This window comes from Streptomyces chlorus, assembly GCF_042655885.1.
Taxonomy (GTDB): domain Bacteria; phylum Actinomycetota; class Actinomycetes; order Streptomycetales; family Streptomycetaceae; genus Streptomyces; species Streptomyces chlorus.
In genome coordinates, this window is record NZ_JBHSOA010000005.1 from 1 (window position 1) to 115,343 (window position 115,343).

91 protein-coding genes, 1 tRNA gene, 3 pseudogenes and 1 riboswitch (1 of these 96 running past the window's edge) are annotated in these 115,343 nt (G+C 71.3%); of the genes and pseudogenes, 38 read left to right on the top strand and 57 right to left on the bottom strand.

What is annotated here, in order from left to right:
* Nucleotides 1-238 (top strand): hypothetical protein (locus ACFPZI_RS02615; protein ID WP_381357607.1); only part of this gene is annotated, 238 nt, incomplete at its 5' end.
* A gap of 152 nt (nucleotides 239-390) precedes the next feature.
* Here ACFPZI_RS02615 and ACFPZI_RS02620 read toward each other — a convergent pair.
* Nucleotides 391-1,398, bottom strand: a complete 1,008-nt coding sequence (locus ACFPZI_RS02620; protein ID WP_381357610.1) for a stage II sporulation protein M — start codon at nucleotides 1,396-1,398, stop codon at nucleotides 391-393.
* Nucleotides 1,399-1,569: 171 nt separating this feature from the next.
* Between ACFPZI_RS02620 and ACFPZI_RS02625 the strand changes: the two genes are divergently transcribed.
* Nucleotides 1,570-2,574 carry an RDD family protein gene (locus ACFPZI_RS02625; protein WP_381357613.1) on the top strand — a complete coding sequence of 335 codons (1,005 nt, stop codon included), beginning with the start codon at nucleotides 1,570-1,572 and terminating at the stop codon, nucleotides 2,572-2,574.
* A 32-nt stretch (nucleotides 2,575-2,606) separates the two neighbouring features.
* On the opposite strand, the gene ACFPZI_RS02630 is transcribed toward ACFPZI_RS02625, so the two are convergent.
* The 9 genes from ACFPZI_RS02630 to ACFPZI_RS02670 form a co-directional block, all read right to left on the bottom strand.
* Nucleotides 2,607-3,221, bottom strand: a complete 615-nt coding sequence (locus ACFPZI_RS02630; protein ID WP_381357616.1) for a hypothetical protein — start codon at nucleotides 3,219-3,221, stop codon at nucleotides 2,607-2,609.
* A 181-nt stretch (nucleotides 3,222-3,402) separates the two neighbouring features.
* Nucleotides 3,403-4,860, bottom strand: a complete 1,458-nt coding sequence (gene ahcY / locus ACFPZI_RS02635) for an adenosylhomocysteinase (protein WP_381357618.1) — start codon at nucleotides 4,858-4,860, stop codon at nucleotides 3,403-3,405.
* A gap of 386 nt (nucleotides 4,861-5,246) precedes the next feature.
* Complete coding sequence (locus tag ACFPZI_RS02640; RefSeq protein WP_381357621.1) at nucleotides 5,247-6,221, bottom strand: cation diffusion facilitator family transporter; 975 nt, start codon at nucleotides 6,219-6,221, stop codon at nucleotides 5,247-5,249.
* A gap of 144 nt (nucleotides 6,222-6,365) precedes the next feature.
* Nucleotides 6,366-7,517: a mannose-6-phosphate isomerase, class I gene (gene manA / locus ACFPZI_RS02645; RefSeq protein WP_381357623.1), complete on the bottom strand. Its 1,152-nt coding sequence runs from the start codon at nucleotides 7,515-7,517 to the stop codon at nucleotides 6,366-6,368.
* Between the two features lie 298 nt (nucleotides 7,518-7,815).
* Entirely contained in the window at nucleotides 7,816-8,943 is a 1,128-nt protein-coding gene (locus tag ACFPZI_RS02650) for an SIS domain-containing protein (RefSeq protein ID WP_381357626.1), read from the bottom strand.
* Between the two features lie 71 nt (nucleotides 8,944-9,014).
* Complete coding sequence (locus tag ACFPZI_RS02655) at nucleotides 9,015-9,185, bottom strand: Trm112 family protein (protein WP_381357629.1); 171 nt, start codon at nucleotides 9,183-9,185, stop codon at nucleotides 9,015-9,017.
* 622 nt (nucleotides 9,186-9,807) lie between these two features.
* On the bottom strand, nucleotides 9,808-11,172 hold the full coding sequence (locus ACFPZI_RS02660; RefSeq protein ID WP_381357631.1) for a phosphomannomutase/phosphoglucomutase: 1,365 nt from the start codon (nucleotides 11,170-11,172) through the stop codon (nucleotides 9,808-9,810).
* A gap of 159 nt (nucleotides 11,173-11,331) precedes the next feature.
* On the bottom strand, nucleotides 11,332-12,948 hold the full coding sequence (locus ACFPZI_RS02665; RefSeq protein WP_381357634.1) for an L-lactate permease: 1,617 nt from the start codon (nucleotides 12,946-12,948) through the stop codon (nucleotides 11,332-11,334).
* A 239-nt stretch (nucleotides 12,949-13,187) separates the two neighbouring features.
* Nucleotides 13,188-13,658, bottom strand: a complete 471-nt coding sequence (locus ACFPZI_RS02670; RefSeq protein WP_381357637.1) for a DUF3499 domain-containing protein — start codon at nucleotides 13,656-13,658, stop codon at nucleotides 13,188-13,190.
* 336 nt (nucleotides 13,659-13,994) lie between these two features.
* Between ACFPZI_RS02670 and ACFPZI_RS02675 the strand changes: the two genes are divergently transcribed.
* Nucleotides 13,995-14,444, top strand: a complete 450-nt coding sequence (locus ACFPZI_RS02675; RefSeq protein WP_381357639.1) for a metallopeptidase family protein — start codon at nucleotides 13,995-13,997, stop codon at nucleotides 14,442-14,444.
* A 139-nt stretch (nucleotides 14,445-14,583) separates the two neighbouring features.
* Here the strand turns inward: ACFPZI_RS02675 and ACFPZI_RS02680 are convergent, their stop codons facing one another.
* The 3 genes from ACFPZI_RS02680 to ACFPZI_RS02690 form a co-directional block, all read right to left on the bottom strand.
* Nucleotides 14,584-16,131: a DUF5719 family protein gene (locus ACFPZI_RS02680; RefSeq protein WP_381357642.1), complete on the bottom strand. Its 1,548-nt coding sequence runs from the start codon at nucleotides 16,129-16,131 to the stop codon at nucleotides 14,584-14,586.
* On the bottom strand, nucleotides 16,128-19,988 hold the full coding sequence (locus tag ACFPZI_RS02685; RefSeq protein WP_381357645.1) for a glycosyltransferase: 3,861 nt from the start codon (nucleotides 19,986-19,988) through the stop codon (nucleotides 16,128-16,130). The genes ACFPZI_RS02680 and ACFPZI_RS02685 overlap by 4 nt, the downstream gene beginning before the upstream one ends.
* 266 nt (nucleotides 19,989-20,254) lie before the next feature.
* A complete protein-coding gene (locus ACFPZI_RS02690) occupies nucleotides 20,255-20,518 on the bottom strand; it encodes a WhiB family transcriptional regulator (RefSeq protein WP_381357648.1) in 264 nt (87 codons plus the stop codon).
* Between the two features lie 771 nt (nucleotides 20,519-21,289).
* Between ACFPZI_RS02690 and ACFPZI_RS02695 the strand changes: the two genes are divergently transcribed.
* From ACFPZI_RS02695 to ACFPZI_RS02710, 4 genes are all read left to right on the top strand, one after another.
* The gene (locus ACFPZI_RS02695; protein WP_381357651.1) at nucleotides 21,290-21,799 is read left to right on the top strand and encodes a cysteine dioxygenase; all 510 of its coding nucleotides are present in this window, start codon (nucleotides 21,290-21,292) and stop codon (nucleotides 21,797-21,799) included.
* A 117-nt stretch (nucleotides 21,800-21,916) separates the two neighbouring features.
* Nucleotides 21,917-22,951 (top strand): 2-phospho-L-lactate transferase, encoded by a 1,035-nt coding sequence (locus tag ACFPZI_RS02700; RefSeq protein ID WP_381357654.1) that lies wholly within the window; start codon nucleotides 21,917-21,919, stop codon nucleotides 22,949-22,951.
* The gene (locus ACFPZI_RS02705; RefSeq protein ID WP_381357657.1) at nucleotides 22,948-24,300 is read left to right on the top strand and encodes a coenzyme F420-0:L-glutamate ligase; all 1,353 of its coding nucleotides are present in this window, start codon (nucleotides 22,948-22,950) and stop codon (nucleotides 24,298-24,300) included. The genes ACFPZI_RS02700 and ACFPZI_RS02705 overlap by 4 nt, the downstream gene beginning before the upstream one ends.
* Nucleotides 24,301-24,398: 98 nt before the next feature.
* Nucleotides 24,399-25,433: a DNA-3-methyladenine glycosylase family protein gene (locus tag ACFPZI_RS02710; RefSeq protein ID WP_381357659.1), complete on the top strand. Its 1,035-nt coding sequence runs from the start codon at nucleotides 24,399-24,401 to the stop codon at nucleotides 25,431-25,433.
* Between the two features lie 128 nt (nucleotides 25,434-25,561).
* On the opposite strand, the gene manB is transcribed toward ACFPZI_RS02710, so the two are convergent.
* Both manB and ACFPZI_RS02720 read right to left on the bottom strand, forming a co-directional pair.
* A complete protein-coding gene (gene manB / locus ACFPZI_RS02715) occupies nucleotides 25,562-26,644 on the bottom strand; it encodes a mannose-1-phosphate guanylyltransferase (RefSeq protein WP_381357660.1) in 1,083 nt (360 codons plus the stop codon).
* A gap of 132 nt (nucleotides 26,645-26,776) precedes the next feature.
* Nucleotides 26,777-28,321 carry an N-acetylmuramoyl-L-alanine amidase gene (locus tag ACFPZI_RS02720; RefSeq protein WP_381357663.1) on the bottom strand — a complete coding sequence of 515 codons (1,545 nt, stop codon included), beginning with the start codon at nucleotides 28,319-28,321 and terminating at the stop codon, nucleotides 26,777-26,779.
* Between the two features lie 129 nt (nucleotides 28,322-28,450).
* Between ACFPZI_RS02720 and ACFPZI_RS02725 the strand changes: the two genes are divergently transcribed.
* The 6 genes from ACFPZI_RS02725 (at nucleotide 28,451) to ACFPZI_RS02750 (ending at nucleotide 37,456) form a co-directional block, all read left to right on the top strand.
* Nucleotides 28,451-29,206 (top strand): TIGR03089 family protein, encoded by a 756-nt coding sequence (locus ACFPZI_RS02725; protein ID WP_381357666.1) that lies wholly within the window; start codon nucleotides 28,451-28,453, stop codon nucleotides 29,204-29,206.
* Nucleotides 29,207-29,553: 347 nt separating this feature from the next.
* Nucleotides 29,554-30,843, top strand: a complete 1,290-nt coding sequence (locus ACFPZI_RS02730) for an LCP family protein (RefSeq protein ID WP_381357669.1) — start codon at nucleotides 29,554-29,556, stop codon at nucleotides 30,841-30,843.
* 240 nt (nucleotides 30,844-31,083) lie between these two features.
* Nucleotides 31,084-32,973 carry an LCP family protein gene (locus tag ACFPZI_RS02735; RefSeq protein WP_381357671.1) on the top strand — a complete coding sequence of 630 codons (1,890 nt, stop codon included), beginning with the start codon at nucleotides 31,084-31,086 and terminating at the stop codon, nucleotides 32,971-32,973.
* A 346-nt stretch (nucleotides 32,974-33,319) separates the two neighbouring features.
* Nucleotides 33,320-35,074 carry an LCP family protein gene (locus ACFPZI_RS02740; protein ID WP_381357674.1) on the top strand — a complete coding sequence of 585 codons (1,755 nt, stop codon included), beginning with the start codon at nucleotides 33,320-33,322 and terminating at the stop codon, nucleotides 35,072-35,074.
* A 153-nt stretch (nucleotides 35,075-35,227) separates the two neighbouring features.
* Nucleotides 35,228-36,919 (top strand): LCP family protein, encoded by a 1,692-nt coding sequence (locus ACFPZI_RS02745; RefSeq protein ID WP_381357676.1) that lies wholly within the window; start codon nucleotides 35,228-35,230, stop codon nucleotides 36,917-36,919.
* Nucleotides 36,920-37,087: 168 nt separating this feature from the next.
* Nucleotides 37,088-37,456, top strand: a complete 369-nt coding sequence (locus ACFPZI_RS02750) for a four-helix bundle copper-binding protein (RefSeq protein WP_381357679.1) — start codon at nucleotides 37,088-37,090, stop codon at nucleotides 37,454-37,456.
* 132 nt (nucleotides 37,457-37,588) lie between these two features.
* Here the strand turns inward: ACFPZI_RS02750 and ACFPZI_RS02755 are convergent, their stop codons facing one another.
* Nucleotides 37,589-38,863, bottom strand: coding sequence for an LCP family protein (locus ACFPZI_RS02755; protein ID WP_381357682.1), 1,275 nt, complete (start codon nucleotides 38,861-38,863; stop codon nucleotides 37,589-37,591).
* Between the two features lie 117 nt (nucleotides 38,864-38,980).
* On the opposite strand from ACFPZI_RS02755, the gene ACFPZI_RS02760 reads away from it, so the two are divergent.
* The gene (locus ACFPZI_RS02760; protein WP_381357685.1) at nucleotides 38,981-39,538 is read left to right on the top strand and encodes an acyl-CoA thioesterase; all 558 of its coding nucleotides are present in this window, start codon (nucleotides 38,981-38,983) and stop codon (nucleotides 39,536-39,538) included.
* A gap of 163 nt (nucleotides 39,539-39,701) precedes the next feature.
* On the opposite strand, the gene ACFPZI_RS02765 is transcribed toward ACFPZI_RS02760, so the two are convergent.
* Entirely contained in the window at nucleotides 39,702-41,174 is a 1,473-nt protein-coding gene (locus tag ACFPZI_RS02765; RefSeq protein WP_461111285.1) for an LCP family protein, read from the bottom strand.
* Nucleotides 41,175-41,402: 228 nt separating this feature from the next.
* Here ACFPZI_RS02765 and ACFPZI_RS02770 point away from each other — a divergent pair, with 228 nt between their 5' ends.
* A complete protein-coding gene (locus ACFPZI_RS02770; RefSeq protein ID WP_381357690.1) occupies nucleotides 41,403-42,452 on the top strand; it encodes a glycosyltransferase family 2 protein in 1,050 nt (349 codons plus the stop codon).
* Nucleotides 42,453-42,569: 117 nt separating this feature from the next.
* Here ACFPZI_RS02770 and ACFPZI_RS02775 read toward each other — a convergent pair whose 3' ends face one another.
* Nucleotides 42,570-43,727 carry an acyl-CoA dehydrogenase gene (locus ACFPZI_RS02775; protein WP_381357693.1) on the bottom strand — a complete coding sequence of 386 codons (1,158 nt, stop codon included), beginning with the start codon at nucleotides 43,725-43,727 and terminating at the stop codon, nucleotides 42,570-42,572.
* A 239-nt stretch (nucleotides 43,728-43,966) separates the two neighbouring features.
* Here ACFPZI_RS02775 and ACFPZI_RS02780 point away from each other — a divergent pair, with 239 nt between their 5' ends.
* Entirely contained in the window at nucleotides 43,967-45,310 is a 1,344-nt protein-coding gene (locus tag ACFPZI_RS02780; RefSeq protein ID WP_381357696.1) for a UDP-glucose dehydrogenase family protein, read from the top strand.
* A gap of 134 nt (nucleotides 45,311-45,444) precedes the next feature.
* Here ACFPZI_RS02780 and ACFPZI_RS02785 read toward each other — a convergent pair whose 3' ends face one another.
* Nucleotides 45,445-46,020: a CGNR zinc finger domain-containing protein gene (locus ACFPZI_RS02785; RefSeq protein ID WP_381357698.1), complete on the bottom strand. Its 576-nt coding sequence runs from the start codon at nucleotides 46,018-46,020 to the stop codon at nucleotides 45,445-45,447.
* A 134-nt stretch (nucleotides 46,021-46,154) separates the two neighbouring features.
* Between ACFPZI_RS02785 and ACFPZI_RS02790 the strand changes: the two genes are divergently transcribed.
* Nucleotides 46,155-46,514: a VOC family protein gene (locus ACFPZI_RS02790; protein ID WP_381357701.1), complete on the top strand. Its 360-nt coding sequence runs from the start codon at nucleotides 46,155-46,157 to the stop codon at nucleotides 46,512-46,514.
* Between the two features lie 40 nt (nucleotides 46,515-46,554).
* Nucleotides 46,555-46,947, top strand: a complete 393-nt coding sequence (locus ACFPZI_RS02795) for a VOC family protein (RefSeq protein ID WP_381357703.1) — start codon at nucleotides 46,555-46,557, stop codon at nucleotides 46,945-46,947.
* Nucleotides 46,948-47,025: 78 nt separating this feature from the next.
* Here ACFPZI_RS02795 and ACFPZI_RS02800 read toward each other — a convergent pair whose 3' ends face one another.
* Genes ACFPZI_RS02800 through ACFPZI_RS02810 form a run of 3 tightly spaced genes read right to left on the bottom strand, consistent with a single transcriptional unit; the run spans nucleotide 47,026 to nucleotide 49,876 of the window.
* A complete protein-coding gene (locus ACFPZI_RS02800; protein ID WP_381357706.1) occupies nucleotides 47,026-48,204 on the bottom strand; it encodes a dipeptidase in 1,179 nt (392 codons plus the stop codon).
* 5 nt (nucleotides 48,205-48,209) lie between these two features.
* A complete protein-coding gene (purE, locus tag ACFPZI_RS02805) occupies nucleotides 48,210-48,740 on the bottom strand; it encodes a 5-(carboxyamino)imidazole ribonucleotide mutase (RefSeq protein ID WP_381357709.1) in 531 nt (176 codons plus the stop codon).
* Entirely contained in the window at nucleotides 48,737-49,876 is a 1,140-nt protein-coding gene (locus tag ACFPZI_RS02810) for a 5-(carboxyamino)imidazole ribonucleotide synthase (RefSeq protein ID WP_381357711.1), read from the bottom strand. Before ACFPZI_RS02810 ends, purE begins: the two co-directional genes overlap by 4 nt.
* A gap of 238 nt (nucleotides 49,877-50,114) precedes the next feature.
* Between ACFPZI_RS02810 and ACFPZI_RS02815 the strand changes: the two genes are divergently transcribed.
* The gene (locus tag ACFPZI_RS02815) at nucleotides 50,115-50,696 is read left to right on the top strand and encodes a GtrA family protein (RefSeq protein WP_381357835.1); all 582 of its coding nucleotides are present in this window, start codon (nucleotides 50,115-50,117) and stop codon (nucleotides 50,694-50,696) included.
* A gap of 67 nt (nucleotides 50,697-50,763) precedes the next feature.
* On the opposite strand, the gene ACFPZI_RS02820 is transcribed toward ACFPZI_RS02815, so the two are convergent.
* Nucleotides 50,764-52,035 (bottom strand): ATP-binding protein, encoded by a 1,272-nt coding sequence (locus ACFPZI_RS02820; RefSeq protein ID WP_381357714.1) that lies wholly within the window; start codon nucleotides 52,033-52,035, stop codon nucleotides 50,764-50,766.
* Between the two features lie 43 nt (nucleotides 52,036-52,078).
* Nucleotides 52,079-52,756: a response regulator transcription factor gene (locus ACFPZI_RS02825; protein WP_109383624.1), complete on the bottom strand. Its 678-nt coding sequence runs from the start codon at nucleotides 52,754-52,756 to the stop codon at nucleotides 52,079-52,081.
* Between the two features lie 536 nt (nucleotides 52,757-53,292).
* On the opposite strand from ACFPZI_RS02825, the gene ACFPZI_RS02830 reads away from it, so the two are divergent.
* The gene (locus ACFPZI_RS02830; protein WP_381357717.1) at nucleotides 53,293-54,789 is read left to right on the top strand and encodes an oligopeptide:H+ symporter; all 1,497 of its coding nucleotides are present in this window, start codon (nucleotides 53,293-53,295) and stop codon (nucleotides 54,787-54,789) included.
* Between the two features lie 386 nt (nucleotides 54,790-55,175).
* Here ACFPZI_RS02830 and ACFPZI_RS02835 read toward each other — a convergent pair whose 3' ends face one another.
* Nucleotides 55,176-55,775, bottom strand: a complete 600-nt coding sequence (locus tag ACFPZI_RS02835) for an ATP-binding protein (protein ID WP_381357719.1) — start codon at nucleotides 55,773-55,775, stop codon at nucleotides 55,176-55,178.
* Between the two features lie 308 nt (nucleotides 55,776-56,083).
* Nucleotides 56,084-56,461: an STAS domain-containing protein gene (locus tag ACFPZI_RS02840; RefSeq protein ID WP_381357837.1), complete on the bottom strand. Its 378-nt coding sequence runs from the start codon at nucleotides 56,459-56,461 to the stop codon at nucleotides 56,084-56,086.
* Between the two features lie 239 nt (nucleotides 56,462-56,700).
* On the opposite strand from ACFPZI_RS02840, the gene ACFPZI_RS02845 reads away from it, so the two are divergent.
* Both ACFPZI_RS02845 and ACFPZI_RS02850 read left to right on the top strand, forming a co-directional pair.
* On the top strand, nucleotides 56,701-57,630 hold the full coding sequence (locus ACFPZI_RS02845) for an RNA polymerase sigma factor SigF (RefSeq protein WP_381357722.1): 930 nt from the start codon (nucleotides 56,701-56,703) through the stop codon (nucleotides 57,628-57,630).
* Between the two features lie 341 nt (nucleotides 57,631-57,971).
* Nucleotides 57,972-59,516 (top strand): ricin-type beta-trefoil lectin domain protein, encoded by a 1,545-nt coding sequence (locus ACFPZI_RS02850; protein ID WP_381357724.1) that lies wholly within the window; start codon nucleotides 57,972-57,974, stop codon nucleotides 59,514-59,516.
* A 9-nt stretch (nucleotides 59,517-59,525) separates the two neighbouring features.
* Here the strand turns inward: ACFPZI_RS02850 and hutI are convergent, their stop codons facing one another.
* From hutI to hutU, 4 genes are all read right to left on the bottom strand, one after another.
* Nucleotides 59,526-60,698, bottom strand: a complete 1,173-nt coding sequence (gene hutI, locus ACFPZI_RS02855) for an imidazolonepropionase (protein WP_381357726.1) — start codon at nucleotides 60,696-60,698, stop codon at nucleotides 59,526-59,528.
* Between the two features lie 110 nt (nucleotides 60,699-60,808).
* Nucleotides 60,809-62,179, bottom strand: a complete 1,371-nt coding sequence (locus ACFPZI_RS02860; protein WP_381357840.1) for a formimidoylglutamate deiminase — start codon at nucleotides 62,177-62,179, stop codon at nucleotides 60,809-60,811.
* A 65-nt stretch (nucleotides 62,180-62,244) separates the two neighbouring features.
* On the bottom strand, nucleotides 62,245-63,462 hold the full coding sequence (locus ACFPZI_RS02865) for an allantoate amidohydrolase (protein ID WP_381357843.1): 1,218 nt from the start codon (nucleotides 63,460-63,462) through the stop codon (nucleotides 62,245-62,247).
* Between the two features lie 32 nt (nucleotides 63,463-63,494).
* Complete coding sequence (hutU, locus tag ACFPZI_RS02870; RefSeq protein ID WP_381357729.1) at nucleotides 63,495-65,273, bottom strand: urocanate hydratase; 1,779 nt, start codon at nucleotides 65,271-65,273, stop codon at nucleotides 63,495-63,497.
* A gap of 169 nt (nucleotides 65,274-65,442) precedes the next feature.
* Here hutU and ACFPZI_RS02875 point away from each other — a divergent pair, with 169 nt between their 5' ends.
* Nucleotides 65,443-66,939, top strand: a complete 1,497-nt coding sequence (locus ACFPZI_RS02875; protein ID WP_381357732.1) for a type III PLP-dependent enzyme domain-containing protein — start codon at nucleotides 65,443-65,445, stop codon at nucleotides 66,937-66,939.
* Between the two features lie 183 nt (nucleotides 66,940-67,122).
* Here ACFPZI_RS02875 and ACFPZI_RS02880 read toward each other — a convergent pair whose 3' ends face one another.
* Nucleotides 67,123-67,713: a hypothetical protein gene (locus tag ACFPZI_RS02880; RefSeq protein ID WP_381357735.1), complete on the bottom strand. Its 591-nt coding sequence runs from the start codon at nucleotides 67,711-67,713 to the stop codon at nucleotides 67,123-67,125.
* A 131-nt stretch (nucleotides 67,714-67,844) separates the two neighbouring features.
* On the bottom strand, nucleotides 67,845-68,690 hold the full coding sequence (locus ACFPZI_RS02885) for a MurR/RpiR family transcriptional regulator (RefSeq protein WP_381357738.1): 846 nt from the start codon (nucleotides 68,688-68,690) through the stop codon (nucleotides 67,845-67,847).
* A 205-nt stretch (nucleotides 68,691-68,895) separates the two neighbouring features.
* Here ACFPZI_RS02885 and ACFPZI_RS02890 point away from each other — a divergent pair, with 205 nt between their 5' ends.
* Complete coding sequence (locus ACFPZI_RS02890; RefSeq protein WP_381357846.1) at nucleotides 68,896-69,321, top strand: hypothetical protein; 426 nt, start codon at nucleotides 68,896-68,898, stop codon at nucleotides 69,319-69,321.
* A 489-nt stretch (nucleotides 69,322-69,810) separates the two neighbouring features.
* Here the strand turns inward: ACFPZI_RS02890 and ACFPZI_RS02895 are convergent, their stop codons facing one another.
* Nucleotides 69,811-71,199: a cystathionine beta-synthase gene (locus ACFPZI_RS02895; protein ID WP_381357740.1), complete on the bottom strand. Its 1,389-nt coding sequence runs from the start codon at nucleotides 71,197-71,199 to the stop codon at nucleotides 69,811-69,813.
* A 256-nt stretch (nucleotides 71,200-71,455) separates the two neighbouring features.
* Between ACFPZI_RS02895 and ACFPZI_RS02900 the strand changes: the two genes are divergently transcribed.
* The 3 genes from ACFPZI_RS02900 to ACFPZI_RS02910 all read left to right on the top strand — a co-directional run bounded on the left by ACFPZI_RS02900 (nucleotide 71,456) and on the right by ACFPZI_RS02910 (nucleotide 74,997).
* The gene (locus ACFPZI_RS02900; RefSeq protein ID WP_381357743.1) at nucleotides 71,456-72,502 is read left to right on the top strand and encodes an SGNH/GDSL hydrolase family protein; all 1,047 of its coding nucleotides are present in this window, start codon (nucleotides 71,456-71,458) and stop codon (nucleotides 72,500-72,502) included.
* Nucleotides 72,503-72,662: 160 nt separating this feature from the next.
* On the top strand, nucleotides 72,663-73,883 hold the full coding sequence (locus tag ACFPZI_RS02905; protein ID WP_381357746.1) for an acetyl-CoA C-acetyltransferase: 1,221 nt from the start codon (nucleotides 72,663-72,665) through the stop codon (nucleotides 73,881-73,883).
* A 304-nt stretch (nucleotides 73,884-74,187) separates the two neighbouring features.
* Nucleotides 74,188-74,997, top strand: coding sequence for a hypothetical protein (locus tag ACFPZI_RS02910; RefSeq protein WP_381357749.1), 810 nt, complete (start codon nucleotides 74,188-74,190; stop codon nucleotides 74,995-74,997).
* A 65-nt stretch (nucleotides 74,998-75,062) separates the two neighbouring features.
* Here ACFPZI_RS02910 and ACFPZI_RS02915 read toward each other — a convergent pair whose 3' ends face one another.
* Nucleotides 75,063-75,374 (bottom strand): hypothetical protein, encoded by a 312-nt coding sequence (locus ACFPZI_RS02915; RefSeq protein ID WP_381357750.1) that lies wholly within the window; start codon nucleotides 75,372-75,374, stop codon nucleotides 75,063-75,065.
* Between the two features lie 100 nt (nucleotides 75,375-75,474).
* On the opposite strand from ACFPZI_RS02915, the gene ACFPZI_RS02920 reads away from it, so the two are divergent.
* Nucleotides 75,475-75,708, top strand: a complete 234-nt coding sequence (locus ACFPZI_RS02920; protein ID WP_381357753.1) for a DUF4287 domain-containing protein — start codon at nucleotides 75,475-75,477, stop codon at nucleotides 75,706-75,708.
* A gap of 154 nt (nucleotides 75,709-75,862) precedes the next feature.
* On the opposite strand, the gene ACFPZI_RS02925 is transcribed toward ACFPZI_RS02920, so the two are convergent.
* Nucleotides 75,863-76,771, bottom strand: coding sequence for a Bax inhibitor-1/YccA family protein (locus ACFPZI_RS02925; RefSeq protein WP_381357756.1), 909 nt, complete (start codon nucleotides 76,769-76,771; stop codon nucleotides 75,863-75,865).
* A 281-nt stretch (nucleotides 76,772-77,052) separates the two neighbouring features.
* Between ACFPZI_RS02925 and ACFPZI_RS02930 the strand changes: the two genes are divergently transcribed.
* On the top strand, nucleotides 77,053-77,385 hold the full coding sequence (locus tag ACFPZI_RS02930) for a hypothetical protein (RefSeq protein WP_381357759.1): 333 nt from the start codon (nucleotides 77,053-77,055) through the stop codon (nucleotides 77,383-77,385).
* Between the two features lie 66 nt (nucleotides 77,386-77,451).
* On the opposite strand, the gene ACFPZI_RS02935 is transcribed toward ACFPZI_RS02930, so the two are convergent.
* Nucleotides 77,452-78,288 (bottom strand): isocitrate lyase/phosphoenolpyruvate mutase family protein, encoded by an 837-nt coding sequence (locus tag ACFPZI_RS02935; RefSeq protein ID WP_381357761.1) that lies wholly within the window; start codon nucleotides 78,286-78,288, stop codon nucleotides 77,452-77,454.
* Nucleotides 78,289-78,800: 512 nt separating this feature from the next.
* Here ACFPZI_RS02935 and ACFPZI_RS02940 point away from each other — a divergent pair.
* Nucleotides 78,801-79,288 (top strand): annotated as a pseudogene (locus ACFPZI_RS02940) (HD domain-containing protein); the annotation flags it as partial.
* 209 nt (nucleotides 79,289-79,497) lie between these two features.
* Here ACFPZI_RS02940 and ACFPZI_RS02945 read toward each other — a convergent pair.
* Nucleotides 79,498-79,585, bottom strand: a tRNA-Leu gene (locus ACFPZI_RS02945).
* Nucleotides 79,586-80,041: 456 nt separating this feature from the next.
* Between ACFPZI_RS02945 and ACFPZI_RS02950 the strand changes: the two genes are divergently transcribed.
* On the top strand, nucleotides 80,042-80,812 hold the full coding sequence (locus ACFPZI_RS02950) for an ABC transporter ATP-binding protein (RefSeq protein ID WP_381357764.1): 771 nt from the start codon (nucleotides 80,042-80,044) through the stop codon (nucleotides 80,810-80,812).
* A 120-nt stretch (nucleotides 80,813-80,932) separates the two neighbouring features.
* A complete protein-coding gene (locus ACFPZI_RS02955) occupies nucleotides 80,933-83,461 on the top strand; it encodes an ABC transporter permease (protein WP_381357766.1) in 2,529 nt (842 codons plus the stop codon).
* 347 nt (nucleotides 83,462-83,808) lie between these two features.
* Here ACFPZI_RS02955 and ACFPZI_RS02960 read toward each other — a convergent pair whose 3' ends face one another.
* Nucleotides 83,809-85,107, bottom strand: coding sequence for a class I SAM-dependent methyltransferase (locus tag ACFPZI_RS02960; RefSeq protein ID WP_381357768.1), 1,299 nt, complete (start codon nucleotides 85,105-85,107; stop codon nucleotides 83,809-83,811).
* A gap of 368 nt (nucleotides 85,108-85,475) precedes the next feature.
* On the bottom strand, nucleotides 85,476-86,888 hold the full coding sequence (locus ACFPZI_RS02965; protein ID WP_381357771.1) for an NAD(P)/FAD-dependent oxidoreductase: 1,413 nt from the start codon (nucleotides 86,886-86,888) through the stop codon (nucleotides 85,476-85,478).
* 606 nt (nucleotides 86,889-87,494) lie between these two features.
* Between ACFPZI_RS02965 and ACFPZI_RS02970 the strand changes: the two genes are divergently transcribed.
* On the top strand, nucleotides 87,495-87,839 hold the full coding sequence (locus tag ACFPZI_RS02970) for a VOC family protein (RefSeq protein WP_381357773.1): 345 nt from the start codon (nucleotides 87,495-87,497) through the stop codon (nucleotides 87,837-87,839).
* A gap of 248 nt (nucleotides 87,840-88,087) precedes the next feature.
* A pseudogene (locus ACFPZI_RS02975) lies at nucleotides 88,088-88,265 on the top strand (Tn3 family transposase); the annotation flags it as partial.
* A gap of 25 nt (nucleotides 88,266-88,290) precedes the next feature.
* Here ACFPZI_RS02975 and ACFPZI_RS02980 read toward each other — a convergent pair.
* Complete coding sequence (locus ACFPZI_RS02980; protein WP_381357774.1) at nucleotides 88,291-89,376, bottom strand: DUF5937 family protein; 1,086 nt, start codon at nucleotides 89,374-89,376, stop codon at nucleotides 88,291-88,293.
* Nucleotides 89,377-89,475: 99 nt separating this feature from the next.
* On the opposite strand from ACFPZI_RS02980, the gene ACFPZI_RS02985 reads away from it, so the two are divergent.
* On the top strand, nucleotides 89,476-90,690 hold the full coding sequence (locus ACFPZI_RS02985) for an MFS transporter (RefSeq protein WP_381357776.1): 1,215 nt from the start codon (nucleotides 89,476-89,478) through the stop codon (nucleotides 90,688-90,690).
* Here ACFPZI_RS02985 and ACFPZI_RS02990 read toward each other — a convergent pair.
* From ACFPZI_RS02990 to ACFPZI_RS03050, 13 genes and pseudogenes are all read right to left on the bottom strand, one after another.
* Nucleotides 90,680-90,922: pseudogene (locus ACFPZI_RS02990) on the bottom strand (site-specific integrase); the annotation flags it as partial. The gene ACFPZI_RS02985 and the pseudogene ACFPZI_RS02990 overlap by 11 nt on opposite strands.
* 255 nt (nucleotides 90,923-91,177) lie before the next feature.
* Nucleotides 91,178-92,119: a Ppx/GppA phosphatase family protein gene (locus ACFPZI_RS02995; RefSeq protein WP_381357779.1), complete on the bottom strand. Its 942-nt coding sequence runs from the start codon at nucleotides 92,117-92,119 to the stop codon at nucleotides 91,178-91,180.
* A complete protein-coding gene (locus tag ACFPZI_RS03000) occupies nucleotides 92,116-92,712 on the bottom strand; it encodes a DUF501 domain-containing protein (protein WP_381357781.1) in 597 nt (198 codons plus the stop codon). The genes ACFPZI_RS02995 and ACFPZI_RS03000 overlap by 4 nt, the downstream gene beginning before the upstream one ends.
* A 156-nt stretch (nucleotides 92,713-92,868) precedes the next feature.
* The gene (locus tag ACFPZI_RS03005) at nucleotides 92,869-93,345 is read right to left on the bottom strand and encodes an FtsB family cell division protein (RefSeq protein WP_381357784.1); all 477 of its coding nucleotides are present in this window, start codon (nucleotides 93,343-93,345) and stop codon (nucleotides 92,869-92,871) included.
* Nucleotides 93,346-93,536: 191 nt separating this feature from the next.
* Nucleotides 93,537-94,826: a phosphopyruvate hydratase gene (gene eno, locus ACFPZI_RS03010; protein WP_381357787.1), complete on the bottom strand. Its 1,290-nt coding sequence runs from the start codon at nucleotides 94,824-94,826 to the stop codon at nucleotides 93,537-93,539.
* A 343-nt stretch (nucleotides 94,827-95,169) separates the two neighbouring features.
* A complete protein-coding gene (locus ACFPZI_RS03015) occupies nucleotides 95,170-95,931 on the bottom strand; it encodes a transglycosylase family protein (protein ID WP_381357789.1) in 762 nt (253 codons plus the stop codon).
* Nucleotides 95,932-95,935: 4 nt separating this feature from the next.
* A riboswitch (cyclic di-AMP (ydaO/yuaA leader) is annotated at nucleotides 95,936-96,104 on the bottom strand.
* Nucleotides 96,105-96,412: 308 nt separating this feature from the next.
* Nucleotides 96,413-97,405 carry a transglycosylase family protein gene (locus ACFPZI_RS03020; protein ID WP_381357792.1) on the bottom strand — a complete coding sequence of 331 codons (993 nt, stop codon included), beginning with the start codon at nucleotides 97,403-97,405 and terminating at the stop codon, nucleotides 96,413-96,415.
* Nucleotides 97,406-97,733: 328 nt separating this feature from the next.
* A complete protein-coding gene (locus ACFPZI_RS03025) occupies nucleotides 97,734-99,020 on the bottom strand; it encodes a cytochrome P450 family protein (protein WP_381357795.1) in 1,287 nt (428 codons plus the stop codon).
* Nucleotides 99,021-99,107: 87 nt separating this feature from the next.
* On the bottom strand, nucleotides 99,108-100,097 hold the full coding sequence (locus ACFPZI_RS03030; protein WP_381357796.1) for a nucleoside triphosphate pyrophosphohydrolase: 990 nt from the start codon (nucleotides 100,095-100,097) through the stop codon (nucleotides 99,108-99,110).
* Nucleotides 100,098-100,181: 84 nt separating this feature from the next.
* On the bottom strand, nucleotides 100,182-100,832 hold the full coding sequence (locus tag ACFPZI_RS03035; protein WP_381357798.1) for a SurA N-terminal domain-containing protein: 651 nt from the start codon (nucleotides 100,830-100,832) through the stop codon (nucleotides 100,182-100,184).
* Nucleotides 100,833-101,002: 170 nt separating this feature from the next.
* Entirely contained in the window at nucleotides 101,003-102,499 is a 1,497-nt protein-coding gene (locus ACFPZI_RS03040) for a serine/threonine-protein kinase (protein WP_381357848.1), read from the bottom strand.
* Nucleotides 102,500-102,537: 38 nt separating this feature from the next.
* Complete coding sequence (locus ACFPZI_RS03045; RefSeq protein ID WP_381357800.1) at nucleotides 102,538-103,248, bottom strand: hypothetical protein; 711 nt, start codon at nucleotides 103,246-103,248, stop codon at nucleotides 102,538-102,540.
* Between the two features lie 274 nt (nucleotides 103,249-103,522).
* Nucleotides 103,523-104,248: an HNH endonuclease family protein gene (locus tag ACFPZI_RS03050; protein ID WP_381357850.1), complete on the bottom strand. Its 726-nt coding sequence runs from the start codon at nucleotides 104,246-104,248 to the stop codon at nucleotides 103,523-103,525.
* A gap of 297 nt (nucleotides 104,249-104,545) precedes the next feature.
* On the opposite strand from ACFPZI_RS03050, the gene ACFPZI_RS03055 reads away from it, so the two are divergent.
* Complete coding sequence (locus tag ACFPZI_RS03055; protein WP_381207476.1) at nucleotides 104,546-104,749, top strand: antitoxin; 204 nt, start codon at nucleotides 104,546-104,548, stop codon at nucleotides 104,747-104,749.
* A 231-nt stretch (nucleotides 104,750-104,980) separates the two neighbouring features.
* Here the strand turns inward: ACFPZI_RS03055 and mfd are convergent, their stop codons facing one another.
* A complete protein-coding gene (mfd, locus tag ACFPZI_RS03060) occupies nucleotides 104,981-108,574 on the bottom strand; it encodes a transcription-repair coupling factor (protein WP_381357803.1) in 3,594 nt (1,197 codons plus the stop codon).
* Between the two features lie 270 nt (nucleotides 108,575-108,844).
* Here mfd and ACFPZI_RS03065 point away from each other — a divergent pair, with 270 nt between their 5' ends.
* Both ACFPZI_RS03065 and ACFPZI_RS03070 read left to right on the top strand, forming a co-directional pair.
* On the top strand, nucleotides 108,845-109,636 hold the full coding sequence (locus tag ACFPZI_RS03065) for a class I SAM-dependent methyltransferase (protein ID WP_381357806.1): 792 nt from the start codon (nucleotides 108,845-108,847) through the stop codon (nucleotides 109,634-109,636).
* Between the two features lie 106 nt (nucleotides 109,637-109,742).
* Nucleotides 109,743-110,357: a hypothetical protein gene (locus ACFPZI_RS03070; protein WP_381357809.1), complete on the top strand. Its 615-nt coding sequence runs from the start codon at nucleotides 109,743-109,745 to the stop codon at nucleotides 110,355-110,357.
* A gap of 273 nt (nucleotides 110,358-110,630) precedes the next feature.
* Here ACFPZI_RS03070 and ACFPZI_RS03075 read toward each other — a convergent pair whose 3' ends face one another.
* The 3 genes from ACFPZI_RS03075 to ACFPZI_RS03085 form a co-directional block, all read right to left on the bottom strand.
* Entirely contained in the window at nucleotides 110,631-113,210 is a 2,580-nt protein-coding gene (locus ACFPZI_RS03075) for an ABC transporter permease (RefSeq protein WP_381357810.1), read from the bottom strand.
* Entirely contained in the window at nucleotides 113,207-113,995 is a 789-nt protein-coding gene (locus tag ACFPZI_RS03080; RefSeq protein WP_381207461.1) for an ABC transporter ATP-binding protein, read from the bottom strand. Before ACFPZI_RS03080 ends, ACFPZI_RS03075 begins: the two co-directional genes overlap by 4 nt.
* A gap of 924 nt (nucleotides 113,996-114,919) precedes the next feature.
* Nucleotides 114,920-115,343 carry the 3' end of an acyl-CoA dehydrogenase family protein gene (locus tag ACFPZI_RS03085; RefSeq protein ID WP_381357813.1) on the bottom strand. It continues 773 nt past the right edge of the window, so the window shows 424 of its 1,197 coding nt (coding positions 774-1,197); the start codon falls outside the window, past its right edge; its stop codon occupies nucleotides 114,920-114,922.

Here is a 115,343-nt window from a genome sequence, read left to right on the forward strand (position 1 = left end):
AAGGAACGGACGCTTCCTTTGTACTCACCCTCTCGGGCTTTCCTCCGGGCGCTTCCCTTCGGTCTTGCGTTTCCGACTCTATCAGATCTTTCCGATCCGATTTCCTCGGGGTTTCGCCTTCCGGGTTCCCGCTTTTCGCGTTTCCCTTTCCGGCGGCTCCGACTTTATCAGAAGTTTCGCGCCGGACTTGCCGGTCGAATTTTTCCGATTTATCGGGAGGGGCTTCGTCGAAATCTGAGGTCTCGAGAAGCAGTCAGATGTTCACGGTTGTCCCTGTGGGTCAGAACCCAGCTCCAGGCAACTGTTCAAATCTACCTCCCCACTCGGTCCGTGTCAACGGTTCCTGTGGGGCGAAGAGGAGACTAGCAGCTGAACGGAGCTCTACGCACATCAGGCTGCCGTCGGCACGACGGCGCTGCGTTCGGCCGTCTCCAGGTCGCCGGTCTCACCGGCCCGAGCCGCGCGCCCGCCCAGGACATAGACGTAGGCCAGGAAGGCCAGCTCCGCGACGACTCCGATGGTGATGCGGGCCCAGGTGGGAAGGCCGGACGGGGTGACGAAGCCTTCGATCGCGCCAGAGACGAAGAGGACCAGCGCGAGGCCGATCGCCATGGCCAGTGCGGCCCGGCCTTCCTCCGCGAGGGCCCTGCGCCGCGGGCGCGGCCCGGGGTCGATGAGGGTCCACCCGAGGCGCAGGCCTGTGCCGGCTGCGACGAAGACCGCGGTCAGTTCGAGGAGGCCATGGGGCAGAACCAGGCCGAGGAAGGTGTCCAGCCGGCCCGCGGAGGCCATCAGTCCGAAGCCGACGCCCAGGTTGAGCATGTTCGTAAAGAGGATCCAGATGACCGGCAGGCCCAGGAAGACGCCCAGGATCAGGCAGAGGGCGGCGGCCCACGCGTTGTTCGTCCAGACCTGGGCGGCGAACGAGGCCGCGGGGTTGCTGGAGTAGTACGTCTCGTACTGGCCGCCGGGGCGGGTGAGCTCGCGCAGCTCGGCAGGTGCGGCGATGGATGCCTGGACCTCGGGGTGGGTGCCGATCCACCAGCCGAGGAGGGCCGCGACGGCGGTGGACAGGAGTGCGGTGGGCACCCACCAGTGACGTGCCCGGTACACGGCGGCCGGGAAGCTGTGCGAGAGGAAGTGCGTGACGTCCCGCCAGGATGCGCGCCGTGCCCCTGTCACGGCGGCACGCGCGCGTGCCACCAGCTGGCTGAGTCTGCCGGTCAGCTGGGGATCGGGGGCCGCGGACTGGATCAGCGAGAGGTGGGTGGCCGTGCGTTGGTAGAGGAGGACGAGCTCGTCGGCCTCGGCGCCGGTCAGCCGGCGCTGGCGCCGCAGCAGGGCGTCGAGGCGGTCCCACTCCGCGCGGTGGGCGGAGACGAAGACGTCGAGGTCCATCGGTGTGCCTGCTCCTCGGCTGTTCGTCGGCTCCCGCCGCGAGCTTCTCGGTCGTACGGACCGGCCGGCTCGGCGGTACGGGATGATCTGCTGGTCGTACTCCGGTGCGATGTGCCATCAGCTTGGCAGACTGGCGGTGTTCCGGGCAGGGCAGGGGAAGGGCGGGCGGACATGAGTGAGCTGGTGACGGGCGAGGCGGTGGCGTTGGAGCTGCGCCCCGCGAAGCTGCCCAGCAGAGCGCTGGCCGTGCTGCTCGATCTGGTCGCGGCGGTGACCCTCTATGTCGTGGTGACCATCGCGCTGGTGGCTGCCACGGCATCCCTGGACCAGGCGGCGCAGACGGCGATTTCCCTCGCGGTCTTTCTGTTGTTGCTGGTGGGCGCGCCAATCGCGGTCGAGACGCTCAGCCATGGACGGTCGCTCGGAAAGGTGGCCTGCGGGCTGCGGGTGGTGCGGGACGACGGGGGGCCGATCCGTTTCCGGCATGCGCTGGTGCGGGGCCTGATCGGTGTGATCGAGATCCTGATGACGATGGGCGTCGTCGCGTGCATCGCCTCGCTCGTGTCGTCGCGGGGGCGGCGGCTCGGAGACGTCTTCGCCGGGACCCTCGTCGTTCGGGAGAGGCTGCCGGTCGGTCCCGTGGGCTCGGTACCACCGCCTCCGCCCTGGCTGGCCGGCCGGTTCTCGGGGCTCGATCTGTCCGCGGTGCCGGACGGACTGTGGCTCGCCGTACGCCAGTACCTGACTCGGATACGGCAGCTGGACCCGCAGGTGGGCCACACGATGGCGGAGCGGCTGGCCGCGGACCTGGCGGACCGGACGGGGGCGCCGGTGCCGCAGGGTGTGCCGGCGGCGGCGTACCTGGCTGCGGTGGTGCAGGAGCGGCAGGCCCGGGACGCGCGGCGTGCCTTCGGGCACGGTGTCAGTGGGGCGGCAGCCATGGGTGGCGGGCCGGCCGGCACCTCCGGACCGGCGGGTGTGTACGCCCCGCCGCCCGTCCATCGGGCGGCTCCGCCGACCGCGTACCCCTCCGTTCCCGCTGCCCCCTCCCACCTCGCCGGTTCTTCGAGCCCTTCTGTTCCCTCTGCGCCCAGTGTTCCCGCCACGCCCGCCACGCCTGTATCTCCCCCTTCGGCGGCCGAGGGGCCGTCGACCGGGTTCGTGCCGCCGGCGTAGGGCGCGTTCGGGGTGGTCGCCGGGATCGTCGGTCAGTCGAGGGCCGAGGGGGGTGACTCGAGGTCCTCGAGTTCGATGCCGGGGGCCGCGAGGACCACGTCCCCGGCGAGGTGCACGGCGTGCTGCTCGCCGGTGTCCAGGGCTGTGATCTGGTATTCGTCCACGGTCAGGGGTCCGTTGTCAGTGGCGTGTGCTTCTCTTTCCACCAAGGTCCAGGACTGGTCCACGGTGAGCGGGGCGAGCACCGGATCCGTGAACGCGACGAGGCGTACCCGGGTGGCCGGGGCGGAGGGGGTGAGGCGCAGGAGACGGGCGGTGGCGATGAGGAACGCGGGTGAGGAACCGGTGAAGGCGTGGGCGCGCGCATTGCCTTCGGTGGCGTGGGTTCCGGTGGGGTCGGTACGGACCCAGGTGACGCCGTCGAGGGCGGCGCCGCGGACCTGCCAGCTCGCGGCGTGCAGTTCAAGTCGGATGGGGCGGCCGAGTTCGTCGAGGGCAAGGTCGACCGAGCCCAGGTGATCGCCGGACGGGGCGGTGAGCCGGGAGACGTAGCGCCAGCCGGAGGGGCCGGGGGCGCATTGGAAGTGCTCTTCGGCGAGGGGGGTGTGATCGTGCGGATCGTGGAGCGAATAGCGGCCGCGGGGCATGGGGGTCCTGGGTCTTGACGGGCCGGCCCGGTCACTGGCCGGCCAACGGGACAGGCCCCCGGCACGGGGGTGCGGGGGCCTGTCCCGGAGGGTCCTGCCGCCGGGGAGCGCGTCGGTGCACGGGCGCGCTCCCCGCGGCGGGAGTCTCGGCCCGGTGGGCGTCGGCTCCTCGGGCGTCGGCTCAGTAGCGGTAGTGGTCCGACTTGTACGGGCCCTCGACCGTCACACCGATGTACTCGGCCTGCTCGGGGCGGAGGGTGGTCAGCTTCACGCCGAGCGCGTCGAGGTGCAGCCGGGCGACCATCTCGTCCAGGTGCTTGGGCAGCACGTAGACGCCGGTCGGGTACTCGTCGGGCTTGGTGAACAGCTCGATCTGGGCCAGGGTCTGGTCCGCGAAGGAGTTGGACATCACGAACGACGGGTGGCCGGTGGCGTTCCCCAGGTTCAGCAGGCGGCCCTCGGAGAGGACGATGAGGACCTTGCCGTCGGGGTACGTCCAGGTGTGGACCTGCGGCTTGATCTCGTCCTTGACGATGCCGGGGGTCTTGGCGAGGCCGGCCATGTCGATTTCGTTGTCGAAGTGGCCGATGTTGCCGACGATGGCCTGGTGCTTCATCTTGGCCATGTCCGAGGCCATGATGATGTCCTTGTTGCCGGTCGTGGTGACGAAGATGTCGGCCTTGTCGACGACCTCGTCCAGCGTCGTGACCTGGTAGCCGTCCATCGCCGCCTGCAGGGCGCAGATCGGGTCGATCTCGGTGATGATCACGCGGGCGCCCTGGCCGCGCAGGGACTCCGCACAGCCCTTGCCGACGTCGCCGTAGCCGCAGATGACGGCGGTCTTGCCGCCGATCAGGGTGTCGGTGGCGCGGTTGAGGCCGTCGACCAGGGAGTGGCGGCAGCCGTACTTGTTGTCGAACTTCGACTTGGTGACGGCGTCGTTGACGTTGATCGCCGGGAACAGGAGGGTGCCGTCGCGGTGCATCTCGTACAGGCGGTGGACGCCGGTCGTGGTCTCCTCGGTCACGCCGCGGATCTCGGACGCCAGCTGGGTCCACTTCTGCGGGCTCTCGCTCACCGTGCGGGTGAGGAGTTCGAGGATGACGCGGTGCTCGTCGGACTCGGCGGTGTCGGCCGAGGGGACCTTGCCGTCCTTCTCGTACTCGACGCCCTTGTGGACCAGGAGGGTGGCGTCACCGCCGTCGTCCAGGATCATGTTCGGGCCACCGGTGGGAGTGTCCGGCCAGGTCAGCGCCTGCTCGGTGCACCACCAGTACTCCTGAAGCGTCTCGCCCTTCCAGGCGAAGACCGGGATGCCCTGCGGGTTCTCGGGCGTGCCGTTCGGGCCGACGGCGATGGCGGCCGCGGCGTGGTCCTGGGTGGAGAAGATGTTGCAGGACGCCCAGCGGACCTGAGCGCCGAGGGCGGCCAGGGTTTCGATGAGGACGGCGGTCTGCACGGTCATGTGCAGGGAGCCGGTGACACGGGCGCCGGCCAGGGGCTGTGCCTCGGCGTACTCCTTGCGAATCGCCATCAGGCCGGGCATCTCGTGCTCGGCGAGGGTGATCTCCTTGCGGCCGAAGGCGGCCAGGGAGAGATCGGCGACCTTGAAGTCCTGTCGGTTGTCGACAGTCGTCATGGAGAGCTGCTCCTCGGGGTGTGGGTCGAGGTGGGTACGGCTGTTCTGCGCGGCGGGCACAAGAGTGCCCTGGGAGGGCACAGACATGCCCGCGTGCGCGCAGCGCAGTCCGTCGGAGGCCCTCTCTCCCTCGGCCGGTCCGCAGGGGGACCGCCCGACCGCCATCAGCAGCGACGTCTGGCTCCGTCCCAAGCTACACCGACGAGCCCGGCCGCCCCCAGCCGGTTGCCGAACACATCGGGCCGAATACGGAGAGCAAGGAAACGAAGGCCGCTGAACGGCGGTGAAGCGCGACGACCACCGGGCCGGTGGTCGTCACCGGTCGGTGGTCGTAGCCGATCAAGGGGTGCGCCGGCCGGTAGGACCAGGGCCGGTCGGGTGCGGGCTCAGTGTTCCGTCGGGGCCGGGCCGCCCGGGGTGGCTGCGGCGTCGGCACCCTTGGCGGCCTCGGTCTCGCGGTAGATGTCGGGCTCCAAGTAGATCGCGCGGGCGATCGGGACGGCCTCGCGGATGCGGGACTCGGCGGCGTCGATGGCGGCGGCGACCTCCATGGCCGTGTCGTCGTGGCGTACGGCGATCTTCGCGGCGACCAGAAGTTCCTCGGGGCCTATGTGGAGGGTGCGCATGTGGATGATGCGGGTGACGGTTTCGCCGTCGACGACGGCGGCCTCGATCTTCCGGGTCTCCTCGGCACCCGCGGCCTCACCGAGCAGCAGCGACTTCGTCTCGAGCGCGAGAACCACGGCGATCAGGATCAGCAGGACGCCGATGCACAGGGTGCCGATGCCGTCCCAGACGCCGTCGCCGGTGAGCAGGGCCATGCCGACGCCGCCGAGGGCGAGGACGAGGCCGATGAGGGCGCCGAGGTCCTCCAAGAGGACGATCGGCAGCTCCGGGGCCTTGGCGTGGCGGACGAACTCCTTCCAGGAGCGCTCGCCGCGCAGTGCGTTGGACTCCTTGATGGCGGTACGGAAGGAGAAGGTCTCGGCGATGATCGCGAAGACCAGCACGCCGACCGGCCAGTACCAGTGCTTCAGTTCGTGCGGGTTCGCGATCTTCTCGTAGCCCTCGTAGAGGGCGAACAGGCCGCCGACCGAGAACAGCACGATGGAGACGAGGAAGGCGTAGATGTAGCGCTCGCGGCCGTAGCCGAAGGGGTGTTGCGGGGTGGCCTGCCGCTGGGCCCGCTTGCCGCCGACCAGCAGCAGGGCCTGGTTGCCGGAGTCGGCGACGGAGTGCACGGATTCGGCGAGCATCGATGAGGAACCGCTGAAGAGGAACGCCACGAACTTCGCTACCGCGATCGCGGCGTTGGCGGCGAGTGCCGCAATGATCGCCTTGGTTCCGCCTGACGCGCTCATGTGTCCGCGTTGTCCCTTCGTACGCCGTTCACGGGCCCGGGTCGGCGTCTTCGTACGCCGCCCGGGCGTTGTCCGTGCTGTAACGGGGGGACATTGTTGCAGCCCGATCGGGCTGCGGTGGGCCAGATCGTCGTCACCGGGTGGTCAGGCGACGACCGTTGCCCTGAACAGTGTTCCGGTACCGGACACTTCGACCTTTTCGCCTGCGGGGACGAACACGGAGGTGCCCGGGGACAGCTGGTGCTCGCCCGCGCGTACGGAGCCGGCCGTACAGAGCAGGATCTGGGGGGTGGCCAGGGTGAGGTCGTGGGTGGTGCCGCCGGCGGGCAGGGCGTAGCGGGAGAGCCGGAACTCGTCGGTGGGGGTGTCGTAGAGCTCCTCGCCGTCCGGTGCGGCCTCCGGGCGCAGCACGCCGGGGTCGCCGGCCTCGAAGCGGACGATGCGCAGGAGTTCGGGGACGTCGACGTGCTTGGGGGTCAGTCCGCAGCGCAGGACGTTGTCGGAGTTGGCCATGATCTCGACGCCGAGGCCGTTCAGGTAGGCGTGCGGGACGCCGGCGCCGAGGTAGAGGGCCTCGCCGGGCTGGAGCCGGACGTGGTTGAGGAGCATGGCGGCGATGACACCGGGGTCGCCCGGGTAGTGGTGGGCTATGTCGGCGTACGGGGCGTGTTCGCCACCGAGGCGGTCGCAGGCGGCGGCCGCTTCCGTGACGGTGTGGGCCATCTCGTCGCGGTCGGCGGTGAGGATCGCGGTGAGGACCTCGCGCAGGGCCGCTTCCTCGGGGTGGGCGTGCAGCAGGTCGACGTACGGCTTGAGGGAGTCCACGCCGAGGGCATCGAGCAGTTCGGCGGCGCGCAGCGGGTCGCGGAAGCCGCAGAGGCCGTCGAAGTCGGTGAGGGCGCAGACCAGTTCGGGCTTGTGGTTGGCGTCCTTGTAGGTGCGGTGCGCGGCGTCGGCGGGGACGCCACGTTGTTCCTCGTCCGCGTAGCCGGCCTTCGCCTGGTCCAGGTCGGGGTGGACCTGGAGGGACAGCGGCGCGCCGGCGGCGAGGAGTTTGAGGAGGAAGGGCAGGCGCGGACCGAACTTCGCGACCGAGGCCGCGCCGAGTTCCCGCTCCGGGTCGGCGTCGATGACCTCGGCGAGTGTGCCCCGGCCGGTGCGCGAGGGCGCGCCGGGATGGGCGCCCATCCACATCTCCGCCTGCGGCTCACCGGTCGGTTCGACGCCGAGCAGTTGGGCGATGGCGGTGGTGGAACCCCAGGCGTAGGGGCGGATGGCGTTGTCGAGGCGATCCATCGGACCTCTTTCGAGGGAACCACCGACTTCAGCCGGTGGGGGAATCGAATCCCTGATGTACGTTTTCTGGTGTCCCGCAAGGGATCGGTTCGGGCTGGACCGCAATCCTCGGGTTGGAAGCCCCCTTCCTTCGGGAGGGGGAGCGGAGTCACGGGGTTCTCTCTGGGTCCTTGTCCTTCGGCAGGTTCTCGTACGGAGAGCGGGCCACGTCGGCCCGCTCACGTCGGGGCTTCCGCGTCGGGGCTTCCGCGTCGGGACGTCCGGGCAGGCCGCCCAGGTCGGGCCGCCCCGGGCATGATCAGGCTCTCGAAGTGAGCGCCAGGTAAACGGCGGCGAAATCCGTGACGGCGATCAGCTCGGCGAGGGTCTCCAGTTCGCCGCCCTCCTCCGGTTCGAGTTCGCTGATCGGTGTGTCGTGGCCGAGGGCCAGCTCACGGGCGGCCGGGGCGGCGGTGAGGCCGCCGGTCGGGCGGTCGCGGAGCAGCACCACGCGCGCGTGCAGGGCGGGGGTTTCCTCCACGCGGTCGCGGAAGAAGTCGTCCGGGTTGGCGCGGCCGGCGAGCGGGCCGGCCAACAGGGCGCTGTGCGCGCTGAGCGCCTCGGGGAGTTCGGCGACGACGGCGGGGGCGCCGGACAGTTCCGCGAGCGCGGCGGCGAAGCGGCGGCCCGCCGGGCCGGCCGAGGTTCCCTCGGTCCACACGACGGGTAGCGCGTCGGCGAGTTCGGCGGCCAGGGTCTTGGCGGGGTTGCTGTAGGCGGCGATGGCCGGGCCGCAGCGTTCGGCGATGTGGTCGAGCCGGTCGGCGACCTTCTCCAGGGCGTCCGGCGGGGCGGTGAGCAGGCCGACGCGGTCCAGGAGCACGAGCAGCGGGGTGAGCAGCGCCCACAGAACTCCGGGGGCGGAGGCGGCGAGGGGTTCGTCCTGTTCGTAGGACGTGGTCGCCATGGGGACGAACAGGCCGTGGGAGCCGCTGACCGTGTCGGCGAGCGGGGTCCGGGCGGGGGCCACGGCGACGACGGTGCAGCCGCGGCGGTAGGCCTGTTCGGTGAGCAGGGACAGGCCCGGCTCGGTGCCGTCCGGGGTGGCGATCAGGAGCAGGTCCACGGAACCGGCCCAGCCGGGCAGCTCCCAGCGCAGCGCGCCCGCGGCGGGGGCCACGCCGGTGGGCGCGAGCCGGGTGACGGGGCTGCCCGCGCCGGCGAGGGTGCCGAGGAGGTCGGCGGTCTGGGTGGCGGCCGCGCCGGGGCCCGCGATGAGGACGGCGCGGGGGCGTCCGTCGGGTTTGAGGTCGTGGACACCGGCCTCGGCGGCATGCCGCGCGGCGGTGCGGACACAGGCGCCCGCCTCGGCGGCGCCACGGAGCAACCCGCGGCGGTCGGCCTCGGCGAGGCCCTCCGGTGAGTCGAGCAGCGATTCGTCGAGCATGGGGCGGCTGCCTCCGATCGGCGGGACGTCAGTACGCGGGGCGGCGGGTCGCTGGTGCGCAGGGTCGTCGCTTACGCGGGGCGGCGGGCCTCGTCGACGAGGAGGACGGAGATGCCGTCGCGGACCGGGTACGCCAGGCCGCACTCCTGGCCGGTGCAGATCAGCTCGTTGTCCTGCTCCTTGAGGGAAGAGTGGCAGGCCGGGCAGGCGAGGATCTCCAGGAGGCCGGTTTCCAGCGGCATGGGGTGGTTCCCTTCGGGGCGGGCGTATGCGGATGTGCCTGGTCAGGGTACCGCCGGTGGGCGGCACGGCGGGCGAGCAGCGGATGTCGGGGCCGGCGGCCACCGCGTGCCCCGGTCCGGCGGGGCACGCGGTGGCCGCCGGGTACACGCTCACGGGCCCGCCCGGGGGGGGTGCCGGACGCGGGCAGCCCATTGCCCGGACACGAGCCGCCCGTTGCCGGACACGGGCCGCCGCGGCTTCGGGACGAGAGGTTTGCGCGGTGCCCGACATGGCTGTGCGCGCAGCGGGCCGGTTCGCCCCGGCGGTCACACGGGGGGACGGTCCGTGGGGCACGCGCACGTGCCGGTCCTCGCGGAGCCCGGCCCCGGCGACGCGGATGCCCTCGCGGCGGGGCCGGTGGTCATGCCTCCCCCGGCTTCAAGGCCCGCGCCTCCCCCGCGCTGTGCGGACGCCCGGCCACCCGCAGCAACGCGGAAGCCATCGGGAGCAGCCCCGACCGGTCGCACCGAACGGACGGTCCGCAGGCCACACGCGGGCCGTTCCTCGCGGCACCCGATGCCCGACGGGCGCAGGTGCCGTTGCAGCGTGCCGTACGGGCCGCTCAGCTGTCCGCGGGCCGGATCAGCCTCGGATGATGGTCAGGGCCTCGTCGCGGATTCTGGTCATGGTGGCCTGGTCGCGGGCCTCCGCGTTCAGGCGCAGGAGGGGTTCCGTGTTGGAGGGGCGGACGTTGAACCACCAGTCGGCGGCGGTGACGGTGAGGCCGTCCAGTTCGTCCAGGGTGATGCCGTCGCGGCCCTCGTACGCGGCCCTGATCGCGGCGAGGCGGGCCGACCGGTCGTCGACCGTGGAGTTGATCTCGCCGGAGCCCGCGTAGCGGTCGTACTGGTCGACCAGGGCGGACAGGGTGCCCTGCTGGCCGCCGAGGGCGGCGAGGACGTGCAGGGCGGCGAGCATGCCCGTGTCGGCGTTCCAGAAGTCTCGGAAGTAGTAGTGCGCCGAGTGCTCGCCGCCGAAGATCGCGCCGCTGGTGGCCATCTCGGCCTTGATGAAGGAGTGGCCCACGCGGGTGCGTACCGGTGTACCGCCGTTCTCCTCGACGACCTCGGGCACCGACCAGGAGGTGATCAGGTTGTGGATGATCGTGCCCTTGCCGCCGTTGCGGGCGAGTTCGCGGGAGGCGACCAGGGCGGTGATCGCGGAGGGGGAGACCGGCTCGCCGCGCTCGTCGACGACGAAGCAGCGGTCGGCGTCGCCGTCGAAGGCGAGACCTAGGTCGGCGCCCTCCTCGCGGACCCGCTGCTGCAGGTCGACGAGGTTGGCCGGGTCGAGCGGGTTGGCCTCGTGGTGGGGGAAGCTGCCGTCGAGTTCGAAGTACATCGGGACGACGGTGAGCGGCAGGCCGGCCAGGACGGAGGGGACGGTGTGGCCGCCCATGCCGTTGCCCGCGTCGACGACGGCCTTCAGGGGCCGGACGGAGGTCAGGTCGACGAGGGAGCGCAGGTGTGCCGCGTAGTCGTCCAGCGTCTCGCGCCGGGTGACGGTTCCCGCCGTGGCAGCCGACTCGGGGGCGCCCGACTCGCTCCACTTCTCGACGAGTTCGCGGATCTCCGTCAGGCCCGTGTCCTGGCCGACGGGCGCGGCGCCCGCGCGGCACAGCTTGATGCCGTTGTACCGGGCCGGGTTGTGCGAGGCGGTGAACATCGCGCCGGGCAGGTCCAGGGTGCCGGAGGCGTAGTAGAGCTGGTCCGTGGAACAGAGGCCGATCTCGGTCACGTCGACGCCCTGGGCCGCGGCGCCGCGGGCGAAGGCGCCCGACAGGCCGGGCGAGGAGGACCGCATGTCGTGCCCGGTGACAATGGCGCTCGCCCCGGTCACGCGCGCGAAGGCGGCGCCGAAGAGTTCGGCCAGGGACTCGTCCCACTGGTCGGGGACGATCCCGCGCACGTCGTACGCCTTGACGATCTGTGACAGATCAACAGCCACGGCCAGCCCTTCCAAAGGTCCTGTCGGTCACCACAAACTACCCGCAGAGGATGACACTCCGCTGCGGGCAGTCCCGTGGTGACCGGCCGGACTCGTGCGGTGGGGCCGGCCGGACTCGTACCCGGTGGGAGCGGCCGGACTCACGGACGCCGCCTCGGGTCAGGGCAGCATCCACCCGAGCACGAAGGTGCTCTGCCCCACCACGATCAGGCACATGACGAGCAGCAGGCCGAGGCTCCAGGGCAGCACCTTGCGCAGCAGGTCCCCTTCCTTGCCCGCCAGTCCGACGGCGGCGCAGGCGATGGTGAGGTTCTGCGGCGAGATCATCTTGCCGAGGACACCGCCCGAACTGTTCGCGGCCGCGAGCAGTTCGGGCGACAGTCCGGACTCCCGTGCGGCGGTCACCTGGAGGGCGCCGAAGAGCGCGTTGGCCGAGGTGTCCGAGCCGGTGACGGCGACGCCGAACCAGCCGAGGACGGGTGACAGGAAGGCGAGTCCGGCACCGGCGGCGGCCACGAAGTAGCCGATCGTCGCCGCCTGGCCGGAGAGGTTCATGACGTAGGCGAGCGCCAGCACCGAGGTCACCGTGAGGATCGCGAACCGCAGTTCGTACACGGTCGCGAGCCATTCCCTGACCGCCACGCGCGCGTGCAGGCCGAGCACGACCGCGGTGGCCACGCCGGCGAACAGGACGAGGGTGCCGCCGGTGGAGACGACGGGCCAGGTGAACACATTGGCGCCGACCGGTTCGCCGTTCGGCGCGACGACGTCGAGGAGGGGCCAGTCGAACTTCTGGGTCGCCCCGGCCAGCCAGTCCTTGACCACCGGGATCTGCGCGACGGAGAAGATCACCACGATCAGCGCGTACGGGGCGTACGCCCGCACGACCTCGCGGCGCGGGTCCTCCTCGTCCAGTTCCTCGCTGCGCGCACCGGTCAGCACGGAGGTGCGGACGGCCTCGGAGGCGGGCACGCGCGAGTGCGGTACGGCGACCAGGGCGCCCGCGCCGGCCAGAGCCGCGGCGATGTCGGCGAGTTGCGCGGAGACATAGTTGGAGGCGACGAACTGGGCGATGGCGAAGGCGACTCCGCAGGCCACCGCGGGAATCCAGGTGTCCCGCAGCCCGCGCCGCCCGTCCACCAGCCAGACCAGCACCAGCGGCACCACGAGGGCGAGCAGCGGGGTCTGGCGGCCGACGACGGACGCCACCGAGTCCAGCGGCAGGCCGGTCACCTGGGCGAGCGTGACGACCGGCGTGCCCATGGCGCCGAACGCCACCGGCGCGGTGTTGGCGACGAGCGCGACGACGGCGGCCCGGACCGGGTCGAAACCGAGGGCCACGAGCATCACGGCGGAGATCGCGACGGGGGCGCCGAACCCGGCGAGCGCCTCCAGCAGTGCCCCGAAGCAGAAGGCGACGACCAGGGCCTGGATCCGCGGGTCGTCGGAGAGCTGTCCGAAGGAGCGGCGCAGGATGTCGAAGTGCTGGGTGCGGACCGTCATCCGGTACACCCACAGCGCGTTGACGACGATCCACATGATGGGGAAGAGGCCGAAGACCGCTCCCTGGACGGCGCTGGAGAGTGTCTGGTCCAGAGGCATGCGGTAGGCCAGGCAGGCCACCAGAACGGCACCTAACAGGCCGATCAGGCCCGCCAGGTGCGCTTTCATGCGCAGGCCGCCGAGCAGGACGAGGACGATCACGAGGGGCAGCGCCGCCACGAGGGCGGACAGACCGAGTGAGCCGACGACGGGTTCCAGTTCCTGGACGTACACGGACGCGCCTCCTGGATTCCGCAATGCGGAAGAAGAATCTCGCTACGTCCTCGGAATGGTCGTGTCCTCGACAAGCGCGCGTCAATGGGCGTGCGGCACCTTACTCACGGGACAGGTGGGGCGGGAGGGAGGAAGGAAGGAACGGCGAACACGGACAATCGACACGGCCACGCGAACGGCCGTGCTTGCGAAGTCCGTTCAGCACTCAGGCGTCAGAGCTCAAGCACGGTTGTCCGGCATCAGTTGTCGGGAGAGCGGAGCACGCGCAGGTGGCCGCGGCGCGCGACCTCCATCGGGTCCGCGCCGCGCCCCGCACCGCCGGCCGACCGCTCCCGGGGGCGGGCCGCTTCACGCACCGCGTCCGCGAGCGCTTCGAGATCGTCTCCGCTGGGCCGCGCCGGGGCCGAACCGTCGAGCAGACGGACGACCTCCCAGCCGCGCGGCGCGGTGAGGCGCTCGGAGTGCTCGGCGCACAGGTCGTAGCAGTGGGGTTCGGCGTAGGTGGCGAGCGGGCCGAGGACCGCGGTCGAGTCGGCGTAGACGTACGTCAGCGTCGCAACGGCGGGACGGCCGCAAGCGGTGCGCGAACAGCGACGTACAGGGCTCACGATGTTGGACGGTACCGCACTCTTGAGCGGGCCGCGACGACTCCCCTCCTGCGCGTTCCCCCGTGTCGTGGCCTGAAAGGCCCCATACGCCCCTGTCGACACACGCTGTTGACCTGCTCCGACGCTCGCATTCGGAACGTCTACGGCTCCCCCTCCGGTCATCACTTGGTACAAATACCGTCAAATACCTTGAGATCACCGGCCCCTGAAAGATAGGGAATCGAGTCGAACCTTGGCCGGAACGGTCATGCGACGACATGTCGAGCCGGACGGTCCGACGCCGCGCCCCGACGCCGTACGGGGCGGTGTTCCGGCGCCGTGCGGGAGCCGGAATCCGAAGCGGGTGGGGAGCAGGGTGCCGAGCCCGTGCGAGGCCGAGGTCCGGAAGCCGTGTGGGGGTCGGGCGCGTCGGACCGGCGGAGACTACGCTTCACCGTGATGGACACCCCTGTGACGCCCCGTGCCGCCGACCGCGGGCCCCGCCGTCGTGATCGCCACGGCCGGGGCATGCGCGGGCCGATCGCGCCACCCCAGGTTCCGCTGGCCGCCAGCCGCGCGGAGACGTTCGCGGATCTGGTGCAGGACTCCGTGGAGCGGCTGGAGCGTCGGTGGCCTCAGCTGGCCGACATCGACTTCCTCGTGCTGGAGGTCCCGCGTCTGGACGCGCCCGGAGCGGGGTGGAGCGACGAGACGGTGCCGCTGGGCGGCACCGTGCCGACCCACGAGGGGCACCCCGCGCGGGTCGTGGTCTACCGTCGGCCGGTGGAGATCCGCACCAAGGGACGCGACGAGCGGGCGGCGCTGGTCCACGAGGTCGTCGTGGAGCAGGTCGCCGAACTGCTGGGACTGACGCCGGAGACCGTGGATCCCCGGTACGGCGAGGACTGATACGCCGAGGACTGATGCACCGAGGCCCGAGCAGCCGCCCCGGCGCCCGCACGGGGTGAACCCGCCGTGCGGACACCCGCGCGGTTCACCCCGTACGTCCCGCCCTACGGGCGCCGGCGGCTCCTGCTTCTGACAGTTCCTACTTCTGCAGGACCGACAGGTCCTCCTCCGCCTGCGGTACCGCCACCATGCCCCGGTCGTCGGGGAGGGTCTGGACGGTGAAGGCGGGGACGCCGTCGTCCGGGGCGGTGAGGGTCCGGGAGGCGTAGACGGGGGCGTCGTCCGACTCGGGCTCGACCGTCAGCGCGTACGTGCCCTTGACGTCGTCCGGGACCGGGACCTCGATGTTCTGGGTGGTACCGGCCTTGATCGTGTACGTCTCGGTCGCCGACGTACCGCCCTCGGTGCCCGCGGACACGGTGACCTTGACCTTGGCGGCACCCTCGGGTGCGGTCACGGCGAGGGTGCTGCCCTTGGCCGTGTTGTCGACGGACGTCGCCCGCAGGCCGACCTCGCGGGCCGCCGGGACGAAGGCCGACTCCTGGTTGTCGCCCTTGCCACGCAGCACCCGGACGGCCGCCACGACGGGCACCGAGCGGTCCGTCGGCGTGAGGACCAGGGAGCCCGCCTCGCCACGCGTGACGTCGCCGAGGTCGACGGCGGTCGTCATCCCGCCCTTCACATGCACCGTCTCGTTGCCGGCCGGTGTGATCAGCCCGGAGGGCGACGCGAGCTGCACCTTCAGGTCGGCGTCGACATTGCCGGGGGTGAAGACGACCAGGCGTACGGCGGTGGCGTCCTTGGGGATGCCGGGCAGGACCAGGCTGCCCGCCGGATCGGCCGACGCGGCCAGCCAGTCCCCGCCGAGCGAGTTGTCCAGGGCCTGCACGGCCGCGCCGACCCGCCCGCTGCGGACGACGACGTGGACCGTCACATCGGTCTGCTCCTCGTCGGTGAGCGTGGACAGCAGCACCGGTTCGGAGGAGTGCGGCTTGACCGTGATGCCCTCCCCCGTCTCGGTCTCGAGAGCGCCGTCCTTGCCGTAGACCTCGATGTCCACGACGGCGGCGGAGTCGTCGGGGTTGGTCAGGTGGACGTAGTCGGTGCGCTCGGTCGCGGTGCTCGCACCGGGGAACCAGAATTCCGTGTCCGGGGCGGTGCAGGTGACGCCCTGGAGGCCCCGGCCGGTGCCCGCGGCGACCTCGGTGGTCTGCTGCACGGTCCAGCCGGGAGCGAAGCGGCCCTCGGCGGTGCCGAGGAGCGCGGGTTCCTCGCCTCCGGAGACGTCCGCGGTGACCGGCTCGCCGGGCTCCTTCTTGTGCTCCAGCACCGGCTTCTCGGGCTTCTCAGGCTTCGCGGACTCGGCGGACTTCTCCCCGTCGCCGCCCTTCTCGCCGTCCTCCGTGCCCTCCTCCGCGGGCTGTCCCGCGATGGCCGGCCGGAGTGCGGCGCTGCCCTCGCTCTCCGTGCCCTTCGTGACGGGCGTGAAGGACGTGTACGTCGTCTCGGCGAGGTCGGAGCTGCTGGGCGTCGGGCACAGCAGGCTCGAGCGTTCCACGGGCAGGCGGACCGCCGTCGCGACGCCGTCGTCCGCGGCCGTGGGATCCGGCGCGGTCAGGACGGCGAAGCCGGTGACGGCGGCGAGCGCGGTGGCTCCCGCGATCAGGGACAGGGTGGTGCGGTTCACTGCTGGCTCCCGTCGGGACGCTCACTGCCCGGGTGGGGGCGGTGCGGCTGCTCGGGGTCGTACGACGCCTCGTAGCCCTGCGCGTAGGTCTGGTCGTAGCCGTCGTAACCCTCGTAGCCCTGTCCGTACGCCGACGGGTCGTACGTCGCCGGGTCGTACTGCGGCTGCTGGGGCGTGCCGTCGTAGGCGTACGGGTCGTACTGGCCACCCTGACCGCCCTGGCCGCCCTGGCCGCCCTGGCCGCCCTGGTACGGGTCCTCCTGGTACGGCTGTCCGTAACCGTCCGTCGCGTACTGCTGTTGCTGTTGCTGTTGCTGTTGCTGCTGATCCTGTTGCTGCTCCTGTTGCGATGGCGGCTGCTGCTGTTCCTGCGGGTACGAGGCGGCGGTGTAGGCGTCGTCGTACTCGGGGTTCGGATTCGGGTAGCTCGACGCGTCCCATTCGTCGTAGGGCCGCTGCTGCGGAAGGGCCACGGGCTGGGGCGGGGCGTCGAACTCGTCGTCCGCGCCCTCGGCCCCGCCGTCGTCCGCATCCCGGTCCGTGCCCGCCTCCTCGGCGGCCGCGGCTTCCGCCTCGGCCTGGGCGCGCAGGCGGCGGGCGCGGCGGCCGTCGCCGGCGAGTGCCTCGGCGGGGACGTCCGGTTCCTCGGGCAGGTCGTCGTCGACGTCGCGGCGGCGGCCGGGCAGGGCGAGCACGACGAGGACGACGGCGAGCAGACCCTGCGCCCACAGCCAGGCGGTGTGGGTGAACGACTCCTCGTAGGTGACGACCAGCTGTCCGCCGGTGGCGGGGAGCTGGAAGCCCTGGGCCCAGCCGTCGACCGTGGTGCGGGTCAGCGGCTTGCCGTCGAGGGTGGCGGTCCAGCCGTCGGCCGCGGCGTCGGCCAGGCGCAGGACGCGTCCCCCGGCGCCGTCGGGGATCTCGGTGCTGATCTCGACGGGTCCGGCGGCCACGGCCTGCGGCTCGCCGCCCTCGCCGCCCTTGGCGGGGACGATGGTCGCGCGGGCCACGTTCTGGTCGACGCGCCACAGCGCGCCGCCCGCCTGCTGGCTGAGCCGGGTCAGACCGGGCGTGGCGTCCAGGACACGGGTGACGTCGCGGGGCGCGCCCGGGTGGACGAGGACGTAGCGCACCGCGAATCCGCCGAGCTGGTCGGCCTGGTCGGCGCCGGAGCCGGCGACGAGGTTGGCGACGACCTTGTCGAGCCCGGTGTTCACACCGGCCGAGGCGGCGATCTCTGCATCGCCCATGCGGGCACCGGAGCCGCGGACCAGCACGTAGTCGACGCGGGCGGCGGAGTCGCTGTCGAGGACGAGGGTGCGGGCCTGGTCGCGGGTGCCGCTCTCCTCGGCGACGAACGCGGGCACCTGCACGGGATCGCGCCGCGCGAGCGGTCCGTCGGCGCCGCGGAGCACCCAGCCGGCGGCGACCAGCAGCGGGCCGGCCGCGCAGGCGAGGGCGATCAGCACGGCGACCGGCTGGCGCCAGCCGAAGCTCTGCTCGGCGACCCGCGAGCGCGCCCCGTCGGCGCCGAGCGTGGCCGCGGCCAGCAGGGCGATGCCGTGGACGAGCGTCGCGGGCCCGGCCCAGGTGGAGCCGTTGGACAGGACCGCGAAGACGAGTCCGACCAGGGCGACCGCCCAGGCGGCGCGGATGGCGAGCAGGCGCTCGGAGCGGAGCAGGGCCGCGAGGGCGGCGAGCACGAGGCCGATGAGTACCAGCCCGCCGGCCGCCCCGGGGCCGCCGGGGCTCGCGCCGAGCAGGTCGAGGGCGGAGGCGGCGGAGGCGCCGTACTCCAGGCCCGCCTCCTGGAAGAAGCCGAACGGGAGCAGCGACAGCGACCAGGGGGCGAGGACCAGCAGCGGGGTGCCGAGCTGGGCCAGGAAACGGAGCCCGTACGCCGGGAGGTCGGACCTGCGCAGGGCGAGGACGCCGAGGCCGAGGACCAGGGCGATGGGCCAGACGATCGGGGTGAACGCGGTGGTGAGGGTCAGCAGCAGCGCGTACGCCCAGGTCGCGCGCCAACTGCCGCGGACGCCGGGGGCGTGGGTGAGCCCGCCGGCAGCGATGCCCGCGCGGGCGATCAGCGGCAGCAGGACGGCGAGCACGGCGGTGCCGATCCGGCCGCCGGCGAGGGCGCCCGCGACGGCGGGCAGGAAGGCGTAGGCGATGGCGGCCCAGGCGCGCAGCAGCCGGGACTCGACGAGCGGGCGGGAGGCGAAGTACGCGCTGAGGCCGGCCAGCGGCACCGAGCCGATGAGCAGGACCGTCACGACGAGCCCGGTCGAGCCGAGCATCAGGGTGGCCAGGGACGCCACGAGGGCGAGGTAGGGCGGTGCGGAACCGGTGCCGCCGGCGCCCACCGCGTGCCAGGTGTCCGTGTACCGCGCCCACAGTTCGCCGGAGCCGGCGGGGGCGGGCAGCAGGGCGCCGCCCGCGAGCGCGCCGCTGCCGAGGAGGGCGCGGCAGGCCGCGAGGGAGACGAGCAGCAGGAGCAGGAAGAGCACCGGGCCGGGTTTGCGGGCGATCCGCTTGAGCCGGGCGAACTGCTCGACCTCGATGAAGTCGGCGTCGTCCCCGCCGGGTCCGGACTCGACGGCGCCGCCGTGCCGTCCGGCGCCGGTGGTGGCCTCGGGGTCGGAGCGGCCGACGAGGTCGCCCGCGGCCTGTTCGACGGTGACGCGGACGGTCGCGCCGGGCGGCGGGAACAGCGCCCGCAGTTCGCCCTTGTCGATCTGCGGGCTGCCCCGGCGGCGCCGTCCGGCGAGGATGCGTTCGGGCCGCAGCAGGGTACCCACGAGGCCGCGTATCTCGTCGACGGCCTGCCCCGGGACCTTGCCGACGAGATAGGCGAAGGTCCGCAGCACGGTGCCGAGGACGAGCCGCAGCAGCACCCAGGGCAGTGTCGCGGTACGGGTGTTGACGAGCAGGGTGTGGACGGCGCCCGCCTTGTCCACCTTGTGCGGGGAGGCGGCGGTGCGGCCCACGCAGTCGACGGCGCGGCGCTCACGGGAGGCGGCCTCGGCATGCCGTACGACCGCGTCGGGGGCGACCAGGACCCGGTGTCCGGCCGCGTGCGCGCGCCAGCACAGGTCGACGTCGTCCCGCATCAGGGGCAGATGCCGGTCGAATCCGCCGAGTTCGTCGAAGACATCGCGGCGGATCAGCATGCCGGCGGTGGACACCGACAGGACGGACCGGACCTGGTCGTGCTGGCCCTGGTCCTGTTCGCGGCGGTCCAGGCCGGTCCAGCGGCGGCCGGAGTTGGCGATGGAGACACCGACCTCCAGCAGCTGCCGGCGGTCGTACCAGCCGCGGAGCTTGGGGCCGACGACGGCTACGTCGTCACGGCCGGCTTCGTACTCGTTCTCCACGACGCCCAGCAGGCGGGCCAGCGCGTCGGGTTCGGGGGCGCAGTCGTCGTGCAGCAGCCACAGCCACTGCACCGGCTCCCCGTGCGGGAGGTCGGGCAGGTCGTACGCGTCGTCGTGCCAGCTGCGCGTGACCGGGTCCCAGCCGCTGGGCCGCTTCAGGTAGGGCAGGTCGTCCGGGGTGAGGTGCGGCGCGGCACGGTGGCACTCCTCGACGGCCTGGCCGAAGCCGGTGCGCCGGGCGAGGTGCAGGACGTGGTCGTCGCCGAGGGCTTCGGTGACCAGCCGGGCGGAGTCGTCCGCGCTGCCTGTGTCGGCTCCCATGGCGAACTGGACGGTGCGCTCCTGGCCGAGTAGCCCGGCGAGCGCGTCGGGCAGCCAGCGGGCTCCGTCATGGGAGACGAGGACCGCGGTCACCACATGACGCGGGAACTCTGGTGCGGCAGCGGCGTCTTGACGGGCTGCCGGGTGACTGTGCACGGACATCGAGGTACGGGCCCCGGTTCAGTGGACTGTGGGGGACGCCCGTGCCCGGTGGGGGCGGCGTGGCGTCTCGGACGAGCAACCACACTATCGGCTGAACAACAAGGCGGCCCGCCGCCTGTGGACAACCCACACGCGACGGGCCGTAAGCGATACATGCCGGATGTATGCGCACACCCGGCATGTATGACGTATGTAAGAACAAGGCGCGCACGCGGATGTCACGACCGAGGCACGCACGCGGATGGACGCGTGCGAAGTGCCGCCCCTCAGACGGCGGCCTTCTTCAGTCTGCGGCGCTCCCGCTCGGACAGGCCGCCCCAGATGCCGAAGCGTTCGTCGTTGGCAAGGGCGTATTCGAGGCACTCGGAGCGGACCTCACAAGCGAGGCAGACCTTCTTGGCCTCCCGGGTGGAACCGCCCTTCTCGGGAAAGAACGACTCGGGGTCGGTCTGGGCGCACAGCGCGTGCTCCTGCCAGCCGATTTCCTCGTCCGCGTCGTCGACCAGCAGTTGCTGCACCAGCTCCGTCATGTGCGCCCCTCGTCCGTCTTTCGCGTCCCCGTGATGCTGTCGTTACCGATTCCGGCCGAACGACACGAGTGAAATTACAAGTGTGCTCATCCGGGCGAGTCAAGCCGAGATCTGCTATTGGCCCCCTTATTCACTCTGCGGAACCAAGCCCAAGCCGAAAGTGTTCAAATCGCCATAAACGTTGACGCATGGGCGGGCCGCACGAGCGACCCGCCCCGCGCGGACCGTTCACGGAGTGAGACGCCCGGTCGATCGATCCCGTTGACACACCAACGCCACAGCGACCCGGATCACATTCGGATCACAGGACCGCAACGGCACTTGTGCGCCCGGCCATGTGCGCCTTGTGTCCCCGGAATCACGTGAGCAAACCTTTCGTCTCGCAGTGAACCGGATGGGGTGAACCGTGCCCACGATCCGTGGGTCGAGTTGACACTGAAGGCATGAGCCGCTGTCCTTATGGGCATGCTCGCGAACTTGGCACTCACCTCGACCCGCTCCGCCGGGTCCCTCGGTGCTGCCCGCGCTCGCTGTAGCTGTCGCTGTTCCGGTTGTTGAGCCCAACGCGCTCCTGCCCTTCGAGTCACCCTCGACTCGACCGCTGTTTCCTCCGCTCCCATCAGGGCACTTCTCGCCGCCGTCCGTGACCCGGACACACGCGGCACGTCGTCTCCGGCAGGCCGGCTCTCCGCGCGGCCTCGCCCGACGGCCTCACCCCACTGCTTCCCCCCTACTTCCCGACCGCTTCTCCGCCGAGGAACCACCGCATCCATGAACAGCGACAGTGACCTCCAGATCGCCGGCGACATCCTCGAAGTACCGCACCTCCTGCAGACCCCGCGCGAGCACCCGGCCACCGTCGCCGAGTTCGTCGGCCTGGCCCGTTCCCTCGCCGCCGACCGGTCCCAGTGGGAGCACCTGGTGCGGTACGACGCGAGCAGCCGCTGGTACCACCGGCTCCTCGCGGCACCCGGCTACGAGGTGTGGCTGCTGTCCTGGGTGCCCGGCCAGGGCAGCGGACTGCACGACCACGGCCGCTCCTCCGGTGTCCTGACCGTCCTGGACGGCACCCTCACCGAGCGCACCGAACGCGGCACCCGCGCGCTGACGACGGGCACGGAGAGGGTGTTCGCGCCGGGCTACGCACATGAGGTCGTCAATGACGCGCTGGAGCCGGCGGTCAGCCTGCACGTGTACTACCCGGGCCTGACCGAGATGCCGATGCACCCGGCCGCCCCGCACTGCGAGGCGCGTACGGAGCCCCGGACGCTGACCGCCTGACCCACCCCCCGCACGCCCTCTGCACGCACCCCTGCCCGGCCGCGGGCCTGACCTCGTGCGTGACCGACCGCCCGACACGGTGCCGCGACCCGCCCTGCGGCTGACAGACTGTTTCCCATGCGCATTGTGGTTCTGGCAGGCGGCATCGGCGGTGCCCGTTTCCTTCGCGGTCTGAAGCGGGCCGTGCCGGACGCGGACATCACGGTCATCGGCAACACCGGGGACGACATCCACCTCTTCGGGCTGAAGGTCTGCCCGGACCTCGACACGGTGATGTACACCCTCGGCGACGGCATCGACGAGGAGCGGGGCTGGGGGCGGACCGACGAGAGCTTCCGACTCAAGGAGGAGCTCGCGGCGTACGGCGTCGGCCCGGGATGGTTCGGACTCGGCGACCGGGACTTCGCCACGCACATCGTGCGGACGCAGATGCTCGCCGCCGGCTATCCGCTGAGCGCGGTGACGGAGGCCCTCTGCGACCGCTGGCAGCCGGGCGTCCGGCTGATCCCGATGACCGACGACCGCGTGGAGACGCATGTCGCCGTCACCCTGCCCGAGGGCGACCCGGCGGCGGGGCCGTCGGCGGGGTCCGGGGCCGGGGAAACCCCGCCGGGCTCCGCGGCGGGCTCCGGTACACGCAAGGTGATCCACTTCCAGGAGTACTGGGTGCGGCTGCGGGCGTCGGTCCCGGCCGAGGCGGTGGTGCCGGTCGGCGCGGAGCAGGCGAAGCCGGCGCCGGGTGTGCTGGAGGCGATCGCCGCGGCCGACGTGATCCTCTTCCCGCCGTCCAACCCGGTCGTCTCCATCGGCACGATCCTCGCCGTCCCCGGCATCCGGGAGGCGATCGCCGAGGCGGGCGTGCCGGTGGTCGGCCTGTCGCCGATCGTCGGCAACGCGCCCGTGCGCGGCATGGCCGACAAGGTGCTCGCGGCGGTCGGCGTCGAATCCACGGCGTGGGCGGTGGCCGAGCACTACGGCTCGGGCCTGCTGGACGGCTGGCTGGTCGACACGGTCGACGCGGCCGGTGTGCAGCGCATCGAGGAGGCGGGGATCCGCTGCCGGGCCGTGCCCCTGATGATGACCGACGCCGACGCCACCGCGCGGATGGCCCGGGAGGCGCTGGCACTCGCGGAGGAGGTGCGGGCGGTTTGAACGGCAAGCGTGTGCACGACGACGGCGTACCCGCGGGTGGCGCGGCGTCCGACGGATACCGGGTGTGGGCCGTCGCGGGACTGCCCGAGGTCCGGCAGGGGGACGACCTCGCGAAGCTGATCGCGGTCGCGGAGCCGGGGCTGGCCGACGGGGACGTGCTGCTCGTCACCTCCAAGATCGTCTCCAAGGCGGAGGGCCGGATCCTGGATGCCTCCGACCGGGAGGCCGCGATCGACGCGGAGACGGTACGGGTGGTGGCCCGGCGCGGTCCCCTGCGCATCGTCGAGAACCGGCAGGGCCTCGTCATGGCCGCGGCCGGGGTCGACGCCTCCAACACGCCCTCGGGCACGGTGCTGTTGCTCCCCGAGGATCCGGACGCGTCCGCGCGGGCGATCCGCGAGGGCCTGCGGGACGCCCTCGGGGTCACGGTCGGTGTGCTCGTCACCGACACCTTCGGACGCCCCTGGCGGACGGGGCTGACGGACGTCGCGATCGGCGCCGCGGGCGTCCACGTCCTGGACGACCTGCGCGGCGGGACGGACGCGTACGGCAATCCGCTGAGCGCCACCGTGGTCGCCACCGCCGACGAACTCGCCGCGGCGGGCGACCTGGTCAAGGGCAAGGCCGCAGGCCTGCCGGTGGCCGTCGTACGCGGGCTGTCCGCCCTGGTGACGGCCGACGACGAGCACGGCGAGGGTGCGCGGGCCATGGTCCGCGACTCCCGCGACGACATGTTCCGCCTCGGCACGTCGGAGGCGGTACGGCAGGCGGTGACCCAGCGCCGCACGGTACGGGCCTTCACCGACGAGCCGGTCGACCCGGGAGCGGTGCGCCGCGCGGTGGCCGCGGCCGTGACGGCTCCGGCGCCGCACCACACCACCCCGTGGCGCTTCGTCCTGCTGGAGTCGCGGGAGTCCCGGACCCGGCTGCTCGACGCGATGCGGGACGCCTGGATCGCGGACCTGCGCCGTGACGGCAAGTCGGAGGAGTCCGTCGCCAAGCGGGTCCGCCGCGGCGACGTCCTGCGCAACGCGCCCTGCCTGGTCGTGCCCTGCCTGGTCATGGAGGGCTCGCACACCTACGGGGACGCGCGGCGGGACGGTGCGGAGCGGGAGATGTTCGTGGTCGCGACGGGTGCCGGCGTGCAGAACTTCCTGGTCGCGCTGGCCGGTGAACGGCTGGGCTCGGCGTGGGTGTCGTCGACGATGTTCTGCCGGGACGTGGTCCGCGAGGTCCTGGACCTGCCCACGGGCTGGGACCCGATGGGCGCGGTGGCGGTGGGCCACCCCGCCGGGGAACCGCGGCCGCGGCCAAAGCGGGACGCGGCCGCGTTCATCGCCGTGCGATGAGCCGGACGGGACGCGCGGGGCGCCTACCCTCGTAGGAGTCCCGCCTTCCCCTACCTCCGCACCACCACACCTCCGCCCCCTCCCCCCGGGACCCCTCCGTGGCAGGACGTTTCGCTCCCCGACCCACCCCCCGACCTGCTTCCCACCCCGCTCGTACGAGCGTGCGAGGCGGGCGGGCCGCCGACCCGGCGGGGGTGCCGCGGCAGGTATCGGCCCCGGACGCCCCGTCGTCGGTCCGGACGTGGGTGCCGGACGGGCCGCTGGACCTCGGGCTGGTCCTCGGGCCGCTGCGGCGCGGGTCCGGGGACCCGACGTTCCGCGCGCTGCCGGACGGTTCCGTGTGGCGGACGAGCCTGACACCCGCCGGACCGGGAACGCTGCGGGTGACGCGGCACGCCGGCGAAGTACGGGGCGAGGCGTGGGGAGCGGGGGCCGGGTGGTTCCTGGACCGGCTGCCGGACCTGCTCGGCGCCGCCGACGACCCGGCGGCGTTCGTCCCCCGGCACAAGCTGCTGGCGCTCACCCGGCACCGACGGCCGGGCCTGCGGCTGGCCCGGGCCGGGCTGGTGCTGGAGTCGTTGATCCCGTCGGTCCTGGAGCAGAAGGTCACCACCGGTGAGGCGTACCGGGCGTGGCGGCTGCTGGTACGGAAGTACGGGGCGCCGGCCCCGGGGCCGGCGCCCGAGCGGATGGCGGTCATGCCGTCGCCCCGGACCTGGGCGCTGATCCCTTCCTGGGAGTGGCACCGGGCCGGTGTCGACAACAAGCGGGCGTCCACGGTGCTGCGGGCGGTGCGGGTCGCGGCGCGGCTGGAGGAGGCGGCCGGGATGGCTCCGGCGGCGGCGCGGGCGCGGCTGGAGCTGGTGTCGGGCATCGGGCCGTGGACGTCGGCGGAGACGGTGCAGCGCAGTCACGGCGCGCCGGACGAGGTGACCACGGGGGACCTGCACCTGCCGGGCATCGTGGGGTGGGCGCTGGCCGGGGACCGGTACGCGGACGACGCGGCGATGCTGGAACTGCTGGAGCCGTATGCCGGTCAGCGGCACCGGGCGGCCCGGCTGATCCTGCTGAACGGGAGAACGCCGGCGCGGCGGGCGCCGAAGATGCCGTACGGGGACATCGGACGACTGTGAGGCCCGCGCCTCCAGCCGTCCGAACCCTCCACCGAACCGCACGTGCGTCCGCACCGAAACCGCGCGCCCGGCCGCCTCGGCCACCGGGCTCCTCGGCTCCTCGGCTCCTCGGCTCCTCGGCTCCTCGGCTACTCGTCCGAGGAGAACCGCACCGACCCCGCCGGGATCCGCGCGTCGCACCAGACCCTGACCCCGTCCCGGAGTTCGTTGCGGGCGCCGACGACCGCGCCGTCGCCTATCACCGCCCCGGTGAGGACCGACCACTCCCCCACCCGCGCGCGCGTGCCGATCAGCGAGTCGGTGACGACCGCGCCGGGTTCGATGACCGCGCCCGGCAGGATCGTGCTGCCGAAGACGCGCGCGCCCTCCGCCACGAACGCGCCCTCCCCCACCACGGTCCCGCCCGCCAGCTTGGCGTCCGGTGCCACCCTCGCCGTCGGCAGGATCAGCCGGTCGCCGCAGCGCCCCGGGACCGCCGGGGACGGGGCACGGCCCAGCACCAGGTCCGCGGAGCCCCGCACGAAGGCCGCCGGGGTGCCGAGGTCCAGCCAGTACGTGGAGTCGACCAGACCCTGGAGATGGGCTCCGGCCGCCAGCAGGTCGGGGAACGTCTCCCGCTCCACCGACACCGGCCGGCCCGTCGGGATCGTGTCGATGACGGAGCGGCGGAAGACGTACGCCCCCGCGTTGATCTGGTCGGTGACGATCTCCTCGGGTGTCTGGGGTTTCTCCAGGAACGCCAGCACGCGGCCCGTGTCATCGGTGGGGACCAGGCCGTACGCCCGTGGGTCCGTCACCTTCGTCAGATGCAGCGAGACGTCTGCGCCCGTCGTTCGATGGGTGCGCACCAGCGCCCGGATGTCCAGGCCCGTGAGGATGTCGCCGTTGAAGATCAGCACCGGTTCGTCCGGACCGGAGTGCAGCCGGGAGGCGACGTTGCGGATGGCGCCGCCCGTGCCGAGCGGCTCCTCCTCCGTCACGTACTCGATGTGCAGCCCCAGCGACGAGCCGTCGCCGAAGTACGGTTCGAAGACCTCGGCCAGATAGGACGTGGCCAGGACGATGTGCTCGACGCCCGCCGCTCTCGCTCTCGCCAGCTGGTGCGTGAGGAAGGGCACCCCGGCCGCCCGGACCATGGGCTTCGGGGTGTGCACCGTGAGCGGGCGCAACCGTGTGCCCTTGCCGCCGACCAGGAGAATCGCTTCTGTCACCTGTCGTCTCCGCTTCCTGCCGGGACCGGCCGAACTGTTTTTCGGCCGGCCAGTGTATGCAGACCGTCGCACAGCGGTTTCGACGGCGGTGTCTCCGGCAGGAAGGAACCTGGGCCCGGCGGTCCGCCGTTCTCAGCGGCCCTGGTAACCGGCCGCCGCGGAGCGGGCGGTGCCGAGCTTGTCGTAGAGCTTCCCCCCTGGGCACTCGGTGTTGAACCCGTCCCGGTGACCGGAGATCACGTTCAGTCGTACCTTCGTGCCTTTTTCGTAGAGATTGCCACCACCGGACGTCAGATATGTCTTCTCGCTCGGATCCATGCCGTACAGCCCGAGCTTCCACGCGGCGAGCTGGGCGACGCCCGTCACTGCGACGGCCGGCGGTTTCGTGGAGTCGAAGGTGCCGAGAACCGCCACGCCCATGGTGTCGCTGTTGAACCCCAGAGTGTGGGCGCCCAGGACCGGGTTGGCCACTCCCCCGGCACGGCCCTCGTAGATCTTGCCGCACTTGTCGACGAGGAAGTTGTAGCCGATGTCCCGCCAGCCCATGCTTCCCGTGTGGTAGCGATAGATACTGCGGATGACCGAAGGAGCCTGCGCGCACGTGTAGTTGTTGCCGGTGGCGGTGTGGTGCACGAAGGCCGCGTCCACCTTGTCGGTGTACACGAAGCTCTTCTCCCGCAGGCTCTCGTCCGCACCCCACCCGCCGCGCGTGACGATGCCGGGGCGCGGGCCGATGTACGGCTTCGCCTGCGGCTGCCCGCCGGTGTTCTCCTGCCGCCCGGCCGCCTCGGTGCCGCGCAGGGCGCGGTACTCCTCCTCGGTCTCCGCCCGGGTCAGCGCCGGGATCTCGGTGGCGCCCAAGGGGACGAGCGGGGCGTTGGCAGCGGAGGCGGCGGTCGCCTCCGCACTCATCACACCGGTACGAGAGGCGTCCGCCGGGGTGCCCGCGGAGCCGTCGGCGGGGCGGCGACCGGGGTTCTCGTCGGTGCTTTCGTCGGGGCTCTCGGCAGCGCTGCCCTCGGGCGGGGTGGCCTCGGACGGAGCGTCCTCCCCTGGGTCGACGAGTTCGAGGCGCATCCCGGACGGCAGCAGCGGGGCGGCCTCCTTGACACCTTTCCCGGCGCCTTCCTCGGCGGTGGAACCGGCGGACTCGGAGCCGGCCTTCGGCTCCGGCTCCGAGTCGGGTCCGGCTTCCGCCCGGACCCGGATCTCCACCCCGTCCGACGCGCCCACCCACAGCGGCGCGGTGGCGCCGCGGACCCGGCCCGAGGTGCGTTCCGCGGTCTCGGGGTCGGCCGCGTGGTCGGCGTTGTGGGTCTCGATGTCCTGCCAGTCGGACCAGGCACCGGTGTCCGCCGCGCGGGCACGGACCTGGACCTGGCCGTGGAGTTCGGCGGCGGGGTCGTCCCAGATGACGCCGACGAGGGAGAAGTGCCGTACGGACCGCGGGGCGAGGCCGAACGTGGCGGCGCCGGAGGCACGGTCGGGGTCGAGGGGCTGCAGGGGCAGCGACTGGGTACTGCCGGGGGTACTGGACTCGGTCGTCACCGCTGTGCGTGTGACCGTCGGCGCCGTCCCACCCGGGCCCGCGGCCGCCGCGACGGCGGACGGGGCGAGGGGCAGGGCGAGTGCGGCCGCACAGGTGACACCGATGGAGGAAGCAAGAGTTCTCCGCATGCCCCTGAGCTTGGACATAGTCATACAAATCTGTCCATCGGGGGATTGACGGGCTGTCGGGCTTCGTTCCCCCGAACCGGTGCCCCGGGCACTCGGTGCGCGCGGCCGTGTCCGCGTACGCTTGCGCAGGTGAACGCCACCGACCGCACCCCCGCCGACCTGCTGGGTTCCGCGCTCGCCGCGGACCCGGGCCGCCCCCTGGTGACCTTCTACGACGACGCCACGGGCGAACGCGTCGAATTGTCCGTGGCCACCTTCGCCAATTGGGTGGCCAAGACCGCGAACCTCCTTCAGGACGAACTGGCCGCCGAGCCCGGTGACCGCGTGGCGCTGCTGCTGCCCGCGCACTGGCAGACGGCCGTGTGGCTGCTGGCGTGCGCGTCGGTGGGCGTGGTCGCGGACGTGTCCGGCGACCCTGCGGCGGCCGATGTCGTGGTGAGCGGGCCGGACGTGCTGGAGACCGCGCGGGTCTGCCCGGGCGCACGGATCGCGCTGGCCCTCAGGCCGCTCGGCGGACGGTTCCCGCAGCCTCCGGAGGGCTTCGTCGACTACGCCGTGGAGGTCCCGGGGCAGGGCGACCGGTTCGCACCGTACGCGCCGGTCGACCCCGAGGCGCCGGCCCTGATCGTGGCGGGCCGGGAGTTCACCGGGGCCGAGGTGGTGCAGCGGGCCCGCGCGGAGGCGACGGAGCTCGGGCTGACCGGACCGGCCTCGCGCATTCTGTCGGGGCTGCCGTACGACACCTGGGAGGGTCTCCACGCAGGCCTGTACGGGCCGCTGGCGACCGGCGGCTCGATGGTGCTGTGCCGGAACCTGGACCGGCTCGGGGACGACGCCCTGGACAAGCGGGTCGAGAGCGAACGGGTCACCGTCATCGCCCGCTGACGGCCTGCCCGTCCCGCCGCCGCACCCACACCCGCACCCCGGCGGAACCGGGACCGGCACCGGAACGGGACCAGGCCCGGACCGGTCGCCCAAACCGAACCCGCCGGGCCGTCCCCCGTCCGATACACCCCCTCCCCCGTTCGGCTCAGCAGCCCCCGCCGCCGCCGCGTATCGGGTTCATCGTCGTATCAGCGGCGCGCCCGACACGCGGCGCCTGCCGGGCGCGCCGGGCACCGCACGCCCCGACGCCCGTACACCCGTACACCGTCCCGTATTTCCTTGTGCCGTCCCGCAGTTCCGTATGCCACCACAGGCCGTCCCGTACGCAGTGAGGGGGTGGACCGGTCATGAGCGACACCGCAGGCGCGCCCCCCGCCGGCCCGACGGGCGGGGGCACCCTCGGGCCGGGGGCGGGGGCCTCGGCGAGCGGGGCGGGGCTGCCGCGGCGCAGACGACGGCGGTGGCTGGTCGGTGCCGGGCTCGGTGCCGCGGCACTGCTCGTCGTGACCGCCGGGGCCGGGTGGGCGGTGTACGTGAAGCTCGACGAGAACATCACCGCGGACGAGGCGGCCGCGGACGAGCTCGCGCGGTTCGAGAGGGAACGGCCCACGGCGCTGGTCAAGGACGCCCAGAACATCCTGCTGATCGGCTCGGACTCGCGATCCGGGGACGAGAACGGCCACTACGGCCGGGACCCGGGGACGGAGCGGTCCGACACCGTGATCCTGCTGCATCTGCCGGCGGGCCGGGGCAGCGCCACCGCGGTGTCCCTGCCCCGGGACCTGATGGTGGACGTGCCGGGCTGCCCGCGCCGGGACGGCACCCGCGCCGAGCCCGTGTTCACGATGTTCAACCAGGCCTTCCAGCAGGGTGGTTCGGCCTGCGCCATCCGCACCGTGGAGAAACTCACCGGCATTCGCGTGGACCATCACGTCGTCGTGGACTTCCACGGCTTCAAGGAGATGGTCGAGGCGGTCGACGGCGTCGAGGTGTGTCTGCGCGAACCCATTGACGACAAGGCGGCCAAACTGAAGCTGCCCGCGGGCCGGGTGACCCTGAACGGGGAACAGGCCCTCGGCTATGTCCGCGCCCGCAAGTCTCTCGGTGACGGCAGCGATACGCACCGTATGGAACGTCAGCAGCGGTTCCTCGGGGCGCTCGTCAACAAGGCGAGCGGCAATGACGTTCTGCTGAATCCGGCCAAGTTGTATCCCGTTCTGAACGCGGCCACTTCGGCACTGACGACCGACCCGGGACTGGCGAGTCTGCGGGGTTTGTACGAACTCGTCCGCGGACTCCGCGGCATCCCCACGGAACGCGTGCAATTCCTCACCGTCCCCCGGGAGCCGTACGCGAAAGACGTCAATCGGGACCAGCTTTCACAGCCCGCGGCGGAGGAACTGTTCGAGCGGCTGCGCAGGGACGCACCGGTCACGGTCGCACAGAGCACGGCGCGGAGTTCCGTCGCGGAAGCCGGGTCCGGCACTCTGTCCGGGAATCCGGACGGTGAAAACACGGAGAGTAGCGAAAAGGTCACTCGAAATGAATCCGGGGAGCAGCCGGGGGAAGCGCCCGAAGCGGCTTCCCCCGCACCGACGTTCCCCGGGAACACGGCCGCCGAGGACGCCTGCGAGTAAAGCCGGCTCTCAGGTGACCCCCGGACTGTGAAGTCATGTCAGGGGATATGAGTGAATTGCCCAGTTGTATGGATGTGGAATGTGCCACGGGCGTCGCCGAAGGCCGTTCCGTGCCGTTAGTGTGAGCGCTCCCGGTGCGCGCGTTCCTGAGATTCACCCAGCAGTCGCGCACTGTGTGACCAACCGAGCGCCTGGGAGGGGAAAGGCGCCGCGTGGCACCGACGGAGGATTCAAACGACCGTGGACGCGCAAGGCCGTGGACGGGGTAGCGACATCGACCCCGCAGACCAGTGGATACTCAATCCGGACACCGGCGATTACGAACTGCGACTGAACCATTCCGCACCGCAGCAGCCGGTCCCCTCTCCCCGTGGACCGCGCCCCTCCGGCGCGGCTCCGGGCGGCGGCGCGGGTGCGGGCAAGGGCACCGGCGCGGGTGCGCCGCGCGGCCGTCCCGATGCTCCCGGGCGCACCGCGGAGCGGCCCGCCGGCCGCAGGGCGTCCGAGCGCGGGACACCCGAGCGCGGGACACCCGAGCGCGGGACACCCGAGCGCGGGACACCCGAGCGCGGGACACCCGAGCGCGGGACATCCGAGCGCGGAGGGTCGTCGCGCAGGCGCCGGGACGCGCCGGAGGAGCCGTCGGCGGGCCGGCGCGGACGCCGGCCGGTGAAGAAGAAGTCGAAGGCGAAGAAGGCCCTGCTGTGGACCGGCGGGACGATGGCGTTCGTGGTGCTCGCCACCGCCGTGGGCGGCTATCTGTATTTGGAGCACCTCAACAACAACATCAACTCGGTCTCCGACGACGGCGCGAGCACCGGTGGCTTCCAGAAGGACAAGGCCATCAACATCCTGCTGATCGGCACCGACAAGCGCACCGGCTCGGGCAACGAGGGCTACGGCGACAAGGGCAGCGCCGGGCACGCCGACACCACGCTCCTGCTGCACGTCTCCAAGGACCGCACGAACGCCACCGCGCTCAGCATCCCGCGCGACCTCATCGTCGACATCCCCGACTGCCCCACGACGATGGAGGACGGGACGGAGAAGACGATCCCGGCCTCCAGGGACCGCTTCAACACCAGCCTCGGCCAGAACGAGCGCACGCCGAGCTGCACCATGCGGACGGTCACCGAACTGACCGGGATCACACCGGACAACTTCATGGTGGCGGACTTCAACGCGGTCAAGACGCTGACCACGGCGGTCGGCGGGGTCGATGTCTGTGTCGCCGAGGATGTCAACGACAAGGACTCCAAGCTCAACCTGTCCGCCGGCACGCACACCATCGAGGGCGAGGAGGCTCTGGCGTTCGTCCGCACCCGGCACGCGTGGGGCAACCAGGGCGACCTCGACCGCATCAAGGTGCAGCAGCAGTTCCTCGGCGCGCTGATGAGGCAGCTGAAGTCCAACGACACGCTCACCAGCCCGACGAAGATGGTCAAGCTGGCGGAGGCGAGCACCGAGGCGCTCACCGTCGACTCCCAGCTGGACAGCATCAACAAGCTCAAGGACCTCGGTCTGGAGCTGGGCAGACTCAACATCAAGAACCTGGCGTTCATCACGCTGCCGGTGAAGGACAACCCCGTGGAGACGACGGTGAAGGCGACCGTCGTCGTGGACGAGTTCAAGGCGCCGGAGATATTCGACCTGCTCAAGAACGACGTGTCGTTCACCGAGGTCAAGCAGCAGAAGAAGAAGGAGAAGGCCGCCGTCGCCGCCCGCCTCAAGGGCACCAAGGCACCGGCCTCCGAGGTCCGGGTACAGGTCCTCAACGGCGGCGCCCCGGGGGGCAGCGCCCAGGAGATGCTCACCTGGCTCCAGGTCAAGGAGAGCGTCAGCAAGTCGGAGAACGCCGGAAACGCCGACGAGACGCTGAAGAAGACCACCCTGGAGTACGCGCCCGACCAGGCCGACCAGGCCCGCCGTCTCGCCGACATCCTGGGCCTGTCCGGCTCGGGGATGAAGCCCGGCGAGAGCGTCACCAACTCGCAGGGGCTGCCCGCGATGACGCTGACCCTCGGCGAGGACTTCAAGGGTGCGGGCGTCTCCCTGACCCCTCCGTCCAAGGCGTCGGACGACATCAAGGAGTCCACGTCCACGGCGGACAAGGTCGAGTGCGCGCAGTGACGCACCGCACGACGTGCCTTGCGGTGCGTCGTGCGATGCGTTGCGGTGTGCCCCGCGGGGCGCGTGACGAGCCCGTGCGCGGGGCGCCCGGACGGCGCGAATCCTGCGGAGGACGGTACCTCCATGGCGTCATTTCCCCACCCAATGGGGCGGTTTACCCCTTTTCGCGGACGAGGAATTCGTCACTGAAGCCCCGTCCCGCTCAGGTCGGCGGCTAGTGTGAACGCTCCAGCGCCCCGGCCGCGAGGACCGTCCTGGCGTCGCGCGCACGGTGGTGACCAGTACGCGCGGACATCCTCCGGAGGGGGGAGGGCGCCGTGTGGCCCCGACGGAGGATCGGACGAGCGTGGACGCGCAGAGCCGTGGGCGGGCGGACAATGTCGACCCCGCAGACCAATGGGTACTCAATCCGGCCACCGGTGAATACGAAATGCGACTGGGCCCTTCCGCACCGCAGGCACCCGTCCCCGGCCCCCGCCGAAGCTCCCCGCACACCGCACACCACCCCGCCGGTCCCGGCGGCATGGGTCACCCGTACGGTGCCGTGCCCGGCGGCCCCCCGCGGGCACCCGGCCGCGAGGTCCCGCCGCCGCGGCGGCGCGGCACCCCCGAGCCGCCGCCCGGACGGCGCGGAGGCCGGTCGGGGCAGCGGAAGCCGAGGGCGAGGAAGGCCCTGCTGTGGGCCGGCGGGACGATGGCGGTCGTGGTGCTCGCCACCGGCACGGCCGGCTACGCCTATCTGAAGCATCTCGAGGGCAACGTCGACACGACCGACGTCGGCGACGCGGGTTCGGGCAACTTCAGCAAGGACGAGGCTTTCAACATCCTCGTCCTCGGCACCGACAAGCGCACCGGCTCGGGCAACGACGGCTACGGGGACGCGGGCAGCGTGGGGCATGCCGACACCACGATTCTGCTGCACGTCTCCAAGAACCGCACGAACGCCACCGCGCTCAGCATCCCGCGCGACCTGATAGTCGACATCCCCGACTGCCCGACGAAGCTGGAGGACGGGACGGAGAAGGTGATCCCGGGGCTGCAGGGCGCCCGCTTCAACCGGAGCCTCGGGGAGGACGGCCGGGACCCGGGCTGCACGATGCGCACGGTGGAGGAGGTCACCGGCATCAAGCCCGACCACTTCATGATGGCCGACTTCAACGCGGTCAAGACCCTCACCTCGGCCGTCGACGGCGTCGACGTGTGCGTGGAACACGCGGTGAACGACAAGCAGTCGAAGCTGGAGCTGCCCGCGGGCACGTCGAAGGTGGCGGGCGAACAGGCCCTCGCCTTCGTCCGGACCCGGCACAGTTTCGGCAACGAGGGCGACCTCGACCGGATCAAGGTGCAGCAGCACTTCCTGGCCTCGCTGATGCGCAAGATGTCCTCCGGCGACACCCTCACCAGCCCCACCAAACTGGTGAAACTGGCCGAGGCCGCCACCGACGCGCTGACCGTGGACACCGGCATCGGCAACGTGAGCACGCTCAAGGACGTCGCCCTGGAGCTGAAGAAGGTGCCGCCGAAGAACATCTCGTTCACCACGGTGCCGGTGCGCGACAACCCCGCGGAGACGGTGAAGGCGACCGTCGTCGTGGACGAGTCCCAGGCGCCGCAACTGTTCGACGCGATCGCCGGCGACGTGTCGCTGACCGAGGTCGAGAAGAAGCGGGAGAAGCGGGAGAAGACCGCCGTCGCCGCCCGCCTCGAGGGCGCCAAGGCGCCCGCCTCCGAGGTCCGGGTACAGGTCTTCAACGGCGGCGCCCCGGCGGGCAGCGCGCAGCAGATGCTCCGCCGGCTCCAGGTGGAGGAGGGGGTCAGCAAGTCGGAGAACGCCGGCAATGCCCCCAGGACGCTGAAGAGGACCACCCTCGAGTACGCGCCCGACCAGGCCGACCAGGCCCGCCGCCTCGCCACCATCCTGGGCCTGTCCGGCTCGGGGATGAAGCCCGGCGAGAGCGTCACCAACTCCCAGGGGATGCCCGCGATGACGCTGACCCTCGGCAAGGACTTCACGGGCGCCGGCTCCCCCCTCGCCGGCTCCGCGACGGGGCCTTTGGACGTGGAGAAGTCCACGGCCGACAAGGTCGAATGCGCGAGCTGAGGCTCGACCGGGCCGCGTTCGGGGGCTCCTCAAAAGTTGTTGACGTGGAATTGCGTTCCTGGGGCAACTGACAGGCCTGTCGTGCGTCTAACAAGAGCAGGACAGGCCAGTTCCATGAGGTGAGGAGTACCAGGGGTGGGGAGGGCGACGGAAGTGACGCAGCGCGCTGCTCGAAAGACGCTCCGCGACGACCGGCGTGATCCGGCCCCGGACGACGGCCCCTCCGGCGTCCCGGCCGACGACGGCGGGAACGCGGCGGGCGGTGACGACAGCGGCGAGACGCCCACGTCGGACGGTGACGACGGCGGCATACCCGCGTCCGGCGATGGCGCGCCCATCCCCGGTGGAGGCGGCGGCCGCCGCCCGCGGCGCCGGGTGCTCAAGTGGGTCGCCGCGGTCCTCGCGCTGCTCCTCCTCGGCTCGGCCGGGGCCGGCTACGTCTACTACCGGCACCTGAACGGCAACATCAAGCAGAACCCCCTGAACCTGGGTGACGGCAAGGTCGCCGAGCCCACCCCGAACGCCGCCGGGCAGACCCCGCTGAACATCCTGCTGATCGGCTCCGACGCCAGGGACAGCAAGAAGAACCAGGAACTCGGCGGCGCCCGCGAGACGTTCGGCTCGACACCGCTGGCCGATGTGCAGATGCTGCTGCACCTGTCCGCCGACCGGACCAACATGTCCGTGATCAGCATGCCCCGCGACACCCTCGTCCAGATCCCGAAGTGCACCGACCCCGAGGACGGGACGGTGTACGAGGCGAGCAACGGGCGGACGATGACCAACCAGAGCCTCGGGCACGGCGGTCCGGGCTGCACCGTGGCCACCTGGCAGGAGCTCACCGGCATCCACATCGACCACTTCATCATGGTCGACTTCGCCGGTGTGGTCGCCATGGCCGACGCCGTCGGCGGCGTCCCCGTGTGCGTGGACGCCAACATCCTCTCGCGCGACAGCCAGGGCCACGGCTCCGGACTGAAGCTGCCCGAGGGCACCCACCCGGTCAAGGGCGAGCAGGCCCTGCAGTGGCTGCGTACGCGCTACGGCTTCGAGGACGGCAGCGACCTCGCCCGCGCCAAGGCCCAGCACATGTACATGAACTCGCTGGCCCGCGAGCTGCGCGAGAACGCCGACCTGAGCAATCCCAACAAGCTGCGCAGGCTGGCCGAGGAGGCCACCCGGGCGCTCACCGTCGACCCCGGCCTCGACACCGTCAAGAAGCTGTACGACCTCAGCAACGAGCTGCGCGGGGTGAAGCCGGAGCGCATCACCATGACCACGATGCCCAACCGGTACGTGGGGGCCCGTGTGGAGCCGACCGAGGACGCCGAGCAGCTGTTCCGGCTGGTCCGCGACGACATCGCGCTGGACGGCCAGGACGAGAAGCCGGCACAGGCCGAGAAGGCGGCCCTGTCCGCCGAACCGGCCTCCCCCGACGACAAGATCGCGGTTCAGATCGTCAACGGCACCCGCACCGACACCCTCGGCGCGACGTCCGGCCGCGCGAGCGCCGTGGCCGGGCTGCTTCAGGAGAAGGGGTTCACCGGCGCGACCGCCGACACCGCCGGCTCCCTGAGCGAGCAGCTGACGCTGGTGCGCTACCCGAGCGCCGATCTGAAGGGCAACGCCCTGCGTGTCGCCGAGTCGCTGGGCATTCCGGAGAGTTCGGTACGGCAGTCCACCGACGTCTCCGGTGTCACGCTCGTCGTCGGCGCCGACTGGCGCGAGGGGACGGCGTACGAGGCGCCCGAACAGGACGACACGACCCCCGAGTCGGCCGGGGCCCTCAACGGGGCGGACGACTCCGCCTGCATGGAAGTCAACCCGGCCTACACCTGGTCCTGACCGGAATCCCGCCACGCGGGGCGGAGCGGGACCGGGGCCAGGACCGCATCCACGGAACATGCAGGTCAGGGCAGAGATCGTTCGCCCTGTGGTGCTCATGGGACAAGGGGCGTAGGACTGAAGGACGGAGGCCGGTCCGCGACCCCCGTCGTTTCCCTGGGAGGAATCATGACCCAGCAGTCTGCCGCCGCGACCCCCATGAGCAAGGAGATGCAGGACTGCGTCCAGGCGTGCATGGCTTGCCACAGCACGTGTGAGGAGACCATGAGTTCCTGTCTGCGGATGGGTGGCCAGGCCCCCACGCAGATCATGGGAGCCCTCATGGACTGCGCCGACATGACCCGCATGTGCGCCGACATGATGATGCGCCGCTCGCCGCTGGCCGCCGAGATGTGCGCGATGTGCGCCCAGGCCTGTGACCTGGGTGCCGAGGCGTGCATGTCCATGCCGGACGACGCGCAGATGATGCGCTGCGCGGAGTCCTGTCGCCGCTGTGCCGAGTCCTGCCGTGCCATGGCGGGCGCCACCACGATGTGACGCGCCGGACGTCGCTGCCTGAGCACGCCGGACACCGGATGCCGGGCGCCGGACACAGTCGAGGGCACCCCGCGGGGCGCCCTCGGTCGTTCTCCCGCCCCGTCTGCCCGTTCGTCGCCGGCGCCGTGGGGCTCAGTTGCCCTTGACGGTGACCTTCTCGTCGTTGTTCAGCTGGTTCACCAACTGTTTGACCTTCGCCTTGTCCCAGAGCAGGTTGCCGCCCGAGGAGCCCGCGAGGGGCATGTTCAGGGAGGTGCCGTCACCGCCGCTGACGCCCTTCATCGACCAGAACATGTCGGCCAGGCCGAACAGGCTCATGTCCTTGTCCACGACCAGCGAGTCCAGCCCCGCGCCCATGGTCGGGTACAGCTTGAACGGGTTCAGGACCGTGCCCGGCGTCGCCACCTGGCTCGAGAGGGCGGAGAGGAACTTCTGCTGGTTCTTCGTACGGTCCAGGTCGGAACCGGCCAGCGCGTACCGGGTGCGGACGAAGGCGAGGGCCTCCTCGCCGTTCAGCGTCTGCTTGCCCTTCTTGAAGTCGGCGCCGGACTTGGTGTCCTTGATGTCCTGCGGGATGTCCATCTCCACGCCGCCGACCGCGTCCACGATGTTCGCGAAGCCGGCGAAGCCGATCTCCACGTAGTGGTCGATGTGCAGGCCGGTGTTGAACTCGACCGTGCGGACCAGGAGTTCGGGCCCGTCCTCGGCGTAGGCGGCGTTCAGCTTCACCTGCCGGCCCGTGCCCTGGAACGTCTTGCCGGACTCGGAGCCCTTGAAGGTGGGTATCTCCACGTTCGAGTCGCGGGGCAGCGATATCAGGGTGGGGCCGTTGCTGCCGGTGTGCAGGATCATCATGGAGTCCGTGCGCTTGCCCTCGGCGGACCCGGTGCGCAGCTTCTTCTTCTGCTCGTCGGTCAGCCCGGCCCGGCTGTCGGAGCCGACGATCAGGTAGTTCGTCCCCTCGCCCGCCTCCGGCCGGTCGAGCACGATCGACAGGTCGACCTCGCGGTTGAGCTTCGAGTCGGCCCAGAAGTAGGTGCCCACGGTCGTCACGATCAGCACGACCGCGACCGTGATCGACGTCACCTTGATCCGGCGGCGCCAGTCCGGCGCGGGACGCTGCGCGGAGCGGCCGTCGCCGCCGGGGCCTTCGGGACCACCGCCGCCCGGGGAGCCGTAGACCTGGCCCGTGTTGTAGTCGCTGTAGCCGCCGCCGTGCCCGCCGCCGTCCACGTACGACGGCTGCTGCGGCACCGAGCCGCCGTAGGCTCCCTGGCCGGGCGGGGCCACCGGACCGCGGCGGACCTGGCGCATGACGCGGGCGCTCTCCGGCTGTCCGCTCGCGCTGCCGCGTCCGTAGCGGGGGCCGCGGTTGTCGTTGGGCCGTGCCTCGGGCCAATCAGTCATGCGCAATAGTGTGCAGGTCCGAGCCGTGCGCCGTACCAGTCCTGGAGAAATAGCAGCAGCGCTGTTGCGAAGCTGACACAAATTCCCCGGCTGCGACCTCGGCATAAGGTGGAGGCCATGACAGATCAGGCTCCGGCCCCACCTACGGAGAGTCCCGACATTCCGGGCAAGCCCGTCTCGGCGTCGCGGACGACCCTCAGCCACATCATGACCCACAGCGACACCAACCTCCTGGGCACGGTGCACGGCGGCGTGATCATGAAACTCGTCGACGACGCGGCGGGCGCGGTCGCCGGACGGCACTCCGGCGGCCCCGCCGTCACCGCGTCGATGGACGAGATGGCCTTCCTCGAACCGGTCCGTGTCGGCGACCTGGTCCATGTGAAGGCTCAGGTCAACTGGACCGGCCGGACGTCCATGGAGGTCGGCGTGCGGGTCCTGGCCGAGCGGTGGAACGAGTCCGTTCCGGCCACCCAGGTCGGCTCGGCGTATCTCGTCTTCGCGGCCGTCGACGCGGACGGCAAGCCGCGCCGCGTGCCGCCGGTGATATCGGAGAGCGAGCGGGACCGGCGCCGCAACCAGGAGGCCCAGATCCGCCGCACCCACCGCCTGGCACGCCGCCGGGCGATCGTGGAGCTGCGCGAGAAGCGGGCGGCGGAGGGAATCGAGGACTGACGGTGAGGATGTGTGGTGGCTTCTCCGCCGGGTCCGACTCACAAACTGGCCGACGCTGATCCACCCGGCACTCCTCGCAGCCCCGGCAGCCCCCGCGGGGCCAGGGTCTCTCCTCTGGATCAGGCCGGATCCCGTGAGCCCGGCATGATCCGAACGCCAGGCCCTACGAGCAGCCCACCTCGTCGCCCCGCACCACCCCGAACTCGTCCTTCCCGGGGTCCTCGGCCCGGACCTTGCGGACCTTCTCGAAGTCGGTACCGGCGATCACCTTCAGCGTGGCGCCCTGGCCCTTCACCGCACGCAGCTCGCTGCCCGGCAGGGCGGCGGCGAGGGACTTCGCGGAGCGGTCCCAGCGAGGGTCGTAGGCGACGACGGTCCGCCGCACGGAGCGGTCCGCCGCGTCGACCGGAACGTGGGTGGTGTGGAAACCGGTTGCCGCGAGGGCCGCGTCCACGCGGCGGCCGAGGCCCTTCGCCTCCGTGCCGTTCTCGACCTGGACGCGGATCTGCCGGGGGTCCACCGGGACGCGCCGTGCCGCGTCGGGCGACGGGTGTGCGGAGAGCGGCTTGTCCTCGCGCAGCGCCGCGAAGATGTTCTCGGACTTCTCGGGGTCCCACTTCAGCGTCGACCCGATGCCCTTGACCGTGTATCCCTCCTTGCCGAGCGGCACGGTGGTGAACTCGGACGAGGCGGGCGAGAAGTTCCGCATCGCCCGCCCCAGGTCCAGCAGTTCGTTGGCGCCGAAGCCCTTGTCGGCGCGGACCGAGCCGAGCACGGCACGGGTCACGTCCCGGAACTTCATCGGGTTCAGCAGAATCCCGGAGGACGTGGCCTGGTCCAGCAGGGCGGCCATGAAGTGCTGCTGGCGTTTCATCCGGCCGAGGTCGGCGGCGCCGTCGACGTACCGGGCGCGCACGTACTGCAGGGCCTCGCCGCCCCCCAGGGTGTGCCGGCCGGCCGGCAGGTCGAGGCCGGTGTGACTGTCCTTCAGGGGTTCGGTGGTGCACAGCTCGACGCCGCCGACCACATCCACGGTCTTCATGAAGCTGGTGAAATCGAGCTCCAGGTAGTGGTCGATCTTCACCCGGGTCATCTTCTCCACCGTGCGCACGGTCAGCTGCGGCCCGCCCTCCGCGTACGCCGCGTTGAGCTTGACGGGATGCCCTTCGTGCTCCTCGCCGCTCACCTGGTCGGTGTGCGCGGGCATCATGGCGTACGAGTCGCGCGGCAGGCTGACGACGCCGGCACGCTCCCGGTCCTCGGAGATGTGCACGATCATGATCGTGTCGGTGCAGTTGCAGGGCGCCCCGCCGAGCCGGTACTTCCGCCGCGCCGCCGCGCCGATCTTCTCTCGGCCGTCCGTGCCGACGAGCAGGACGTTCATGCCGCGGCCCGCCTCGGGGCGGTTCTTCATGTCCCGGAACGGGTCGACCCGGTCGATTCCCGCGTCGAGGCTGCTGACCACCGCGTGCCCGATCCCGGCCGAGGCGAGCACCAGGACCGACAGCGTGGTCACCGCCCGCGGGCCCCAGCGTGGCCTCCGGCGCCCCGGTGGTCGCGGGCCGCCCTCCCGTGGTGGCTGCGGTCGGCGCTGCGGCGCGGTGCGGGGCCGGGGGGAGCGTGACGACGCGGGCAAGAGGGACACCTCCGGACGAGGGCCGTGCGAGGGGGACATAAGAGGGGGACATAAGAGGGAAGCGGACGAGCGGGGTGCGGGGGCATACCAGTCCATGCAGGACTTATCAGGCTGTACGGGGTCATACGCGAAATCCTGAGCACCGTAGGCCGATACGATCTGCGGCCCGGCGCAACCGCACCCGGCACGCGCACCGCTGTCCCCCGTTCGCGGTAACGTGAGGCTCCTATGAACGCCAATCCCGACGTGCGGCTCCCCGCCGTTTCCGTGATCATGCCCGTGCTCAACGAGGAGCGGCATCTGCGTGGCGCCGTCCACGCGATCCTCGCCCAGGAGTACGCCGGCGAGATGGAGGTCGTGATCGCCCTCGGTCCGTCCACGGACCGCACGGACGAGATCGCCGCCGAACTCATGGCCGAGGACCCGCGGGTGCACACCGTGCCCAACCCGACCGGCCGCACCCCGGCCGCCCTCAACGCGGCGATCGGGGCCTCGCGCCATCCGGTCGTGGTCCGCGTCGACGGGCACGGGATCCTCTCGCCGGGCTACATCGCCACCGCGGTACGGCTCCTGGAGGAGACCGGCGCGCAGAACGTCGGCGGCATCATGCACGCCGAGGGCGAGAACGACTGGGAGCACGCGGTCGCCGCCGCGATGACGTCCCGGATAGGCGTCGGCAACGCCGCCTTCCACACCGGCGGCGCGGCGGCCCCCGCCGAGACCGTCTACCTCGGGGTGTTCCGGCGCGAGGCGCTGGAGCGGCAGGGCGGCTACAACGTGGAGTTCATCCGCGCCCAGGACTGGGAGCTGAACTTCCGCATCCGCGAGGCCGGCGGGCTGATCTGGTTCTCGCCGGAGCTGAAGGTGTCCTACCGGCCCCGGCCGAGCATGCGGGCGCTGGCCAAGCAGTACAAGGACTACGGCCGTTGGCGGCACGTCGTCGCCCGCTACCACTCGGGTTCCATCAACCTGCGTTATCTGGCCCCGCCGGCCGCGGTGTGCGCGATCACGGCCGGGATCCTGGTCGGCGCTCTGCTCACCCCGTGGGGTTTCGTCGTGCCCGGCGGCTACCTCGCGGCGATCGTGCTCGGCTCGATACCCGCGGGCGGCGGTCTGCCGCTGAAGGCGCGGCTGCAGATCCCGGTGGCGCTGGCCACCATGCACATGTCGTGGGGCTGGGGCTTCCTGACCAGCCCGCGCTCACTCGCGAAGAAGGTCATCGCCTCCCGCCGGCCCGCGGTCCACACGCACACGGACGCGGACGCCCCGGCTTCCTGACCCGCGCTCAGCAGCGCGGCAGGACCCCCTCCCGGACGGGAAAAGACCGAAGGGCGCCCGAGTACGCGTACTCGGGCGCCCTTCGGCTGTCCGTGGTCCAGAGTCCAGGGTCCAGGGTTACGGAAGGTTCCTGGCCATCACGATCCGCTGAACTTGATTCGTGCCTTCATAAATCTGGGTGATCTTCGCGTCGCGCATCATGCGCTCCACCGGGTAGTCGCGGGTGTAGCCGTAGCCGCCGAGGAGCTGGACGGCGTCGGTGGTGACCTCCATGGCGACGTCGGAGGCGAAGCACTTGGCCGCGGCGCCCTGGAAGGTGAGGTCGGCGTCGCCGCGCTCGGACTTGGCGGCGGCGGCGTAGGTGAGCTGGCGGGCGGCCTCGATCTTCATGGCCATGTCGGCGAGCATGAACTGGATGCCCTGGAAGTCGGCGATCGGCTTGCCGAACTGCTTGCGCTCCTTGACGTAGCCCTTGGCGTAGTCGAGGGCGCCCTGGGCGATGCCGAGGGCCTGGGCGGCGATGGTGATGCGGGTGTGGTCGAGGGTCCGCATCGCGGTGGCGAAGCCGGTGCCCTCCTCGCCGATCATGCGGTCCGCCGGGATGCGGACGTTGTCCAGGTAGACCTCGCGGGTCGGGGAGCCCTTGATGCCGAGCTTCCTCTCGGGGGCGCCGAAGGAGACGCCCTCGTCGGACTTCTCGACGACGAAGGCGGATATGCCCTTGGAGCGCTTGGTGGGGTCGGTGACCGCCATGACCGTGTAGTACTCGGACTCGCCGGCGTTGGTGATCCAGCGCTTCACGCCGTTGAGGACGTAAGTGTCGCCGTCGCGGACCGCCTTGGTCTTCATGCCGACCGCGTCGGAACCGGCGTCCGGCTCGGAGAGGCAGTACGAGAACATCCCGTCACCCTTGGCGAGCGGGGTCAGGTACTTCTTCTTCAGCGCCTCGGAACCGGAGAGGATCACCGGGAGGGAGCCGAGCTTGTTCACGGCGGGGATGAGGGAGGAGGACGCGCAGACGCGGGCCACTTCCTCGATCACGATGACGGTGGCGAGCGCGTCGGCGCCCGCGCCGCCGTACTCCTCGGGCACGTGGACGGCGTGCAGGTCGTTCGCGAGGAGCGCGTCGAGTGCCTCCTGCGGGAAGCGGGCTTCCTCGTCCACCGCTGCGGCGTACGGCGCGATCTTCGCCTCGGCCAGCGAGCGGACGGCGTCACGGAGCATGTCGTGCTCCTCGGACGGGCGGTACAGGTCGAAATCAGCCGATCCGGCCAAGGTCTCTCACTCCAAAAACGACGAGGTGCGACGAGAGGCGACGCTCTGATGACGCTAACTACTGTTAAGTAACTCCCACCTTAGAACTCCTGCCCCTGCGGTAGTACGTGAGTTTGGTGACAACGGGAAGGCCTCCGGGCCGCAATGAGCGGGAACGAGCGGGATCGCCCCTGCGGCGCGCCCGGCGGCCCCGGATATGCTCACCCTCGCACTGGCTTCCGTATACCCCTGGAGCACGCATGGCCCTCAAGATCACCGTGATCGGCACCGGTTATCTCGGTGCGACCCACGCGGCGGCCATGGCGGAGCTCGGATTCGAGGTGCTGGGCCTCGACGTCGTGCCGGAGAAGATCGACATGCTCCGGCGGGGCGAGGTCCCGATGTACGAACCGGGGCTCGAAGAGCTGCTGCGCCGGCACGTGGCGGGGATCGAGGGGTCCACCGGCCGGCTCCGGTTCACCATGGACTGGGCCGAGGTCGGCGAGTTCGGCGACCTCCACTTCGTCTGCGTGAACACTCCGCAGCGGCACGGCGAGTACGCCTGCGACATGTCGTACGTCGACTCCGCGTTCGCCTCGCTGGCCCCGCACCTCACCGGCCCCGCGCTGGTCGTCGGCAAGTCGACCGTGCCCGTGGGCTCGGCCGACCGGCTGGCCGCCTACCTGGCCGAGCACGCGCCGGCCGGCGGGGACGCCGAGCTGGCCTGGAACCCGGAGTTCCTGCGCGAGGGCTTCGCCGTCCAGGACACGCTGCGTCCGGACCGGGTCGTGGTGGGGGTCAGGAGCGAGCGGGCCGAGAAGCTGCTGCGGGAGGTGTACGCGACGCCGGTCGCCGAGGGCACCCCGTTCGTGGTGACCGACTTCCCGACCGCGGAGCTGGTGAAGACCTCCGCGAACTCCTTCCTCGCCACCAAGATCTCTTTCATCAACGCCATGGCCGAGCTGTGCGAGGCCACGGGCGGTGACGTGGCCAAGCTCGCCGAGGCCATCGGGTACGACGACCGGATCGGCCCGAAGTTCCTGCGCGCCGGGATCGGCTTCGGCGGCGGGTGCCTGCCGAAGGACATCCGGGCGTTCATGGCGCGCGCCGGTGAGCTGGGCGCGGACCAGGCGCTGACGTTCCTGCGGGAGATCGACTCGATCAACATGCGCCAGCGCGGCCGGATGGTGGAGCTGACCCGGCAGGCGCTGGGCGGCGGGGCCTTCCTGGGCAAGCGGGTCGCGGTGCTGGGCGCCACCTTCAAGCCGGACTCGGACGACGTACGGGACTCGCCGGCGCTGAACGTCGCGGGCCAGATACACCTCCAGGGCGGCCAGGTCACCGTGTACGACCCGAAGGGCATGGACAACGCCCGGCGCCTCTTCCCGACCCTCGGGTACGCGGACTCGGCGCCGGCCGCGGTGCGGGGCGCGGACGTGGTGCTGCATCTGACGGAGTGGCAGGAGTTCCGCGAGCTGGACCCGGCGGCGCTGGGCGAGGTCGCGGCCCAGCGGCTGATCCTGGACGGGCGCAACGCGCTCGACGCCGAGGTGTGGCGCCGGGCCGGATGGCGCTACCGCGCGATGGGACGCCCCACCGCCTGACGGGTTCCGCGAACGCGGGCCCCGGGTGAGGCCGACCGGCGGGTGACGCCGGTTCGGCCGAGGCTCAGTCGGCCGAACCGGCGTCTGCTTGCATTCTGCACCACGGGGCGGGTCCGATGGGGCCGCTGTGACGCCTACGGCTCTCTCGGCTCCGTCGCCCGCTCCGGCTCCTGCCGCGTCCCGGCCTGCTCCTGCTGCGGCCGCTTCGAGCGGTAGCGGCGCATCTTGGCGCGGGCTCCGCACACCTGCATGGAGCACCAGCGGCCGCGTCCCGCGGGGCTGCGGTCGTAGTACGCCCAGTGGCAGTCGGCGGCCTCGCAGGCCTTCAGCCTGGTCCACGTACCCGCCGCGACCGCTTCCGCCACGGCCGCCGCGACCCGGGAGAGCAGGGGCCCCCGGTCGACGGGCGCGAGGGCGGCGGAGCCGTCCGCCGGGTCGACGGTGACCACCAGGGGGGCCTGTGCGAGCAGCGTGCCGAGCGGGACGACCGCGCGGTGCGGCGGATGGCCGGCGTGGGCGAGGAGGGTCGCGCGCAGCGCCTCGCGCAGGGTGCGCGCCGACCCGACACCGGCCGCGTCGCCCTCCGGAAGCCCGAAGCGGGCTCGGCCGTCCGCCGTGTCCAGCGTGTCGGCGCCCGACTCGAGGTCGAGCGTGTTGACCAGGTCCTGGACCAGGACCAGCCCACCGGGCGCGGCCGATCTCTCACTCATGTCCGGACGGTACCTCTCGCGTTCTCTGCGTTTCCCCTTGCGACGTTACCCCCCATGCGGCAGCATGCGGTAACGGTTACTGATTACCCGCTTCTGGCGGTAACCAGAAGGATCAGGGATTCGAGGAGGAAGTCATGCCTGTTGCCAAGGTGGGCGCCATCGTCCTGGACTGCGCCGATCCGCGCGCGCTGGCCGGTTTCTACGCCGAACTGGTGGGTGGCACGGTCAAGGACGAGGGCGACTGGGTGGACCTCCAGGTGCCCGGCGGGCCGACGCTCGCGTTCCAGGAGACCCCCGGACACGTACCGCCGCGCTGGCCGGCGCCGGATCAATCGCAGCAGTTCCACCTGGACCTGACCGTCGAGGACCTGGACGCCGCCGAGAAGGAGGTGTTGGCACTCGGCGCGAAGCCGCTGGACACGGAGGACCGCTCGCGGACCTTCCGGGTTTACGCGGACCCGGCGGGGCACCCCTTCTGTCTGTGCGCCTGCTGACACCGATGACACCGAAAGCCTGCTGACACCGGGAGAACTCATGGCCGCCGTGGCCCGTCTGCGTTCCGTCGTCCTCGACTGCCCCGAGCCGCGCGAGCTGGCCCGCTTCTACGCGGCCGTCGGAGGCGGCATGCCCGAGGAGGAGGACTCGGAATGGGTGGTGCTCCAGATCCCCGCCGGGCCCCGGCTGGCCTTCCAGCGGGCGCCCGGGTACAGCCCGCCCGACTGGCCGCGGGCCGACCGCGACTCGCAGCAGTTCCACCTCGACTTCGACGCGGGCGGCACCTGGGAGGAGGTCGACGAGGCCGAGCAGAAGGTGCTGGCGCTGGGGGCGCGGGTGCTGGACCGGGAGGACTACGAGAAGAAGGACTTCCGGGTGTACGCCGATCCGGCAGGGCATCCGTTCTGCCTCTGCCGGATCGAGCAGCCGTAGGGGCCTGTCCGGCGGATCATGCCGGACAGACCTCAGCCGGGCCGCCACAGCCCTCGCGCCGGTGATGACCGGGCGGCCTCAGCCGTCGAGGGACTCCAGGGTCGCGTTCGACGGGGCGGTGGTCGCCCGGAGTTCGCGGGCGGTGTCCTCGGCGGCGCCCAGCACCCGTACCGCGTTCTGCCAGGTCAGCTTGGCCAGGTCGGTCCTGGACCAGCCGCGGTCGTGCAGCTCGGCGATGAGGTTCGGGTAGCCGGAGACGTCGCGCAGGCCGTCGGGGGTGAAGGCGGTGCCGTCGTAGTCGCCGCCGATGCCGAGGTGGTCGACGCCGGCCACCTCGCGCATGTGGTCCAGGTGGTCGGCCACCGTGGACACGGTGGCGACCGGGCGCGGGTGGGCCTCCTCGAAGGCGGCGTGCACCTTCATCGCCTCCGCGGTGGTGTCCAGGTGGTGGAAACCGTGGGCGCGCATGTTGTCGTCGGCCTCGTTCGTCCAGTCGACGGCCGCCTGGAGCACGAACTTCGGTACGAACGTCACCATCGCGACGCCGCCGTTGGCGGGCAGCCGCTCCAGCACGTCGTCCGGGATGTTGCGCGGGTGGTCGCAGACCGCCCGGGCCGAGGAGTGGGAGAAGATCACCGGCGCCGACGTGGTGTCCAGCGCGTCCCGCATCGTCGTGGCGGCGACGTGCGAGAGGTCGACCAGCATGCCGAGCCGGTTCATCTCCCGGACCACCTCACGGCCGAACGCCGACAGGCCGCCCACGCCGGGCTCGTCCGTCGCCGAGTCCGCCCAGGCCACGTTGTAGTTGTGGGTGAGGGTCAGGTAGCGCACGCCGAGTTCGTACAACCCGCGCAGGGTACCGAGGGAGTTGGCGATGGAGTGGCCGCCCTCCGCCCCCATCAGGGAGGCGATACGGCCCTGTTCGCGCGCCGCCTCCATGTCGGCGGCGGTCAGCGCGGGCGCCAGGTCCCCGGGGTGGCGGGCCAGCAACTGCCGTACGCAGTCGATCTGTTCGAGGGTGGCCGGCACCGCGTCGGGCAGGTCCGCGCGGACGTACACCGACCAGAACTGCGCGCCGACGCCGCCCGCGCGCAGCCGCGGGATGTCGGTGTGCAGGTGGGCGGACTGGTCGTCGGCGATGTCCCGGGCGCCGAGGTCGTAGCGGACCTGTTCGCGCAAAGCCCAGGGCAGGTCGTTGTGCCCGTCGACGACGGGGAACTCGGCCAGCAGCGCACGGGCTTCGTCGTGAGACGTCATGGGGCTCACTTCCCGAAACCGAAGCCATTGCCGGAGCCTTCGGCCCTGGCGCGCAGGCGCTTGCCCTTCTCCGTGGCCCGGTCGTTCAGCTCCTGCTGGAACTCCCGCATCCGGCCGAGGAGTTCGTCGTCGTGGGCGGCAAGCATGCGGACCGCCAGCAGGCCCGCGTTGCGGGCGCCGGCCACCGAGACGGTGGCGACCGGGACACCGGCCGGCATCTGCACGATGGAGAGCAGGCTGTCCATGCCGTCGAGGTGCTTCAGCGGCACGGGGACGCCGATGACGGGCAGCGGGGTGACCGAGGCGAGCATGCCGGGCAGATGGGCGGCACCGCCCGCACCCGCGATGATCACCTTCAGCCCGCGGTCCGCGGCCTGCTCGCCGTACGCGATCATCTCGCGGGGCATGCGGTGCGCGGAGACGACGTCGACCTCGTGGTCGATCTCGAACTCGCCGAGGGCCTGGGCCGCGGCCTCCATGACGGGCCAGTCGGAGTCCGATCCCATGACGATGCCGACTACGGGGCTGGGGCTCATTCGGTGATCGTGCCTCTCAGGTAGCCGGCTGCGTGACGGGCGCGTTCCAGCACGTCGTCCAGGTCGTCGCCGTAGGTGTTGACGTGACCGACCTTGCGGCCGGGCTTCACGTCCTTGCCGTACATGTGGATCTTCAGCTGGGGGTCGCGGGCCATGCAGTGCAGGTACGCGGAGTACATGTCGGGGTAGTCGCCGCCCAGGACGTTGACCATCACCGTCCACGGGGCGCGCGGGCGCGGGTCGCCGAGCGGGAGGTCGAGGACGGCGCGGACGTGGTTGGCGAACTGCGACGTGATCGCGCCGTCCATGGTCCAGTGGCCGGAGTTGTGCGGGCGCATGGCGAGCTCGTTGACGAGGATGCGGCCGTCGCGGGTCTGGAACAGCTCCACGGCGAGATGGCCGACGACGCCGAGTTCCTTGGCGATGCTGAGCGCCATCTCCTCCGCGCGCAGGGCGAGGCCCTCGTCGAGGCCGGGCGCGGGTGCGATGACCGTGTCGCAGACGCCGTTCACCTGCCGCGATTCGACGACCGGGTAGGCGACGGCCTGGCCGTGCGGGGAGCGGACCACGTTGGCGGCCAGCTCGCGCACGAAGTCGACCTTCTCCTCGGCGAGCACCGGGACCCCGGCCCGGAACGGTTCGGCGGCCTCCCTGACGGAGTCGACGACCCACACGCCCTTGCCGTCGTAGCCGCCGCGGACGGTCTTGAGGACGACCGGGAAGCCCTCGCCCTCGGCCGCGAAGGCGGCCACGTCCGCAGGGTCCGTGACGATGCGGTGCCGCGGACAGGGCACGCCGATCGCGTCGAGCCGGGCGCGCATCACGCCCTTGTCCTGGGCGTGCACCAGCGCCTCGAGGCCGGGGCGGACGAGGATGCCGTCCGCCTCCAGGGCCCGGAGGTGCTCGGTGGGCACATGCTCGTGGTCGAAGGTGATCACGTCGCAGCCGCGGGCGAACGCGCGCAGCGTGTCCAGGTCGCGGTAGTCGCCGACGACGACATCACCGACGACCTGCGCCGCGGAATCCTGCGGAGTGTCACTGAGGAGCTTGAATCTGATGCCGAGCGGGATGCCCGCCTCGTGTGTCATACGAGCGAGCTGGCCCCCGCCGACCATACCGACTACCGGGAACGTCACTCCCCCAGGGTATCGGTCGAGCCATGGTGGCCGATTCCACGGCCGTTCCCGGCCTGTCCGCGGCCGTTCCCGGACGGGTCCGCGGCCGTTCCCGGACGGGTCCGCGGCCCAGGGCCTCTCGAAAGACCCCAGGCGTCCATCCGCAGGAAGATCGCGCGGACGGATGGTTAGCATGGTCTGGTTGACGCCACCTCGGCGCTACCTCGACGCCACTCCACGGACGGGGGCCGGCACGACCATGGGACGCGGTTCCTCGGGGCCTTCGACGGGCGCCCCGGCCCCGCGCGGCTCCATGCGGCAGCGCCTCGACCGGCTCGTCCGTGAAGCCGTGAAGTTCGGCGCGGTCGGCGGGGCGGGGCTGTTGGTCAATCTCCTCGTGTTCAACCTGGTCCGGCAGGTGACCGATCTCCAGGTGGTGCGGGCGAGCGTCATCGCGACCGTCGTCGCGATCGTCTTCAACTACCTGGGCTTCCGCTACTTCACGTACCGGGACCGCGAAAAGTCCGGGCGCACCAAGGAAATGTCGCTGTTCCTGCTGTTCAGCGCGGTCGGCCTGGTGATCGAGAACGGCCTGCTGTACGCGGCGACCTACGGGTTCGGCTGGGACAGCCCGCTGCAGAGCAACATCTTCAAGTTCCTCGGCATCGGGGTCGCCACCCTGTTCCGGTTCTGGTCCTACCGCACGTGGGTGTTCCGCGCGCTGCCGGGGGCCGCGGCACCGGTGGCGGGAGCAGCGGCGGCGGGAGCACCGGCGGCGGGTCCCGTCGCGGAGGGCGGGCACGGGCCCGCGGGGTCGCCCTCCCCGCAGCGCGTGCCGTAGGCACCGGGTCCCGGGCCTGGGCCGGCACCGGCACGTACGCCCTCGTCCTCCCTGTTCACCGCACCGTTCACCGCACCGTTTGGCGGTTGTCGTCCCGGGATTTCTGCGGCGGAGTGCGGGACAGGAACAGGCCGAAGACCGCGGGCTTGGCCTGGAGCATCTCCAGCCGGCCACCGTCCGCCTCGGCGAGGTCGCGGGCGACCGCGAGGCCGATGCCGGTGGAGTTGTGGCCGCTGATCGCGCGCTCGAAGATGCGGGCGCCCAGGTCGGTGGGGACTCCGGGGCCCTCGTCCGTGACCTCGATGACGACCTGGTTCCCGGTGACCCGGGTACGCAGGGCGACCGTACCGCCCCCGTGCATGAGCGAGTTCTCGATCAGCGCGGCCAGCACCTGGGCGACCGCGCCCGGCGTGCCGACGGCCCGCAGATGCCGCTTGCCGGAGGTGACGATCGCGCGGCCGGCGCTGCGGTAGGCGGGGCGCCACTCCGCGAGCTGCTGCTGGATCACCTCGTCGAGGTCGAAGGTGACGGCCGAACCGGTCTGTGGGTCGCGGGAGTTGGTCAGCAGCCGCTGCACCACGTCCGTCAGGCGCTCCACCTGCGCCAGCGCGATCGTCGCCTCCTCCTTCACCGTCTCGGGGTCGTCGGTGAGGGTGATCTCCTCCAGCCGCATGGACAGCGCGGTGAGCGGGGTGCGCAGCTGGTGGGAGGCGTCGGCGGCGAGCCGCCGTTCGGCGGTCAGCATGCGGCCGATGCGCTCGGCGGAGGAGTCCAGCACGTCGGCGACCCGGTCCAGCTCGGGAACGCCGTAGCGCCGGTGGCGGGGGCGCGGGTCCCCCGAGCCGAGGCGCTCGGCGGTCTCCGCGAGGTCGGTCAGCGGCGAGGCGAGCCGGTTGGCCTGGCGCACAGCCAGCAGCACCGCCGCGATCACCGCCAGCAGCGCCACCAGTCCGATGATCAGCAGGGTGCGGCCGACCTCCCGGGTCACCGAGGAGCGCGGCTCCTGGACGGTGACCGTCTCGCCCTCCTCGCCGGGCGCCGAGGCGCTGATGACGTCGCCCTCCGGCTTGTCGCCGATCTCGATGGGCGCCCTGCCGGGCAGGCGTACGACGACGTAGCGGTCCTCGGTGACCTGGCCCCTGAGGACCTCGGCGGTGACCTTCTCCTCGACGAGCAGCCTGCTGTCGACGATGCTGGCGAGCCGTACCGCCTCGGACTCGACCCGCTCCCTGGCGCTTTCGGTGATCGTACGGGTCTCCACGAGCACCAGGGACACGCCGAACACGGCGATCACGACGAGTACGACGGCGAGCGTGGACTGGATCAGTCGGCGGCGCATGTCCTCATATCCGAACCGGAATCACGACGTACGGGGTGGGGGGTCAGCTCTTCTCGAAGCGGAACCCCACGCCTCGTACGGTCGCGATGTAGCGGGGGTTGGCCGCGTCGTCGCCGAGCTTCTTGCGCAGCCAGGAGATGTGCATGTCGAGGGTCTTGGTGGACGACCACCAGGTGGTGTCCCAGACCTCGCGCATCAGCTGGTCGCGGGTGACGACCCGGCCCGCGTCGCGCACCAGGACCCGCAGCAGGTCGAACTCCTTGGCGGTGAGCTGGAGTTCCTCCTCGCCCATCCATGCCCGGTGCGACTCGACGTCGATGCGCACCCCGTGCGTCGCGGGCGGCTGCTGCGGTTCGGTGGCGCCGCGCCGCAGCAGGGCCCGTACCCGGGCGAGCAGTTCGGCGAGCCGGAACGGCTTGGTGACGTAGTCGTCGGCGCCGGCGTCCAGACCGACGACGGTGTCGACCTCGTCGGCACGCGCGGTAAGAATCAGGATCGGCACCGTGTGGCCGTCGGAACGCAGCCGACGGGCGACCTCCAGGCCGTCCATGCCCGGCAGTCCGAGGTCCAGCACCACCAGGTCGATGCCGCCCTGCAGGCCTGCGTCGAGCGCGCTGGGTCCGTCCTCACGCACCTCCACCTCGTAGCCCTCCCGGCGCAGGGCGCGGGCCAGCGGCTCCGAGATGGACGCGTCGTCCTCGGCGAGCAGTACACGGGTCATGGACTGATGGTAGTCCCGCGCCGACACGGCCCGGGGTGTGATCACCGGCGTCGGTTCTTACCCGGCGCACACAGGATTCTCACGTCCGGGGCCCGTGGGCCGCGCCTGGGGGTGGGGGGCGCGACCCTGGAGAGAACCTTCGATTGGGTGATCGCGGTTCCCCCGAAGCCTGTGATCCCCGTCTCAAGTCCTTCCATATCGGGCACTGTCCTGCCGTATGGTGAACCAACGCCTGTTGCACCACGGGGGCCTTTGGCGCAGTTGACGCCGAAGGTCTCTTTCGTGTGCGGGCCGGCTTCCCGCCAGCCTGTCCTGGCTGGTCCCCGCCGACCCCGTAAGGAATGACCTGTGGCCGGGCCTCTCCGCACATAGACGCGCGTAGAGGCGTGGATCCCGGTGGTCGCCGTCCGCCGCTCCGTGATCGGAGCGGACTCCCAGGGGCGTGGGGGTGGACGACAGAACCCGCCGGTGCCGGCCAGCCCCCCACCGGGCGCGTACACACTCACGCGACGCGTCCCGACCAGCAAGGAACGACCATGGCGTCCAGCCTGACGAAGGACTCGGTCTCACCGGGCACCCCCGGTTCCGAGAAGACCTTCTTCGGCCACCCCCGCGGACTGGCCACTCTCTTCATGACCGAGATGTGGGAGCGGTTCTCCTACTACGGCATGAGGGCCCTGCTCCCGCTGTACCTCGTCGCCCCGGGCGGCATGGCCATGAACGCCGGTACCGCGACGGCCATCTACTCGGTGTACCTGTCGCTGGTGTACCTGCTCACGATGCCGGGCGGCTGGTTCGCCGACCGGGTGCTTGGCCCGCGCAAGACCGTCGCCGTCGCCGCCGTGGTCATCATGCTCGGCCATCTGACGCTGGCCCTGCCGTCCGCCGGCACCTTCTACGCCGGTCTCGGTCTGGTCGCGATCGGCTCCGGCCTCCTGAAGGCCAACATCTCCACGATGGTCGGCCAGTTGTACGACGGTCCGGACGACCCGCGTCGCGACGGCGGCTTCACCGTCTTCTACATGGGCATCAACCTCGGCGCCTTCGCCGCACCGCTGATCATCGGCACCGTCGGCGAGAACGTCGGCTGGCACTTCGGCTTCGCGCTCGCCGCGGTCGGCATGGGGCTCGGCCTGATCCAGTTCCTGCTGGGCAGCCGTCACCTCTCCCCGCAGTCCAGCGTCGTACCCAAGCCGCTGGCCGCCGCCGAGAAGTCCGCCACGCTGCGCAAGTCCGCCTTCTGGGCCGGCATCGCCGTCGTCGCGTACGCCGTCGTCGGTTTCTCGGGCCACTACACGCTGAACTGGATCCTGGTCCCGCTGACGCTGCTCGGCCTGATCATTCCTGTGCTGGTGCTGGTGCGGATCAAGCGCGACCGTGACCTGGACCAGACCGAGCAGTCGAAGATGTCCGCGTACATCTGGTTCTTCGTGGCCGCGGCCGTGTTCTGGATGATCTACGACCAGGGCGGCTCGACCCTGTCGATCTTCGCCGACGCGTCGGCCGACAACAGCGTCTTCGGCTGGGAGTTCCCGGTCTCCTGGTACCAGTCGGTCAACCCGATCCTGATCATGGCGCTGGCCCCGGTCTTCGCCTGGTTCTGGCTGGCGCTGAACCGGCGCGGCAAGGAGCCCAGCACGATCGTGAAGTTCGGCTCCGGTCTGGTGCTGGTCGGCGCGTCCTTCTTCCTGTTCCTCGCCCCGCTGTCCATCGCCGAGGGCGGCCACAAGGCGGCGGCGGCCTGGCTGGTGGCGATCTACTTCGTGCAGACCGTCGGTGAGCTGCTGCTCTCCCCGGTCGGCCTGTCGGTGACCACGAAGATGGCGCCCGCGAAGTACGCCTCGCAGATGATGGGCGTCTGGTTCCTGGCCGTCACCGCCGGTGACGCCACGACCGGCCTGCTCTCCCTCGCCGGTGTCGACCTGAACGGGTCGGGCGTCGTCGCGTTGGAGGCCACCCTCGCGGTGGTCGCCGGTGTCGCGGTGTGGATGTACCGCAGCAAGGTCAAGGAACTGATGGGCGGCATCCGCTGACACCGTGCGCATGACGCCGTGCGGCATGACGCCGTGCGGCCGTGACCCGGTCGGCTCGCCGCCGCGGTCACACTCACGAACCGGAGGGCCCCGCACCCGTACGTACAGCAGCACGTACGCGGATGCGGGGCCCTCCGGGCGTTCTCGCGGCGGACGCGGGCGGGCTCGCCGTGTTCACGGGGAACGGTTCTCCACGGAGGACGTACCGGTGTTGCCGACAGCACATTTCCTGACGTCACATCAGATCTGATGTGACGTCAGGGTACGCGGGTGTATGAGGAAGGAAGACACGGTGCGCACCGGATCCATGACGATCCGGTGCACGTGCGGTGGGTACGCGGTGGGTACGCGGCAAGTGGAGTCGTGGAAGGCAAAGGCTCCGCCGGTCAGGCGGGCGTCCCGAGTTCCGCCCACACGGTCTTGCCCGCGATGCCCGGGGCACGTACGACGCCCCAGTCCAGGCAGAGCCGCTGGACGATGAACATGCCGTGCCCGCCGGGCCGGCCCGCCCGGTGCGGGGTACGCGGTGCCGGCTGGCCGGCGCCCCGGTCGGTGACCTCGAGCCGGATCACTTTGCTGTCGCAGACGATGCCCAACTGGTCCGGCCCCTCGGCGTGCAGGCAGGCGTTGGTGACCAGTTCGGACACGACGAGCAGGACGTCCTCGGCGGCGGCCCTCCGGTCGGCGGTGGCGGCGGGCAGCCAGCCCCACGCCTGCAACGCCTGGCGGGTGAAATCACGGGCGAGGGGAACGACGCCGCTTTGGCCCTCGAAGCTCAGCCGACGGACCTGACGCCCTCCCGGCGAACCCGAGGGCCCCGACGCCTCCGGCGACCCCGTCGGCATGGACGCCGCTGCGGCCTGCGCCCCGGACGGCGGCGCGGCCACGTCCCCCTCGGGTGCGCTCGCCGTCGGCGCGCCGCCCCCGGACACGCCGCCGGACTCCGGACCGCGGTCGCCCGGCAAGTAGGGCCGGGTGGTGCTCATCAGCGCCTCACCTCACCGATTCACCAGTTCACCATTTCAAAAAATCCGTACTCACTCAGTCACGCCGTGCGGGGTCGTCCGGTTCTCGGCGTCCCCTCGACCATGACAGCGGACCCGTTCAGCTTGTCTCCTGCCCGAGGCGGCCGAGGCAACACCCCCGCGTTCGCACAAGAAAGGCGCAACGCTCCGGGAGCGGCTCGGAAGAGGGCCCGCGGAAAGAACCGCGGGGTGACACATCGCTCGACACACCGGAAGGAGAACGCCCGCCCACGGACCCGCCGCAGGGTAGTACCGGCCTGCCCGCACGGTCATCCGGAATCGTCGGCCAGAGCCGCCTCGAGGCTGTCGTGGAGGGTGAATACCGCTTCCGCCCCCGTGATCTCGAACACGCGCGCGACCACGGGCTGCATTCCCGCGAGATGCACCCCGCCCCCGGCGGCGTCGGCCTTCAGCCTGGCGCCGAGCAGCACATTGAGTCCGGTGGAGTCGCAGAACTCCAGGCCGGAGCAGTCGATGACAAGCCGCTTGAATCCCTTGGCGAGGCAGTTCTCCAGTGGCTCACGCAACAGGTCGGCGGTGTGGTGATCCAACTCACCCGCCGGAGTCACGACGGCACTGGGGCCCTCTTCTCGCACCTCGACCAGAAGCCGGCCCGACTGTGCGCTGCCGACCGTCCCGCGGTCCATGCCGTCTCTCTCTCCCACCAGTCGTGACTACTGCTGACGCTGTCGAATATTACGCCTTCCGAGCACGCCCCGACAGCCGAACAATCAGTAGTAAATGGACATATGCCAACGGAACTCACTTGCGGTGGGCTTGCGAAAACGGGTAGGGCTAGGAGGGACACGCACTCGACACGGCCGGCTTTGGAGGCGCCGCACACCGCAGTGCACGAAACGGCATCGGCAGCCATACGCCGAGAACGATGGAGGACATCATGTCACCCCGGCTCGACGCATCGCGTACCCAGAAAGCGACGTCGACACTCCCTCCGGAACATCTGGCTCCCATCGAGCAGGACGATGCGGGTGTCGTCCCGGACGACGATCTACTCGCCGGGCTCCCGGAGATCCCCCCTTTTGACGAGGTGGGCCCGGTCGACGCACGGGCCCTGTCCAAGACCCTCTTCGAGCGGCTGGAGTCGCTGGAGGAAGGCACCCACGCGTATGCGTACGTACGCAACACGCTCGTCGAACTGAACCTGGCCCTGGTCAAGTTCGCCGCCTCCCGCTTCCGCTCGCGCAGCGAGCCGATGGAGGACATCATCCAGGTCGGCACCATCGGTCTGATCAAGGCGATCGACCGCTTCGAGCTTTCGCGCGGCGTGGAGTTCCCCACCTTCGCGATGCCGACCATCATCGGTGAGGTCAAGCGCTTCTTCCGTGACACCTCGTGGTCCGTGCGCGTACCGCGCCGACTGCAGGAGCTGCGGCTCGACCTGGCCAAGGCGGGTGACGAACTGGCCCAGCAGCTCGACCGGTCCCCGACGGTGGGCGAACTGGCCGAGCGTCTGGGCATCTCCAGCGACGAGGTCGTCGAGGGCATGGCGGCGTCGAACGCCTACACCGCTTCCTCGCTCGACGCCCAGCCGGAGGGGGACGACGCCGAGGGCGCACTGTCGGACCGGATCGGTTACGAGGACCACGGCCTCGAAGGCATCGAGTACGTCGAGTCGCTGAAGCCGCTGATCGCCGAACTGCTGCCGCGCGACCGGAAGATCCTCTCGCTGCGCTTCGTGGCCGGCATGACCCAGTCGGAGATCGGCGAGGAACTGGGCATTTCGCAGATGCACGTGTCACGACTGCTGTCACGCACGCTGGTCCGGCTGCGCAAGGGGTTGACCCTCGAGGAATGACGGGCGGCCTCGTCCTGCGCCCTTCACTCCGCTCCCCCTGACGGCCCGCACTCAGCGCCTCGCACGTCGCGCCCCGCACTCCGCCGACGCCGGATGCCCTTCCTGGGCCCCGGGCACCGGCCGAGCGCGGGGCGCGCCGCATTACCCACGGTCACCCCTTTCCCTGCGGGCCTTCTTCCCTCACTATGGGCACGCCCAGACCGGCTGGTATGTCAGGAGACGGGTCCGACGGCCAGGGGTGAAGGCCTGTCGTTGGGATCACGCCGGGCTCATGGGCCCCGGCACCGCACCTCGCTCCCTGATGCGGCCTGACCCCAACGAAAGACCCTAGGAGGCGGTGCATGGCTCGGGGCGACGGAACCGTCAACGACGACGGGGTCGGCGGCGGACACCCAGGTGCGCAGCACACGGATGCGTCCGACATCCGGCTGACCGAGATGCTGCGCGCCGACACCTCGGCCGCGTACGCGGCACTTCAGGAACTCCGCGCCCGGCACGGCCCGTCCGCGCTCGCCTACGCCCGCCGGTGCACCACGGGCGATTCCAGCGCGCGTCAACTCGCCGCGCAGGCATTCACCCACGCCGCCCGCGAGACCGCCCGCGGCACTGATCCCGGCGGCCCCCTGCGCCACCGAATCCTGCTGCTGACCTTCCGGGTGGCAGCGACCTGGGCCACCGACGGGCGGGCCGGCGGGCTGGACACCGGACTGCACCTCGTGCTGAGTTCGTCCGGCCCCGACGGCCCGGTCCCGTCCATGCTCGCCGCGTTCCGGACGCTGCCGTACCGGGCGCAGGGTCTCATCTGGTACGGGATCGTGGACCAGGAGCCCGCGGACCGTACGGCGACGCTTCTCGGCCTCACCCGTCAGGACGTGGCCTACGGCACCCGGTCCGCACTGCAGTCGCTGGGCCAGGCCTGTCTGCGGGCCCGGCTGGCCGCCTCGGACGACCCCCGGTGCGCCGACTTCCGCCGGCTCATCGAGGAGTCGGTACGGCCCGACGGCCCCCGCGACAGCGCCGACCTGCACACCCACATGGCCCACTGCGGGCACTGCACCGCGGCGTACGAGGAACTGTGCGCCCTGCGGGACCAGCCGCGCACCGCCCTGGCCGAGGGGCTGCTGCCGTGGGCGGGCACGGCGTACACCGCACCCGTGCCGACACCGGCCGGGCCGTCCGCCGGCGCCGGTAGCGCGGTCGGGACGTGGCCGGTGTCCCGGCGCCTGGTGCTGGCCTCGACGGCACTCGGCGTTGCCGTGGTGCCGCTGCTGCTCCTGCTGTGGTCACCGGCCGGCACGCCGGCCGAGCACACCTCGGAATCGGTCCCCACCGTGGCGGTCCCGCCGCCGGTGACCGTGACGGCCACGCCCTCGCCGCCCCCCACCGCGTCCGCGACGCGGTCCCCCTCACCGTCCCCTTCGAAGACTTCGAATCCCAGCCCTTCCCACCCTCCACGCCCCATGCCGTCCCCCACGCCCGCGTATCCGCCGGGCGGCGCGTACGCGCAGGTGGTGAATCTGGCGTCGGGCCTGTGCCTGGACATCGACGGCGACCTGGAGAACCGCACGGACGTCGTCACGGCAGCCTGCGACTCCTCCCGCTCCCAGCGGTGGCGGGTCGACGCGGAGCGCGGTCTGCTGCAGTCCTACGCCGACTCCGACTACTGCCTGGACAGCCGTGGCGCGGTGAGCCGGGGCGTCGGCATCTGGGAGTGCGACTCGGTGGACGGGCGCAACGGACAGAATCTGCGCTTCGCCGTCGACGCCCGTGGAGTGATCCGCCCGGCCATCGCGCCGGACCATGCGGTGACGGCGGCCGGGGACGGTTCGGTGTCCCTGGGCAGGGAGGCGGGGCGGACGGATCAGCGGTGGCGTGCCGGGGCCTGATCCCGCTGGTCAGAGCACACGGGCACCGCGCCGCCATACGCCCGTGACCAGGGGGACGCCGGGGCGGTAGGCCAGGTGGACGTGGCTCGGGGCGTCGAGGAGGACGAGGTCGGCGCGGGCCCCGGGGGTGAGCCGGCCGATGTCGGTGCGGCGCAGGGCGGCCGCACCGCCCGCGGTGGCCGACCAGAGGGCCTCGTCGGGCGTCATGCCCATGTCCCGCACGGCGAGCGCGACGCAGAACGGCACCGAGGACGTGAAGGACGACCCCGGGTTGCAGTCTGTGGACAGCGCGACGGTGACGCCCGCGTCGAGCAGTCTGCGGGCGTCCGGCCAGACGGCCCGGGTGGAGAACTCGGCGCCCGGCAGCAGGGTCGCGACCGTACGGCTGTGGGCGAGGGCGTCCACGTCGGCGTCGGTGAGGTGCGTGCAGTGGTCGGCGCTGGCCGCGTCGAGTTCGACGGCGAGCTGCACGCCGGGGCCGTGGGTGAGCTGGTTGGCGTGGATGCGCGGGTGCAGGCCCTTCGCCCGGCCCGCGGTGAGGACGGCGCGCGCCTGGTCGCCGTCGAAGGCGCCCTTCTCGCAGAAGACGTCGATCCAGCGGGCGTGCGGCGCGCACGCGTCCAGCATCTTTCCGGTGACCAGGTCCACGTAGCCGGCCGGGTCGTCGGCGTACTCGGGGGCAAGGACGTGGGCGCCGAGGTAGGTGACCTCGTCGGTGTGGTGGGCGGCCAGCCGCAGGGCGCGGGCCTCGTCCTCGGGGGTCAGGCCGTAGCCGGACTTGGTTTCGATGGTCGTGGTGCCCTGGCGCAGTGCCTCGGTGAGGAAACGGGTCAGGTTCGCCTCGAGTTCCGCGTCGCTCGCGGCCCGGGTGGCGGCGACGGTGGTGCGGATGCCGCCCGCGCTGTAGGGGCGACCGGACATCCGGGCATTGAACTCGTCGGTGCGGTCGCCCGCGAAGACCAGGTGGGAGTGCGAGTCGACGAAGCCCGGGATCACCGTCCGGCCTGCGGCGTCGACCCGATTGTCAGTGGCGGGTGCTTTGCTTGATTCACCGGTCCACACGACGCGGTCGCCGTCGATGACGACGGCCGCGTCCCGGACCTGCCCGAGGGGAGATGAGTCACCGAGGGAGGGATCGTTGGTGACCAGCGTGGCGATGTTGACGATGGCGGTGCTGCTCATGGCGTCCTCGTGGGTGGCGTGGCCGGGTGCGGGTGCGGGTGCGGGTGCGGGTGCGGGTGCGGGGTTTTGGCGGTCGGTTCCCGGGCGCTCGGTGCTGTGGCGGTCGGCGTTCAGGTCCTCAGTGCCTCGACGGCGCGCGCGAGGGCGTGCGGCACATCGGGCACGAGGGTGTGCGCCCCGTCGCGTACGACGTGCCGCCCCGCCACGATCGTGTGCCGTACGTCGGCCGCCGTCGCGGCGAATACGGCGGTCTCGGCGCCGAGCCGGGGCGGTGGCCCCGCTGTTCTGACCGACTCCAGGGTGAGGGTGGTCAGGTCGGCGAGGGCGCCGGGTTCGATGGTGCCCGCCCGGTCCCAGCCGAGGGCGGTGTGGCCGTCGGCGGTGGCTGCCCGCAGCAGTGCGTTCGCCGTCCAGTGGCCGCGGGTGCGGGTGCGCAGGCGCTCGTTCAGCTCCAGGGCTCGGGCCTCCTCCAGCAGGTCGATGACAGCGTGGCTGTCCGAGCCGAGGGAGAGCGGGGAGCCCCGGCGCTGGAGGGCGGCCGCGGGGCCGATGCCGTCGGCCAGGTCGCGTTCCGTGGTGGGGCACATGCAGGTGCCGGTGCCGCTGCCGCCGATGAGCGCGATGTCCTGGCCGGTGAGGTGCGTGTTGTGGATGCCGGTGGTGCGCGGTCCGAGCACGCCGTGGTCGGCGAGAAGGCGGGTCGGGGTGCGGCCGTGCGCCTCCTGGCATGCCTCGTTCTCGGCGGTCTGCTCCGACAGATGCACATGCAGCGGGGCCCGCCGCTCCTCCGCCCAGCGTGCCACGGTCTCCAGCTCCCGGGCGGGCACGGCTCGTACGGAGTGGATGGCGGCACCGATCCGCGCGTGATCCCGTTCCTTGAGAACTGAACAGCGTTCGGCCCAGGCCTCGGCGGTGCCGTCGGAGAAGCGGCGCTGGTGGACAGTGGGCGGCTCGCCGAAGCCGGCGGACAGGTAGGCGGTGTCGAGGAGGGTGATGCGGACACCGGCCTCGGCGGCGGCCGCGATGAGCGCCTCCCCCATGGCGTTGGGGTCGGCGTAGGGGGTGCCGCCGGGGGCGTGGTGCAGGTAGTGGAACTCGCCGACGGCGGTGATGCCGGCGAGGGCCATCTCCGCGTACACGGCGCGGGCCAGCCGGTGGTAGGTCTCGGGGGTCAGCCGGTCGGCGACCGAGTACATCACCTCGCGCCAGGTCCAGAAGGTGCCGGTACCGACCTGGACGGTGCCGCGCAGTGCGCGGTGAAAGGCGTGCGAGTGGGCGTTGGCCAGCCCGGGGAGGGTCAGCCCGCGCAGGATCTCCGCCCCGGGGGGCGGGGCGGTGACGGCGGGGGGGGCGGCGGTGATGCGGCCGTCACCACCGCCGTCACCACGGACACCGACGGCCACGGTCACGCCTGGCTCGACCCGGTCGCCGAGCCAGGCGTGCTCCAGCCAGAACGTCCGCCCTGGGGGCACGGTGGGCACGGTGGTCGTGGGGGCTGTGGTGGCCCGGCCGGTCGTTGCGCCTGCCGTGGTGCCGCTGTCCTGTGTCACCTGTCCACCAGTCCCTCCAGTACGTCGGCGAGTGCGGCCACCCCGGCCAGGCAGTCGTCCTCGGCCGCGTACTCGGCCGGGGAGTGCGAGACGCCCGTGGGGTTGCGCACGAACAGCATGGCGGTCGGAATGCTCGCGGAGAGGATCCCGGCGTCGTGTCCGGCCCCCGTGCCGAGGACGGGGATCCGGCCCGGGGCCGGGCTGTGGTCTCTGTCCCGGCGCAGGATGCGGGCGAGTTCGTCGCGCAGGGCGTGGTCGAAGTCGACGACGGGTGTGCGGGACTCGCGGACCACGTCCAGGTCCACGCCGTGGGCGGTGGCGTGGTCGCGGGCCGCCTTCTCCACCCCGGCGACCACGGTGTCCAGGCTCGTCTGGTCGGCGGCGCGGGAGTCGAGCCAGCCGCGCACCAGGGAGGGGACGGCGTTGACGCCGTTCGGCTCGACGGCGATCTTGCCGAAGGTGGCGACGGCACCGGCGAGTTCGGCCTCGCGGCGTGCGGCGAGGACGGTCTCGGCATACGGCAGCATGGGGTCGCGGCGGTCGGCGAGACGGGTGGTGCCCGCGTGGTTGGCCTCGCCGCGGAAGTCGAACCGCCAGCGGCCGTGCGGCCAGATGGCACTGGCGATGCCGACCCGGTCGCCGGACAGGTCGAGGGCACGGCCCTGTTCGACGTGCAGTTCGACGAAGGCGCCGATGCGGGCGAGCCGTTCGGGGTCGGCGCCGATGGCGTCGGGGTCGTATCCGGCGGCCTCCATCGCCCGGGGCAGGGTGATCCCGTCGCCGTCGGTGAGGCGGTGCGCCCGGTCGCGGGTGAGCCGGCCGGCGGTGAGCCGCGATCCGACGCAGGCGAGCCCGAAGCGGGCGCCCTCCTCGTCACCGAAGTTGACGATGCCGAGGGGGCGGCTGAACGGCGTTCCTCTACGACGCAGTTCGTCGAGGGCGGCGAAGGCGGAGACCACTCCGAGGGGGCCGTCGAATGCTCCGCCGTCCGGCACGGAGTCCAGATGGGACCCGGTGACGACGGCGTCCCCGTCGGCGGGGTCCCCGAGCCAGGCCCACTGGTTGCCGTTCCGGTCCACATCGAGCCGCAGTCCCCGCAGTCCGGCCTGCGCGGCGAACCAGGCCCGGCATTCGGCGTCGGCGCCGGTCCAGGCATAACGCCGGTAGCCGCCGGAGTGGGGGTGGCGGCCAAGAGGGAGCAGGTCACGCCACATCGCCTGGAAGGTGGGGGGTGTGGAGGGCCCGGTCACGCGTCCTCACCCTCGCGACCCCCGCGCCCTTCATACTTCTCGGACGCCTCAGGCCCCTCACGCATCGGTACCCGTACGCCCCGCTCCGACGCGACCGAGTCCGCGCGGTCGTAACCGGCGTCCACGTGGCGGATGACGCCCATCCCGGGGTCGTTGGTCAGGACCCGCCGGATCTTCTCGCCGGCGAGCCTGGTGCCGTCGGCGACCGTCACCTGGCCCGCGTGCAGGGAGCGGCCCATGCCGACGCCGCCGCCGTGGTGGACGGACACCCAGGAGGCCCCGGACGCCACGTTCACCATGGCGTTGAGCAGCGGCCAGTCGGCGATCGCGTCGGACCCGTCGAGCATGCCCTCGGTCTCGCGGTACGGGGAGGCCACGGAGCCGCAGTCGAGGTGGTCGCGGCCGATGACGACGGGGGCCGACAGTTCCCCGGAGGCGACCATGTCGTTGAACCGCTCACCGGCCTTGTCCCGCTCGCCGTATCCGAGCCAGCAGATGCGCGCGGGCAGGCCCTGGAAGCGGACCCGTTCCCCGGCCAGGCGCATCCAGCGGGCGAGGGACGCGTTCTGCGGGGACTCGGCCTCGGGAAAGAGGTCGAGGACGGCCCGGTCGGTCTTCGCGATGTCGGCGGGGTCGCCGGACAGGGCGGCCCAGCGGAAGGGGCCCCTGCCCTCGCAGAACAGCGGGCGGATGTACGCGGGCACGAAGCCGGGGAAGGCGAAGGCCCGTTCGTATCCGGCGAGTCGGGCCTCGCCGCGGAGGGAGTTGCCGTAGTCGAAGACCTCGGCCCCGGCGTCCATGAAGCCGACCATCGCCTCGACGTGCCGGGCCATGGACTCCCGGGCGCGGGCGGTGAAACCGGCCGGGTCCTTGGCGGCGGCGTCGGCCATGTCCTCGAAGGCGATGGTGGCGGGCAGGTAGGCCAGCGGGTCGTGGGCGGAGGTCTGGTCCGTGACGATGTCGACGGGGACACCCCTCGCGAGCAGCCGCGGGACCACGTCGGCGGCGTTGCCGAGGACGCCGATGGACAGCGGGCGGCGGGCGTCACGGGCCTCGGTGGCCAGGCGGAGGGCGTGGTCGAGGGAGTCGGCCCGGACGTCCAGGTAGCGGTGCTCGATGCGGCGGTCGATGGCGCGCGGGTCGCAGTCGACGCAGATCGCGACGCCGTCGTTCATGGTGACGGCGAGCGGCTGGGCGCCGCCCATGCCGCCGAGTCCCGCGGTCAGGGTGATGGTCCCGGCGAGGGTGCCGCCGAACTTCTTCGCGGCGACGGCGGCGAACGTCTCGTAGGTGCCCTGGAGGATGCCCTGGGTGCCGATGTAGATCCAGGAGCCGGCGGTCATCTGCCCGTACATGGTCAGGCCGAGGGCCTCCAGGCGGCGGAACTCCTCCCAGTTGGCCCAGTCGCCGACGAGGTTGGAGTTGGCGATGAGGACACGCGGGGCCCATTCGTGGGTCTGCATGACACCGACGGGACGGCCGGACTGGACGAGCATCGTCTCGTCCTGCTTGAGGGTCCTCAGGGTGCGGACCATGGCGTCGAAGGAGCGCCAGTCGCGGGCCGCCTTGCCGGTACCTCCGTAGACGACGAGCTGGTCGGGGTGCTCGGCGACCTCCGGGTCGAGGTTGTTCTGCAGCATGCGCAGGGCGGCCTCCTGGGGCCAGCCCAGGGCGCTCAGGTCCGTGCCGCGCGGGGCGCGGACGGGGCCGCGGGGCGGCGCGGCGGGCCCGGTGGGGGCCCGGTGGGGGGAGACGGGCGGGCGGGGTCCTGACATGGTCTGCCTCCTGGTGGCGAGCTCCCGCACTCACTACAGATATTCACATCTTCGCAACCTGAATAGAGCTAGTCAATGCGTGCGGCCGTGTCGGCGCGGGGAACCGGACGGTGCTTGGCTGGAGGCATGGGCGCCGACATGGGTACGGGCACGGGCACGGGACATAAGCATGGACATGGGCACTGAAATGGGAGACGACGGCGGGACACGGGACGCGGGTCACGGCGAGAACGACGGGCAGGCGGCAGGAGCAAGGCGGGCGGCCCGGCGGGACACGGCGGTGCGGGCCGCCGTGGCGCAGGGGCTGCTCGGCCCCTGCCATCCCCTGGTGGCGCTGCTCGACGTCACGGGCATCCGGGAGTCGGCGGCCGAGCTGCGGGAGGCCTTCGCGGCGGTGACACCGTCCGGCACCCCCGTGCTGCACGCCTTCGCGGTGAAGGCGACCCCGCTGGTACCGGTGCTGCGGCTGCTGCACACGGAGGGCATCGGGGCCGAGGTCGCCAGTCGCGGCGAGCTGGCGCTGGCGCGGGCGGCGGGCGTGCCGCCGGGGCGGACGGTGCTGGACTCGCCCGCCAAGACACCGGCCGAGCTGCGGGAGGCACTGGCGCTGGGCATCGCCGTCAACGCGGACAATCCGCAGGAGCTGGCGCGTATCGACGCCCTGATGGCCGACTCCCTGGCGCGGTCGGCCGGTCTCCGCTCCCCCCTCGGCATCCGGGTGAACCCGCAGATCGGCGGGGGCACCATCGAGGCGCTGTCCACCGCCACGGCGACCTCGAAGTTCGGTGTGGCGCTGCGCGACGAGGGGGCGTGGGAATGGGTCGTGCGGGCGTACCTCGACCGGCCGTGGCTGACCCGGCTGCACACGCACACCGGCTCCCAGGGCATCGCCCTGCCCCTGATGGCGAGAGGTGTGGCGGAGTCGTACGCGCTGGCCGAGGAGATCAACCGGCGCGCGGGGCGGCAGCAGGTCGACACCGTCGACATCGGTGGCGGGCTGCCGGTCGACTTCACCTCCGACGCGGCCGGCCCGACGTACACGCAGTACGCGCGGCTGCTGAAGGAGACGGTGCCCGGCCTGTTCGACGGGCGGTACGGGCTGGTCACCGAGTTCGGGCGGTCGCTGCTGGCGAAGCACGGCACGACCGTCGCCCGGGTGGAGTACGCCAAGAGCGCCGGCGGACGGGCCGTCGCGGTGACGCACGCGGGCGTGCAGGTCGCGACGCGCACGGTGTACACGCCGGCCGCGTGGCCGCTCAGGATCACCGCGTACGACGCCGAGGGGCGGCCCAAGGAAGGACCGGCGGTGATGCAGGACGTGGCGGGACCGGCCTGTTTCGCGGGCGACCTGCTCGCCCGCGAAATCCCGCTGCCGCTGCTGGAGCAGGACGACTACGTGGCCGCGCTGGACACCGGCGCGTACGCCTTCGCCCACCACTACGGGTACAACTCGCTCCCCCGCCCGGCCGTCCACGGCTTCACCACGCACCACGTGGACCACGTGGACCGCACAAACCGCACGGGCGGCACGAACCGCGCGAACGGCGCGAACGGCGCGAACGGCGCGGGCGACGAGGTCGCCTTCGCGCTGGTGCGACCGGCTCAGACCGCCGAGGAGATCGTGGCCGAATCGGGCGGCGCCCACGCCGACGCCCTGCTCCCGTGAGTGACCGGGCCTGATGCCCGGCCCGGCCTGATGCGGGTCAGACCGGGCCGGACCGGGCCCGCTCGGGTAGGGCCGGGCCCGGCCCGCGTCAGACCGGGCCGGCCCGGACCATGTCGAACCGGACCCGGTCGCACCAGACCCGGTCGGTTCGGGTCAGGCCCAGTCGGGTCAGGTCAGGGCCGGTCAGGTCAGGGCCGAGACCCGGCGGCGGGCGCCGCCCGGGGTCGCGTCGCCCGCCGCGATGCCGGTGGTCCGGTAGCCCTTGACCGCCTTGCCGGCCGGGCTGCCCGCACCGCCGCTCAGCCAGTCGATGCGGACCCACAGCAGGGCCTCGCCGGCCTCCTCCAGGCGGCCGATCCAGGATGCCTTCAGCCACAGGCCCACACCGCACCCGGCGAGCAGCAGACCGCCCGCCACGGGGACCGCGAACGCGCTGCCCAGGGCGGCGAGGAAGGCGAGCAGCAGCCACCAGCGGTTCCGCCGGCGCCAGTTGCGCACGCTGACCGCGCGGTCCTGGAGCACGTCGTGCTTGCCCGCCCGGACCGCCGGCCGGGCCAGGTCGCGGTACCGCCCGCGCCGTACGTACGCCACCGCGGCGAGAGCCACGAGGAACAGCGCGGCACCGGCCGACACACCGATCCGGCGGCCGGTCAGTCCCGGCACCAGCACCCCGATGCCCGCCGCGAACACCCCCAGCCACCACAGCGGCGCGGCCCCGGCCCGTACGACCACGGCCACCCGAGCCAGCCCCTGTCCTCCGCGTCCTGCGCGCATCACGTCCAGCCTCCCGTCCCACTTCAGTGGAGCGTCCGTAGGGTCGGAGCGCAGACTAGTGACTCGAGGTGAGAGAAATCTGAGATACCCGCAAGGAGCGACATCTCGCCCCGCAGCCACGGGCCCCGGTGTCACTCCACGAACAGGCCGCGCGTCGCCGCCTTCGTGTCGAACTCCTCCAGACGGGCCTGGGCGTCGGGCAGGTCGTCGCACATCGCCTCCAGCAGCACCCGGCCCAGCAGCATCGGCGCGCACGCCGTGTCGAAGGCGAGCCCGGTGCCGACGGCGGCGGGCAGCAGCAGGTCGGAGACCTTGGCGACCGGCGCGAAGGCGGAGTCGGCGACGGTGACCACCGTCAGCCCCGTCTCCCTGGCATGGGTGAGGGCGTCGACGACCTCCCGGGGATGCCGGGGCAGCGCGAAGCAGAGCAGGGCTCCGGCGCCGGCCGCGGCGGCGGCGTCGACGCGGTCGTGGAGCATGGAGCCGCCCTCGTTGAGCAGCCGTACGTCGGGGTGGACCTTGGCGGCGAAGTAGGCGAAGCCGTGGGCCTGTGCCGCCGCCGCACGCAGCCCGAGCACGGGCAGCGGCCGGCTGCCCGCGAGGATCCGCCCCGCCCGCCGGACGGGCTCCGGATCGGCGAGCACCTCGGCCAGGTGCCGCAGGTTCTCGATCTCGGCCTCGACGGCCTGCTGGTACTCGTTGTACGACCCGGCGTCCGGCGCCGGCGGTCCGGAGGGTACGACCTCGCGCAGATGCCGCCGCAGGGCGGGATAGCCGTCGAAGCCGAGGGCGACCGCGAACCGGGTCACGGAGGGCTGGCTGACCCCGGCCAGCTCGGCCAGTTCCACGCTGGACAGGAACGGCACATCGGCGGCGCGCCGCACCATGCTGTGCGCGATGCGCCGCTGCGTCGGCGTCAGCCGGTGTCCCTCGAACAGCGCCTGCAGGCGCGCGGCAGGCCCCTCGGTGCCGCTCATGACGTGACTCCCCCTCGACCTGATCACCTGGCACTGATCACACGGCTGTCCACCCGGCCCATTCACCCACCGTGCTTCCTGCATGCCGTTATACAGGCGAGCACGGGGCGCGCACGACCGGGACCGGCAGGCCCCCCGGCCGACAAGGGGGCTGTCCCCAGTGCCATGGGCGGCCGGGCTGCCTACCGTGGTCCGTATGAGCGGAATGAATGCGCGGGACGCCGACCTGAAGAAGGAACTCAACGCCACCCTGCAGGCCCGCAGGGAACTGGGCGACGAGTACGAGTCCGCGCTGGTCGACTCGTTCCTGGAGAAGGTCGACCAGCGTATCGACGGCGCGGTGGAGAGCCGGGTGCGCCGGCAGCTCGCCGAGCAGCAGATGACGGTGGCCCGGGACTCCCGGTCGCCGAAGGCCACGGACACCTGGGGCGAGCGCTTCGGCTTCGGGATCGCCTCCCTGGTCCTGGCGGTGCCGCTGTCCGCCATCGGCGGCGGCGTGGCCCATCTGCCCGGCCTGCTGGTCGCCTGGCTGGGCATCGTCGGCGTGAACGTCGTCCAGGCGGCCCGCATCAATCCGGGCCTGTTCGGCCGCCGCAGGCAGCAGCGGCAGGGCAACGGCTGGGAGGACTGAGCGCAGGGGCTGAACGCAAGCGCTGAACGCGGAGAACTGGGCGCGGGAGGCTGAACGGGATCAACGCGGGGACCACCGCACCCCCGTTACCGGGGGGCGGGACGACGGTGGTCCCCGCGCAGTGACGCGGGCCGGCCTGGCCGGGCTGCGCGCCTGGCGTCCATGGAGATCCGGGAGCCGCTCCGGAGGTCCTGTGACGCCGTTCCCTGTCGGCCGGGAAGGGGAAGCCTCCCCCCCTGCTGAACGCCTGGGAGGCACCCCACCTGCCCGCCGACAACGACCAATCTGCCGGACCGGTGTTAAGCGAGTGCTGCGCGCACGTGACACCCGCGTACCACTTCCGCGAAGTCCACGAAGATCACGTCACGGCTCGGCTCCCGGCACTCATGACTCACGGCCGTTGCACTCGCCGTCGGCAGACGTCAACCGTCCGTCACTTCCCGCCGGTAACTTCCCGCCGGTCACTTCCCGCCGGTCACTTCCCGTCGGTCACTTCCCGTCCTTGGCGAGGAAGGAGAGCAGGTCCTGGCGGCTGACGACACCGGTCGGCTTGCCCTCGACCAGGACGATCGCCGCGTCGGCCTTGCCCAGTACGGCCATCAGGTCCGCGACCGGCTCACCGGAGCCGACCTGCGGCAGCGGGGCGGACATGTGCTTCTCCAGCAGGTCGCCGAGCGAGGCGGTCTTGCTGAACAGCGCGTCCAGCAGTTCCCGTTCCACCACCGAGCCGACGACCTCGGCAGCCATCACGTCCGGGTGACCGGCACCCGGCTTGACGACCGGCATCTGCGAAACGCCGTACTCGCGCAGCACCTCGATGGCCTGCCCCACCGTCTCGTCGGGGTGCATGTGCACGAGGGACGGGATGTGACCGTGCTCCTTGTGGTCGAGGACGGCGCTGACGCGCGCGCTGGGGCCGGCGTCCTCGAGGAAGCCGTAGTCGGCCATCCACTCGTCGTTGAAGATCTTGCTGAGGTAGCCGCGTCCGCTGTCCGGGAGCAGCACCACCACGACGTCGTCCTCGCTGAGCCGCTCGGCCACCCGCAGCGCCGCGACCACGGCCATGCCGCACGATCCGCCGACGAGCAGGCCCTCCTCCTTGGCGAGGCGCCGGGTCATCTGGAAGGAGTCCTTGTCGGACACGGGGACGATCTCGTCCACGACGGTCCGGTCGTAGGCGGTCGGCCAGAAGTCCTCGCCGACGCCCTCCACCAGGTAGGGCCGCCCGGAGCCGCCGGAGTAGACGGAGCCCTCGGGGTCGGCGCCGACGACCTGGACACGGCCGTCGCTGACGTCCTTGAGGTAGCGCCCGGTCCCGGAGATGGTGCCGCCGGTCCCGACCCCGGTCACGAAGTGGGTGATCTTCCCCCCGGTCTGCTCCCACAGCTCCGGTCCGGTGGACTCGTAGTGGCTGAGCGGGTTGTTGGGGTTGGAGTACTGGTCCGGCTTCCAGGCCCCCGGCGTCTCACGGACCAGCCGGTCGGAGACGTTGTAGTACGAGTCGGGGTGCTCGGGGTCCACCGCGGTCGGGCAGACGACCACTTCGGCCCCGTACGCCCGCAGCACGTTGATCTTGTCCAGGGAGACCTTGTCGGGGCACACGAAGATGCACTTGTACCCCTTCTGCTGGGCCACGATGGCCAGGCCGACACCGGTGTTGCCACTGGTCGGCTCGACGATGGTGCCGCCCGGCTGCAGCTCTCCGCTCTTCTCCGCCGCCTCGATCATGCGCAGGGCGATGCGGTCCTTCACCGACCCGCCGGGGTTGAAGTACTCCACCTTGGCCAGGACGGTCGCCCCGATGCCGTGGGTGACGTGGTTGAGCCTCACGAGCGGGGTGTTGCCGACGAGGCTGATCATCGAGTCGTGGAATTGCACCGTTGTCTCCGGATGCTGCAAAAGGTGTGGTTGACGTAGTGATGCCAGCGTAGAGCCTGCTCCGGACCCTGTCCCCGAACCCGCCTCCGGTCCCACCCCTCCCGGGTCGTTCACTCCGCGCGAAGATTGGATCACGGTCCGTACGGGGCAAGCAGTGGGTGTACGGCTGTGAGGCCGTACGTACGGCTGTGAGGTTGTACTGCCGTGCGGCTGCGGGCCGTACTGCTGTACGGCTCGGAGGAGGTGGCGGCGAGGCATGACGAGGATGTCGAGGGCGAGGGTGGCCCGGCGGATCGCGGCCGGCGCCGCGTACGGCGGGGGCGGCATCGGCCTGGCCGGCGCGGCCGGCGTCGGGCTGCTGCTGGCCGAGGCCCGGCTGGCGCGACGCCGCGTGAGCAACGGCAGGAGCCCGCACGTACCGACCGCGGACGGACTGTACGGCGCCGCCTACACGGTGCCCGGTCAGCCGGCGCTGCGGCTGACGATGCTGGGCGACTCCACGGCCGCCGGCCAGGGTGTGCACCGGGCCGGTCAGACCCCGGGCGCGCTCCTGGCATCGGGGGTCGCGGCGGTCGCGGAGCGGCCGGTGGGGCTGAGCACGGTGGCGGTGCCCGGCGCCTGCTCCGACGATCTGGACCGACAGGTGACGCGGGCGCTCGCGGATCCGTCCCGGGTGCCCGACATGTGCGTGATCATGGTCGGCGCGAACGACGTCACGCACCGCATGTCGCCCGCGCTCTCCGTGCGCCACCTGTCCGCGGCGGTGCGCCGGCTGCGTACGGCGGGTGCGGAGGTCGTCGTGGGCACCTGCCCCGACCTGGGCACGCTCGAACCGGTCCAGCAGCCCCTGCGCTGGCTGGCCCGGCGGACCTCCCGGCAGTTGGCGGCGGCCCAGACGATCGGCACGGTCGAGCAGGGCGGGCGCACGGTGTCGCTGGGTGACCTGCTCGGCCCCGAGTTCGCCGCGAACCCCCGCGAGCTCTTCGGCCCCGACAGCTACCACCCCTCCGCCGAGGGGTACGCCACGGCGGCCATGGCCGTCCTGCCGACGGTCTGCGCCGTCCTCGGCCTGTGGCCGGCCCAGGACGAGCGCCCCGACGCCGCGCGCCGCGAGGGCTTCCTCCCCGTCGCCCGAGCAGCGGCCGAGGCCGCCTCGGAGGCGGGCACCGAGGTCACCGCGGCCATGCCCACGGGCCCGAGGGGCCCCTGGGCCCTCCTCAAGCGCCGGAAGCGCCGCCGGGTGCGGGAGCCGGAGCCGCAGGCCGCGGAGTCCGGGGAGCCCCAGTCCCAAGCAAGCGCTTAGTAAGATGCGGCCAGTGTCACACCGCGCGCCCCGTGACCCCGCCACTACGTCCGGGTAGCTTCCCAGACAGCCCTGCCCGACCACCCGGCACGCCCTCCCGTCGCCCGACCACCACCCCTCGACGAGGCGCTACGCGCCGCCCCTTCCCTCAGGAGCCGTAATGCCCGAAGCCGTGATCGTCTCTGCCGCCCGTTCCCCCATCGGCCGCGCTTTCAAGGGCTCCCTCAAGGATCTGCGCCCGGACGACCTGACCGCCTCGATCATCCAGGCCGCCCTCGCCAAGGTCCCCGAGCTGGACCCCAGGGACATCGACGACCTGATGCTCGGCTGCGGCCTCCCCGGCGGTGAGCAGGGCAACAACCTCGGCCGCGTCGTCGCCGTGCAGATGGGGATGGACCACCTCCCCGGCTGCACCATCACGCGCTACTGCTCGTCCTCCCTGCAGACCTCCCGCATGGCGCTGCACGCCATCAAGGCCGGGGAGGGCGACGTCTTCATCTCGGCCGGCGTCGAGACGGTCTCCCGGTTCACGAAGGGCAACTCCGACAGCCTGCCCGACACCCGCAACCCGTTCTTCGCCGAGGCCGAGGCCCGTACCGCCGCCGTCGCGGAGCAGGAGGGCACCACCTGGCACGACCCGCGCGAGGACGGCCTCGCCCCGGACGCCTACATCGCGATGGGCCAGACCGCCGAGAACCTGGCACGGCTGAAGGGCGTCACCCGCCAGGACATGGACGAGTTCGGCGTCCGCTCGCAGAACCTGGCCGAGGAGGCCCTCAAGAACGGCTTCTGGGAGCGTGAGATCACCCCGGTGACGCTGCCCGACGGCACGGTCGTCGCCAAGGACGACGGCCCGCGCGCCGGCGTCACCCTGGAGGGCGTCTCGGGCCTCAAGCCCGTATTCCGTCCCGACGGCCTGGTCACCGCCGCCAACTGCTGCCCGCTCAACGACGGCGCCGCCGCGCTCGTCGTCATGAGCGACACCAAGGCCCGCGAGCTGGGCCTGACCCCGCTCGCCCGGATCGTCTCCACCGGCGTCTCCGGCCTCTCCCCGGAGATCATGGGCCTCGGCCCGGTCGAGGCGTCCCGGCAGGCGCTGCGCCGCGCCGGTCTCACCATCGACGACATCGACCTGGTCGAGATCAACGAGGCGTTCGCCGCGCAGGTCATCCCCTCCTACCGCGAGCTCGGCATCCCGCTGGAGAAGCTGAACGTCAACGGCGGCGCGATCGCCGTCGGCCACCCGTTCGGCATGACCGGCGCCCGCATCACCGCCACGCTCATCAACTCCCTCCAGTTCCACGACAAGCAGTTCGGCCTGGAGACGATGTGCGTCGGCGGCGGCCAGGGCATGGCCATGGTCATCGAGCGCCTCAGCTGACCGACTCGGCCGACCACTGTCGCGATGTCGCGATGTCGCAAAGTAGCCGAAGCAGCACGGTTGGTGAGACCACGGCCCGGAAACCCTGCACCACCGGGTTCCGGGCCGTTCCGTGATCCAATCTCCCCCAGGATGTGATCTATCTCCCTCACCGTGGAGATTCACACAGGTCAGAGCCCTACCCCTACCCGGCCCGGAAACCACACTCTGTCCGTTTCGTGACGTTACGCACTGACAGATGGTTAGTCCACCCTTCAAGCTGATGTAGGAAGTCGGGGGTCGACTTTGAACCGGGAGTACGTCAGTGAGCGCCATGCCGATCGCCCTGTTGGTCACCACGGCCGCAACCGGCGCCGTGGGCGTCGCTGTCCTGCGCAGCATTCTGGTGCTGCGCCGACAGGTCGCGGCCCTGCACGCCGAGCTGGTCAAGGACCGTGCCGCCACCACGCGTGCGCTCCTGCCCGCCGCCCGCTCCGCCCCCGCCGACGAGATACGCGCGGCCGTGGCCGAGGCCCTCGCGGAGGAACGGGAACGGGAACTCGCCGAGGCGCGGGCGTTCTGGGCCGCCCAGGAGGCGCGTGACATCTCCGACACGCCGTCCCTGCTGGGCCTGGCCGACAGTGAGCTGTTCATGCCGCGACAGACCGATTTCGTGGGTCTGGAGCCGGTGGCCGATCCGGGCGCCGACACCGACGAGTACGCCCCGACGGACTTCGTCCAGGGCGGTACGCCCACGGAGTCCCCGGAGCTGGCCGCGGCCCGCCGCCGGCACCCCTCCCACCCGGACTTCGTCCCGAACCCGTCACCGGTCGCGAACGACCACGAGCGCACCGTCTCCACGCTGGAGGAGCTGGCCTCCTCCGAGGTGGAACTGACCGACGTCCGCCCCGGCCCGCTGGGCACACTGGACGTCTACGTCTTCGCCGACGGCACGACGCTGTGCATGACACCGGGACACCGGGAGACCGCGGAGCGGCTGGCCGCGGCCCTGCGTGAGGGCCGGGCCCCGTTCCTGCTGGGCGGTTCCGGCATCTCGGGCGCGTACACGCTGACCTTCGCCTGCGGCGAGGAGAACGTCTACATCCTGGCGGACCGCGTCATCGCGTCCCTCTGATCCTTCCGCCTGGATCTTTCCGCCTGAACCCTTCCGCTCGATCTTTCCGCGCGCCGGGTGTGTCCCTACACCCCGGCGCGCTTCTGCGCCTCCTCCACGAGCCATAGCGCCTCCGCGATCTCTTCCTCGTTCTCCAGTACGAGCGCCAGGTCGTGGCCGGCGACGGTGATCTGGTCGGCGGCGGCGAACATGCCCGCGTCGGGCATCTCGCGGGGCTCGGTGCCCGGCTCCTCCAGGCGCTGGGTCCACACCGCCAATTCCCTGGCCAGGGCGAGTGCCTCGGCGGCGGCCCCCCGTTGCAGCCGGCTCTGCGGCGCGGCCCGCAGACGGTCGGCGAAATGATCCACGGCACGGGTGAGGGGCGTCGTATCAACCACGCGGTGAGCGTACGCGGCACGACAGGGCTGTTGCCAACGGACGAACGGTCGGGCACGGTGACCTGAAGGACCGGCTCACACCCCTGCGCTGGAGGCGCCGATGTCCCAAGTCCTCTCCGAGGAGACCCATCGCAACATGCTCGCCCGCATCCCGCACTGCACCGGTCGTGAGATCTCCGACTGGCTGCGCACCGTCGAAGAAGAAGGCCCCTCCCTCTTCCGCTTCGAGGAGAAGGTCAGCTGGCTCCGCCACGAGTACGACCTGGCGTACGGCCATGCCAAGGCGATCATCCACGAGTACGACCTGAGAAGGGCCGCGCGCAACCTGCGCTGAGCCCACGCCCCGCCCACGACGACCCACCACTCACCCCCGTCCACCACACCACCCACCCTGCCCGCACCACGGCGAAGGGCCCCGGGTGAACCCGGGGCCCTTGCGTGTGTCCGCGTGGATCGGACGCTTCGATCACCGACGCGCCGACCGGTCGCTAGTCGCTGCTGCTGAAGATCGCGATGAGCCTCAGGAACTCCAGGTAGATCCAGACCAGCGTCAGCGTGAGACCGAAGGCGGCGAGCCAGGCCTCCTCGCGCGGGGCACCGTAGGCGAGGCCGTCCTCGACCTGCTTGAAGTCCAGGGCGAGGAAGCAGGCACCGAGGATGATGCCGATGACACCGAAGAGAATGCCGAGCGGACCGCTGCGGAAGCCGAGGCCGTCACCGCCGCCGAACACCGCGAACATCATGTTCACGGCCATCAGCAGGATGAAGCCGAGCGCGGCCGCCATCACGAAGCCGTAGAAACGGCGGTTGACGCGGATCCAGCCCGCCTTGTACGCCACCAGCACACCGACGAAGACCGCCATGGTGCCGAGTACGGCCTGCATGGCCGCACCGTCGGCGATGCGGTTGTCGACGACGCTGGAGATGACGCCGAGGAAGACACCCTCGAACGCGGCGTACGCCAGGATCAGCGCGGGCATGGCCTTGCGCTTGAAGGACTGCACGAGGCCCAGGACCATGGCGACCAGCGCGGCGCCGATGCCGATGCCGATGGACCGGCCGAAGTTGGCGTCGTCCACGGGCAGCAGCGCCCAGGCGAGCGCGGCGAAGACGACGAGCACGCCGAGCGTGGTGCCCGTGCGCATGACGACGTCGTCGATGGTCATCCGGCCGGCGGTGGCGGGCGCCTGCGGCGGCGCGCCGTGCTGCACGTCCTGCTGGCCGTACGGGTTCTGTGCGTAGGGGTTCTGCGCGTACGGGTTGCCGGTGGGCTGCGCGTACGGGTTGCCCTGCGTGGCGACAGCGGGACCCCCGGCCTGCGGCGCGGTGTTGAAGCCCGCGTAGCCGTTGTCGCGGCTGAACCCCCGTCGCGAGAAGACCGGGTTTCTGCTCCTCATTTCACTCCTCCATGGCCACACAGCGCGGCCTTGGGCTCAAGAGTAATAGGTAGGCAAAGGAATGACCCCAATGCTTGGGAAGGATCTTTCCCTCGTTGTGCTGCACAACACGCTACGCGGTCATCCGATTCCCCTCAGCGCAGGGGACCCAACCATGACCGATCTGGAACCTGCCCGGAACCAGCCGGAGATCAGCCCAGCCGTCCCCGCCCCACCCCCGTCCCCGCCCTGCTCACCTCCGATCGAGGGTGCTGAGCCTGGCGATGTCCGGGGAGGGGCTCGTGCGGTCGGCCGTGGCCGCCGGGTTCGGCCTGTGGGCGGTGGCGGGGCCGCGGGAGGCGCTGACGGGCCGTGGCGATCCGCAGTACCGGCGGGAGATGGCCGCATCGTTCGGTGAGTTCGGCGACCGCGTCCGGCTCGGCGGCGACCCGGCCGGCGCCCAGCGTCTCGGCGACCAGCGTGGCGCTGTCCTCGGGCGGCAGCAGGCCGGGGGAAAGCCAGGATGCGCCGTCCGGGTCGACATCCGCGCCTTCCACGACCTGGTGCTCGGCAACGGCTCGCTTCCCCTGGATGTGCTGGACCGGGTGGTCGCCCGCTGGACCGCGACCCGCTGAGCGTTCGCCGCGTGCGGGGGCAGGGGGCCGGTGACCGGCCCCCCTGCAGGCTTTCCACCGCCGTTCTCAGCCGCTGAACAGCCCGTTCATCTGGAAGAAGTCCAGCGAGTCGTCCAGCGAGTCGTAGGTGCCCGACTCCAGCAGTTCGAGCGTGGCGCGGCGGGCCGCCGTGTACGCGGCCTGGGCCACGCCCGTGCCGACGCTCACCCTGCGGACACCCGCCCTGGCCAGTTCGGCGACGCCGGGGCCGCCGGGGCCCGCCATGGCGTTGACCGGGAGCGGGGAACGGTCGGCCAGGTCGGTGAGGACGGCCAGGTCGAGCAGGCCGGGGACGAAGATGCCGTCGGCGCCCGCCTCGGCGTAGGCGGCGGCGCGGGCCAGGACGTCGTCCAGCCGGCCGGACTCCTCACCGATACCGAAGAGGTACACGTCCGTACGGGCGTTGATCACCAGCTCGGACAGGCCGGTCTCGGTGGCGGCGGTGCGGGCGGCGGCGATGCGCCCGGCCTGCTCCTCGGGCGTGAACAGCGGGCCGCCCGCGGCCCTGGAGTCCTCCAGGTTGATGCCGACGGCACCGGCGGCGACCACCGCGGCGACCGTCTTGGCGACCTCGGCCGGGGCCGCTCCGTAGCCGGACTCGACGTCGACCGTCACCGGCACGTCCACGGCGGCGGCGATACGCGCGGCGGCGGCGAGCATCTCGTCCCGGGTGGCCTGCTCGCCGTCGCCCCTGCCGAGGGACCAGGCCACACCGCCGCTGGTGGTGGCGATGGCCGGGGCACCCGCGGCGGCCATCACGGCGGCGCTGCCCGCGTCCCAGGCGTTCGGCAGCACAAGGACCGTGTCGGTGCCGAGCGTGCGCAGTCGCTGGGCCTTGTCCTTGGCGCTCTGGTCAACTGTCATGAATTCAGCGTTCCTTTCACAGGGCGGGGCAGGTGCGGAAGATCGTCACACGCGTGCGGGGAGGAAAGGCGGGATCCGGACGGGTCGGGCGGTGGTGAGAGGGCCCCGCAGCGGGTGATCGTCACGTACAGGTGTCCGTCGAGGACCTTCGGCAGCGTGCGCAGCACCCTGCCGACTGGCTCACCACCTGGCTCACCCAACGGTCGCTCGCCGCGATAGCAGCCCGCCAAGGCGACCGCGACCGCATGACCCACTTCATCGACAGCGCGCTCCAGGACAACGCCGGCGAAGCCGCGAACCTCTCCTACTGGGCCTACCGGATCGGCGAGACGACCGTGCCGCAGTTGAGCGACGGTTTCATCGCCGACGGCTCCCTCCGAGCCTGGAACGGCGACAAGCTCCTCGCCCACCTCGCCGAAGGCATGGCACCGCACCACGGCTACGCCGACCTCCCCATCCACTCGGTGTGGTCACTGCTCCAAGTACGCCCCGACCTGCTGCGAGCGGGAGCCGCAGGCCGCGCCTGGCGCACCGCCCTGCTCGCCTCCGTCATCGCGAAGCGGGAAGGAGCCGACCCTACCCAGGCCGCGCTGCTCGCCGTCTGGCACGACTCGCAGGAGACCCGCAGGAGACCCGCAGGAGACCCGCACCGGGGACGTCAACCACCTCGGCAAGAAGTACGCCCAGGGCGAAGCCGACCCGCGCGACATCACCGCCGACCAGGTCGCCGGCATGCCCAAGGCCCTGGCGGACGCCGTCCAGGCCCTCGTTGCCGAGTACGAGGCGAAGGAAAGCCCGGAGGCAGTCTGTGCCCGCGACGCCGACAAGCTGGAATGCGTGATCCAGGGCATCGAGTGCCGGGCACAGAGCACAGGGCTACGCCAACGCCCAGCGGTGGATCGACAACAGTCGTGGTCGCATCCTCACCAAGTCCGCCCAGGCCCTCGCTGATGCCGTGCTGGAGACCGGATCGCTCGCCTGGCTTCGAGCAGCCCTCGGCAGACGTCCTGACTGTCAGCGCCGGGCGGTACGGCTGCCCATATGTCCCGGCCCACCCCGACTCGCGATGTTCCGCGCCCAGATATCCAGCAAGTCAACGCGCGCGTCCGGCGCCCCATGAGCGAGCCCGTCGGCGGCGCGCCGTCGGGTGCGAACGCCCCCTCGCCCTGTGGGCGGAGGCAACTGCCAAGTCAAGGGCCGCGCCAAAGATGGTGCCCGGAGCCGGACTTGAACCGGCACGCCCCCAGCAGGGGCAGCGAGGTTTAAGCTCGCCGTGTCTGCATTCCACCATCCGGGCAGGCCATGGGCTCCGCGTCGGGCCCCCCGAGCTTATCCGGACCCCTCCCCCGAACTGCGGGGTGGTGGGCCCATGTTGTCTGATTTTATTGGCGCCTGAGGGTGTATCAGGCCATGGGAATCGCCATCAGCACATGCCAACAGCCTCGCGTGCGAGGGTCGGCCACGTATGCGGAATGACGGAATTTCACCGTCTGAACAAGGGCGACCCACCCGTTCTTGCGACATCCGGCGTTCGGAGGGCTCCGCTCGGATCGAAAACCCTCTCTGTTCGGGCCCGGCCCCTCCCCCTCGTCCGGGGTCGCCGTCAACCCCAGGTATGACGGTGACCACCGGGGTCCACCCTGAGTCGCCCCTCGGAACCGGAGCTGCGGGTGACTGCACGGCGGCCGTCGGGCGGAACGATGGATGACGTCCCGTTCCCGTGAAACGTCGTACCGTCAGGAGTGCCCATCCCGTGACCACCGCACCCATCGCCGACCGGACCACCACCGTGGCCGCACGCGCCACGGAGCTGTCGAAGATCTACGGCCAGGGCGAGACCCAGGTGGTCGCCCTCGACCAGGTCTCCGTGGACTTCCGGCAGGCCGAGTTCACCGCGATCATGGGCCCCTCCGGCTCCGGCAAGTCCACGCTGATGCACTGTGTGGCCGGCCTCGACACGTTCTCGGCCGGTTCCGTGCGCATCGGTGACACCGAGCTGGGCTCCCTCAAGGACAAGCAGCTCACCAGGCTGCGCCGGGACAAGATCGGCTTCATCTTCCAGGCGTTCAACCTGCTGCCGACCCTGACGGCCCTGGAGAACATCACCCTCCCGATGGACATCGCGGGGCGCAAGCCGGACAAGCAGTGGCTCGACACCGTGATCCGGATGATCGGACTGTCCGACCGGTTGAGCCACCGGCCGTCCCAGCTGTCCGGCGGCCAGCAGCAGCGGGTCGCCGTCGCGCGGGCGCTGGCCTCCCGGCCCGAGATCATCTTCGGCGACGAGCCCACCGGCAACCTCGACTCCCGTTCCGGCGCCGAAGTGCTCGGCTTCCTCCGCAACTCCGTACGCGAGCTGGGGCAGACGGTGGTCATGGTGACCCACGACCCGGTCGCCGCGGCCTACGCGGACCGGGTGGTGTTCCTCGCGGACGGCAGGATCGTGGACGAGGTGCACGGACCGACGGCCGACTCGGTGCTCGACCGCATGAAGCAGTTCGACGCCAAGGGCCGTACGAGCTGAGCCGTCACCGGCCGAGCCGTCGTCAGCACACAACAGTCCCTCACCTCTTCCGGTGACGCGGCCTCACCCCTGCTGACGCCCCACACCCCCACTCGTACGACTGGACTCGAGAAGACACCCATGTTCCGTACCGCCTTGCGCAATGTGTTCGCGCACAAGGCCCGGCTCCTGATGACCGTGCTCGCCGTGATGCTCGGCGTGGCCTTCGTGTCGGGGACCCTGGTCTTCACCAACACCCTCTCCGACGCCCTCCAGAAGAGCTCCGCCAAGGGCTTCGACCACGTAGACGTCGCCGTCACCGCCCAGTGGAAGGACGCCGAGGGAGACAAGGTCGGTGAGTCCCACGAGCTGACCTCGGCCATGGTCGAGGACAGCGCCGAGGTGCCCGGCGCCGCGCAGGCCATCGGCGTCGTCCTCGGGTTCACCGCCATGGCCGACCAGGACGGCAAGCTGATCGGCGACGGCTTCGGGTCGCAGGGCGGCAACTACTGGGGCACCGACGACCCCCGTTACCCGCTGGCCGAAGGGCACGCGCCGAAGGGCGCCGACGAGATCCTCATCGATGCCGAGACCGCGAAGCGCACCGGCTACCGGGTCGGCGACACCGTACGGATGTCGGTCGACGGCCCCGTCCTCGAGCCGGTCGTCGCCGGCATCTTCACCACCGACGACGGCAATGTCGCGGCCGGCGGCAGCCTCGCGCTGTTCGACACGGCGACCGCGCAGAAGCTGTTCGGCAAGGAGGGCACGTTCGACGAGATCGCCGTCAAGGCCAAGGACGGCGTCTCCGAGACCGCTCTGAAGGCGGAACTGGACAAGGCGCTGCCCGCCGATGCCGTGGAGACCACCACCGGCACGCAGCTCGCCGAGGACCAGGCGAGCATGATCGCCTCGTCGATGAGCGGGCTGAAGCAGGGCCTGCTGGTGTTCGCCGGCATCGCACTGTTCGTCGGTACGTTCATCATCGCCAACACCTTCACCATGCTGGTCGCCCAGCGCACCCGGGAGCTGGCGCTGATGCGCGCGGTCGGCGCCTCCCGCGGGCAGGTCACCCGGTCGGTGCTGCTCGAGGCGTTCGTGGTGGGCGCGGTCGCCGCCGTGGTCGGGCTGCTCGCCGGTATCGGCATCGGGGCCGGGCTGCGTGCCCTGATGGGGACGTTCGGCGCGACCGTGCCCGCCGGCCCGCTGGTGGTCACGCCGGGCACCGTCGCCGCCGCGTTCGCGGTCGGCATCCTGATCACCATGCTCGCCGCGTGGCTGCCCGGCCGCCGGGCCGCGAAGATCCCGCCGGTGGCGGCGATGAGCTCCGTGCACGCCAAGGCGACCACCAAGTCGCTGGTGCTGCGCAACACGCTGGGCACGCTCTTCTCGGGCGCCGGCATCGCGGTGGTCCTCGCGGCCACGACGATGAGCGGCACGGACGGCCAGGCCCCCATGGGTCTCGGCGCGGTGCTGCTGATCATCGGCGTGTTCATCCTGACCCCGCTGCTGTCCCGTCCGCTGATCGCCGCCGCGGCGCCGGTGCTGCGCGTCTTCGGGGTGTCCGGGAAGCTGGCCCGGCAGAACTCGGTGCGCAACCCGCGCCGTACCGCCGCGACCGCGTCCGCGCTGATGATCGGGCTCACCCTGATCACCGGGATGACGGTGGTGGCGGGCAGCCTGCAGAACGCCATCGACAAGATGGCCGCCTCCGCGATCGAGGCCGACTACGTGGTGTCGATGGCGAACGGCAACTGGCTGTCGCCGGACGTCGAGCGGACGCTGAAGCAGTCCGACGACGTCACCGCCATCAGCCCGCTGCGCAACGCGCCCGCCCGCATCGACGAGCGGACGGAGTTCCTGACCGGCGTCGACGGCTCCTCGATCGGCGAGCTGACCGACTTCCCGGTCCGCGACGGCGCCTTCGAGGTGGCCGGCACGCGGATCGTCGTCGACCACGGTACGGCCGAGAAATACGGCTGGAAGGCCGGTGCGGACTTCACCCTCACCTACGAGGACGGCAAGAAGCAGGAGCTGACGGTCGCCGGGGTCTACGAGGGCAACGAGATGTTCCGCGGCATCATGCTCGACACCGCGACCCTCGCCCCGCACCAGCCGGACCCGGTCGACATGCGGGTCATGGTGAAGGTCTCCGGCGGTGCCTCCGACGCGGCGAAGGACCGGCTGGTGGAGGCCCTCGGCACCAACCCCGCCATCCAGGTGCAGGACAAGAAGGATCTCTCCAACGAACTGGCGTCCATGTTCACGCTGATGCTGAACATGGTCTACGGGCTGCTGGCGATGGCCGTGCTCGTCGCCGTCCTCGGGGTCATCAACACCCTGGCCATGTCGGTGTTCGAGCGTTCCCAGGAGATCGGCATGCTCCGCGCGATCGGCCTGGACCGCAAGGGCATCAGGCGGATGGTCCGCCTGGAGTCCCTGGTGATCTCCCTGTTCGGCGGGGTGCTCGGCATCGGCCTGGGCGTGTTCTTCGGCTGGGCGGCCGGACAGCTGGTGGGCTCGAGGATGGCGACGTACGAACTGGTCCTGCCCTGGGACCGGATGGCGGTCTTCCTGCTGCTGGCCGGCGTCGTGGGCGTGCTCGCGGCCCTGTGGCCGGCCCGGCGGGCGGCACGGCTGAACATACTCCAGGCGATCAAGGCGGAGTAGCGGGTCGCAGCCGGCAGTAGCCCGGTGGCGAAAGTACTACGGGAGCGGGGGCGCGGGCCCTGTTCCGGTGGCCGGACTCGGTCGGACTCCTGGAGTCGGTCGGAGTCGGTCATCGGAACAGGGCCCGTCGTCGTGCCCCGCGTCGTGCCCGTGATGCTGTGGGAGCATCCGGCGGACCCGGGGCATGAGCCCGCCGACCGTGACACTTTCCGGGAATGTGTCACGGTTCGCAGCCGGAGTACCCGTGCCGTCGGTACGGGCTCGCGAGGCCCGGAACGCCGGGCCGAATCGACCAACGGCATCTGCCCGTCGTCGCGGGGCACGACGACGGGGAGCGAGGGTGGCGGTCAGTTCCAGGTGCGGGCGCGCAGGGGGAGACCGGACGTACCGGATTCGGGGGTCTTCACGGCCAGGACCTGGTTGACGCCGATGCGGTTGCGTTCGAAGGCGAGCGCGGAGGCGGCCATGTAGAGCCGCCAGACGCGGGCGCGGCCCGGCCCGGTGAGCGCGACGGCCCGGTCCCAGCCGTCCTCCAGGTTCGCCACCCAGCGGCGCAGGGTGAGGGCGTAGTGCTCGCGGATCGACTCGACGTCGCGCGTCTCGAAGCCGGCCTGCTCCAGCAGGGACACGGTGGTGCCCACCGGGGCGAGTTCGCCGTCGGGGAAGACGTACGCGTCGATGAACGGGTTCAGGCCGTACTCCGTCTCGTCCCGCTGCGGGCGGCGCGCGATCTGGTGGTTCAACAGCCGTCCGCCGGGCTTGAGGAGGCGGTGCAGAGCGGTGGCGTACTCCAGATAGCGCGGGGAGCCGACGTGTTCGGCCATGCCGATCGAGGAGATCGCGTCGTAGGGGCCGTCCGTGACGTCACGGTAGTCCTGCACACGGATCTCGACGCGGTCGGTGAGCCCTTCCTCGGCGGCGCGCTTACGGGCATACGCGGCCTGCTCCTGGGAGAGCGTGATGCCGACGACGCTCACGCCGTGCTCGCGGGCGGCATGGATCGCCATGGAGCCCCAGCCGCAGCCGACGTCCAGCAGGCGCTGACCGGGCGTCAGGGTGAGCTTGCGGCAGATGAGTTCGAGCTTGTCGTGCTGGGCCTGTTCGAGGGTGGCCTGCGGGGGCGGGGCGGGCCAGTAGGCGCAGGAGTACACCATGGACGGGCCGAGGACGATCTCGTAGAAGTCGTTGCCGACGTCGTAGTGGTGGCTGATGGCGCGCTTGTCGCTGCGCTTGGTGTGGAGGCCGCGATGGGGCCTGCGGATCTCCTCCGGGGGCGGGCCGGGCGGCAGCGGCGAGCCGGTCAGCGCGACGAGGCCGCGGACGGCCGCACGGACGCCGGGGTCGCGCAGGGACTGGGCGAGGGTGGGGGCGTCCTCGCCGCGCTCCCAGAGGAGACCGGAGAGGCGTTCGAGGACGGTGTACAGGTCGCCCTCGACGCCGAGGTCGCCGGCCACCCAGGCGCGGGCGAGGCCGAGTTCGCCCGGCTTCCACAGCAGGTGGCGCACGGCACGGCGGTTGCGGACGACAAGGATCGGGGCGTCCGGCGGGCCGGCCTGCGATCCGTCCCAGGCGCGGATGCGCAGCGGGAGCGGTGCGCCCAACAGCTGTTCGACGAGGCCCTTCAGCCGCGAAGCGGCGTCTCTCATGGTGTACACCTCCGATAGGGGCGCCCCCTGCTCGAGCGAGGTCGAGAGCTTGGGGGAGGCCAAATCCCGGAATGTCGTCACCACGTAAACATCTGCGGGGCGCAAGGCAGTCCCCGGCGCGCGTCATGACTGGGCAAAACGCCGAAAAGGCCGCCCGCACCACGGATGGCGGGCGGCCTTTTCGGGGAACCGAAGGTGACCGATGGAGGCCGATGACCTGAAGCCTGCCGTTCGGACCGGGTTGGGCCGGAGGCCGCCCGGCCGTGCGCGGGCCTGGCAGAGCCTGCGGGTCGGGCGATCTGCGGTCAGGTGGCCCATGGCCGGTCGGCCTGGAGCCGGTCGGCCCGCGGCCGGATGCCGGCCTGAGGTCAGGAGGCCTTGGCCTTCTCGGCCTTCTCGCTCCCGGCCTTCTCGGCCGTGACCGGCTTGGCGGCCGCGGGCAGCGGCGCCGGCTTCGCGGCCTCGTAGAACTCGTCGCGCGGGGACTGGATCGCGCCCAGCGAGACGACCTCGCGCTTGAGGAACGCAGCGAGCGTCCAGTCGGCGAAGACGCGGATCTTGCGGTTCCACGTCGGCATCGCCATGCCGTGGTAGCCACGGTGCATGTACCAGGCGAGCCGGCCCTTGAGCTTGATCTTCATCTTGCCCATGACGATCATCGCCACGCCCTTGTGCAGGCCGAGGCCCGCCACGGCGCCCTTGTTGGCGTGGCTGTACTCCTTCTGCGGGAAGCCCCGCATACCGGAGACCACGTTGTCGCCGAGGACCTTGGCCTGGCGCAGCGCGTGCTGGGCGTTCGGCGGGCACCAGGCGTTCTCGTTGCCGGCCTTGCGGCCCACGAGGTCCGGCACCTGGGCGTTGTCGCCCGCGGCCCAGATGTAGTCGGTGCCGGTGACCTGGAGGGTCGGCTGGGCGTCGACGTGGCCGCGCGGGCCCAGCGGGAGGCCGAAGCGGGCCAGCGCCGGGTTCGGCTTGACGCCCGCCGTCCACACGATGGTGTTCGAGTCGACCTCGAGGCCGTTCTTCAGCACCACGTGGCCGTCGACGCAGGAGTCCATGGAGGTGGAGAGGTAGACCTCGACACCGCGGCCCTCGAGGTGCTCCTTGCCGTACTGGCCGAGCTTGGGACCCACCTCGGGGAGGATCTTGTCGGCGGCGTCGACGAGGATGAAGCGCATGTCCTCGCGGGACACGTTCCTGTAGTACTTGGCAGCGTCCCGGGCCATGTCCTCGACCTCGCCGATGGTCTCCGCGCCCGCGAAGCCGCCACCGACGAAGACGAAGGTGAGCGCCTTGCGGCGGATCTCCTCGTCCGTGGTGGAGTCGGCCTTGTCAAGCTGCTCGAGGACGTGGTTGCGCAGGCCGATGGCCTCCTCGATGCCCTTCATGCCGATGCCCTGCTCGGCGAGGCCGGGGATCGGGAAGGTGCGGGAGACGGCGCCGAGCGCGACGATCAGGTAGTCGAAGGGCAGCTCGTAGGCCTCGCCGACGAGCGGCGCGACCGTGGCGACCTTGCGGTCCTGGTCGATGGTGGTGACCCGGCCGGTGAGGACCTCCGCCTTGGGGAGCACGCGTCGCAGGGGGACGACGACGTGCCGCGGGGAGATGTTGCCGGCGGCGGCTTCGGGCAGGAAGGGCTGGTAGGTCATGTACGACCGCGGGTCGACGACGGTGACGGTCGCCTCGCCGTAACGCATCTTCTTCTGGATGCGCCGAGCTGCGTACAGGCCTACGTACCCACCGCCTACTACGAGGATCCTGGGACGCTCCGTGGTGCTCATGCCATCGAGTATCCACCTGCCCCAGAGGGTGAGCTCGTGCGCCCCTTCACAAGCTCGGGCAGCAGTCGTGTTACACTTCCCGGCTTTTGTGATCAAACCCATGCCGGGGGCCGGGAACCCGAACCGTACACAACCCGTTGTCAATGCCGCGTGAGCTGCTCCTCTTCGCCTCCGACGGCGCCGTGAGGCCTCGCGCGAGACCTCGGGAGCGACCGCCCGGGCACCCCCGCCCGCACCTTCTGAACGTGTTCAAAGCAGCCTACGGGGCCCGAAAGGGTCAACCGGACTCAGTTCTTCGACCTACCGGGGCAATTTCCTTGTGAAGAACTTCACGAACTTTCCCGTCGGCAGCCCGCGAAAGGGCCCTCCGGCCCCTTCCCTCAGCCGCTCAAACGGTATCCACGCTGCTCGGCGGAGTGCCGTCAGCGCCCCGTCCGTCGGCGCCACCGTGCCCCTGCTCCCGCTCCCGACTCATCTCGGCTGCGCCGTAACGCTCTCCTACGACCGCAGGGGTCAGCACCGCACCGCCTCCCCGCGGCCGAACCAAGAGCATCACCTCACTCGGCAGTCTCGTGGCGGGTCAGGGGCCGTCATAGGCTCCCGCTCATGCGTGCACACCTGCATCAGATCGTCGTGGACTGCCGCGAACCGAAGACCCTGGTCCGTTTCTGGGCCCAGATGCTTGGTGGTGAACCGGTCGACCGTGCCCGCGGCTGGTCGCACATCGAGCTGCCCGGGTTCGCACGGCTCGCCTTCCAACCGGTGCCCGAGAGCAAGACCGAAAAGAACCGGTTCCACCTCGATATCGCGGTCGATGACATCGGGTCCGCCACCACCGAGGCGGTGGGCCTGGGCGCAACCCGGGTCGGTGAAATGGTCACCGACGACCAGGGGGCTTTCCAGGCCATGCTCGATCCAGAAGGCAACGAGTTCTGCTTCGTCAGCGCCTAAGTCCTCTACCTGTCGCGTACCAAGCCGTAAGGGCCTGCCGGGAATTAACCTGTGGGTTTTGAGACTTGAACCCGCAGGCCAGCGCGCCGCTCGCCCACATGTCGTTCTCCGACAGGCCCTAGGCCACGCAACCACTGCTGCCGCACAAGCCTCGCGTACTGCCGCACAAGCCTCACAAGAAGTTGTCTACAAACTTCTCGACCTCGGCTTTCGTCCCGACGTCTCGTACATCGAGGCGTCCGACCCGCCGGACTCCGGCGCTCTATCAGCGCTGCCAGGACGGCATGGAGGACCGGATCGGCGCCCTGGGCCTGGTCCTGAACGCGCTCGTGCTGTTCAACACCCGGCTACATGGACGCCGCCGTGAACCAGCTGCGCGCGAACGGCTTCGACGTCCGTGACGAGGACGTGGCCCGCCTCTCCCCGACCGGCCCGGGCAGACCGAAGCTACTCAGCGCAGTACGGCCGCCAGCAGGTCGGCGCCCAGCGCCGTCAGATCGGTCCGATTGAGGGTGTAACGGATGTAACGACCGTTCCGCCGGGCCGTGAGCAGGCCCGCGCGGCGCAGGGCAGCGAGGTGGCGGGAAACCTCCGGGGGTGAAAGTTCCCAGGCGTGGGCCAGCTCACCGGTGGTGTGCGGGCCGCGGGCCAGGGTGCGCAGCAGCCGCAGCCGTACCGGATGTGCGAGTGCCTCCAGCCGTAGTGTGACCGTTTCCAGCGATACCGGCTCTGATGGACTGGGCTCGGCCACGGGGTACTGCACCACCGGTTGCCACCCGGGCGCGTGGACCGTCACCAGGTGCGGGCGGCCGAAGACGCTGGGGAGGAAGGTGACCCCGGTGCCGTGGGCGGCGGTCGCATTGTCCTGCAGCTTGTCCACGATGATGCAGTTGCCGTCCGGTGCCAGGGTGACTGCGCTGGAGACCGATGCGAGTGCCGCCCCGATGCCCTGGCGCTTCAGCAGGTCGTTCTTCAGGCGCAGGTCGGTGGCGAGTTGCACGGCGACGCCCGTCCAGGCGGCGTCGAAGAATGCCTCGGCGCACTGTTCGAGGGTGTGACGCACCCGCGCCCGCACGACGGCCGGGTCCGCGAGCAGCCGTTCCGCGAAGGCCTCTTGGAGCGCGCCGCGGGCCTGGGCCAGGTCCAGGGCCCGCTCGCGCGCCGTCGCGTCGGCGAACAGCGACGGTGCGGCGAAGTGGACCCGGTTGCTGCCGCACGTGGTAATGAGCGCGGCGGCCACGTAGGTTTCATCGTCGATCCGGTCCACGTCGTCCAACTCCTCGGCGAGGGTGGGCCGGGGACGAGCGGGGACCAGGAAGTCGGCTCGTGAGGAACGCCAGAGGAACTCCGCCTCCCGCAACCGCTCGGCCAGCTCCGGCCGCAGCCCGGCCCAGACGTCCCCGGCCCAGCCGGCGAGCTGCGGGTGATGCGCGGGTTCGGCCAGCACGTGCAGCATCGCGGTCAGCTCGGCCAGCGGGGAGGCAGCGAACCGCGGTCGCCCGGACGGCAGGCCGCCGATGTCGATCCTCAACGTCATCCCCTCATCATCGCTGGTCGGATGGCCGACGACCGTGTCGATTGACGGTGTCCGTCAACCGACATAGTCGGCTCGGCGGCCGAACGCACCGTTGACGCCATGGCAACCACCACCAAGATCCAGCCGCGCGCCCTCGTCCGTGCCTCCGGAGGCCCCCGCTATGCCGTCGCCCTGGCCGTGGACGCGCTCGGCACCGGCCTGCTGCGGCCCTTTCTGCTGCTCTACGGGGTGTCCGTGCTGAGGCTGTCCGCGCCGGCCACCGGCATCGCCATGACGGTCGGCGCCGTCGTGGGTCTGGTGTGCATGCCCGCGGTCGGCCGATGGCTGGACCGGGGCGCACGCAGCACGGTCGTGGCAGCGTCGATGCTGGTGCGGGTGCTGGGCGTGGCGCTACTGCTGGCCGCCCCGGCGGGGCACGTCTGGCTGTTCGCGGCGGCGGCGCTCTTCCTCGGCATCGGCAACCAGGCATGGCCGGCCGCCCATGCAGCCCTCGTGGCCACGGTCGCCCACGGCCGGGAACGCGACGCCGCCCTCGCAGGGGGCCGCGCCCTGCGCAACGCCGGCCTGGGCGCCGGTGCACTCCTCGCCACCGCATGCCTGGCGGGCGGCACCACCGCATTGCAGGCGCTGGCAGCCGTCACCGGGCTCGCCTACCTCGCCGCGGCGGCCTTGGCGTGGTCGGTCCACGTGCACGCTCATCCGGCCGCTGCCGCGGCCAAGGGCAGGGACGACGAGCCCGCACCCCGGATGCGCGCGCTCCTGGCCGCCAACGTGATCTACGCCTTCTGCCTCAACGTCCCCGAAATCGCGCTCCCTCTTGTCCTGGTGACGCAGATGCACGCCTCCCCAGTGTGGTCGGGGGCCATCTTTGTGGCCAACACAGTGCTGGTGGTCACCCTGCAGGTTCCGGTCACCGTCCTGATGTCCCGCTTCCCCCGCCGGTCCGTGCTGGCAATCGCCGGCGTGGTGCTCACCGCGTCCTACCTCGGCTTCCTCGCGGCCACCTCCCTGGGACACGGCTGGGGTGCCCCGGCCGTCGCCGCGGTGTCCGTGGTCTGCACCCTCGGCGAGATCATCTACGCAGGCAGCGTCACGGCGCTCGTCACCGCCCTCGCCCCGGCGCATGTCCTGGGACGCGCCCTCGCCCGCTTCCAGCTCTCCACGGGCTTCGGCCTCGCCGTCTCCCCGGCGGTCATCACCGCTCTCGCACCCCACGGCTCGGCCGCCCTCTGGGGCAGCCTCGCCGCTGCGACGCTCCTCTCCGCCGGCGCCGTTGCCACCGAGAAGGATCAAGGAACGCGGCTCAGCGGTTGATGCCGCCGGGCGCGAGCAGGCTCGTGAGCTCGGCAATCGGCTCTGGCGACGGTTTGAAGTAGCGGCGGACGTTCTCCGGCTTCTTGTGTCGGGACTTCGCCATCAGCATCAACAGGGACGCGCCCTGCTCGCAGAGGTGGGTCAGCGAAGAGTGGCGGTACTCGTGCAGATCCGAGCCTGTGCCCGGCCCCCGAAGGGCGGTGTACTCGTCCAGCAGGGCGCGCGCCTGGCCGCCGACCGCTCCTTCGACGGTCAGGTCCTCACCCTGGCGACGGCACACGCGCTGCTGATCACGCTCTGGCTCCTCGCCTGGACCGTCCTCGTCCGGCGCGCCTCACGCACCCTGCTGAAACCCCGCTTCCAGCGCCTGACCGCCAGGATCACAGCCGTGGTGTTCCTCGCCCTCGGGATCCGCACCGCGGCCACGTGGACCGGCAGCCGCCGTACGGGCCCGGGGCACCCCCGGCCGCCACGGACCCCGCGCCGTCTACGCCACCGACCAGGCGATCCCGTCCAGGATGTCGTGTTCGCTGACGACGACCTCCTTCGCGCCGGTGCGTTCCATGATCGCGAGAAGGACGAGGGCGCCCGCTCCGATGACGTCGACCCGGCCCGGGTGCATGGAGGGGATCGCCGCGCGTTCGGCGTGGGTGGCGTGGAGGAGCCGGTCGGTGATCTCCCGGACGCGTTCCAGGGTGACCCGGGAGTGGTGGATGGCCGTCGAGTCGTACGCGGGGAGGTCCTGGGCGATCGCCGAGACCGTCGTGACCGAGCCGGCGAGGCCGACCAAGGTGCGGGCCTCGCTCAGCGGGACCGTCCGCTCGGCCTGGTCGAGGGCGGCCTCGATGCCGGCCCGCATGGCCGCGATCCGTTCCTCGGACGGCGGGTCCTCCACCACCCCGTTCACCAACAGGTGACGTTCGGTCATCCGTACGCAGCCCACGTCGACGGACCGGGCGGCGCGCACATGGTCGTCGCCCACGACGAACTCGGTGGAGCCGCCGCCGATGTCCACGACCAGGAACGGGCGGTGCAGGTCCGCACGGCCCGTCAATTCCTTGGTGGCGCCGGTGAAGGAGAACTCGGCCTCCTGGTCGCCGGTGATGACCTCGGGCTCCACGCCGAGGATGTCCAGCACCCCGCGCACGAAATCGTCGCGGTTCTCGGCGTCGCGGGAGGCGGAGGTGGCGACGAAGCGGAGGCGCTGCGCGCCGTGCTCCTTGATGGCCGCCGCGTACTCGCGGCAGGCGGCGAACGTCCGCTCCAGCGCCTCGGGGGCGAGCCGGCCCGTGCGGTCGACGCCCTGGCCGAGCCGCACGATCGTCATGCGCCGGTCCAGGTCGGTCAGTTCACCTGTCTTTGGGTCGGCGTCCGCCACCAGGAGCCGGATGGAGTTGGTACCGCAGTCGATGGCGGCGACACGGGTCACTGGTCGTCTCCCTCGATCGGCTTGACGGCGAAGTGGCCGTCGTCCGAGGCGTCCACCTGCCACCCCTCGCCCGCGGGCGGCGCGACCGTCACACAGGCTCCCTTGCGCCACCACTCGGGCAGCATCGCCAGTGCCTCGTCGCCCAGCGGGTTGACCCCGGGGCCGGCGGCCAGCGAGTGGGCGACCAGGACGTGCAGGCACTTCACCCGGTCCGGCATCCCGCCGGCGCTCGGGAAGTTCTTCAGTTCCTCGATCTCGTCGCGGCGCCGGATGTAGTCCTCGTGCGCCGCGCGGTACGCGGCCGCCAGCTCCGGGTCCGTCGCCAGCCGCTCCGTCATCTCCTTCATCACACCGTTCGCCTCCAGCGTCCCGATCGCCGAGGCGGCCCGGGGGCAGGTGAGGTAGTACAGCGTCGGGAAGGGGGTGCCGTCGGGCAGCTTCGGCGCGGTCTCGACGACGTCCGGCTGCCCGCAGGGGCAGCGGTGCGCGATGGCGCGCAGCCCGCGCGGGGGCCGGCCGAGCTGCTGCTTGAACGCCTCGACGTCCGCGTCGGTCGGTTCGGTGCGCGGGGTCGTGGGCGGGGGCGTGTCCATACCTGTCTTTCTACGGTTCTCGGCGGTTCTCGGCGGTTGTCTGTGCGGCTTCTGCGCGGTCCTCCGCACGACGGGGCTGTCGCAGTCGTACGGGGTCGTGCGGCCGGCCCTGCGGGTTCCGGTGAACCGCAGGGCATCAAGGCTACGGCCCCGGGCTCATCGCTCGGCCGCGTCGGACTTGTCGATGCCGTCCCAGACGTTCGCGTACCAGGGACGGTCGGCCGATCCGCGGTCGGCGCGCGGCTGCTCGGCCGTACCTGGGTCGATCACGATGTAGCCGGTCTCGCCGGGCATGACGTAGTGCAGCCGCGCGCGGACCTGCTGCTCGGCGTAGGCGTCGTCCTGCCAGCGCGCCTTGATGTCGCGCAACTGTTCGACCCGCTGGCGGGCCTGGTCCTTCTCCAGCTGGAGGTCGGCGATGTCGGCACGCTGGGACACGTACTGCCGCATGGGATAGGCGAGGGCCACGATCAGCGAGCAGACCACCAGGGCGAGCAGCGCGGCCCGGCCGGTCAGCCGGGAGCGGCGGGCCTGGCGCTTGGTCTGCGAGCGGTAGACCCGGGCGGCGGTCTGCTCGCCGATCAGCCGGATCCTGGTCGCGGTGGAGAACCGATCCCGGTCCTTCACGGCCATGCCCCCGCCTCCCGTTCCCCTGTCATACGCGCGTACGTCCCCGGACACGGTACGGGACCGCGTCCGGGGACGTAGGGACTACTGGCCGGGAAACGACCCGGGCCGTCACCCTGTACGGGTCAGCGGGTCAGCCCTCGCTGTACCTACTGGTTCGCAGAGCGCCGTACCTACTGGTTCGCAGAGCGCCGTACCTACTGGTTCGCAGAGCGAAACCGCGGGAAGGCGCTGCGGCCCGCGTACACCGCGGCGTCGTCGAGGATCTCCTCGATACGCAGCAGCTGGTTGTACTTGGCGACGCGCTCGGAGCGGGCCGGGGCACCGGTCTTGATCTGGCCGCAGTTGGTGGCGACGGCCAGGTCGGCGATGGTGACGTCCTCCGTCTCACCGGAGCGGTGCGACATCATGCACTTGAAGCCGTTGCGCTGGGCCAGCTCGACGGCGTCCAGGGTCTCGGTCAGCGAACCGATCTGGTTCACCTTGACCAGCAGGGCGTTGGCCGCGCCCTCCTCGATGCCGCGGGCCAGGCGCTCCGGGTTGGTGACGAACAGGTCGTCGCCGACGATCTGGACCTTGTCGCCGAGCTTGTCGGTGAGGATCTTCCAGCCGTCCCAGTCGTCCTCGAACAGCGGGTCCTCGATGGAGACCAGCGGGTACGCCTCGACCAGCTCGGCGTAGTACTCCGTCATCTCGGCGGCGGAGCGCTCCTTGCCCTCGAAGACGTACGTGCCGTCCTTGTAGAACTCGGAGGCGGCGACGTCGAGCGCGAGGGCGATCTGCTCGCCGGGGGTGTAACCGGCTTCCTTGACGGCCTCGAGGATGAGGTCGAGGGCCTCACGGTTGGAGCCGAGGTTCGGGGCGAAACCGCCCTCGTCGCCGAGGCCGGTGGCCAGGCCCTTGCTCTTCAGTACCTTCTTCAGCGTGTGGTAGATCTCGGCGCCCCAGCGCAAGGCCTCGGAGAAGGACTCCGCGCCGATCGGGGCGATCATGAACTCCTGGATGTCCACATTGGAGTCCGCGTGCGAACCGCCGTTGAGGATGTTCATCATCGGCACCGGCAGCAGGTGCGCGTTGGGGCCGCCCAGGTAGCGGAAGAGGGGCAGGTCGCTGGCCTCGGAGGCGGCGTGGGCGACGGCCAGGGAGACGCCGAGGATGGCGTTGGCGCCGAGGGAGCCCTTGTTGTCGGTGGCGTCCAGGTCGAACATCGCCTGGTCGATCAGGCGCTGCTCGGTGGCGTCGTAGCCGACGAGCTCCGGGCCGATCTGCTCGATGACGGCCAGGACGGCCTTCTCGACACCCTTGCCCTGGTAACGGTCGGGGTCGCCGTCACGGAGTTCGATGGCCTCGAAGGCGCCGGTGGAGGCGCCGGACGGGACGGCGGCACGACCCGTGCTGCCGTCGTCGAGGCCGACCTCGACCTCGACCGTGGGGTTACCTCGGGAGTCCAGGATTTCCCGGGCTACGACGACGTCGATGGACGGCACGAGCATCTCCTTCATGGATGTGACGTGGTTCAGCGGGGCCACGGGGCCCTGCGGACCCGAGCCTATCCGGCTCGGGGCGATCGGCCATCCGGTCGGCCGCTTCACGGACAGAACCGAGAGTAAATTGTTTCCGAACGGAACAAAGGCGGTATCGGAAAACCGGGAGACGGAAAACCGGAAAACCGGGAGACCGGAGACCGGAGACCGGGTCCGGGTCCGGCACCGCGCACGAACCGGATCCGGCGTCGAACACGGAAAAGCCCCGCCCCGGCGCGTACGGGGGACACGCGCCGGGGCGGGGCAGGCACCCGTGGGGACGGGGCCAGGACCTGCGACTGCGGCCTTACTTCAGGTGCAGCTGCTGGCCCGGGTAAATGAGGTCGGCATCCTCGACGATCTCGTCGTTCAGCTTGAACAGCTTGCCCCAGCCGCCCTTGACGTCGTGCTCCGAGGCGATCGAGCTGAGGGTGTCGCCCTTGACGACCTTGTACTCACCGTCACCCTTCTCGACCTTCTCGCCGGTCGGGGTGGTGACGGTCTTCTTGGCGGCCGGACGCTCGTCGGAGCGGGAGGCCTTCTGCTCGGCGGAACGCTCGGGAGCGGCCTCGGCGCTCCGCTCCTGGGACTTCTGCTTCGGGGACTCCTGCTTCTGGGACTTCTGCGAGGAGCCGCTGTCCTGGTTGCCGGAGCTCTGGTTGCCCGAGCCCTCGGCGGAACCGCCACCGGTGTAGGCCGCGTTGGACAGGCCCGTGCCGCAGACCGGCCAGGCACCCTTGCCCTGGCCGGCGAGGACCTTCTCGGCGATCTGGATCTGCTGGGCCTTGCTGGCCTGGTCGGCGGTGCCGGCGTGCGCCGTGCCGCCGTAGCCGGCCCAGGTGGAGGCGGAGAACTGCAGACCGCCGTAGTAGCCGTTGCCGGTATTGATCGACCAGTTGCCGCCGGACTCGCACTGGGCGACGGCGTCCCACTCGGAGGCGGTGGCGGCGGAAGCGTTGCCGGCCGCCATCAGCGGGGCGGCGACAGCGACACCGGTGACGCCGGCGACGGCGATGACACGGGTGGCCTTGGACGGACGACGGTGCTTGCCCTTGCCGGAAAACAGCATGAATGGATCCCCTCACCGACGCCTACGAGGTGAGCTGTCGGGTTCGGGCCGGTTGAGTTGCCCGGCCGCGTCCCTCACGGGACGCGGCTTCACCCCAAGCCACATCCGGCTTTCTCCACCGGATTTGGCGCCTACCTTGGGTCCCCCGCTCCTGCCTACGGCGCATGACGCGACGACTGTTCCCGTGCTGCCACTGGCAGGATTCGGCGTGGCGGCAGCCGGGGCCCGCGATGGCGAGCGGTCCTGACCGTAGACACGCGCTCGGCGGATTATCAAAGACGATCAGGGCTTCTGAGACCTATCTCTCATCGCCTTTAAATCAGACATTCTTCGCGAATCATGACCTCAACTGGCCCCGTCGACACGCTTTTTCGCACGCCGACCCAACTGCCGCCCAGTCACCACTCAACCGGTGCCCAGCTACCGCTCAGCCCTGCCGCCCGGCCGGGAAAGGCCCGCACGCCCAGCCGGCACCCGGATGTCAGCCGTTGTCCGACTCGAACCCGAACGAAAGCGTCTGACCGGGAAGGATGAGGTTCGAGGCGGCCGCGCCCAGGATCTCGTCCCCTCCGCTGTACTGGGCGAGCCATCCGCCGCCGAGGGCAAGGGAGTCGGAGGCGGCCGAGGAGCCGCTCCCGGAGCCCGCGCCGGAGTCGCTCGACGGGGACGAACTGCCAAGGCCGCGCGTGAAGCCGAGACCGCCGCGCGAAGCGTGCCGGCCGGAGGATCCGGCGTCACGGTCCTCACGCACCTCTTCCTCGGCGTTGGCGCCGCGGTGACGGCCGCCGCCGGAGTCCTCGCCGCCAGCCGAGGCCGAAGCGTCGACCTTCTGCTCGGACTTGTCCGATTCCTCACCCTTGGCCGAGGCCGAAGGAGAGGGGGAAGCGGAGGAGGAAGCACTGGGGCCGGCCGATCCACCCTTCTCCCCCTCTTTCCCCTCCTTCCCCTTCGCCTTGCCCTCCGTGGCGTCCTCCGCGTCCGCCGAGGAGTCGGAGGACTGCGACGGCGACGGGGTGGCGGTCCTTTCGGAACCGGGCTTGGCCGACGAGCCGTCCTCCACGCCGGTGTCCACGCCGGTGTCCACGCCGGGCACGGACGATTCCTGGTTCAGTCCCCCCAGCAGCCCACAGGCTCTCCACGCGCCGACACCCTGGTCGGCGAGGATCTTCTCGGCCACCGCTATCTGCTGGCCCCGGCTGGCCTGGTCGGCGCTGGTCGCGTAGTCGAGGCCGCCGTACTTCTCCCAGGCCTCCTGGGTCAGTTGCAGACCGCCGTAGTAGCCGTTGCCGGAGTTCTGGCTCCAGGAGCCGCCGGACTCGCACTCGGCGACCCGGTCCCAGGTCGAGCCGTCGGCCGCGCTGGCCGCGCCGGCCCCGAGAAGGGGAATCGCGATGGCCGAGCCGGTCACTCCGGCCGCGACGAGAAGAGCCGGAGCCTGGCGGGGGCGGCGGTGACGACCATTGCCGGAGAGCATGCGGAGACCTTTCGCAGGACAACAGTTACTCGCACGGCGGTTCGAACTGCGCTGCTGTGAAAGCGAGGTGCCGTGCTTGATGGGTGAACGTATCCGCAGTCGAACGTCTGTCACAAGTTAATGCCGCGCAGATCACACTAAGATCACAGAGCTGAGTGAGCGTCACCTTTACCTCGCTCCTACCAAGGCTCGACAGACCGTGTCCGAAGGGGGCCTGACGGTCACCTGCACGGTGGCCGACGGGCATTTCGAGGGCTGCCCGGGGGCCGGTTCGAAGACCTTCCGGGGCATTTCGGAGGACGTCGAGCGCTTCCCCTCATGGGCGAAATCACTTCGGTGGCGGGGTGAATCGCACCGGCAGTGTGCGCAGTCCGCGCATGATGAGGCCGCCGCGCCAGCGCAGTTCGGCCGGGTCCGCCGCGAGTTCAAGGTCCGGCAGACGGGTCAGCAGCGTGGCGAGCGCGGTCTGGCCCTCCAGGCGGGCCAGTGGGGCGCCGAGGCAGTAGTGGATGCCGTGGCCGTACCCCAGATGCTGGTTGTCGCGCCGTGCGAGGTCGAGCGCGTCGGGGTCGGCGAACCGCTCCGGATCGCGGTCCGCGGCGGCCAGGACGACGAGGACCGGGTCACCGGCCGAGATGTGCTGCCCGCCGAGGGTGAGCGCCTCGGTGGCGAACCGCCAGGTGGCCAGCTCCACGGGCCCGTCGTAGCGCAGAAGTTCCTCCACTCCGGTCTCCAGCAGCCCGCGCTCGCCGGCGGCGAGGGACGTCTGCAGGCGCTCACGCTGCCCCGGGTGGGTGAGGAGGGCGTAGGTGCCGTTGCCGATCAGATTGACGGTGGTCTCGAAGCCGGCGAACAACAGGATGAACGCCATGGCGGCGGCCTCGTTCTCGGTGAGGTGCTCACCGTGGTCGGAGGCACGGATCAAGCCGGAGATGAGGTCCTCGCCGGGGGCGGCTTCGGCGGGCAGTGCCTCGCGCTTGCGGTGGATCAGGTCGGCCAGGTAGCCGCGCATCTTCTTCACCGACCGGGCGACGCCGCCCCTGGGACCTCCCTGGTGACGGATCATCATGCCCGCCCAGTCCCGGAAGTCGTCCTGGTCCTCGCGGGGAACGCCGAGCAGGTCGCAGATGGCGTAGATGGGGAGCGGGAAGGCGAAGTCGTGGATGAGGTCGGCGGAACCGCTGTCCGCGAACCGGTCGATGAGCCCGTCGGTGAGCTCCTGCACCCGGGGCGCGAACTCGGCGATACGGCGCGGTGTGAACGCCTTGCTGACCAGCCTGCGCAGCCGGGTGTGGTCCGGCGGGTCGATGTTGAGCAGATGCGTCATCAGCTCGGCCTTGCGCTCACCGGGGATGCCGGTCCTGCCCTTGGCGTGGGCGGGCTCGTCGTGGTGCGCCGGGTTCTTGGAGAGGCGGGGGTCGGCGAGGGTCAGCTTGGCGTCGGCGTAACGGGTGACCAGCCAGGCCTCCACCCCGCTGGGCAGCCGCGTCCGGTGCACGGGAGCGTGCTCCCGGAGCCACGCGTACGCGGGGTAGGGGTCGCTCGCGAACTCCCAGGTGAAGAGTTCGGGGGCACCGTTCTCGGGCTGGGGCTGGGGCTGGGGCTGGTCGGTCACCGCTCGACCGTATCCGGCGGCACACGGGCGCGGGGAGGCACGCCCTGCTCACGCGACGGGTATCCGGCGGCACGCGGGCGGGTGCGCCTATTCCCCCACGCCCTCCGCGGCCCGTATCGCGTCCCGGTAGGTCCGAGCGGCCGCGCGCAGCGCCGCCTCCGGGTCGGCGCCCTCCGCCTCGGCCCGCACCGCGAGGGCGAGCAGTTCGTAGCCGATGCCGTCCGCCCGGGGCAGGGGGACGTCCAGCCCGGCCGTGCGGACGCGGGAGGCGAGTTTGGCGGCGAGGGCCAGGCCGGGCTGGCCGAGGGGTACGCCCTCGGTGACCGAGGTGCGCCGCTTCTCGACCGCCTTGGTGCGCAGCCAGTGCGCCTTGACCTCCTCGGGGGTGGTCGCCGTCTCGTCGCCGAAGACATGGGGGTGGCGGTGGATGAGCTTGGCGACGATGCCGCCGGCCACGTCGTCGACGGAGAAGGGCTCCTCGGGATGCTCCTCGGCTATCCGGGCGTGGAAGACGACCTGGAGGAGGACATCGCCCAGTTCCTCGCACAGTTCGTCCCGGTCGCCCTCCTCGATCGCCTCGACGAGTTCGTACGCCTCCTCGATGCCGTACTTCGCCAGGCCCTTGTGGGTCTGCTGGGAGGACCAGGGGCACTCGGCGCGGATGCGGTCCATGACCTGGACGAGGTCGAGCAGGCGGGCGCCGGGCAGGTCGTAGGAGGCGGGGAGCAGTTCCAGCTCCGGCATCGGGACGCGGCCGGTGCCGGCGAGGCGGGCCAGACCGTCGGTCAGGGCGGGCTCGCCCTCGCCTGTCGCCACGACCACCACCGTCCGCCCGCCGGCGCAGGCGTCGACCAGGTCCTCGGCGGCCGGGGACGCCTCCTCGACCGGTATGCCCGCCTCGCGCAGATACGGCAGCTGCGGGTGGGCGCCGTCCGCGCACAGCACCTTGTCGGCCGCGTGCAGGGTCTGCCAGGCGGGCCAGGACAGCAGGCCGGGCGCGACGCGGTGGCTGGTGGTGAGCAGGACGATGCGGCCGGTCGGGGCCGCAGAGGGTGCCGCGGGGCTGATTGCGTTCACGATCCGAAACTAACCCACGGCGCCGCCGGCCCCCGAAAGTTGTCCACAGGGGGACCGGCCCGGTCTGAAAGTACGCCTGGCACGTCAGGCGACCGGCTGGGCTCCGGCTGCCCCCGTGACCTCGCGCACCCACGGGGTCACGGCGTCGACGCGGCTGCTCTTCTCGTCGTCCCAGCTGCCGTAGCGCGGGTTGAGGTCGACGTCGAGCTTCTTGCTCGCCTCGGACAGTGCCTGCCAGAACTCGGGCCTGCTGGTGTCGGTGCCGAGCCCCTGGGCGAGCTTCTGGGCCTGGAGCTGAAGGCGGAGGTTGTCGTCGAGCCGCTGCGGCGGGATGCCGTACTGCTGCAGCCAGGTCGACTCCAGTGCCTCGGCCCCGCCGGCCTGCTCCTCCAGACCGAACCGCATTCCCTGGATCTCCTTGGGGGTGACCGTCACGCCGGCGTCGCGCGCGGCGTGCTCCAGCACCCGGTCCAGGACCATGCCGTGCAGGGTGTCGCGGGTGAGGCTGCCGGTGCGGGCGATGGCCTGCGCGTACTGGGCCTCGCCCGGCACCGCCTCCTGCTGGGCCACGCGGATCTCGTTGACCCGGTTCTCCAGCTGCGACACCGTGATCCGCTGGCCGCCCACGACGGCCGCCGCTCCGGGACGGGCGTCGTTCCCGCAGGCGGTGAGCAGGGGGGCTGCCGCGGTGAGGGCGGCGGTGAGGAGGAGCGCGGTGCGACGACGGCGGTGCAAGGAAACCTCCTGGGGAAGCTTGTGCGGCGGTGCACAAAGTCTTGCGATGATCGATGGTAGGCAGCGGCCGAGCTCTGGCCAACCCATTCGACCAACGATTCACCAGGACTTCCGGCACCGCCGTGCGCCTACCGGCCCGGCCGGGTTCCGAAATGAGACGCCCTGTCCTGCTATCCGTGTACCTGCCCCAGCCACTGCAGAGTCCGGCGGATCTCGCCGGCGAGCGGGTGGCCGGGACCCTGGGAGCGCTCCACGTCGTGCAGCAGCCGGGCCAGGGTGTCGTGGGCCGCGGGACGGTCACCGAGGGCGAGCAGGAGGTGGCCGATGCGACGGCGGACGTCATGGGCGAGCTGCGGGTCGCCCGCGGCCACGTACTGGTTCTCGTAGTACGGCAGCAGAGCCCGGTACTCGGAGAGTGCCGCCGTCGGCTGGCCGATCTGCTCCAGGCACTGGGCGGCCTCGTAGCGGTAGCGCAGGGACTGCGGGTCGGCCTGGCCCGCCTCGGTGGCGCGTTCGTCGGCGAGGCGGCGCAGTTCGGGCAGCGCGCGCCGGTACTGGCCGTCGTCCAGGAGGGTGGCCGCGTACTGCTTGCGCAGGGTACGGACGACCGGGGAGTGCTCGCCGTGCTGTTCGGCGGCGGCGGGCAGGATGCCGCCGAGGATGTCCACGGCCTGGGTGATGCGGCCCTCCCCGAGCAGCCGCTTGACCTCGTCCACGGCGGCGGCGACATCGGCCTTCTCCGCGGTGGGCGCGGGCGGTGTGGCGGGGGCGGGCTGGGGCGCGGGAGTACGCGCACGGTCCGGCCAGGGAGCGTGCGGGCGCAGGAAGGGGCGTGTGGGGTCGAGGGGCGCCCCGGTGGGTGTGCCCCTCGACGGCAGCAGCAGCGACAGGTGCTCGTAGACCTCCTGGGCGGAGGCGGGGCGGTGCTGCGGGTCCTTGGCGAGCAGGCGCAGGACCAGCGCCTCCAGGGCCTCGGGAACCTCCTGGCGGACCTGGCGCACCGGCACCGGCGCCTCGTAGAGGTGTCGGTGCAGCACGCCGAGCGCCGTCGAGCCCGCGAAGGGTACGTCGCCACTGAGCAGTTCGTACAGCAGCACACCGAGTGCGTACAGGTCCGTGTACGGGCCGACCACGCCGCCCATCGCCTGCTCGGGGGCCATGTAGGCGGGTGAGCCTATGGGCGAACCGGTGTGCGTCAGGCGGGTGGTGTCACTGTCCATGACGGAGGCGACGCCCAAGTCCAGCACGGTGACCGTGCCGTCCTGCTTCACCATCACATTGCGCGGCTTGAGGTCGCGGTGGACGATCGGCACGGCGTGCACCGCGCTCAGCGCGGCGCACAGTTGCGCGGCCACCGACACCGCCCACTGCCACGGGTACGGGGAGTGCTCGGCGAGGTGGTCGCCGAGGTCGGCGCCGTCGACGTACTGCATGACGAGGAACAGGTCGCCGTCCTCGCTGCCCGCGTCGTGCACGGTGACCAGGCCCGGATGATCGACCTGGGCCGTCACCCGGCACTCGCGCACGAAGCGGCGGCGCAGTTCGTCGGCCTCCTGGCCGGCCACCTTGTCCGGGCGCAGGAGTTTCACCGCGACCCGTCGGTCCAGGCGCTTGTCGTAGGCCGTCCAGACCTGCCCCATGCCGCCCTGTCCGATGAGCGTGGACAGTTCGTAGCGGCCGGCGATGACACGCTTCGCCGTCACGCTCACCTGCCACCTTCGTCGGTGCCGTAGCCCTGGCCCCCGCGGTCGCCGCCGCCCTGGCCGCCGTCGCTTCTGCGCAGATAGTCGCTGAGTTCGTCGAGTTCGGCGCGCACCTGGTCGATACGGGCGGGCCCGGGGCTCTGCGGTGGCTGCGGTGGCTGCGCCGGGGGTATGGGGGTGGACGGCGTGTCACCCCGCACTCCGGGCGCGGGGTGCGGCGCGGGCGCCGGAGGCATCTGCACGTGGGGCATCTGCACGTGGGGCATCTGCGGCTGGGCCTGCGGCACCGGCGTCTGCCCGTACGGCGACGTGGGCTGCGGGTAGCCGTACGGGGCGGGGGTGCCGCCGTGCGCGTGGGGCGACGGCAGGCCGTGCGCCCCGTACTCGCGCAGCCGGTCGTGGTGGCGGATGTCCACGGTCAGGTAGTACACGGCGGCGCCGGCACCCAGGAACAGGACGCAGAGGAAGGCGACATCGGTCCGGAGGTCCTCGGTCGGCAGCGAACCCACCACTATCAGGCAGAAGAGGGACAGCGGCAGGCTCACCCACGCCAGCAGCCAGTCGAAAAAGCGCCCGCGCAGGACCGCGACCCGGAACAGCGGCACGCAGGCCAGCAGTCCGCACGACAGGAAGCCGGCAGCGGCGATCAGCACGCGCAGGGAGATGACCGTTGCCGTGCTGCGGTGGGGCGGCGCCGCGCCGTGGCCGTACATGACTGCTCCTGGACCGGTGTAGCCGATGGGACAAGTGGTGCGCGCACATGACGCGTGGTGCGGGTGCGCGAGTCTGCACGGGGCAGAACGCGGTGGGGAGTCCGAGCGTATAGGCCGACAGGGACAACCGGTCCCGGTGTGTACCGAACCGTTGCCGTCATGACCGTTTCGTCATCCCCCGCACCCTCCGCGCGAGGACCGGACACGGGGCGTACGGGGTTCCACGAAACGGACGGAGCACGGCATGTCGCCCCGCGGCCGGACGAGGCGACGCTCAGCCGCCGCACTGCCGCAGCATCATCTCCTTGTCGGCGGTGGTCACCGGCATCCCGTACTTGACGGCGACCTGGGCGAAGCGGACCGCGTACGCGCACCGGATCTGCTTGCTGGGCGGCAGCCAGGCGGCGGGCCCGGAGTCGCTCTTGGAGGAGTTGGCGCCGCCGTCGACCGGGATGAGGTTGAGGGGGTCGTTCGCCAACTGCTCCCGTTTGTCGACGGACCAGCGGGAGGCGCCCATCTGCCAGCCGTACGAGAGCGGTACCACGTGGTCTATCTGGACCTCGGCCGCCTTCTCCTTGCGCCACTCGATGGTCTTGCCGGTGTACGGGTCGGCCAAAGTCATGGCCACGACCACACAGTTGGAACCGGACCGGAACCGCAGCTTCTGCCCGTCGCGCTGGAGGAGGTCGTTCCGGGTGTCACACCCGTTTCTCGCGAGCGGCACGCCGTCGGCCGTGTCCTTCCAGGCGTAGCCGAACTCGTCGCGGTCGTAGCCGGTCCTCGGTCCGCGCCCCTTGGTCTTCACCGTCTCGATGAGCTCGCGTCCGGCGGCCCGGTCCGTCTCCCCGGTCAGCGGGGCGAGGCCCGGTCCGGTGCCGTCCGGGTTGTCCAGAGGGCTGGCGACCCGCCCGTCCGAGGCCTGTGCCGCACCGTCGCTCGCGGTGGAAGAACCACCCTCCAGGGCCTCGCAGCCCGCGAGAAGCAGCACGGCGGCCAGCATCGGGGCCGCGGGGCCGGCACCGCGGCGCAGGGCCCCGGGTCCGCCGCCCTGGCGCACCCGCCCGCCGGCCACCCCCGCACGTTCCGCTCCGCCCCGCCTCACGCCCGCCGAGAACGTCGTCGAGTACCGCCTCACGGCGCCCCCCTTTTTTCGCACCTTGCACCCGTCCCCGAACGGCCGGGATCTCACTGTCTCCACCGTAGCCAGTGAGAGGTCCAGACCACATCGTCACAAAAGGGGCATTCGACGCGCGTTCCGCGTAGGGTCGGTGCTGAGTCACCCGGGAAGGAGCTCTGGATGGGCATCTTCGACAAGTTCAAGAGCAGCCGCGCGGCACAGGACAAGGCGAAGAAGGCCTCCGACGCCGCGGAGAAGAAGATCAACGAGAGGACCGGCGGCAAGTACGAGGACCAGATCGACGCCGGGCAGCGGCAGGCCGAGGAACGGCTCGGCATGAACCGGGACCAGGGCCGGGACCAGGACCGCCCCGGTCAGGCGTAGCCCCGGGCCCTCTCCCAGCCGTCGGACCGGAAACACACCGGGAAACCCGGATGATCCGTCGTGCGCGGCCCGGCCCCGCAAGGGAGCCGGGGAGCCCGCACGACAGGACCGTCCGGAACGTACGTGGCCACGACCCGATGTGACTCCTGGCCGTGAACCGCCCGCGGACTCCCCTCCCCGTGGGCGGTTTCGCACGTCCGGGCAGCCCCGGGCACGGCGGGGCCTGCCGGCTCACGACCCCAGGATCGACGTCAGGAACTCCCCGACCCACGCCAGCAACTCCCGGCCGACCAGCGGCTTCCCGCCCACCTTCGCGGTCTTCGGACGGGGCACCAGCACCTGGTGCGCGGCCGGCTTGATGACCGTGCCGGGATAGAGCCGCTTGAGGCGCAGCTCCTGGGACTCGCGCAACTCCACCGGCGCGAACCGGATGGTGCTGCCCTGCAGGACGATCTCACCGACGCCGCACGCGCGGGCGAGCATCCGCAGCCCCGCCACCAGCAGCAGGTTCTCCACCGGTTCCGGCAACTTGCCGTAGCGGTCGACGAGTTCCTCGCGCACCGCCTTGACGTCCTCTTCCTTGTCGGCGGCGGCGATCGCCCGGTACGCCTGCAGACGCAGCCGCTCGCCGGGCGCGTAGTCGTGCGGGACGTGCGCGTCGACGGGCAGCTCGATCCTGACCTCGATCGGCGGCTCCTCCTGGAGCTCACCGGTCTCCAGCTGGCGCCGGTAGTCCGCGACGGCCTCGCCGACCATCCGGACGTACAGGTCGAAGCCGACGCCCGCGATGTGACCCGACTGCTCGCCACCGAGCAGGTTTCCGGCGCCGCGGATCTCCAGGTCCTTCATCGCCACATACATGCCCGCACCCATCTCGGTGTGCTGGGCGATGGTCGCGAGCCGCTCGTGCGCGGTCTCCGTCAGCGGCTTCTCCGGCGGGTACAGGAAGTACGCGTAACCGCGCTCCCGGCCGCGGCCGACCCGGCCGCGCAGCTGGTGCAGCTGGCTGAGGCCGAAGTTGTCGCCGCGTTCCACGATCAGGGTGTTGGCGTTGGAGATGTCGATGCCGGACTCGACGATCGTCGTCGACACCAGCACGTCGAACTTATTCTCCCAGAAGTCGACGACGACCTGCTCCAGCGCCGACTCCGACATCTGCCCGTGGGCGGTCGCGATGCGCGCCTCGGGCACGATCTCGCGCAGCCGGGCCGCCGCGCGGTCGATCGACTCGACCCGGTTGTGGATGTAGAAGACCTGCCCCTCGCGCAGCAGTTCACGGCGGACGGCCGCGCCGATCTGCTTCTCCTCGTAGGGGCCGACGAAGGTGAGGACCGGGTGGCGCTCCTCCGGCGGCGTGGTGATCGTCGACATCTCGCGGATGCCGGTGACCGCCATCTCCAGGGTGCGCGGGATCGGGGTGGCGGACATGGTCAGCACGTCGACGTTGGCGCGCAGCTTCTTCAGCTGCTCCTTGTGCTCGACACCGAACCGCTGCTCCTCGTCGACGATGACCAGGCCCAGGTCCTTGAACTTGGTCTCCGAGGAGAACAGCCGGTGAGTGCCGATGACGACGTCCACCGAGCCCTCCTTCAGGCCCTCCAGGACCGCCTTGGCCTCCGTGTCGGTCTGGAAGCGGGACAGCGCCCGCACGTTCACCGGGAACTGCGCGTACCGGTCGCCGAACGTACCGAAGTGCTGCTGCACCAGCAGCGTCGTGGGAACGAGGACGGCGACCTGCTTGCCGTCCTGGACGGCCTTGAACGCGGCCCGCACCGCGATCTCCGTCTTGCCGTAGCCGACGTCGCCGCAGATCAGCCGGTCCATGGGGACCGTCTTCTCCATGTCCTCCTTGACCTCGGCGATGGTGGTGAGCTGATCGGGCGTCTCCACGTACGGGAAGGCGTCCTCCAGCTCGCGCTGCCAGGGCGTGTCGCCGCCGAAGGCGTGCCCGGGGGCCGCCATGCGCGCGCTGTACAGCTTGATCAGGTCGGCGGCGATCTCCTTGACGGCCTTCTTGGCGCGGGCCTTCGTCTTGGTCCAGTCGGCGCCGCCGAGCCGGTGCAGGGTGGGCGCCTCGCCGCCGACGTACTTGGTGATCTGCTCCAGCTGGTCGGTGGGGATGTAGAGGCGGTCGCCGGGCTGGCCGCGCTTGGCGGGGGCGTACTCCACCACCAGGTACTCGCGGGTCGCGCCCTGCACGGTGCGCTGCACCATCTCGATGTAGCGGCCGACACCGTGCTGCTCGTGGACGATGTAGTCGCCCGCCTCCAGGGTGAGCGGGTCGATGGTCTTGCGGCGCCGGGCCGGCATCCGGGCGCCCTCGCGGCCGGATGCCTTCTGGCCGGACAGGTCGGTCTCGGTGAGCACCGCGAGCCGGAGCACGGGGTCGACGAAGCCGTGGTCGATGGAGCCGCAGGCGACGTGCACGAGGGACGGGGCGATCTCGCCGAGGTCGCCCGTCCCCGGCTTTCCTTCGGCCCCGGCCAGGCGGGCCGGGATGCCCTCGCCGCCGAGCACCTCCACGGTGCGGGCGGCCGGGCCGTGGCCCTCGGTGACGAACACCGTGCGCCAGCCGTCGGCGAGCCAGCCCTTGGTGTCGGCGAGCGCCCGCGCGGTGTCGCCCCGGTAGGTCTCCGGGGCGTGCATGCCGAGCTTGAGGGTGTCCGAGGCCCCCGCCCCGTCGCCCTCCCCGTCGCCGTCGGACGCGAACGTCTCGTCGGCGGCGAACGGCGACACCGACCACCACATCATCTCCAGCTCGCGGGCCCGCTCACGGACGTCCGCGAGGGACCACAGGGAGGCCGCGCCGACGTCGATGGGAGCCTCGCCGCCCCCGGCCGTGGCCGCCCAGGACGCCTGCAGGAACTCCTGCGAGGTCGCGACCAGGTCCGACGCACGGGTCCGCACCCGCTCCGGGTCGCACACGACGCCCATGCTGCCCTCGGGCAGGACGTCGAGCAGCAGCTCCATGTCGTCGACCAGGACCGGTGCGAGGGACTCCATGCCCTCCACCGCGATCCCCTCGGCGATCTTCCCGAGCAGTTCGCCCAGCTCCGGGTGCTGCTCGGCCAGCACACGCGCGCGCTCCCGTACGTCCTCGGTGAGCAGCAGCTCCCGGCAGGGCGGGGCCCACAGACCGTGCTCGGCGATCTCCAGGGACCGCTGGTCGGCGACCTTGAAGTAGCGGATCTCCTCGACGTCGTCGCCCCAGAACTCCACACGAAGGGGGTGTTCCTCGGTGGGCGGGAACACGTCGAGGATGCCGCCGCGTACGGCGAACTCGCCGCGCTTCTCGACCAGTTCCACGCGCGCGTACGCGGCGGCGGCGAGCGCCTCGACGGTCTCGTTCAGGTCGGCGCTCCCCCCGGTCCGCAGCGCGACCGGCTCCAGCTCACCCAGGCCCTTGACCTGTGGCTGGAGCACGGACCGGACGGGCGCGACGACGACCGACACCGGGCCCGTCTCCGGGTCGTCCGCCCGGGGGTGCGCCAGCCGGCGCAACACGGCCAGGCGGCGTCCCACGGTGTCGCTGCGGGGGCTGAGCCGCTCGTGCGGCAGCGTCTCCCAGGACGGGTACTCCACGACCTCCTCCGGCGGGAGCATGGAGCGCAGGGCCGCCGCCAGGTCCTCCGCCTCCCGGCCGGTCGCCGTCACGGCCAGCACCGTACGACCGGTCTCCCGGGCGAGGGCGGCGACCGCGAACGGGCGGGCGGCGGGGGGACCGACCAGGTCGACGTGCATGCGGTTGCCGTCGGTGGCCGCCGAGATCGCTTCCGCGAGGGCGGTGTCCTTGACGACGGCGTCCAACAGACCGTGCAGGCTCATTCGGGGCGCTTTCATCCGGAGGTGTGCAACACGACGGGCCCGACACGCGTCGCGGGCCGGGGGTCTCCAGCGTACGACGCCCCGCCCCGGCCGCCGCGCCCCGTGGACGGCGGCGGACGACGGACGACAGTGGGCGGTGGACGCCGGATGACGGATGACGGTGGACAGCAGCGGGCAGCGGTGGACGGAGCACGGCGGCGGACGGCGTCCGACGGACGGCCCTCCTCGAGTCACCCGTGTCGCTACACCCAGTAGATCGTTGATATCACTGTGACTACAGAAAGTTACGGCGACGTGCTGTTCTCATCGGCGCGCAACAACGAACAGACACGTCTGGACGGACTCACCCGGGCCCTGGACCCGGTCTCCTTCCAAACCCTGCACGATCTCGGTGTCGGACCCGGCTGGCGTTGCCTCGACGTCGGAGCGGGAACCGGTACCGTCAGCACCTGGCTGAGCCGGACCGTCCACGGGCCGGTCACCGCGGTCGACCGCGACATCACGTTCCTGGCCCGGAAACGGACGCACCTCGATGTCGTCCACGCGGACATCAACCACACCGACTTCCCTCCGGGCGCGTTCGACCTCGTCCACGCCAGGCTGTTGATGATGCACCTGCGGCAGCGGGAGGAACTGCTGCCCCGCATGCTGTCCTGGGTGCGGCCGGGAGGGCTGCTGGTGCTCACCGACGGTGTCGCACTGCATCCCGAGCAATACCACCATCCCGCCTACCGTGAGGTGATGACGGGGCACTTCCGCATGATGGCGAACGTGATCGGCAGCGACCTCCACTTCGCCTCCCGGTATCCGCAGATCCTCACGGACCTGGGACTGGCCAAGGTCGGTCTGCTCGCGCACCATCCGATCATCGGGATGAACCCGGGGTTCGCCACCTTCGTCGCGCACACGCTCGAGCAGTCCGAGAGCCACCTGCTGGCCGACGGGATCTCCCAGGCCGCGCTGGACGAGGCCGTCGCCCACGTGCGCCGGCCCGAGACCCGGGAGATGTTCATCGCGATGCTGACGGCGTGGGGACACAGACCGCACGAGGCCGCCCGGTAGGCCCACCCCGCCCCCGCACCACACCTCTGCGCCGCGCTCCTGTGCTCCGTCCCTGCGCTCCGTGCCGAGTCCTCCCGCATTTCAGCGAAAGCAAGCCGCTCATCAGATGACCACAGTCCCTCCTTACGCTCCACCCCCCGGTCCCGCGCCCGGACTCGACCTGCGCATCACCGAGTTCACCTCTTCCCGCACGCGCATGCTCCTGGCGAGCGACGGCCTGACGACCGTCCTCCTCGAAGCGGCGGCGAAGGCTCCCCTGCACGTCCGGATCACCCATACCGCCCGGCTGTCCGCGCACGCCCTCGACGACTCCACCTCCTGGACCGCACTGGGTCTTGAGGCGGGCCAACCGTGCCTGCTGCGCCGGACCCGGCTGGTCACCCCCGCCGGCGTACCCGTCTCCGCCAACGTCGTGGTCGCCGCGGCCGGCCGCGACGCGGATGTGGACGCGGCGATGCTGGCCTCGCGGCCCCTGGGGTACGCGCTGGCCGACCGGGGCTGCCGACTGGAGCGGCGCCTGCTCCATGTCGGCCGCGCCGCCTGGCCCGAGGCACCGGACAGGACCTGCGCGTCCAAGACGTACGTGATGTACAACGCGGGCGGGCCGCTGATCTTCGTCCGGGAGACGTTCAACCCCGCCTATTTCCCCTCCGGCACGGACGGGACGGCCACCGCGCGTGAGGCGTGCACGGCGAAGGGTCCGGCCCGGCCGGCGCCATGAAGAGGTCCGGTCTGCGGACCGGTCGGCGGGACCGGTCAGCGGGACCGGTCAGCGGGACCGGTCAGCGGGACCGACGGGCGAGGCCGGGCCGGCCTCCGCCACGTGGGCTCCGGCCGCCCTCGGCACCCGCACGCACGAAGCCGCCCGGCGCCGGTAGCCCTCCTGGGCTTCCCGGCACCGGGCGTTCCCCCGCGACCCCCGTGTGCGGTGGCCGGTCGCGGTCGCTCGGCCGGGTGGCTGAGCGAAGTCACCGCCGGCCACCCGGAGCCGCGGCTACTCCGTGGCGATCGCGTTCAGGACATTCATCCGGCCCGCCCGGAACGCCGGGACCAGTGCCGCGAACAGCCCCACGAACGCCGAGCCGATGAACACACCGATGATCGTCGGCCACGGGATCTCGAGGACCTTCAGGCCCTCCAGCACGAGGAGCTGCTGGGCTGTGACGCCCCAGCCCATGCCCAGCCCCAGGCCCAGCAGGGCACCGAAGAGGGCGATGACGACCGACTCCAGACGGATCATGCGGCGCAGCTGACGGCGCGAGAGGCCGATGGCCCGCATCAGGCCGATCTCCCTCGTCCGCTCGACCACCGACAGGGCCAGGGTGTTCACCACGCCCAGGATCGCGACGACGATCGCCAGGGCCAGCAGGCCGTAGATCATGTTCAGCAGCTGGCCGATCTGGTCCTTGAGCGTTTCCTTGTACTCGGTCTGGTCGCGCACGGTGTACTGCGGGTAGTCGTGCAGCGAGTCCTTCAGCGCCGTGTACGCGGCGTCCTGCTGCCCCTCCTTCGCCGTGGCGAAGACCAGCTGGTCCAGCGGCATCCGGTCGGCCGGGAGGTACTTGGCGAGGGTGTCGATGGACGTGTACATCCCGCCGGGATCGATCCCGGTGTCGCTCCGTGTGATCGCCCGCACCGTCAGTCGGCCCGTGGAGCCGTCCTCGAACTCCAGACCGACCGTCGAGCCGAGGCTGATGCCGTGGTCCTTGGCGAAGTCCTCGTGCACGGACATGGAGTCGGGCCGGTAGGCGTCCGCGAGCTTCCCGGCGACCGTCTCGGTCCGCACGTCGCTCGCGTACGACGGGTCGGCCGCCGTGATCGCCGTGCCCTTGACCGTCTTGCCGTCGGGCGTGCTGAAGACCGCCTCGGTCCACTTGTACTCGGTGACCCGCTCCAGTCCCGGCGTCGACTTCACCGCCTTCACCGCCTGCGGAGTGATCAGCTGACCTCTGTCGGACTGGATGATGAAGTCCGTGCCCACCGTCCGCTCGAGCTCGTCGGTGGCGGACGCCACCATGGACGAGCCGACCACCGACAGGCACGCCACCAGGGCCAGCCCGATCATCAGCGCGGCGCCGGTGGCGCCGGTGCGGCGCGGGTTGCGCAGCGCGTTGCGCTCGGCCATCCGCCCCACGGGACCGAAGACCCGCAGCACGACGACGCCCAGGACCCGGACCACACCGCTCGCGAGCAGCGGGCCGATGAGCACGAACCCGACCAGCGACAGCACCACACCCAGGCCCAGCCACATCGAGCCCTCGGTGGCCTTGTCCGCCGCCGAGGTGAGGTACAGCGCGAACGCGCCGACCGCGGTCAGGAGCGTGCCGATGCCACCCCGGATCCAGCCGGCCCTGGCGTCCGCGGGGGTACCCGCGTCGCGCAGTGCGGCCATCGGCGAGATCTTCCCGGCCCGCCGCGCGGGGAGGTAGGCGGCCAGGACGGTGACGACGACACCGAGGAGCAGTCCGATCGCCGGGGTCGTCCAGGCGACCGTGAGGTCGTCCGTGGACAGCTCCATGCCGATCGAGCCCATGAGCTTCATCAGCCCGACCGCGAGCCCGACACCCGCGGCCACCCCGAGCACCGAACCGACGACGCCGAGCAGCAGCGCCTCGATCAGCACCGAGCGGTTGACCTGCTTGCGGGAGGAGCCGATGGCCCGCATCAGGCCGATCTCCCGGGTGCGCTGGGCGACCAGCATGGAGAACGTGTTGATGATCAGGAAGATGCCGACGAGGAACGCGATCCCGGCGAAGCCGAGCATCGCGTACTTCATGACGCTCATGAAGCCCTCGACGTCCTTCTGGCCGGCCTCCGTGCTCTCCTTCGCGGTCAGCACCTTGTAGTCGCCGCCCAGAGCGGCCACGACGTTCTTCTTCAGCTGCTCGTCGCTGACGCCGTCGGCGGCCGTGGCGTTGACGTTGGTGAAGACGTCGCTCTCACCGATCAGGGCCTGCTGGGCGGTCTTCGTGTCCAGGAAGAAGATCGCGGCACCGGGGTTGGTGACGGTGAAGTCGGCGATGCCGGAGATCTTCGCGGTGTGCGTGCCGACCACGCTGATCACGCCGATCTCGTCACCGAGCTTCAGACCGTGCTTGTCGGCGGTGTCGGAGTCGACCAGGATCCGGTCGGGGCCCTCGGGCGCCGCACCGGAGGTGATCTTCATGGTGCGGGCGTCGTTGGCGGTCCAGTTGCCGACGATGGTCGGGCCGCCGCTGGTGGGCGAGAGGCTCTTCTTGTCCCCGTCGACGACGGTCAGCGAGGTGGAGTGCAACGCCCCCTCGGCCGACTTCACCCCGTCCACCTCCCGCACATCGGCGAGCACGGAGGCCGGAATGACCGGCGGCTTGCCGGTTTCCGAGGTGGTCTCGCCGCCGTCGTTGGCGTCCTTGGCGCTGACCGTGACGTCCGACGCCGTGGCCGCGAACAGCTTGTCGAACGTCGTGGACATCGTGTCCGTGAACACGAGCGTCCCGGACACGAACGCCACCGACAGCAGCACCGCCACCGCGGACAGCGCCATCCGCCCCTTGTGCGCGAGGAAGTTGCGCAGGGAGGTCTTCAGGACGGTCATGACGTACGCCCCCGCGCGTCGAAGTCCTTCATGCGGTCCAGGACCTGCTCGGCCGTCGGCTTGTGCATCTCGTCGACGATGCGGCCGTCGGCGAGGTACAGCACCCGGTCCGCGTAGGAGGCGGCGACCGGGTCGTGCGTGACCATCACGATGGTCTGGCCCAGGTCGTCGACCGAGCTGCGCAGGAAGCCGAGGACCTCGGCGCCCGCGCGCGAGTCGAGGTTTCCGGTCGGCTCGTCACCGAAGATGATCTCCGGCCGGGCCGCCAGGGCCCGCGCCACGGCGACGCGCTGCTGCTGACCGCCGGACAGCTGGGTGGGCCGGTGCTTCAGCCGGTCGGACAGTCCGACGGTCTCCACCACCCGGTCCAGCCACGGCTGGTCCGGCTTGCGGCCGGCGATGTCCATGGGAAGCGTGATGTTCTCGATCGCGTTCAGCGTCGGCAGCAGGTTGAACGCCTGGAAGATGAAACCGATCCGGTCCCGGCGCAGCAGCGTGAGCTTCTTGTCCTTCAGCCCGGTGATCTCGGTCTCGTCCAGGTAGATCTGCCCGCTGGTGACGGTGTCGAGCCCGGCCAGGCAGTGCATCAGCGTGGACTTGCCGGACCCCGACGGGCCCATGATCGCGGTGAACCGACCGCGGGCGATGTCCACGTCGACGTGGTCCAGGGCGACAACGCGGGTCTCCCCGGCCCCGTACGCCTTCACGACCTGCCGCGCCCGCGCGGCAACGGCCGTACGCCCACCAGTTCCTCCGTGCTTGGGAATGGTCACAGCCGTTGTCACGGTAAGTCTCCTATGTCGGTCAGCAGGTGGGAAAGCGGTGCCCGCGCGACCGCTGTCGTGCCCGGCGGCCGCTTGGTGCGTGTTCGTTCGACGTGTTTCAGTCTGGCGGCCGGGAAGGCCGAGCGCCCTGGTGCCCGGCGCAGTCTTCCTTCTGGGGAAAACCCCACCCCCCGGTGGTGTGTTCGCCGCCCCCCAACGGCGTAAAGCCAGGTTAAGGACTGACCCCGCCCCGTCTCGTCCTCCGCCGGTACGACCCCTCCCCGAGTCGTCATACGGAGGTACCCCTAGGGGCTCTCCACCCGCAGGCGGAGTGCTTCTCGGGGTCGGCTCCTCCTGACGTCCCGGTCAGCCTCCACCCTCACGCCACGTCAGGGTCAAGTACGGGGCCGGGTGGGTCGGGGACGCCGGTGCGGGTAGCGCCGTCGGCCCAGCGGACAGCGGACAGCGGACAGCGGTGAAGGCGCCGCGGCAGGCGCCTGCCCCGCCGGCCGGGCGGACGGGGCGGGGCGGGCAGCCGGAGGGCCGGCGTCACCGGTGGACGATCGACGCGGTCCGTCACGTCGTGGAGGAGAGCGGCGAAGGGCACCGGGCCACACCCGGCTCGCTCCGTGGAACGCGGCATGCCGGGGCGCCGTGCGAAGGGACGACTTCGCACGACGCCCCGGCACAGCGCCCAGCCGACCGGCGTCGACACCGCGCCGATACCGCCGATGGCCACCTCGACCAGGTCCCGGGCTTCAGATACCGCTGCGGGGCGCGAACCCTCCCCGCTCCTCCGGGAGTACCGGTCAGGACGGGTCTCCGGGGCGGAGCGGCAGCATGGTGGACACGCACGCGGCCGCGACCGCGTCAGCGGGGCCGGTCAAGGTGTCGGTGAACTTCGCGAAGAGCGGGGGCACGCCGGGGACGCGGTCGGATCACGCCTCAGGCACCGACGGCGGTCTGCTCGGGAACGACGAGATCGAAGAACCCCCAGTGCGATCCGGCGGGCAGAGTGCCCGACAGGATCCGGCCGCACTTCTGCGTCACGATGTGCGAGGAGCCCCGGTGCTGGCTTCCCGCATGGCTGTCGCGGAAGAAGCGTTGCAGCGCGCCGTCCCGCATGACCTGGGCCCCCGCGAAACGGTGCACGAGCTGACTGATCTCCAGCGCGGTCCGCGTGGCGAGGCTGCAGGCGAGCCGCGACATCGTCTCCTGCTCGTCGTTCAGTTGGGCCTGCGCCGCGAGCGTCGACTCGTTCTCGCGCCAGGTCTCGCGCAGCAGTGCCATCGTGCCCCGGACGTGCGAGAAGTGCCGTGCGTACTCCGCGAAGAACTCGTCGCTGGTGACCGGGGACCCCGCGGCGGGA

Coding starts and splice junctions, on each gene's coding strand:
- ACFPZI_RS02970 (WP_381357773.1), top strand. CDS start 87,495: ATGCGTGCACACCTGCATCAGATCGTCGTGGACTGCCGCGAACCGAAG.
- ACFPZI_RS02880 (WP_381357735.1), bottom strand. CDS start 67,713: ATGCGCGCAGGACGCGGAGGACAGGGGCTGGCTCGGGTGGCCGTGGTC.
- ACFPZI_RS02840 (WP_381357837.1), bottom strand. CDS start 56,461: ATGGACCGCGGGACGGTCGGCAGCGCACAGTCGGGCCGGCTTCTGGTC.
- ACFPZI_RS02985 (WP_381357776.1), top strand. CDS start 89,476: ATGGCAACCACCACCAAGATCCAGCCGCGCGCCCTCGTCCGTGCCTCC.
- ACFPZI_RS02650 (WP_381357626.1), bottom strand. CDS start 8,943: ATGCTCGACGAATCGCTGCTCGACTCACCGGAGGGCCTCGCCGAGGCC.
- ACFPZI_RS02900 (WP_381357743.1), top strand. CDS start 71,456: ATGACGAGGATGTCGAGGGCGAGGGTGGCCCGGCGGATCGCGGCCGGC.
- ACFPZI_RS02890 (WP_381357846.1), top strand. CDS start 68,896: ATGAATGCGCGGGACGCCGACCTGAAGAAGGAACTCAACGCCACCCTG.
- ACFPZI_RS02835 (WP_381357719.1), bottom strand. CDS start 55,775: ATGAGCACCACCCGGCCCTACTTGCCGGGCGACCGCGGTCCGGAGTCC.
- ACFPZI_RS02700 (WP_381357654.1), top strand. CDS start 21,917: ATGCGCATTGTGGTTCTGGCAGGCGGCATCGGCGGTGCCCGTTTCCTT.
- ACFPZI_RS02780 (WP_381357696.1), top strand. CDS start 43,967: ATGGCCCTCAAGATCACCGTGATCGGCACCGGTTATCTCGGTGCGACC.
- ahcY (WP_381357618.1), bottom strand. CDS start 4,860: ATGACGACTGTCGACAACCGACAGGACTTCAAGGTCGCCGATCTCTCC.
- ACFPZI_RS02965 (WP_381357771.1), bottom strand. CDS start 86,888: ATGAGCACCACGGAGCGTCCCAGGATCCTCGTAGTAGGCGGTGGGTAC.
- ACFPZI_RS02695 (WP_381357651.1), top strand. CDS start 21,290: ATGAACAGCGACAGTGACCTCCAGATCGCCGGCGACATCCTCGAAGTA.
- ACFPZI_RS02820 (WP_381357714.1), bottom strand. CDS start 52,035: ATGCGCCGCCGACTGATCCAGTCCACGCTCGCCGTCGTACTCGTCGTG.
- ACFPZI_RS02620 (WP_381357610.1), bottom strand. CDS start 1,398: ATGGACCTCGACGTCTTCGTCTCCGCCCACCGCGCGGAGTGGGACCGC.
- manA (WP_381357623.1), bottom strand. CDS start 7,517: ATGGATCGCCTCGACAACGCCATCCGCCCCTACGCCTGGGGTTCCACC.
- ACFPZI_RS02750 (WP_381357679.1), top strand. CDS start 37,088: ATGACCCAGCAGTCTGCCGCCGCGACCCCCATGAGCAAGGAGATGCAG.
- hutI (WP_381357726.1), bottom strand. CDS start 60,698: ATGAGCAGCACCGCCATCGTCAACATCGCCACGCTGGTCACCAACGAT.
- ACFPZI_RS02850 (WP_381357724.1), top strand. CDS start 57,972: ATGGCTCGGGGCGACGGAACCGTCAACGACGACGGGGTCGGCGGCGGA.
- ACFPZI_RS02770 (WP_381357690.1), top strand. CDS start 41,403: ATGAACGCCAATCCCGACGTGCGGCTCCCCGCCGTTTCCGTGATCATG.
- ACFPZI_RS02640 (WP_381357621.1), bottom strand. CDS start 6,221: ATGAGCGCGTCAGGCGGAACCAAGGCGATCATTGCGGCACTCGCCGCC.
- ACFPZI_RS03055 (WP_381207476.1), top strand. CDS start 104,546: ATGGGCATCTTCGACAAGTTCAAGAGCAGCCGCGCGGCACAGGACAAG.
- ACFPZI_RS02925 (WP_381357756.1), bottom strand. CDS start 76,771: ATGAGGAGCAGAAACCCGGTCTTCTCGCGACGGGGGTTCAGCCGCGAC.
- ACFPZI_RS02905 (WP_381357746.1), top strand. CDS start 72,663: ATGCCCGAAGCCGTGATCGTCTCTGCCGCCCGTTCCCCCATCGGCCGC.
- ACFPZI_RS02845 (WP_381357722.1), top strand. CDS start 56,701: ATGGAGGACATCATGTCACCCCGGCTCGACGCATCGCGTACCCAGAAA.
- ACFPZI_RS02655 (WP_381357629.1), bottom strand. CDS start 9,185: ATGCCGCTGGAAACCGGCCTCCTGGAGATCCTCGCCTGCCCGGCCTGC.
- ACFPZI_RS02720 (WP_381357663.1), bottom strand. CDS start 28,321: ATGCGGAGAACTCTTGCTTCCTCCATCGGTGTCACCTGTGCGGCCGCA.
- ACFPZI_RS02630 (WP_381357616.1), bottom strand. CDS start 3,221: ATGCCCCGCGGCCGCTATTCGCTCCACGATCCGCACGATCACACCCCC.
- ACFPZI_RS02875 (WP_381357732.1), top strand. CDS start 65,443: ATGGACATGGGCACTGAAATGGGAGACGACGGCGGGACACGGGACGCG.
- ACFPZI_RS02980 (WP_381357774.1), bottom strand. CDS start 89,376: ATGACGTTGAGGATCGACATCGGCGGCCTGCCGTCCGGGCGACCGCGG.
- ACFPZI_RS02785 (WP_381357698.1), bottom strand. CDS start 46,020: ATGAGTGAGAGATCGGCCGCGCCCGGTGGGCTGGTCCTGGTCCAGGAC.
- mfd (WP_381357803.1), bottom strand. CDS start 108,574: ATGAGCCTGCACGGTCTGTTGGACGCCGTCGTCAAGGACACCGCCCTC.
- ACFPZI_RS02790 (WP_381357701.1), top strand. CDS start 46,155: ATGCCTGTTGCCAAGGTGGGCGCCATCGTCCTGGACTGCGCCGATCCG.
- ACFPZI_RS02825 (WP_109383624.1), bottom strand. CDS start 52,756: ATGACCCGTGTACTGCTCGCCGAGGACGACGCGTCCATCTCGGAGCCG.
- ACFPZI_RS02935 (WP_381357761.1), bottom strand. CDS start 78,288: ATGACAGTTGACCAGAGCGCCAAGGACAAGGCCCAGCGACTGCGCACG.
- ACFPZI_RS02690 (WP_381357648.1), bottom strand. CDS start 20,518: ATGACGGAGCTGGTGCAGCAACTGCTGGTCGACGACGCGGACGAGGAA.
- ACFPZI_RS02800 (WP_381357706.1), bottom strand. CDS start 48,204: ATGACGTCTCACGACGAAGCCCGTGCGCTGCTGGCCGAGTTCCCCGTC.
- ACFPZI_RS03015 (WP_381357789.1), bottom strand. CDS start 95,931: ATGCTGTTTTCCGGCAAGGGCAAGCACCGTCGTCCGTCCAAGGCCACC.
- ACFPZI_RS03070 (WP_381357809.1), top strand. CDS start 109,743: ATGACCACAGTCCCTCCTTACGCTCCACCCCCCGGTCCCGCGCCCGGA.
- ACFPZI_RS03075 (WP_381357810.1), bottom strand. CDS start 113,210: ATGACCGTCCTGAAGACCTCCCTGCGCAACTTCCTCGCGCACAAGGGG.
- ACFPZI_RS02885 (WP_381357738.1), bottom strand. CDS start 68,690: ATGAGCGGCACCGAGGGGCCTGCCGCGCGCCTGCAGGCGCTGTTCGAG.
- purE (WP_381357709.1), bottom strand. CDS start 48,740: ATGAGCCCCAGCCCCGTAGTCGGCATCGTCATGGGATCGGACTCCGAC.
- ACFPZI_RS03045 (WP_381357800.1), bottom strand. CDS start 103,248: ATGTACGGCCACGGCGCGGCGCCGCCCCACCGCAGCACGGCAACGGTC.
- ACFPZI_RS02675 (WP_381357639.1), top strand. CDS start 13,995: ATGGACACCCCTGTGACGCCCCGTGCCGCCGACCGCGGGCCCCGCCGT.
- hutU (WP_381357729.1), bottom strand. CDS start 65,273: ATGTCAGGACCCCGCCCGCCCGTCTCCCCCCACCGGGCCCCCACCGGG.
- ACFPZI_RS03005 (WP_381357784.1), bottom strand. CDS start 93,345: ATGGCCGTGAAGGACCGGGATCGGTTCTCCACCGCGACCAGGATCCGG.
- ACFPZI_RS02865 (WP_381357843.1), bottom strand. CDS start 63,462: ATGTGGCGTGACCTGCTCCCTCTTGGCCGCCACCCCCACTCCGGCGGC.
- ACFPZI_RS02755 (WP_381357682.1), bottom strand. CDS start 38,863: ATGACTGATTGGCCCGAGGCACGGCCCAACGACAACCGCGGCCCCCGC.
- ACFPZI_RS02955 (WP_381357766.1), top strand. CDS start 80,933: ATGTTCCGTACCGCCTTGCGCAATGTGTTCGCGCACAAGGCCCGGCTC.
- ACFPZI_RS02815 (WP_381357835.1), top strand. CDS start 50,115: ATGGGACGCGGTTCCTCGGGGCCTTCGACGGGCGCCCCGGCCCCGCGC.
- ACFPZI_RS02685 (WP_381357645.1), bottom strand. CDS start 19,988: ATGTCCGTGCACAGTCACCCGGCAGCCCGTCAAGACGCCGCTGCCGCA.
- ACFPZI_RS02795 (WP_381357703.1), top strand. CDS start 46,555: ATGGCCGCCGTGGCCCGTCTGCGTTCCGTCGTCCTCGACTGCCCCGAG.
- ACFPZI_RS03000 (WP_381357781.1), bottom strand. CDS start 92,712: ATGGACACGCCCCCGCCCACGACCCCGCGCACCGAACCGACCGACGCG.
- ACFPZI_RS03020 (WP_381357792.1), bottom strand. CDS start 97,405: ATGCTCTCCGGCAATGGTCGTCACCGCCGCCCCCGCCAGGCTCCGGCT.
- ACFPZI_RS02830 (WP_381357717.1), top strand. CDS start 53,293: ATGGCGTCCAGCCTGACGAAGGACTCGGTCTCACCGGGCACCCCCGGT.
- ACFPZI_RS02760 (WP_381357685.1), top strand. CDS start 38,981: ATGACAGATCAGGCTCCGGCCCCACCTACGGAGAGTCCCGACATTCCG.
- ACFPZI_RS02730 (WP_381357669.1), top strand. CDS start 29,554: ATGAGCGACACCGCAGGCGCGCCCCCCGCCGGCCCGACGGGCGGGGGC.
- ACFPZI_RS03050 (WP_381357850.1), bottom strand. CDS start 104,248: ATGCTGGCCGCCGTGCTGCTTCTCGCGGGCTGCGAGGCCCTGGAGGGT.
- ACFPZI_RS02920 (WP_381357753.1), top strand. CDS start 75,475: ATGTCCCAAGTCCTCTCCGAGGAGACCCATCGCAACATGCTCGCCCGC.
- ACFPZI_RS02625 (WP_381357613.1), top strand. CDS start 1,570: ATGAGTGAGCTGGTGACGGGCGAGGCGGTGGCGTTGGAGCTGCGCCCC.
- ACFPZI_RS02960 (WP_381357768.1), bottom strand. CDS start 85,107: ATGAGAGACGCCGCTTCGCGGCTGAAGGGCCTCGTCGAACAGCTGTTG.